At 61.9% G+C, this 115,050-nt stretch carries 103 protein-coding genes, 1 tRNA gene and 1 pseudogene (1 of these 105 only partly in view); 36 read left to right on the forward strand and 69 right to left on the reverse strand.

The features are described 5' to 3' along the window. Positions 1–301 precede the first annotated feature (301 nt). From hrpB to infC, 12 genes are all read right to left on the reverse strand, one after another. Positions 302–2,767, reverse strand: a complete 2,466-nt coding sequence (hrpB, locus tag ASD64_RS14220; protein ID WP_056106105.1) for an ATP-dependent helicase HrpB — start codon at positions 2,765–2,767, stop codon at positions 302–304. 137 nt (positions 2,768–2,904) lie between these two features. Further along, positions 2,905–3,165 (reverse strand): hypothetical protein, encoded by a 261-nt coding sequence (locus ASD64_RS14225; protein ID WP_056106108.1) that lies wholly within the window; start codon positions 3,163–3,165, stop codon positions 2,905–2,907. Positions 3,166–3,259: 94 nt separating this feature from the next. Further along, positions 3,260–4,246: a Gfo/Idh/MocA family protein gene (locus ASD64_RS14230; RefSeq protein WP_056106110.1), complete on the reverse strand. Its 987-nt coding sequence runs from the start codon at positions 4,244–4,246 to the stop codon at positions 3,260–3,262. A gap of 94 nt (positions 4,247–4,340) precedes the next feature. Beyond that, positions 4,341–4,922, reverse strand: a complete 582-nt coding sequence (locus tag ASD64_RS14235; protein ID WP_056106112.1) for a YceI family protein — start codon at positions 4,920–4,922, stop codon at positions 4,341–4,343. Between the two features lie 66 nt (positions 4,923–4,988). Then, a complete protein-coding gene (locus tag ASD64_RS14240) occupies positions 4,989–5,576 on the reverse strand; it encodes a cytochrome b (protein ID WP_056106114.1) in 588 nt (195 codons plus the stop codon). 56 nt (positions 5,577–5,632) lie between these two features. Beyond that, complete coding sequence (gene pheT / locus ASD64_RS14245) at positions 5,633–8,041, reverse strand: phenylalanine--tRNA ligase subunit beta (RefSeq protein ID WP_056106116.1); 2,409 nt, start codon at positions 8,039–8,041, stop codon at positions 5,633–5,635. Between the two features lie 15 nt (positions 8,042–8,056). Then, positions 8,057–9,142 carry a phenylalanine--tRNA ligase subunit alpha gene (pheS, locus tag ASD64_RS14250; RefSeq protein WP_056106119.1) on the reverse strand — a complete coding sequence of 362 codons (1,086 nt, stop codon included), beginning with the start codon at positions 9,140–9,142 and terminating at the stop codon, positions 8,057–8,059. Continuing rightward, the gene (locus ASD64_RS14255) at positions 9,139–10,014 is read right to left on the reverse strand and encodes a hypothetical protein (RefSeq protein ID WP_056106121.1); all 876 of its coding nucleotides are present in this window, start codon (positions 10,012–10,014) and stop codon (positions 9,139–9,141) included. Before ASD64_RS14255 ends, pheS begins: the two co-directional genes overlap by 4 nt. A gap of 192 nt (positions 10,015–10,206) precedes the next feature. Further along, entirely contained in the window at positions 10,207–10,605 is a 399-nt protein-coding gene (rplT, locus tag ASD64_RS14260) for a 50S ribosomal protein L20 (protein ID WP_056106123.1), read from the reverse strand. 33 nt (positions 10,606–10,638) lie between these two features. Beyond that, entirely contained in the window at positions 10,639–10,848 is a 210-nt protein-coding gene (gene rpmI, locus ASD64_RS14265) for a 50S ribosomal protein L35 (protein ID WP_056106125.1), read from the reverse strand. A gap of 182 nt (positions 10,849–11,030) precedes the next feature. Continuing rightward, positions 11,031–11,687 carry a methyltransferase family protein gene (locus ASD64_RS14270; protein ID WP_244480801.1) on the reverse strand — a complete coding sequence of 219 codons (657 nt, stop codon included), beginning with the start codon at positions 11,685–11,687 and terminating at the stop codon, positions 11,031–11,033. Between the two features lie 97 nt (positions 11,688–11,784). Beyond that, complete coding sequence (infC, locus tag ASD64_RS14275) at positions 11,785–12,321, reverse strand: translation initiation factor IF-3 (RefSeq protein WP_082550005.1); 537 nt, start codon at positions 12,319–12,321, stop codon at positions 11,785–11,787. A 217-nt stretch (positions 12,322–12,538) separates the two neighbouring features. Here infC and ASD64_RS14280 point away from each other — a divergent pair, with 217 nt between their 5' ends. The 4 genes from ASD64_RS14280 (at position 12,539) to ASD64_RS14295 (ending at position 15,899) form a co-directional block, all read left to right on the forward strand. After that, positions 12,539–13,309 carry an alpha/beta hydrolase gene (locus tag ASD64_RS14280; RefSeq protein ID WP_056106128.1) on the forward strand — a complete coding sequence of 257 codons (771 nt, stop codon included), beginning with the start codon at positions 12,539–12,541 and terminating at the stop codon, positions 13,307–13,309. A 2-nt stretch (positions 13,310–13,311) separates the two neighbouring features. Next, a complete protein-coding gene (locus ASD64_RS14285; RefSeq protein ID WP_156460176.1) occupies positions 13,312–14,454 on the forward strand; it encodes a benzoate/H(+) symporter BenE family transporter in 1,143 nt (380 codons plus the stop codon). A gap of 116 nt (positions 14,455–14,570) precedes the next feature. Further along, positions 14,571–15,050, forward strand: a complete 480-nt coding sequence (locus ASD64_RS14290) for a DUF2852 domain-containing protein (RefSeq protein WP_056106580.1) — start codon at positions 14,571–14,573, stop codon at positions 15,048–15,050. 93 nt (positions 15,051–15,143) lie between these two features. After that, positions 15,144–15,899, forward strand: coding sequence for a M48 family metallopeptidase (locus ASD64_RS14295; RefSeq protein WP_056106133.1), 756 nt, complete (start codon positions 15,144–15,146; stop codon positions 15,897–15,899). A 289-nt stretch (positions 15,900–16,188) separates the two neighbouring features. On the opposite strand, the gene ASD64_RS14300 is transcribed toward ASD64_RS14295, so the two are convergent. After that, on the reverse strand, positions 16,189–16,407 hold the full coding sequence (locus tag ASD64_RS14300; protein ID WP_056106581.1) for a hypothetical protein: 219 nt from the start codon (positions 16,405–16,407) through the stop codon (positions 16,189–16,191). Positions 16,408–16,513: 106 nt separating this feature from the next. Here ASD64_RS14300 and ASD64_RS14305 point away from each other — a divergent pair, with 106 nt between their 5' ends. From ASD64_RS14305 to ASD64_RS14325, 5 genes are all read left to right on the forward strand, one after another. Further along, positions 16,514–17,188 (forward strand): phosphoribosylanthranilate isomerase, encoded by a 675-nt coding sequence (locus tag ASD64_RS14305; protein ID WP_244480802.1) that lies wholly within the window; start codon positions 16,514–16,516, stop codon positions 17,186–17,188. A gap of 86 nt (positions 17,189–17,274) precedes the next feature. Further along, positions 17,275–18,495: a tryptophan synthase subunit beta gene (gene trpB, locus ASD64_RS14310; RefSeq protein ID WP_056106135.1), complete on the forward strand. Its 1,221-nt coding sequence runs from the start codon at positions 17,275–17,277 to the stop codon at positions 18,493–18,495. A 1-nt stretch (position 18,496) separates the two neighbouring features. Next, a complete protein-coding gene (gene trpA / locus ASD64_RS14315; protein WP_056106137.1) occupies positions 18,497–19,339 on the forward strand; it encodes a tryptophan synthase subunit alpha in 843 nt (280 codons plus the stop codon). 45 nt (positions 19,340–19,384) lie between these two features. Next, positions 19,385–20,308, forward strand: coding sequence for an acetyl-CoA carboxylase, carboxyltransferase subunit beta (accD, locus tag ASD64_RS14320; RefSeq protein ID WP_056106139.1), 924 nt, complete (start codon positions 19,385–19,387; stop codon positions 20,306–20,308). A gap of 89 nt (positions 20,309–20,397) precedes the next feature. Further along, a complete protein-coding gene (locus tag ASD64_RS14325; RefSeq protein ID WP_056106141.1) occupies positions 20,398–21,729 on the forward strand; it encodes a bifunctional folylpolyglutamate synthase/dihydrofolate synthase in 1,332 nt (443 codons plus the stop codon). A gap of 119 nt (positions 21,730–21,848) precedes the next feature. On the opposite strand, the gene trxA is transcribed toward ASD64_RS14325, so the two are convergent. From trxA to ASD64_RS14385, 12 genes are all read right to left on the reverse strand, one after another. Continuing rightward, on the reverse strand, positions 21,849–22,172 hold the full coding sequence (gene trxA, locus ASD64_RS14330) for a thioredoxin (protein WP_056106143.1): 324 nt from the start codon (positions 22,170–22,172) through the stop codon (positions 21,849–21,851). Between the two features lie 73 nt (positions 22,173–22,245). Continuing rightward, complete coding sequence (gene addA / locus ASD64_RS14335) at positions 22,246–25,761, reverse strand: double-strand break repair helicase AddA (protein WP_056106144.1); 3,516 nt, start codon at positions 25,759–25,761, stop codon at positions 22,246–22,248. After that, positions 25,758–28,886 (reverse strand): double-strand break repair protein AddB, encoded by a 3,129-nt coding sequence (addB, locus tag ASD64_RS14340; RefSeq protein ID WP_056106146.1) that lies wholly within the window; start codon positions 28,884–28,886, stop codon positions 25,758–25,760. Before addB ends, addA begins: the two co-directional genes overlap by 4 nt. Beyond that, complete coding sequence (locus tag ASD64_RS14345; RefSeq protein ID WP_056106148.1) at positions 28,883–29,611, reverse strand: nucleotidyltransferase family protein; 729 nt, start codon at positions 29,609–29,611, stop codon at positions 28,883–28,885. The genes addB and ASD64_RS14345 overlap by 4 nt, the downstream gene beginning before the upstream one ends. Then, positions 29,608–31,119, reverse strand: a complete 1,512-nt coding sequence (gene tsaE / locus ASD64_RS14350; RefSeq protein WP_056106150.1) for a tRNA (adenosine(37)-N6)-threonylcarbamoyltransferase complex ATPase subunit type 1 TsaE — start codon at positions 31,117–31,119, stop codon at positions 29,608–29,610. Before tsaE ends, ASD64_RS14345 begins: the two co-directional genes overlap by 4 nt. An 8-nt stretch (positions 31,120–31,127) precedes the next feature. Continuing rightward, entirely contained in the window at positions 31,128–33,677 is a 2,550-nt protein-coding gene (locus ASD64_RS14355; protein ID WP_056106153.1) for a sensor histidine kinase, read from the reverse strand. 196 nt (positions 33,678–33,873) lie between these two features. Further along, entirely contained in the window at positions 33,874–35,274 is a 1,401-nt protein-coding gene (gene ahcY, locus ASD64_RS14360; RefSeq protein WP_056106154.1) for an adenosylhomocysteinase, read from the reverse strand. Positions 35,275–35,419: 145 nt separating this feature from the next. Continuing rightward, complete coding sequence (locus ASD64_RS14365) at positions 35,420–35,713, reverse strand: HPr family phosphocarrier protein (protein WP_056106156.1); 294 nt, start codon at positions 35,711–35,713, stop codon at positions 35,420–35,422. A 2-nt stretch (positions 35,714–35,715) separates the two neighbouring features. Further along, positions 35,716–36,117, reverse strand: a complete 402-nt coding sequence (locus tag ASD64_RS14370) for a PTS sugar transporter subunit IIA (protein WP_056106158.1) — start codon at positions 36,115–36,117, stop codon at positions 35,716–35,718. A gap of 189 nt (positions 36,118–36,306) precedes the next feature. Further along, positions 36,307–36,804: an HPr kinase/phosphorylase gene (locus ASD64_RS14375; protein WP_056106159.1), complete on the reverse strand. Its 498-nt coding sequence runs from the start codon at positions 36,802–36,804 to the stop codon at positions 36,307–36,309. After that, positions 36,801–38,579 (reverse strand): stimulus-sensing domain-containing protein, encoded by a 1,779-nt coding sequence (locus tag ASD64_RS14380; RefSeq protein WP_413813610.1) that lies wholly within the window; start codon positions 38,577–38,579, stop codon positions 36,801–36,803. The genes ASD64_RS14375 and ASD64_RS14380 overlap by 4 nt, the downstream gene beginning before the upstream one ends. A 295-nt stretch (positions 38,580–38,874) precedes the next feature. Next, complete coding sequence (locus ASD64_RS14385) at positions 38,875–39,576, reverse strand: response regulator transcription factor (protein WP_156460165.1); 702 nt, start codon at positions 39,574–39,576, stop codon at positions 38,875–38,877. 326 nt (positions 39,577–39,902) lie between these two features. On the opposite strand from ASD64_RS14385, the gene ASD64_RS14390 reads away from it, so the two are divergent. The 4 genes from ASD64_RS14390 (at position 39,903) to ASD64_RS14405 (ending at position 43,357) form a co-directional block, all read left to right on the forward strand. Further along, positions 39,903–41,513, forward strand: coding sequence for a phosphoenolpyruvate carboxykinase (locus tag ASD64_RS14390; protein WP_056106165.1), 1,611 nt, complete (start codon positions 39,903–39,905; stop codon positions 41,511–41,513). An 84-nt stretch (positions 41,514–41,597) separates the two neighbouring features. After that, positions 41,598–42,035: an alternative ribosome rescue aminoacyl-tRNA hydrolase ArfB gene (arfB, locus tag ASD64_RS14395; protein ID WP_056106167.1), complete on the forward strand. Its 438-nt coding sequence runs from the start codon at positions 41,598–41,600 to the stop codon at positions 42,033–42,035. Positions 42,036–42,104: 69 nt separating this feature from the next. Then, positions 42,105–42,620 carry a peptidoglycan-binding protein LysM gene (gene lysM, locus ASD64_RS14400; protein WP_056106170.1) on the forward strand — a complete coding sequence of 172 codons (516 nt, stop codon included), beginning with the start codon at positions 42,105–42,107 and terminating at the stop codon, positions 42,618–42,620. A 122-nt stretch (positions 42,621–42,742) separates the two neighbouring features. Further along, positions 42,743–43,357 carry an alpha-ketoglutarate-dependent dioxygenase AlkB family protein gene (locus ASD64_RS14405; RefSeq protein ID WP_056106585.1) on the forward strand — a complete coding sequence of 205 codons (615 nt, stop codon included), beginning with the start codon at positions 42,743–42,745 and terminating at the stop codon, positions 43,355–43,357. A 6-nt stretch (positions 43,358–43,363) separates the two neighbouring features. Here ASD64_RS14405 and coaA read toward each other — a convergent pair whose 3' ends face one another. Genes coaA through hisB form a run of 8 tightly spaced genes read right to left on the reverse strand, consistent with a single transcriptional unit; the run spans position 43,364 to position 48,793 of the window. Beyond that, positions 43,364–44,323: a type I pantothenate kinase gene (gene coaA, locus ASD64_RS14410; RefSeq protein WP_056106173.1), complete on the reverse strand. Its 960-nt coding sequence runs from the start codon at positions 44,321–44,323 to the stop codon at positions 43,364–43,366. A gap of 24 nt (positions 44,324–44,347) precedes the next feature. Beyond that, a complete protein-coding gene (locus ASD64_RS14415) occupies positions 44,348–44,674 on the reverse strand; it encodes a phosphoribosyl-ATP diphosphatase (RefSeq protein WP_056106176.1) in 327 nt (108 codons plus the stop codon). 9 nt (positions 44,675–44,683) lie between these two features. Beyond that, entirely contained in the window at positions 44,684–45,475 is a 792-nt protein-coding gene (gene hisF, locus ASD64_RS14420; RefSeq protein ID WP_056106178.1) for an imidazole glycerol phosphate synthase subunit HisF, read from the reverse strand. Then, on the reverse strand, positions 45,475–46,311 hold the full coding sequence (locus ASD64_RS14425) for an arginase family protein (protein ID WP_056106181.1): 837 nt from the start codon (positions 46,309–46,311) through the stop codon (positions 45,475–45,477). The genes hisF and ASD64_RS14425 overlap by 1 nt, the downstream gene beginning before the upstream one ends. Beyond that, positions 46,308–47,057, reverse strand: coding sequence for a 1-(5-phosphoribosyl)-5-[(5-phosphoribosylamino)methylideneamino]imidazole-4-carboxamide isomerase (hisA, locus tag ASD64_RS14430; RefSeq protein WP_056106587.1), 750 nt, complete (start codon positions 47,055–47,057; stop codon positions 46,308–46,310). The genes ASD64_RS14425 and hisA overlap by 4 nt, the downstream gene beginning before the upstream one ends. Beyond that, the gene (gene hisH / locus ASD64_RS14435) at positions 47,054–47,704 is read right to left on the reverse strand and encodes an imidazole glycerol phosphate synthase subunit HisH (protein WP_056106183.1); all 651 of its coding nucleotides are present in this window, start codon (positions 47,702–47,704) and stop codon (positions 47,054–47,056) included. Before hisH ends, hisA begins: the two co-directional genes overlap by 4 nt. A gap of 1 nt (position 47,705) precedes the next feature. Then, positions 47,706–48,191, reverse strand: a complete 486-nt coding sequence (locus ASD64_RS14440) for a DUF2628 domain-containing protein (RefSeq protein WP_056106185.1) — start codon at positions 48,189–48,191, stop codon at positions 47,706–47,708. A gap of 2 nt (positions 48,192–48,193) precedes the next feature. Further along, positions 48,194–48,793: an imidazoleglycerol-phosphate dehydratase HisB gene (gene hisB / locus ASD64_RS14445; RefSeq protein WP_056106187.1), complete on the reverse strand. Its 600-nt coding sequence runs from the start codon at positions 48,791–48,793 to the stop codon at positions 48,194–48,196. A 224-nt stretch (positions 48,794–49,017) separates the two neighbouring features. Here hisB and hslV point away from each other — a divergent pair, with 224 nt between their 5' ends. Genes hslV through hslU form a run of 4 tightly spaced genes read left to right on the forward strand, consistent with a single transcriptional unit; the run spans position 49,018 to position 52,000 of the window. Further along, entirely contained in the window at positions 49,018–49,569 is a 552-nt protein-coding gene (gene hslV, locus ASD64_RS14450; protein ID WP_056106189.1) for an ATP-dependent protease subunit HslV, read from the forward strand. Between the two features lie 7 nt (positions 49,570–49,576). Further along, positions 49,577–50,089, forward strand: coding sequence for a GNAT family N-acetyltransferase (locus tag ASD64_RS14455; protein WP_056106589.1), 513 nt, complete (start codon positions 49,577–49,579; stop codon positions 50,087–50,089). Continuing rightward, on the forward strand, positions 50,086–50,685 hold the full coding sequence (locus tag ASD64_RS14460; protein WP_056106192.1) for a DUF2585 domain-containing protein: 600 nt from the start codon (positions 50,086–50,088) through the stop codon (positions 50,683–50,685). The genes ASD64_RS14455 and ASD64_RS14460 overlap by 4 nt, the downstream gene beginning before the upstream one ends. A 4-nt stretch (positions 50,686–50,689) precedes the next feature. Continuing rightward, a complete protein-coding gene (gene hslU / locus ASD64_RS14465; protein ID WP_056106194.1) occupies positions 50,690–52,000 on the forward strand; it encodes an ATP-dependent protease ATPase subunit HslU in 1,311 nt (436 codons plus the stop codon). 42 nt (positions 52,001–52,042) lie between these two features. Here hslU and ASD64_RS21725 read toward each other — a convergent pair whose 3' ends face one another. Together ASD64_RS21725 and ASD64_RS21730 are read right to left on the reverse strand one after the other, a co-directional pair. Continuing rightward, entirely contained in the window at positions 52,043–53,089 is a 1,047-nt protein-coding gene (locus ASD64_RS21725; protein WP_244480803.1) for a polysaccharide deacetylase family protein, read from the reverse strand. 11 nt (positions 53,090–53,100) lie between these two features. Further along, on the reverse strand, positions 53,101–54,267 hold the full coding sequence (locus ASD64_RS21730) for a hypothetical protein (RefSeq protein WP_056106593.1): 1,167 nt from the start codon (positions 54,265–54,267) through the stop codon (positions 53,101–53,103). A 308-nt stretch (positions 54,268–54,575) separates the two neighbouring features. Between ASD64_RS21730 and ASD64_RS14480 the strand changes: the two genes are divergently transcribed. Genes ASD64_RS14480 through ASD64_RS14490 form a run of 3 tightly spaced genes read left to right on the forward strand, consistent with a single transcriptional unit; the run spans position 54,576 to position 58,315 of the window. Further along, positions 54,576–55,568, forward strand: coding sequence for an ABC transporter substrate-binding protein (locus tag ASD64_RS14480; protein WP_056106196.1), 993 nt, complete (start codon positions 54,576–54,578; stop codon positions 55,566–55,568). Positions 55,569–55,580: 12 nt separating this feature from the next. After that, positions 55,581–57,254 carry an ABC transporter permease gene (locus ASD64_RS14485; protein ID WP_056106198.1) on the forward strand — a complete coding sequence of 558 codons (1,674 nt, stop codon included), beginning with the start codon at positions 55,581–55,583 and terminating at the stop codon, positions 57,252–57,254. Continuing rightward, complete coding sequence (locus ASD64_RS14490; RefSeq protein WP_056106201.1) at positions 57,254–58,315, forward strand: ABC transporter ATP-binding protein; 1,062 nt, start codon at positions 57,254–57,256, stop codon at positions 58,313–58,315. Before ASD64_RS14485 ends, ASD64_RS14490 begins: the two co-directional genes overlap by 1 nt. A gap of 59 nt (positions 58,316–58,374) precedes the next feature. Here ASD64_RS14490 and ASD64_RS14495 read toward each other — a convergent pair whose 3' ends face one another. The 5 genes from ASD64_RS14495 to dnaK form a co-directional block, all read right to left on the reverse strand. After that, positions 58,375–58,662 carry a DUF1330 domain-containing protein gene (locus tag ASD64_RS14495; protein WP_056106205.1) on the reverse strand — a complete coding sequence of 96 codons (288 nt, stop codon included), beginning with the start codon at positions 58,660–58,662 and terminating at the stop codon, positions 58,375–58,377. A 26-nt stretch (positions 58,663–58,688) separates the two neighbouring features. Next, the gene (gene pyrF / locus ASD64_RS14500; RefSeq protein WP_056106207.1) at positions 58,689–59,390 is read right to left on the reverse strand and encodes an orotidine-5'-phosphate decarboxylase; all 702 of its coding nucleotides are present in this window, start codon (positions 59,388–59,390) and stop codon (positions 58,689–58,691) included. A 339-nt stretch (positions 59,391–59,729) separates the two neighbouring features. After that, complete coding sequence (gene pmtA / locus ASD64_RS14505) at positions 59,730–60,335, reverse strand: phospholipid N-methyltransferase PmtA (protein ID WP_056106210.1); 606 nt, start codon at positions 60,333–60,335, stop codon at positions 59,730–59,732. 115 nt (positions 60,336–60,450) lie between these two features. Further along, a complete protein-coding gene (gene dnaJ / locus ASD64_RS14510; protein ID WP_056106212.1) occupies positions 60,451–61,581 on the reverse strand; it encodes a molecular chaperone DnaJ in 1,131 nt (376 codons plus the stop codon). A gap of 290 nt (positions 61,582–61,871) precedes the next feature. Then, positions 61,872–63,788, reverse strand: a complete 1,917-nt coding sequence (gene dnaK / locus ASD64_RS14515) for a molecular chaperone DnaK (protein WP_056106214.1) — start codon at positions 63,786–63,788, stop codon at positions 61,872–61,874. Between the two features lie 330 nt (positions 63,789–64,118). On the opposite strand from dnaK, the gene ASD64_RS14520 reads away from it, so the two are divergent. Beyond that, on the forward strand, positions 64,119–65,768 hold the full coding sequence (locus tag ASD64_RS14520; protein ID WP_056106217.1) for a lysine--tRNA ligase: 1,650 nt from the start codon (positions 64,119–64,121) through the stop codon (positions 65,766–65,768). Here ASD64_RS14520 and ASD64_RS14525 read toward each other — a convergent pair. From ASD64_RS14525 to ASD64_RS14560, 8 genes are all read right to left on the reverse strand, one after another. Next, on the reverse strand, positions 65,731–66,555 hold the full coding sequence (locus ASD64_RS14525; RefSeq protein ID WP_056106595.1) for a thermonuclease family protein: 825 nt from the start codon (positions 66,553–66,555) through the stop codon (positions 65,731–65,733). The two genes, ASD64_RS14520 and ASD64_RS14525, sit on opposite strands and share 38 nt — an antisense overlap. Positions 66,556–66,563: 8 nt before the next feature. Then, a complete protein-coding gene (locus ASD64_RS14530) occupies positions 66,564–67,202 on the reverse strand; it encodes a helix-turn-helix transcriptional regulator (RefSeq protein ID WP_056106220.1) in 639 nt (212 codons plus the stop codon). A gap of 94 nt (positions 67,203–67,296) precedes the next feature. After that, positions 67,297–67,848, reverse strand: coding sequence for a thioesterase family protein (locus ASD64_RS14535; RefSeq protein ID WP_056106222.1), 552 nt, complete (start codon positions 67,846–67,848; stop codon positions 67,297–67,299). A 10-nt stretch (positions 67,849–67,858) separates the two neighbouring features. Beyond that, on the reverse strand, positions 67,859–70,078 hold the full coding sequence (locus ASD64_RS14540) for a 3-hydroxyacyl-CoA dehydrogenase NAD-binding domain-containing protein (protein ID WP_056106225.1): 2,220 nt from the start codon (positions 70,076–70,078) through the stop codon (positions 67,859–67,861). A gap of 14 nt (positions 70,079–70,092) precedes the next feature. Further along, on the reverse strand, positions 70,093–71,301 hold the full coding sequence (locus tag ASD64_RS14545; RefSeq protein WP_056106228.1) for an acetyl-CoA C-acetyltransferase: 1,209 nt from the start codon (positions 71,299–71,301) through the stop codon (positions 70,093–70,095). A 31-nt stretch (positions 71,302–71,332) separates the two neighbouring features. Then, a complete protein-coding gene (locus ASD64_RS14550) occupies positions 71,333–72,439 on the reverse strand; it encodes an acyl-CoA dehydrogenase family protein (protein ID WP_056106597.1) in 1,107 nt (368 codons plus the stop codon). A 93-nt stretch (positions 72,440–72,532) separates the two neighbouring features. Then, the gene (locus ASD64_RS14555; RefSeq protein ID WP_056106231.1) at positions 72,533–74,329 is read right to left on the reverse strand and encodes an acyl-CoA dehydrogenase; all 1,797 of its coding nucleotides are present in this window, start codon (positions 74,327–74,329) and stop codon (positions 72,533–72,535) included. 262 nt (positions 74,330–74,591) lie between these two features. Beyond that, positions 74,592–75,053: a MerR family transcriptional regulator gene (locus ASD64_RS14560; protein WP_056106599.1), complete on the reverse strand. Its 462-nt coding sequence runs from the start codon at positions 75,051–75,053 to the stop codon at positions 74,592–74,594. 449 nt (positions 75,054–75,502) lie between these two features. Here ASD64_RS14560 and ASD64_RS14565 point away from each other — a divergent pair, with 449 nt between their 5' ends. The 3 genes from ASD64_RS14565 to ASD64_RS14575 all read left to right on the forward strand — a co-directional run bounded on the left by ASD64_RS14565 (position 75,503) and on the right by ASD64_RS14575 (position 81,142). After that, on the forward strand, positions 75,503–79,264 hold the full coding sequence (locus ASD64_RS14565) for a peptidoglycan-binding protein (RefSeq protein ID WP_056106234.1): 3,762 nt from the start codon (positions 75,503–75,505) through the stop codon (positions 79,262–79,264). Between the two features lie 178 nt (positions 79,265–79,442). Next, the gene (locus ASD64_RS14570) at positions 79,443–80,366 is read left to right on the forward strand and encodes a sulfite exporter TauE/SafE family protein (RefSeq protein WP_056106236.1); all 924 of its coding nucleotides are present in this window, start codon (positions 79,443–79,445) and stop codon (positions 80,364–80,366) included. Beyond that, on the forward strand, positions 80,366–81,142 hold the full coding sequence (locus ASD64_RS14575) for a TIGR02186 family protein (RefSeq protein WP_056106239.1): 777 nt from the start codon (positions 80,366–80,368) through the stop codon (positions 81,140–81,142). The genes ASD64_RS14570 and ASD64_RS14575 overlap by 1 nt, the downstream gene beginning before the upstream one ends. Positions 81,143–81,240: 98 nt before the next feature. Here ASD64_RS14575 and pdeM read toward each other — a convergent pair whose 3' ends face one another. The 3 genes from pdeM to ASD64_RS14590 all read right to left on the reverse strand — a co-directional run bounded on the left by pdeM (position 81,241) and on the right by ASD64_RS14590 (position 86,556). After that, positions 81,241–81,954, reverse strand: coding sequence for a ligase-associated DNA damage response endonuclease PdeM (gene pdeM, locus ASD64_RS14580; protein ID WP_056106243.1), 714 nt, complete (start codon positions 81,952–81,954; stop codon positions 81,241–81,243). Beyond that, positions 81,951–84,548: a ligase-associated DNA damage response DEXH box helicase gene (locus ASD64_RS14585; protein ID WP_056106601.1), complete on the reverse strand. Its 2,598-nt coding sequence runs from the start codon at positions 84,546–84,548 to the stop codon at positions 81,951–81,953. The genes pdeM and ASD64_RS14585 overlap by 4 nt, the downstream gene beginning before the upstream one ends. 1,093 nt (positions 84,549–85,641) lie before the next feature. After that, positions 85,642–86,556 (reverse strand): class I SAM-dependent DNA methyltransferase, encoded by a 915-nt coding sequence (locus tag ASD64_RS14590; protein ID WP_056106246.1) that lies wholly within the window; start codon positions 86,554–86,556, stop codon positions 85,642–85,644. A gap of 130 nt (positions 86,557–86,686) precedes the next feature. Here ASD64_RS14590 and ASD64_RS14595 point away from each other — a divergent pair, with 130 nt between their 5' ends. From ASD64_RS14595 to ASD64_RS14605, 3 genes are all read left to right on the forward strand, one after another. After that, a complete protein-coding gene (locus tag ASD64_RS14595; protein ID WP_056106249.1) occupies positions 86,687–87,697 on the forward strand; it encodes a ligase-associated DNA damage response exonuclease in 1,011 nt (336 codons plus the stop codon). Between the two features lie 136 nt (positions 87,698–87,833). Then, positions 87,834–89,429, forward strand: coding sequence for a cisplatin damage response ATP-dependent DNA ligase (locus ASD64_RS14600; RefSeq protein ID WP_056106252.1), 1,596 nt, complete (start codon positions 87,834–87,836; stop codon positions 89,427–89,429). A 9-nt stretch (positions 89,430–89,438) separates the two neighbouring features. Beyond that, positions 89,439–89,627: a hypothetical protein gene (locus tag ASD64_RS14605; RefSeq protein WP_056106255.1), complete on the forward strand. Its 189-nt coding sequence runs from the start codon at positions 89,439–89,441 to the stop codon at positions 89,625–89,627. On the opposite strand, the gene ASD64_RS14610 is transcribed toward ASD64_RS14605, so the two are convergent. After that, the gene (locus ASD64_RS14610; protein ID WP_056106603.1) at positions 89,597–90,844 is read right to left on the reverse strand and encodes a hypothetical protein; all 1,248 of its coding nucleotides are present in this window, start codon (positions 90,842–90,844) and stop codon (positions 89,597–89,599) included. The genes ASD64_RS14605 and ASD64_RS14610 overlap by 31 nt on opposite strands. Before the next feature lie 221 nt (positions 90,845–91,065). Between ASD64_RS14610 and ASD64_RS14615 the strand changes: the two genes are divergently transcribed. Then, a tRNA-Thr gene (locus ASD64_RS14615) sits at positions 91,066–91,141 on the forward strand. Between the two features lie 297 nt (positions 91,142–91,438). On the opposite strand, the gene ASD64_RS21845 is transcribed toward ASD64_RS14615, so the two are convergent. From ASD64_RS21845 to ASD64_RS14630, 4 genes and pseudogenes are all read right to left on the reverse strand, one after another. Next, a complete protein-coding gene (locus ASD64_RS21845) occupies positions 91,439–92,335 on the reverse strand; it encodes an autotransporter outer membrane beta-barrel domain-containing protein (protein WP_162249080.1) in 897 nt (298 codons plus the stop codon). A gap of 47 nt (positions 92,336–92,382) precedes the next feature. Further along, positions 92,383–94,806 (reverse strand): annotated as a pseudogene (locus tag ASD64_RS21920) (autotransporter outer membrane beta-barrel domain-containing protein); the annotation flags it as partial. 417 nt (positions 94,807–95,223) lie between these two features. Continuing rightward, entirely contained in the window at positions 95,224–96,429 is a 1,206-nt protein-coding gene (locus ASD64_RS14625) for an NnrS family protein (RefSeq protein WP_056106605.1), read from the reverse strand. Between the two features lie 156 nt (positions 96,430–96,585). Continuing rightward, on the reverse strand, positions 96,586–97,026 hold the full coding sequence (locus ASD64_RS14630; RefSeq protein WP_056106607.1) for a pseudoazurin: 441 nt from the start codon (positions 97,024–97,026) through the stop codon (positions 96,586–96,588). Positions 97,027–97,220: 194 nt separating this feature from the next. Between ASD64_RS14630 and ASD64_RS14635 the strand changes: the two genes are divergently transcribed. Next, positions 97,221–97,922 (forward strand): Crp/Fnr family transcriptional regulator, encoded by a 702-nt coding sequence (locus tag ASD64_RS14635; RefSeq protein WP_056106609.1) that lies wholly within the window; start codon positions 97,221–97,223, stop codon positions 97,920–97,922. A gap of 60 nt (positions 97,923–97,982) precedes the next feature. Here the strand turns inward: ASD64_RS14635 and ASD64_RS14640 are convergent, their stop codons facing one another. Genes ASD64_RS14640 through ASD64_RS14660 form a run of 5 tightly spaced genes read right to left on the reverse strand, consistent with a single transcriptional unit; the run spans position 97,983 to position 100,898 of the window. Next, a complete protein-coding gene (locus ASD64_RS14640; protein WP_056106258.1) occupies positions 97,983–98,447 on the reverse strand; it encodes a group III truncated hemoglobin in 465 nt (154 codons plus the stop codon). A gap of 13 nt (positions 98,448–98,460) precedes the next feature. After that, positions 98,461–98,763, reverse strand: a complete 303-nt coding sequence (locus ASD64_RS14645) for a metal-sulfur cluster assembly factor (RefSeq protein ID WP_056106262.1) — start codon at positions 98,761–98,763, stop codon at positions 98,461–98,463. A gap of 26 nt (positions 98,764–98,789) precedes the next feature. After that, positions 98,790–99,311: a DUF2249 domain-containing protein gene (locus tag ASD64_RS14650; protein WP_056106265.1), complete on the reverse strand. Its 522-nt coding sequence runs from the start codon at positions 99,309–99,311 to the stop codon at positions 98,790–98,792. Between the two features lie 19 nt (positions 99,312–99,330). After that, a complete protein-coding gene (locus ASD64_RS14655; RefSeq protein WP_056106268.1) occupies positions 99,331–100,677 on the reverse strand; it encodes a hypothetical protein in 1,347 nt (448 codons plus the stop codon). Next, the gene (locus ASD64_RS14660) at positions 100,674–100,898 is read right to left on the reverse strand and encodes a hypothetical protein (protein ID WP_056106270.1); all 225 of its coding nucleotides are present in this window, start codon (positions 100,896–100,898) and stop codon (positions 100,674–100,676) included. Before ASD64_RS14660 ends, ASD64_RS14655 begins: the two co-directional genes overlap by 4 nt. Positions 100,899–101,073: 175 nt before the next feature. Between ASD64_RS14660 and ASD64_RS14665 the strand changes: the two genes are divergently transcribed. Then, a complete protein-coding gene (locus tag ASD64_RS14665; protein WP_056106273.1) occupies positions 101,074–101,352 on the forward strand; it encodes a DUF6522 family protein in 279 nt (92 codons plus the stop codon). Positions 101,353–101,451: 99 nt separating this feature from the next. Here the strand turns inward: ASD64_RS14665 and ccoS are convergent, their stop codons facing one another. The 8 genes from ccoS to ccoN are packed head-to-tail and all read right to left on the reverse strand — an operon-like array spanning position 101,452 to position 108,332. Further along, positions 101,452–101,604, reverse strand: a complete 153-nt coding sequence (gene ccoS, locus ASD64_RS14670; protein WP_056106277.1) for a cbb3-type cytochrome oxidase assembly protein CcoS — start codon at positions 101,602–101,604, stop codon at positions 101,452–101,454. Further along, positions 101,601–103,856 (reverse strand): cation-translocating P-type ATPase, encoded by a 2,256-nt coding sequence (locus tag ASD64_RS14675; RefSeq protein WP_056106279.1) that lies wholly within the window; start codon positions 103,854–103,856, stop codon positions 101,601–101,603. The genes ccoS and ASD64_RS14675 overlap by 4 nt, the downstream gene beginning before the upstream one ends. Continuing rightward, positions 103,853–104,635, reverse strand: coding sequence for a DUF2189 domain-containing protein (locus tag ASD64_RS14680; protein WP_056106611.1), 783 nt, complete (start codon positions 104,633–104,635; stop codon positions 103,853–103,855). The genes ASD64_RS14675 and ASD64_RS14680 overlap by 4 nt, the downstream gene beginning before the upstream one ends. A 17-nt stretch (positions 104,636–104,652) precedes the next feature. Then, a complete protein-coding gene (locus ASD64_RS14685; RefSeq protein ID WP_244480804.1) occupies positions 104,653–104,868 on the reverse strand; it encodes a hypothetical protein in 216 nt (71 codons plus the stop codon). Next, on the reverse strand, positions 104,868–105,740 hold the full coding sequence (ccoP, locus tag ASD64_RS14690; RefSeq protein WP_056106282.1) for a cytochrome-c oxidase, cbb3-type subunit III: 873 nt from the start codon (positions 105,738–105,740) through the stop codon (positions 104,868–104,870). Before ccoP ends, ASD64_RS14685 begins: the two co-directional genes overlap by 1 nt. Before the next feature lie 16 nt (positions 105,741–105,756). Then, a complete protein-coding gene (locus ASD64_RS14695) occupies positions 105,757–105,930 on the reverse strand; it encodes a cbb3-type cytochrome c oxidase subunit 3 (protein ID WP_413813608.1) in 174 nt (57 codons plus the stop codon). After that, positions 105,927–106,670 carry a cytochrome-c oxidase, cbb3-type subunit II gene (gene ccoO / locus ASD64_RS14700; RefSeq protein WP_056106287.1) on the reverse strand — a complete coding sequence of 248 codons (744 nt, stop codon included), beginning with the start codon at positions 106,668–106,670 and terminating at the stop codon, positions 105,927–105,929. The genes ASD64_RS14695 and ccoO overlap by 4 nt, the downstream gene beginning before the upstream one ends. Positions 106,671–106,676: 6 nt before the next feature. Then, positions 106,677–108,332, reverse strand: a complete 1,656-nt coding sequence (gene ccoN, locus ASD64_RS14705; protein WP_056106290.1) for a cytochrome-c oxidase, cbb3-type subunit I — start codon at positions 108,330–108,332, stop codon at positions 106,677–106,679. 673 nt (positions 108,333–109,005) lie between these two features. On the opposite strand from ccoN, the gene ASD64_RS14710 reads away from it, so the two are divergent. The 6 genes from ASD64_RS14710 to ASD64_RS14735 form a co-directional block, all read left to right on the forward strand. Next, entirely contained in the window at positions 109,006–110,031 is a 1,026-nt protein-coding gene (locus tag ASD64_RS14710; RefSeq protein ID WP_056106615.1) for an ABC transporter substrate-binding protein, read from the forward strand. 72 nt (positions 110,032–110,103) lie between these two features. Beyond that, entirely contained in the window at positions 110,104–111,606 is a 1,503-nt protein-coding gene (locus ASD64_RS14715; protein WP_056106293.1) for a sugar ABC transporter ATP-binding protein, read from the forward strand. Between the two features lie 5 nt (positions 111,607–111,611). Further along, positions 111,612–112,598: an ABC transporter permease gene (locus tag ASD64_RS14720; RefSeq protein WP_056106618.1), complete on the forward strand. Its 987-nt coding sequence runs from the start codon at positions 111,612–111,614 to the stop codon at positions 112,596–112,598. Then, entirely contained in the window at positions 112,595–113,590 is a 996-nt protein-coding gene (locus tag ASD64_RS14725; protein ID WP_056106298.1) for an ABC transporter permease, read from the forward strand. Before ASD64_RS14720 ends, ASD64_RS14725 begins: the two co-directional genes overlap by 4 nt. Continuing rightward, positions 113,587–114,606, forward strand: a complete 1,020-nt coding sequence (locus ASD64_RS14730) for a LacI family DNA-binding transcriptional regulator (protein WP_056106301.1) — start codon at positions 113,587–113,589, stop codon at positions 114,604–114,606. Before ASD64_RS14725 ends, ASD64_RS14730 begins: the two co-directional genes overlap by 4 nt. 13 nt (positions 114,607–114,619) lie before the next feature. Further along, positions 114,620–115,050: the beginning of a Gfo/Idh/MocA family protein gene (locus tag ASD64_RS14735; RefSeq protein ID WP_056106306.1), read on the forward strand. Its footprint extends 814 nt past the window's final position; 431 of the gene's 1,245 nt are visible here — the first part of the coding sequence; its start codon is at positions 114,620–114,622; the stop codon falls past the right edge of the window.

A 115,050-nucleotide genomic window follows, 5' to 3' on the forward strand; every position in this document is an offset into this window, starting at 1 on the left:
CCTTCTGCAGAAGACCGGACCGGCGCTCGAAACCAACGAAACAGCAAACCAATGAACGGGGTCAGTTCTTCACTTCGCCAAAGGGGTCAAATCCTCGATTCGCTTGACAGTTCCTCAGTAGTCCCTCACGGCATGGATCCTCGGGTCGCGCCTTTCGCTGCGCTCAGGCTTGCCCGAGGATGACGAAGTCGAGAGGCGCGCGCTTCCTTTCTGCCGCCAAAGGGAAAGGGCACAGGACGTACCCCCGCCAGCGACGAGCGCAATGAGATCGAGGCGGGGCGCTGAAAAGCCTATCCGCTTCTCACGTTCCCCGCGGCTTCGCCCTGCTGGTGGCGGCGGCGAGACGCGGGTTTTCCGGCCAGACATGCCTGGGGTAGCGGCCGCGCATTTCGGTGCGCACATCCGCCCATGAGCCACGCCAGAAGCCGGGCAGGTCGCGCGTGGTCTGGATCGGGCGGTGGGCCGGCGACAACAGTTCAAGCGTCAGCGGCACGGTCCCGCCGGCAATGGCGGGATGGTGATCGAGGCCGAACAGTTCCTGGACACGGATGGCCAGCACCGGCTGGTCGCCGTCATAGCGGATGGGCACATGGCTCCCCGACGGCGCGGCGAAATGGGTCGGCGCCAGCGTTTCGATGCGCCGCTGCAATTCGTGCGGTACCAGCGAGGCAACGCCTGCCGCCAGCACATCGGAGCCGACCGCGGCGAACGATGCCTGCCCGCTCAGGAATGGCAGCAGCCACTCGTCCAGCCGCTCGACCAGCGCCTCGTCGGAGACGTCCGGCCATGGTTCGCCAAGGCCGCGATGAAGCCAAGACAAGCGCTGCCGCAGCGTCTCGGCAGGCTTGCTCCACGGCAGCAGCGCAAGGCCATGGGCGCGCACGGCCTCAAGGATTGCCCGGTCGGCTTCGGCGCCGGTCGGCGGCGGCAGCATCTTCTCCGACAGCACGACCGCGCCGAGGCGGCTTTGCCCGCGCACCCTCACGCTTTTCGCATCGACATCGAATGAGGTCATGCGCCTGTTTTCCATGCGGTCGGCGAGTGCGGTTCGAATGTCGGCCTCGGTGACCGCGGCAGCCGCGGTGATGCGCGCATTCTGCGCCTTGCCCCGCAGGTCGGCGACAACAAGGTAGGTCTCGCCGGCAAGCGGGTCGGTGGCATCGAGGACTGCACCCGAGCCGTTGGCAAGGACAAAGCGGCCCCGCTCGCCGCGCGCCCTGGCAACACGGTCGGGCCAGGCGTGCAGGAGAAGCGCGCCGGGATCGGCGTTACCTTCCCCTTGCGAGGCGGATGAGACGCTGCGCGCCAGCCGTTCCGCCAACTGCCGTGCAGCAAGGGCGCGCGGCGAGCGGTCGGACAGGAAGCGCGACATTCGCCGCTCGAGATCGGTGCTGTCGCCGCCAAGGCCGCGCTCGGTGAGCAGCACCGCAAGTCCTGCTGCCTCCAGCGCCTGACCGGCGCGCGCCGCTTCGGCAACCATATGTGCAAGCCGCACCGGCAAAGCCAGCCTGCGCATCGCCTGCCCGGCTTCGGTCAGGCGGCCGCCGGCGTCGATGGCATGAAGGGTCTTGAGCAGGCCGCGGGCCTCATTCAGCGCAGGCGCAGGCGGCGGGTCGAGGAAGGCGAGGCTGGATGGATCGGCGACGCCGAAGGCGGCGCAATCGAGCAGCAGTCCTGACAGGTCGGCCTCAAGGATTTCCGGCGGCGTGAACTGCGGCATGGCTGCGGTCTGCTCGGCCCGCCAAAGCCGGATGGCAACGCCTGGCTGGGTGCGGCCGGCGCGCCCTGCCCGCTGGTCGGCGGATGCGCGCGAGACACGCACGGTTTCCAGCCGCGTCAGGCCGCTGGCCGGCTCGTAGCGCGGCAGGCGCGCCAGCCCGCTGTCGATGACGACGCGCACGCCGTCGATGGTGATCGAGGTTTCCGCAATCGACGTGGCCAGAACCACTTTGCGCCGGCCAGCTGGAGACGGCCGGATCGCGGCATCCTGGGCCTTTCCGTCCATCATCCCATGGAGCTTGACGATATCGGTATCGGCCCCGACGCGACTTTCAAGACGTTCGGCAGTGCGCTCGATCTCACGCTGGCCGGGCAGGAAGGCAAGGATGCTGCCGCTTTCGTCGGCAAGTGCGCCACGAATGGCCGCCGCCATGGCGTCCTCGATCGTAGCGCCTGCCGGCCGCTCGTCATGGCGTAGCGTGACGGGAAAGGCGCGGCCCTGGCTCTCTATTACCGGGGCGCCATCAAGCAGGCTGGCGACACGCGCACCGTCAAGCGTTGCCGACATGACCAGCAGCCGCAGGTCGGGCCGCAGCGCGCCTTGCACGTCCAGCGCCAGCGCCAGGCCGAAATCGCCATCCAGCGAGCGTTCGTGGAACTCGTCGAAGATGACAGCGCCAATGCCGGGCAGTTCCGGCTCGTCGAGGATCATGCGCGACAGCACCCCCTCGGTGACGACGAGTATTCTGGTGGCTGCCGAGGTGCGGTTTTCCATGCGCATGGCATAGCCGACCCTTCCCCCCGGTTCCTCGCCGACAAGGGCAGCCATGCGGCGTGCCGCGGCGCGTGCAGCCAACCGACGCGGCTCAAGAAGCAGGATCTTGCCGCTGCCGAGCCAAGCGGCGTCGAGCAGCGACAACGGCACCAGCGTCGTCTTGCCGGCGCCGGGTGGCGCCACCAGAACGGCCTTGTTGCCGGCGGCAAGCGCTTCGCCGAGCCTGGGCAAGGCGGCGCATACCGGAAGCTTGGGAAGAGACAGGGCAGTCATTCAGGATGGCTTCTTGGCGCGCTCACGAAAGCACCCGCATACCAGCCGGCTACGGCGCTAGGCAACCAGCCGGTGCCGTCCCGCACGCCTATCGGACCTGACGCGAGTCAATTCCAGTAGCAGCCGAGGTCAAAGCTCTATTCGGCGGCGTTGGCTCCGTCGCCGGCATCGTCGGCACTTTCCCCGCCATCATCATCGACATCAAGGATCGTGGCCAGTTCGTCGACGCTGAACTGGATCGTGTAGCGCTGCTTCGAGGCGGGGCTGTAAATATCGCGCGCAACAAAGGTCAGCGTGATGTCCTCGCTCGAAATCGAGATATCCTTGCGTTCCAAGGGGTGGTCGAAAATGACCTTGGCTTCGCCGTCGCGCTTTGCTGGCCGAACCGATATCTTCATGCGAGAACCCATGCACGGAACATGCCAACAAAAATGCCCCAAATTGAGACAATAGTTCCGGCTGGGTGACAGGGCATGCCGCTCACTTGGATGTTCAGACTGCCTCCCAGCCGTCCTTGTCGCCGGCACGGAAGATCGCGTCGATGACCTTCTGGTTCAGCACCGATTGCTCAAGCGTGAAGACGTTATCCGAGCCACCTTGGGCAACGCGGGCGAATGTCTCGACTTCGAGCCGATATTGCTGCGCGCCGGCAAAGCGGAAGACCTGAGCCTCGCTATGGTTCTGATTGTGCAATTCGACGCGATGGTAATCGTAAAGCCCGGCATTGAACGGTGCGGCCAGTTCGATGAAACCCTTGTCGCCGTGGAAAACCATGACCTGCCGCGCAGCCATCTGCGTTGACAGGTAGAACGACAGTTCGAAATCGCCGAAATCAGCGCGCACCGAGGAATAGACGTCTGTGCCGAAGGTCTTGTCGCGCTCGACCGTGGCCTGCACGCGAAGCGGCTCCCTGCCCGTGGCGAAGCGCGTCGTCACGGTAGGATAGACGCCGATGTCGGGAAGCGCGCCGCCGCCGAGGTCGAGCTTGTTGCGCATGTTGTTGGGATCGACATTGTGATAGGAAAACGCCCCCTGCACATGCCGCAGCCGACCGATGGCGCCGCTCGCGATCAGGTCGCGAACCTTGAGCCACTGCGGGTGGTAGGTGACCATGAAAGCCTCGCAAACCAGCACCTTGTGCTTGTCGCGCAGCGCGATCAGCGGAGCTATGTCCCCGGCATCGAGAGCCAGCGGCTTCTCCACAAGCACATGCTTGCCGGCTTCGATGGCCTTGGCCGTCCATTCGACATGCTGGGAGGTCGGCAGGGGAATGTAGACACCGTCGACCTCGCCCGATGCCAGAAGCTCTTCGTAGGAACCGAAGGCATGTGGCGCACCGAAACGCTCGGCCAGTGCCCGAGCCTTGGCGAGATCGCGGCTGGCGATGGCGGCGAGAACGCCGTTGTCCGCCTCAGCCATTGCCGGCAGAAGGTGCTCGCGCGCGATCTTGGCTGTCGACAGAACTCCCCAGCGGAACATGCGGCTTCTCCTGATCAGTGGCAACTGGCAATGGAAGTGTAGCGGAAGGATTGCCCGAACCACGTGGAAAAGCCAATGGCATCCGACCGCAAAGTCACCCGCGCCGACCCGTCAGGGTCATGTCGAACACCACGACGTTGGAATAGATTGGCGTGCCGACGTCCATGCCGTAGCGCGAGCGCAATACGCGACCGGTGACGTGAAACTCAATGCGACCCGATTTGAGGCCGCTGAGTTCGGCGGTGAACTTTTCCGGAAATGTCTTGCCCCTTGCCGTCAGACGGCCAGCGATCAGGGCGGTAGTGCCGCTGGTGCGCTGCACACTCGTCGAGCGGAATTCCAGTGAACGCTCATTGGCGGTGTCGAACACAGCGTCTGAGCGGAGAAAGGCATCAATGCGGCTTTCGCCAGTTGCGACGCTTTCAGGGAAAATGGTGATGCTGACTGCCGAGCGAGTGACATCGCGATTGTCAATGCGAATGGTGCCGGTGAAGTGGGCAAAGGCGCCGTTCAGACTGCCGCCGCCGACATTGGCTATGGAAAAGCGGATCGAGGAACCGTTCTGGCTGATGGCATACCGGCCTGCGGCAGTGCTGAGCGAAACGGCGGCGCTGGCGGGCAAGACAAGCATGCAAAGTGCGGCAACTGCCGCGAAACCGAGGGCACGGGCAGGCATCGGGGCCTCCTTCGTTGAAGGCGGTGGATCGGCAGTCACATGAGATAAACGACAGAGCGATGCGCCCTATTCCACCTCTCGCCTGCCTTCGTGAAAAGAAGGCGCGAACATGCGGACAAGGACCCCGTCACGCAGCCAAAACTGATGCCTCAAGGCCGCAGCAAGATGCATCGCCACCAGGGCCATCCCGGCATAGGCAAGATAAACGTGAACGTTCAGCCAGAAACCTTCGGCACTGGCGGACATGCCGAGCGGCAGATTTGGCATGATAAACAGCCCGAACGGCATCGAGGGGATGGCCAGCACCGAGGTCGACACCAGCGCCCATCCCGAAAGCGGCAGCGCTAACTGGAACAGATAGAGCGCAAAATGGGCGAGGGGCGCCGCGTGGCGTTCAAGTTGGCCGGTTTGCGGTGGCAGCGGCGGAACAACGTTGCCTAGCCGCCAAGCGATGCGCAGAACGACAAGGCCAAGCAGCAGGAAACCAATGGATTTGTGCAGTTGTATCATCTCGAACGAGATGCGCTGGCTAGTCACGCGTGTCATAGCCAGGCCAAGTGCGAACAGACCGATGAAGAGGACGGCGATGATCCAGTGCAGGATGATCGCCCCCCAGCCGTAGCCGCCCGGTGTATTCTTGATGCGCGCGTTCATGCGATAGGAACGGATCGGCCGGCCGACGTCTTCCCGTGAGGCTTGTCGAGTGGCGTTTATCCCCTCAGCACGCCGCCGGTCTGCTTGGCGACATTGTCAACGATACGCTTGGCCAGCGCTTCAAAATCCTCGTCGGTCAAGGTCTTTTCGAGCGGCTGGATCGAAATCTCGATAGCAATGGACTTCTTGTCGGCCCCAAGGGACGGTCCTTCAAAGATGTCGAAAACCGAGACGCCGGTGATCAGCTTCTTGTCGGCGGCAAATGCTGCCTTGGTCAGAGTACCGGCCTCGATCTCCTTGCCGACGACGAAGGCGAAATCGCGCTTCACCGCCTGGAAGGCGGAAAGCTCCAGCTTCGGCTTGGTCCGCGTCGGCTTGGCCTTCGGCTCCGGCACTGCATCGACGAACACCTCGAAGCCGCAGAGCGGGCCGGACACATCGAGCCCTTCCAGCGTTTTGGGGTGGAACTCGCCGAAATGCCCGAGCACCACTTTCGGGCCGAGCTTGATCACGCCGGAACGGCCCGGATGATACCAGGATGGAGCGCCGGTCTCGATCTGCAGCCGGTCTACCGGCGCGCCGCAGGCTTCGAGTGCGGCCAGCGCATCCGCCTTGGCGTCGAACACGCCGACAGTCGGTGCATTGCCGGACCAGTGGCGGCCGGAGCCATCCAGACCCGCGGTGCCGCGGCGCACACCGGCGGCCACGCGGCGCTGGTTTTCAGGCGCGTCACCTTCATAGGTACCCGACACTTCGAACAGGGCGACATCGCCGATGCCCTTGTCGGCATTGCGCTGTGCTGCCGCGATCAGCCCCGGCAGCAGCGAGGGTCGCATGTCGGACATGTCGGCGGCAATCGGGTTGACGAGTTTCAGCGCCGTCGGGCCGCCGCCAAACATTTCGGCGTGCTTGGCCGGGATGAACGACCAGGTGACCGCCTCCATCATGCCGCGCACGGCCAGCGCGCGCCGCGCGGCGCGGGTACGAATTTGCAGCACGGTCAGGATCTTGCCATTGACGGCATCGTGGCTGGCCAGCGGCTGCGGTGCAATTTCATCGACGCCATGCATGCGCATGACTTCCTCGACCAGATCGGCCTTGCCGTCGACATCCGGGCGCCACGACGGCACTACGACATCGACAACGCCGCCCGAACCCTTCGGCTGGAAACCGAGGCGCGAAAGAATGTCGAGGCTTTCCGTCTTAGGAACATCGAGGCCGGTCAGCCGCTTGACTTCCGACAGCGGGAAGGAAACGATTTTCGGCGTATGCCCGGCATAGCCAACGACTTCTCTCTCGCTCGGCTCACCGCCGCACAAGTCGAGTACCAGTTTGGTCGCCAGGTCCAGTCCCGGCACCATGAATTCAGGATCAACGCCGCGCTCGAAGCGGTAGCGCGCGTCGGTGATGATGCCGAGCGAACGGCCAGTACGCGCGACGTTCAACGGTGCCCAAAGCGCGGATTCGATCAGAACGTCAGTGGTGTTCTCGTCGCAGCCGGTGCGTTCACCGCCCATGACGCCGGCGATGGATTCCGCGCCGTCATTATCGGCGATCACGCACATTTCAGGCGACAGCATGTATTCGCGGCCATCGAGCGCCAGCGCCTTCTCGGCCACCTGCGCACGGCGTACGACCAGATTGCCGGCGATCTTGCCTACGTCATAGACGTGCAGCGGCCGGCCGCGGTCGAAGGTAATGTAGTTGGTGATGTCGACCAGCGCACTGATGGGCCTGAGCCCGATAGCGATCAGCCGCTGCTGCAGCCATTTCGGCGAGGGGCCGTTCTTGACACCGCGCACGAGGCGGACCGCGAAACCGGGGCAGAGCTCGGGCGCTTCGATCGTCACCTTGATCGGGCATTCGCCCTGGCCGGCGATGGCGGCAATCGGCGCGGTCTTGAGCGTGCCGAGGCCGCTAGCCGCCAGATCGCGGGCAATGCCGTGGACGCCCGTCGCATCCGGATGGTTCGGCGTCAGATTGATCTCGATCATCGGATCGTCGAGATGGGCATAGGCCGCATAGCTCGTGCCGACAGGCGCATCGGCGGGCAGATCGATGATGCCGTTGTGCTCGTCGGAAATCTCGAGTTCGCGCTCCGAGCACATCATGCCACGGCTTTCGACGCCCCTGATCTTGCCGATGCCGAGAGTGACGTCGATGCCGGGAACATACGTGCCGGGCGCGGCAAAAGCGCCGATCAGGCCCGCCCGTGCATTGGGCGCACCGCACACCACCTGCACCGGCGGCCGGCCGTCGCCGGTGTCGACGGTGAGCACCCGCAGCCGGTCGGCATCGGGGTGCTGCACCGCCGTCAGCACTTTGGCGATGACGAAGGGCTTTAGTGCCGCCTTGTCGTCGACCTGCTCGACTTCAAGGCCGATTGAGGTCAGCCGCTCGACGATTTCATTTAGCGAGGCCTCGGTCTCAAGGTGATCCTTGAGCCAGGAAAGCGTGAATTTCATTTTCTTTCTCCTGCCTTACGCGCTCAAGCCGCCAAACAGCGTCGGCATGTCGAGCGGGCGGAAACCGTAATGCGACAGCCAGCGCACGTCGGCGTCGAAGAAGGCGCGCAGATCCGGCATGCCGTATTTCAGCATGGCGATGCGGTCGATGCCCATGCCCCAGGCAAAGCCCTGATATTCGTCGGGATCGAGCCCGCCGGCGCGCAGCACGTTGGGATGCACCATGCCGCAGCCTAAAATTTCCATCCAGTCGGAGCCTTCGCCGAAGCGCACTTCGCCGGGCCGCGAACGGTCGCACTGGATGTCGACTTCCAGGCTTGGCTCGGTGAACGGGAAATAGGACGGACGGAAGCGCATGTTGACGCTCGGCACTTCGAAGAACGCCTTGCAGAACTCTTCCAGCACCCATTTCATGTTGGCGACATTGGCGGTTTTGTCCACCACCAGCCCCTCGACCTGATGGAACATCGGCGAATGGGTGGCGTCGCTGTCCTGCCGGTAGGTCTTGCCCGGAATGACTATGCGGATCGGCGGCTTCTGCGTCTCCATCGTGCGGATCTGCACCGGCGAGGTGTGGGTGCGCAGCACCTTACGCTCGCCATTGGCGTCCGGCTGGAAGAAGAACGTATCATGCATCTCGCGGGCCGGATGGCCTTCCGGGAAATTCAACGCGGTAAAATTGTAATGGTCGGTCTCGATATCCGGCCCTTCTGCAATCGAAAAACCCATGTCGCCGAAAATGGCGGCGATCTCGTCGATGACCTGGCTGATCGGATGGATGCGGCCGCGCTCGGCCGGCGACTGCCGCACCGGCAAGGTGACGTCGACTTTCTCGGCAGCGAGGCGAGCGGCAATCGCCAAATCCTTCAATTCCGATTTACGGCTGCTCAACGCCTCGGTGACTCTGGTTTTCAGGCCGTTGATTGCCGGGCCTTTGACCTGGCGCTCATCGGGGCTCATCGCGCCGAGCGTCTTCAGCATCTCGGAAATCGAGCCCTTCTTGCCGAGCGCCGCAACGCGCACCGCTTCGATTGCCGTCTCATCCGCGGCGTGGGCGACCGCTTCCACCAGCGATCGTTCGAGTTGATCGATATCCGTCATGATTGTCCTCTTGGCCGCTCGCGGCCTGTCACTGAAACGGGAGAAACCGGCTGCCCCGCGGTGCTCAGGGCGTTGCTCAGAAAGCGTGTCGCCTCAATGGCAAAACGACCGTCCTTGCCCAGCAGATCGTGCGGGACAAGGCGCAGCGGCGCCACCGCCCGCGAAAAGAAGCCGGTGAGCGTGCGCAACGCCGGAATGACCTCCAGCGGTGCAGCAGCGCGATAGGCGGCAAGGGCGCGCGATTGCGTCTGCGGCAAGGCGGCGCGAGGCGATATCTGTAGGAATAGCAGCCAGGCATCTCGCGCTTGGGCCATCACCAGCGGCATAACCGCCTCAGGTTCCTCCTCGAAATCGAGAAAGCCGACCTCGCCGTCGCGCAGGAACATGTCGCGTGGGTGCGGCCTGCCGTGACAAAGGCCGGCGCGATGCACCTCCCCCAAGGCCCGGGCGAGATCGACAAGAAACTCGTCATGGCGCGCCGGGTCGGCGGCGAGCGCCCCTGTCAATGTCCTTTGCGCAACCTCACCAACGTCGGACAGCACCAGCACCGATTGGTTCGAGAACACGACATCGGCAACGGCGAAGCCGCCGGCACGGAACTGCGCCATCTTGCGCACCTCGCGCTCGATGGCTTCGACTGCGTTCACCTGTGCAGAAGAACGCAAGAATACCGGCAGAACAGGCGAGACCAGCGCGTGCAGAAGTTTGGCAAGCGACTTGCGCTGGGCGTCATAGCGCTTGATCCAGACGATGCGGCCATCGACGGTTGCCCGCGACACACGCAAAGACGCCTGCGCGACGACGAGGCGCAGCAGCGTCGCCAGTCCGTCCGCGGAAAGCACATCCGTGTTGATGTCCGGTTCGTCGCTCATTCGATCCACATGAAAAACCCGCGCCAGCTCTGCCAGCGCGGGTTTCCCAAATCAGATTTGCAAAAGCTTGGGAGGGCGCTGGTCCGGAGCATGATCCCGAAAAGTTGCAGACTTTTCGGTGAAGACCATGCTCCTCACAATTCCTAGCCGCATTTCTCCTACGCGCGCCCCTTCGTGGCGCGCTGGAAAATGCTAGGCTACAGCGCTTTCAAAAGCATTCGGCGTCGTGTCCTTCAGGTACTCAAGCGCGACCTTGGCCTTGGCCACGAGCGCGGCGAAAGCCTGCGGCTCATGGATAGCCATGTCAGAAAGCACCTTGCGGTCGATCTCGATGCCAGCCTTGTTGAGGCCGTCGATGAAGCGGCCATAGCTCAGGCCGTGCTCGCGGGTCGCCGCGTTGATGCGCTGGACCCAGAGGGCACGGAAGTTGCGCTTGCGGTTCTTGCGGTCGCGGTAGGCGTACTGCAGCGACTTCTCGACCGCCTGCTTGGCGATGCGGATGGTGTTCTTGCGGCGGCCGTAGAAACCCTTGGCGGCTTTCAGAACCTTCTTGTGCTTGGCGTGGCCGGTAGTGCCTCTTTTTACGCGCATGTCATGATCTCCTTCATATCGCTCTCAACCGGCTCAGAGGCCGCCGCCGTTAGGCAGAAAATTCTTAATGACCTTCTTGCCGTCCGGTTCAGCCAGAACCATCGTGCCACGGGCATCGCGAATGAATTTGTTGGAGCGCTTGATCATGCCATGGCGCTTGCCGGCGGCAGCCGACAGGACCTTGCCGGTCGCAGTGATCTTGAACCGCTTCTTGGCAGCGGATTTGGTCTTCATCTTGGGCATTTTGCTTTTCCTTTACTGGCGCGCACCATTACGCTTGTCGGTTGCTTCGGGCCGACCAAAGCCCGAAAAGCAAATGAAACCGCCACGGCATGCCCTGCCGGGCGGCTTTCTTGAACGGCGGCTCTATACGTCAAAGCCGTTCGCCGCGCAACACCTGTCAGCGCAAGTGGCGGTTCGTGCTGCTATGGCACCCGGAACAGGACCGGCAATGTCCCGGCTATTTGCGCACCGTCGATCATTTCGAAGACCGGCATGGCGACCAGGAACACCAGACCGTCGAGCAGCGTGGTCAACAGCAGGCGCGGCCTGAAGGAACCGGTATCGCCCTCGCTGTAGAGCGAAAGGTTGGGCATGAAACGCGGGACCTTGGCCAGATAGGCCTGGTAGGGCGCACCCATCAATTCCGACAGGAAGCGCTCCTCGCGCAGGATGACGATATGGAATGCAATCGCGCACAGCAGCCCAAAGCCGATCATGGCGGTGAACGATCCCATCTGAGCACCAACGCCAGCCGAAGCCAGGGTCGAGAAAACGTAGAGCGGATTGCGGGTAATGGAATAAGGACCGCCGGTCACGACTTCGGCCGACTTGCGGCCGCCGATATAAAGCGTCGACCAAAGGCGCCCGACGATGCCGAGGAAGATCATCACGACGCCGGCCATTTCGATGGTTTCGTGAACGATCGATTCGGGCGGAAACATCGACTGCCCAACCAAAAGCAAGGCAAACAGCGCAACGATCAGCACTGCCAGGACGTAGCGACGGGTGCGCTGATAATTGCCGAGCGTCGGCCGGTCACTCTGATCGGCAGCCTTCTGTTCCAGGATATTTTCGCTCACGGCAAATCCAGTCATACGCCAACTGCCACGACGATCAACATGGCATGGCTGCAAGAAAAAGGCGCCTCCCGTGAGGCGCCCCATGAAAATCAAACCGTCAACGCGGTGCCAGCACCATCATCATCTGGCGGCCTTCGAGCTTGGGTTCAGCCTCGACCTTGGCGATCATGGCGACTTCCTCGCGCACCTTGTTCAGAAGCTTCATGCCAAGTTCCATATGCGCCATTTCGCGTCCACGGAAACGCAGTGTCAGCTTGACCTTGTCGCCTTCCTCGAAGAAGCGGCGCACGGCGCGCATCTTCACCTCATAGTCATGGTCGTCGATGTTCGGGCGCATCTTGATCTCCTTGATCTCGATGACCTTCTGGTTCTTGCGCGCTTCGGCAGCCTTCTTCTGGCTGGCGTATTTCATCTTGCCGAGATCGAGGATCTTGGCGACCGGTGGATTGGCATTAGGAGAAATCTCGACGAGATCAAGCCCGGCCTCTTCGGCGAGCAACAACGCATCGTTGATGGAAACTTCACCTTTGTTTTCCCCGTCGGCATCGATGAGTTGAACGCGGGGAACGCGAATGTCAGTGTTTGCGCGCGGTCCATCCTTTGTGGGTGCCGCTGCTTTGAAAGGTCTGCGAATGGTCGTGGTCTCCTTGAGCCGTTAAAGGACAGGGTTGCGTTTTCTTGCCTGCGGACGCGCCTATGTGGGAAACGCGCGCGGGCTGTCAATAGCATAGCACACATCAGAAATCATCAGAATCCACAGCATCCGGCCTGCCCTAAACGAAGAAATCGACAGGCTGCTTTTCGCGGTTGCCCGCCTGTGCCAAAAGACGCCGCCCGCAAGGAACCATGCCATGACCATAACCACGCCAGAGTTTCTGGATGTCGAAGGAACGCCGATTGCCGTTCGCCGCGCCGCCGGTATCGCGCCGGGCATCGTCTGGTTGGGTGGCTACAAGTCCGATATGCTTGGCACGAAAGCCGAGGCGCTGGCATCGTGGGCGGCTGGCCGGGGGCGTGCTTTCCTTCGTCATGACTATTCCGGCCATGGCGAGTCCGGCGGTGCATTCATCGATGGCACCATTTCGAAATGGCTGAGGCAGAGCTTGGTCGCGTTTTCGCAGTTCACAAAGGGGCCACAAATCCTGGTCGGCTCCTCCATGGGGGCCTGGATTGCGCTTCGAATGGTTCAGGAATTGAACAAGACCGGCGAACGGCGCATCGCCGGACTGGTTCTGATAGCTCCTGCGCCCGACTTCACGGCCGAACTGGTCGAGCCGGCCCTGACAGATGCGCAACGGCGCGACCTCGCCGACAAAGGCTATTTCGAGGAGCCGTCGGATTATTCGGATGCGCCCTATATCTATACGCGGTCCCTGATCGAGGACGGCCGTGACAATCTGGTGATGACGGGGCCGATCGACACGCATTGCCCGATTCATGTGCTGCAAGGCATGGCCGACGAAGCGGTGCCGCATGGCCATGCCTTGAAGCTGACAGGTCTCCTGCCCGCCGACGACGTAACCCTCTCGCTCATTCCTGACGGCGATCATCGGTTATCGAGGCCCCAGGACCTGGACATGCTGATACGCGCAGTCGAGTCGATGGTGGAAAGGTCCGCTTGACCGTGCGTGTCTCCATCCCCGTTTCGGCATTCGTCGCAGCAATCGTCGGCTTTGGCGGTACGCTGGCAATCATTATTGCTGCTGCTGCAGCCGTCGGCGCAACGCAACTTGAGACGGCGAGCTGGGTGACCGCGATCTGCCTTGCCATGGCCATCGAAACGGCATGGCTTTCCTGGCGAACCCGAATGCCGGTCATCACTGCCTGGTCGACGCCTGGTGCCGCGCTGATTGCCGCCAGCACCGGCTTTACGATGAGTGAAGCGGTTGGAGCCTTTCTTGTCACAGGCCTGCTGCTTGTTGTAACCGCGTTGTTCAAGCCCTTGACCCGATTGATCGCCAAGATCCCGGCCTCGGTGGCGTCCGGCATGCTGGCCGGTATCGTCGTCACCTTCGCGACGGGTGCGGTGAACACCATCCCCGCCGATCCCTGGCTGATCGTGCCGCTGATTGCCGCGTTCTTCGTGCTACGGCTGGTCAATCCAGCAGTATCGGTGCTGGCCGTGCTGATTGGTGGTGGCTTCGCCGCCTTCCTGACCGGCCGCGTCGGCGGCCTACCGACGCCGGAACTGTCAACACTCACACTGATTGCGCCTGAATTCACGCCTGCAGCGATCATCGGGCTGGCCGTGCCACTCTACCTCGTCACAATGGCTTCCCAGAACCTGTCCGGGCTCGCGGTGCTCCGCGCTTCCGGTTACGAGCCGGCGCCAGCGCCTCTGATCGGTGTCACAGGATTGTTTTCGGTGTTGAGCGCCCCTTTCGGCGCCTCGACCACCAATCTGGCCGCAATATCGGCCGCAATCTGTACCGGGCCGGATGTGCATCCCGATCCGGCTGAACGCTGGAAGACCGGCCCCTTCTATGCGCTCGCCTATCTGGTGTTTGCCATCTTCGGCGCCTCGCTGGTGGCAATCTTTGCGGTGTTGCCGCAAAGCCTCATCGTGCTCGTCGCGGGTCTTGCCTTGATGGGACCGCTGGCCAATGCGCTCACCATAGCCTTGCAAGACGACAAGGACCGTATGGCCGCGACCGTTACCTTCGCTGCCACCGCGTCCGGGCTGACGCTGTTGGGCATCGGCTCCGCCTTTTGGGGCCTTGTCGGCGGACTTGTCGTACTTTTCCTCGACCGGCTCAAAAAACCATAGTCGTTACAAGGTCTTGTGCGGTTTTGGCGGCGGCTGTCTTGAATCGCCGTTTTTGTCTTCCCATTTCGATTTCAAGCAGCCGGGTCGGCTGCCTCCAACTGAAGGAACTGGAGAAGATGAACACGACTGCACTGATCCGTCCGGCCTGGACGCCGGCGACCATCGCATTGATGGTGATCGGCTTCATGGTGTTCTGGCCGCTCGGCCTAGCCATGCTTGCCTATATCATCTGGGGCGACCGGCTTGACGGTTTCAAGCGCGACGTGAACCGCGCTACCGACGGCATCTTTGCCGGCTGCCGCCGCAGCGCCGACAAGGCGAACTGCTGGGGCCACGGCTCGGCACGCACCGGTAATGTCGCTTTCGACGACTGGCGCGAGAAGGAACTCGTCCGACTCGATGAAGAGCGCCGCAAACTCGACGAGATGCTGGCGGAGTTCGACGAATATGCCCGTGAACTGCGCCGCGCCAAGGACCAGGAAGAGTTCGATCGCTTCATGGCGAACCGGAACAAATCCACTGCCCCGACGACCACTACGGACACTACCCCGAAGCGCCGTGGCGGCAAGCCGAACGACAACCTGCTTGACGACTGAGAGGTCGATCGGGCGGTGTCCAGCGGCGTCGCGAAAGCGGCGCCGTTTCTTTTTTGTTCTTTTCTAAAACCTCGAATCACGTATCGTCCGGCCATGTCCTTCGGCTTCTTCCGCAACCTGACAAAACCGACGCCACCTCCCTTGGAGGAGCGTCAACACACGGTTGCCGGGCGCACGCTGCCTTTGCGTATCGTCGAGAGCGACCGTACCCGCCGCCTGACGCTGAGGATCGACGCTGGCGGACAAGGCCTGCGAATCACAGTGCCGCTTGGCCTGCGCCGCGGCGAGGTGGAGAAATTCCTTCACCGTCACCAAGGTTGGCTCGAGCAGAGGTTGGCCAAGGTACCTGAACGGCCGCAGGTGCGGCCTGGCATCAAGCTACCTCTCTATGGCGTGCCACACGTCATCGTGCATGAGTCGGCCAAGCGCGGCACGGTCCTGGTCGGTGCCGGCGAGGACGGCCCAACGCTCGTCGTATACGGCGAGCGGGTCCATCTGCCGCGACGGCTCGCCGACTTCCTCAAGCGCGAGGCCAAGCGCGAGATCGAGGTGCTGGTCGAAAAGCACAGCTCAAAGGTGGGCAGGAAAGCCAAGGCCGTCCGCTTCAAAGACACTTCAAGTCGCTGGGGCTCCTGTACCTCGGATGGCAATTTGTCGTTTTCCTGGCGCATCATGATGGCGCCGCGCCCAGTTATCAATTACCTCGTCGCACATGAGGTGGCGCATTTGAAGGAAATGAATCACGGGCCGAAATTCTGGAAGCTGTGCGAGGAGCTTTGTCCCGACACCGAGCGCTGCAAAGCCTGGCTGAAGAAGAACGGCAGCGCGCTGCAGGCGATACAGTTTTAAAGAGAGAACTTTCCCCTCTTCTAGGACCAATCGACATTCAGGTTTCGGGCGTGGCGCGAGCCGGATTTCGGTCCTGAAAAGGAGAAAAGCGCAAGGCGATGTTGACCACCGTTGAGCATTTTCGACGCATTCAGGGCCGAAATACGCCGCGTCCCACTGGAATATGGCAAAAGTCGCCCATTTCCGCGTCGCGAATCCTCGACGGTGGTCCACACCGCCTTCGGCTCCGCTCCTCGAACTGAGCGATTTTTGCTCATACCACGCCTCAAACCCTGAATGTCGATTGGTCCTAGTCGTCATTCGCGGCATTCAGTTCGTCCGGCCGTAGCCTGTCATCGGTATAACGTGGCCAAGGCAGGAAATCCCTGTCGAAACTATCGCCGGAAAAATAATTCAACGCGCGGTGCGCCTCCGCCCCATTGAAGGCCGCCTTGGCCATGAGGTGCGCGATGACCTCATGCGCCTGCGACAACTTTTCCTTCAGTTGCACAACATTGTCGGGTTCCATTTCGGTGCTCCCGCCTTGTCCATGACAAGGAACTAGTGCATCGCTGGCAAACGGCAACACGTGCTTTTCCTCGACTTCGCCGCCTTTTCGTGCCAATGCCGCTGCCATGATGCCCGACAAAAAGACGCTCGACATCAAGATTTGCGGCTTGAAGACCGGGGTGGCGCTGGCGGCAGCGCTGGTCGGCGGCGCCAGCCATGTCGGATTCATATTTTTTCCGAAAAGCCCGCGCAACGTCGCCCCCTCAGAGGCCGGCCGGTTGCGCAAGCTTGCCAGTGGCAGGGCGAAGGCGGTTGCCGTGACCGTCGATGCCGATGATGCCTTTCTCGACACTATCGTGGCCGAAATGCAGCCCGACATGCTGCAACTCCATGGCAGTGAAAGCCCGGAACGCGTGAGCGATCTGAAGGCACGCCACGGTCTGCCGGTAATGAAGGCGTTCCCCGTTCGAGAAACGGCGGACCTCGCTGCAATTACGCCCTATCGCGGCGTGGTGGATCGCTTCCTGTTCGATGCCAAACCGCCCAAAGGGTCTCAATTGCCCGGCGGCAACGGCGTGTCTTTCGACTGGACCATCCTTGCCCGGCTTGACGCTGGCGTCGATTACATGCTTTCGGGCGGCCTCAACGCCGCCAATATCCGTGAAGCCTTGCAACTTGCTAACCCGCCCGCCATCGACATATCGTCGGGCGTGGAAAGCGCGCCGGGCGTCAAGGATGCGGCGTTGATCGAGCAATTTTTCAAAGCCGTCCGTGCAGCACGCGACGACCGCGCCGCCTGACGTGCAAGCCAGAAGCATGCAGCGCATCTGGGAACACCAGTTCCTGGCGCTGGACATGCTGCGAATGGAACTCTAGGAGATCGGCAATGAACAAGCCGGCAATGTCCAATTCCTTCCGTACCGGCCCTGACGAACAGGGCATGTTCGGTATTTTCGGCGGGCGTTTCGTTGCCGAAACGCTGATGCCTTTGATCCTTGAGTTGGAACGCCACTGGAACGAGGTCAAGAATGACCTGGAATTCAAGGCGGAGCTACAGGCGCTCTCCACTTTCTATGCCGGTCGGCCATCTAAGCTCTACTTCGCGGAGGGCCTGTCCAAGCATCTGGGCGGAGCGAAAATCTATTTCAAGCGCGAGGACCTGAACCACACCGGCTCGCACAAGATCAACAACTGCCTCGGCCAGATCCTGCTCGCCAAGCGCATGGGCAAGAAGCGCATCATCGCCGAAACCGGCGCGGGCCAACACGGCGTCGCCTCGGCAACGGTTGCCGCGCGTTTCGGTTTCCCGTGCGTGGTCTATATGGGCGCCACCGACGTTGCCCGTCAAAGCCCCAACGTGTTCCGCATGAAACTGCTCGGTGCGGAAGTGAGGCCGGTCACGGCCGGCCACGGCACGCTGAAGGACGCCATGAACGAGGCCCTTCGCGATTGGGTCACCAATGTCGAAGACACCTACTACCTGATCGGCACCGCCGCCGGCCCGCATCCCTATCCGGAACTGGTCCGCGACTTCCAGTCGGTCATCGGCATCGAGGCTCGCGCCCAGATCCTCGAACAGGAAGGCCGGCTGCCTGACGCCATCATCGCGGCAGTGGGCGGCGGCTCCAACGCCATCGGCCTGTTCCATCCCTTCCTCGACGACGCAGACGTCCGCATCATCGGCATCGAAGCCGGTGGTCGCGGTCTCGACGGCATCGAGCATTGCGCGTCGATGAATGCCGGCAAGCCGGGCGTGCTGCACGGCAACCGCACCTACCTCTTGCAAAACGACGACGGCCAGATTCTCGACGGCCATTCGATCTCGGCCGGCCTCGACTATCCCGGCGTCGGCCCGGAGCACTCCTGGCTGCGCGACACGGGCCGGGTGGAATACGTGCCGATTCTCGACGACGAGGCGCTGGAAGCGTTCCAGCTCACGACCCGGGTGGAGGGCATCATCCCGGCGCTGGAATCAGCACACGCTATCGCCCATGCGATGAAACTTGCGCCGACAATGGCCAAGGACCAGATCGTCATCGTCAACCTGTCCGGCCGCGGCGACAAGGACGTACACACGGTCGCCTCGATGATGGGCATGGAGATCTGAGATGACCACGACCCGCATCGACCGCCGCATGGCGAAGCTTAAAGTTGAGGGCCGGCCGGCGCTCGTCACCTATTTCATGGGCGGTGACCCGGACTACGACACCTCGCTCTCCATCATGAAGGCGCTGTCCCGTTCGGGCGCGGACATCATCGAACTCGGCATGCCGTTCTCCGATCCGATGGCCGATGGCCCCGCGATCCAGGCGGCGGGCCTGCGCGCCCTCAGGGCCGGGCAAACGCTAGGCAAGACCTTGAAAATGGCGTCTGATTTCCGCGCCAGCGATAACGAGACGCCGATCGTGCTGATGGGCTACTACAACCCCATCTACATTTATGGCGTCGACCGTTTCCTCGCCGATGCCAAGGCATCTGGCATCGATGGTCTGATCGTTGTCGACCTGCCGCCGGAAATGGACGAGGAATTGTGCATTCCAGCGCTGAAGGCCGGCGTCAACTTCATCCGCCTGGCCACGCCGACCACCGACGACAAGCGCCTGCCCAAGGTGCTCGAGAACACGTCAGGCTTTGTCTACTATGTGTCGATGACGGGCATTACCGGCTCCGCCCTTGCAGATACCGGCAAAGTGGAGGAGGCGGTCAAGCGCATCAAGAGCCACACCGACTTGCCGGTCTGCGTCGGCTTCGGCGTCAAGACGGCGGAGCAGGCCCGTACCATCGGTCAGTCGGCCGACGGCGTCGTCGTCGGCACCGCGATCGTCAACGCGGTCGCCAATGTGCTCGGTCCCAATGGCGAGCACACCGCCGACCCGGCGCAAGCCGTGGCCACGCTGGTTTCCGGACTTTCGCAAGGTGTACGCGCCGCGCGCCTCGCCGCTGCCGAATAGTTCGCCTACCTGATCGGTACAACAGTCGCGGACAGGAGCCGTACGATGAACTGGATCACCAACTACGTTCGCCCGAAGATCAACTCGATGCTCGGTCGGCGCGAAATGCCAGAAAATCTCTGGATCAAGGATCCGGAGAGCGGCGAGATGGTTTTCCACAAGGATCTGGAAGAGAACCAGTTCGTCATCCCCGCCTCCGGCTACCACATGAAGATCTCGGCCAAGGAACGGCTGAAATTCTTCCTCGACGGCGGTAAATACGAGCTTCTCGAGAACCCCAAAGTGGTTCAGGATCCGCTGAAGTTCCGTGACGAGAAGCGCTACACTGATCGGCTGAAGGACGCCAAGGCCAAGACCAACCTCGAAGACGCCATCCTTAATGCGCTGGGCACCATCGAGGGCCTGCCGGTCATGGTGACGGTACAGGATTTCGCTTTCATGGGCGGCTCGCTCGGCATGGCCGCCGGCGATGCCATCGTTCACGCCTTCGAGGTGGCACGTCAGCGCAAGCGACCGCTGATCCTGTTTGCCGCCTCGGGCGGCGCGCGCATGCAGGAAGGCATTCTGTCGCTCATGCAGTTGCCGCGCACCACGGTCGGCGTTGACCGCCTGAAGGAAGCGGGCCTGCCTTATATCGTTGTCCTCACCAATCCGACCACCGGCGGCGTGACCGCCTCCTACGCCATGCTGGGCGACGTGCACATCGCCGAGCCCGGTGCCTTGATCGGCTTCGCCGGTCCGCGTGTCATCGAGCAGACGATTCGCGAAAAGCTGCCCGACGGCTTCCAGCGCGCCGAATATCTGATGGAACACGGCATGGTTGACATGGTGGTGTCACGCCTGGAGATGAAGGGGACGATCGCAAACCTGCTCAAGTTGCTCCTCAAGGTGCCTGAGAAGGACAAGGCGATCGAGCCGGAAATCCTGCCGCCAGCTGTGGCTTCCGGTGAAACGCGGCCCCACGCCTGATTGGGTTCGTTCTTTGACGCTAGAGGCGTCGGGTTGAAAAGCGCCTTCGCGCCTACCTGCCCGAAGTTCCATGTTTCCGGGGTTTTACCATGACAGTTTTGACCGCAGAACGCCAAATCGAGCACTTGCTGACGCTGCATCCGAAAGGCTTCGACCTTTCGCTCGATCGCGTATTGCGGCTTCTGGACAAGCTTGGCAATCCGCAGGATCGCATGCCGCCAGTCATCCATATTGCCGGCACCAACGGCAAGGGCTCCTGCGCGGCGTTCTCTCGCGCCCTCCTGGAAGCGCAAGGTTATCTGGTGCACACCCACACCTCGCCGCATCTGGTCAACTGGCATGAGCGTTACCGACTAGCCGCCGACGGCGGCGGCAGGCTAGTCGATGACGCCACCTTCGCCGACGCCATCGCCCGCGTCGCCGACGCAAATGATGGCCAGAAAATCACTGTCTTCGAAATCCTAACGGCTGTGGGTTTCGTGCTGTTCTCGGAACATCCGGCCGATGTCGCCATCATGGAAGTCGGTCTCGGCGGGCGGTTCGACGCCACCAATGTCATACGCAAACCGGCGGTTTCGGTGATCATGCCGGTGTCGCTCGATCACGAAGCCTATCTTGGCGATCGTGTCGAACTGATCGCAGCCGAGAAGGCCGGCATCATCAAGCGGGGCTGCCCGGTGGTGATCGGCGCACAGGAACACGAGGCCGCGCTGGAGGTGCTGGTCGATACGGCCGAACGGCTCGGCTGTCCGCTCTCGGTCTATGGCCAAGACTTCCTCGCTTTCGAGGAAAACGGCCGCATGGTTTATCAGGACGATGACGGGCTGATGGATCTGAACCCACCGCGCCTGCCCGGCCGCCACCAGTTCGCCAATGCCGCAGCCGCGCTAGCCGGTGTCAAAGCGGCCGGATTCACGCTTAGCGAACGGGCCATAGATCGCGCAATGGCAACCGTCACCTGGCCTGGGCGCATGCAGAAATTGAGCCAGGGCAAACTGACCGAACTTGCGCCGGAAGGCGCTGAAATCTGGCTGGACGGCGGCCATAATCCCGGTGCGGGCATCGTCATTGCCGAGGCACTGGCCGAACAGGAAGAGAAAAACCAGCGGCCGCTGTTCCTGATAGCGGGCATGATCAACACCAAGGACCAAAGCGGCTATTTCCATGCCTTCAAGGGACTGGTTAGACACGTCTACACAGTGCCCGTGGATTTCAGCGAATCGAGTGTGCCAAACGACGAACTGGCGATCCGCGCCGCTGAAGCCGGCCTGTCCGCTGAGCCGGTCAGTTCTATAGCGAGCGCCTTGATGCTGTTACGCGATACCTGGAACGATACCGATGCGCCGCCGCGCATCCTGATCGGCGGATCGCTTTATCTGGCCGGTGCGGTACTGGCTGAAAACGGTACGCCGCCGACCTGAGCATTCGGATCAACGGTCTCGAACCGGCGAGGCTCAGGCCCTATTTCAGTTCGACCGCGATGAAGAAAGCCCGGCGCGAGGGCCGGGCTTTTGCAACAAGTGAATTTGGCCTGGAAGGTTCAGGCGACTGCGCCGCTGATCCAGTGAGAGAGCGCTGTCTTGGGCGCGGCACCAACCTTCATGTCGGCCACTTCGCCGCCCTTGAAGATCATCAGCGTCGGAATCGAGCGCACACCGAACTGAGCGGCCAGTTCCGGGTTCTCGTCGATATTGAGCTTGGCGATCTTGACCTTGCCGCCGAGTTCGGTCGCGATTTCCTCAAGCGACGGACCAATCATCTTGCAGGGGCCGCACCATTCGGCCCAGAAATCCACCACCACCGGCTCCTTGGCATTGAGCACGTCGGCCTGGAAATTGTTCTTGTCGACCTTGACGGTGGCCATTCGAAATTCCTTTCGGTTAATTCGGTGCACCAAATGTGGTGGTGATTGCTGCTTCATTCAAGCAGGTTTTGTGTCACGATGCGGTGAGTCGGGCAAGGGCGTCGTCCATCGCCGAGGCCGGCAATTCGATCAGCCGCGGGACTTCCGTGAACAGCAACGCGGCCGAAATTTCACGGTCGGGGTACAGGGACTTGAGCAGTGCCCGATAAAGCGCAAGCTGCAGGACATAGGCCGGGGGGACTTTGTCAAGCGAGGTCGGCGCGGGCCGGTTGGTCTTGTAGTCGATGATCAGCACCTTGCCGTGCATGACCGCCAACCGGTCGATCTTGCCCGAGACCATGCGTTTTTTGCCCTTCACATCAAGGTTGCCCATGATCGAGACCTCGGCGCGCGAGCCCTCGTTAAACAGTGGAGCGAAGCGCGGATCGTCAAGAACCGCCCATATCGAAGACAGTGCTCTGTCGCGCTGACCCTGCTGCCAGCCTTCGCCCGCACGAGCGAGATAGCGCTTGGCAGCGCCATGGCGCTGATCCTGCGGCAGACCCGGAAGCATCTGCAGCAGTTTGTGGAACACCAGCCCTCGCAAAACGGAAAAGCTAGGCTCGACCTCGGCATCCATTACCGGCGAGCGCGTGTCCACGGCAGCTTCCGTGGTCTCCTCGATCAGCGCCGAAGCCCCGGATGGGGACAGCGGTTTTGGCAATTCCTCGGAGAGAGGCAGATCGTCGAACAGGTTTTGAGGCAAGGGTTTAAAAGGCGCGTTCTCTCTGCCTTCCTCAATCTGCTTCAACGCAATCGGCGGCAGGTCGGTGACGCGGAAGCGATGGACGGGATCGCCATTGACGGGATGCGGCAGTTGCTCGCTTTCCGGCACGCTTGTGAGTGCCCGACTGACGATCGAGTGCCAGGTACCGTCACCGGGAGAGCGCTTGCCATGATAGCCACAGACGATGAGGCGATCTTCGGCGCGAGTCATGCCGACATAGAGCAGGCGCCGGTATTCATCGTCGGCAAGGTCACGGGCGCGATCGGCTGCGGCTTTGGAAACACCGTTGGCGATATCGCTGCCGGCACGCCACAGATAACCTTTACCGTCCCAGTGATTGCCAGTTCCCTCAAACGGCATCAGACGCGGCAAATGCTGGTCGCTGAACGAGCGCGCGCCGCTGTCGACCAGGAACACGACTGGCGCCTCCAGGCCCTTGGCGGCATGGACGGTCATGATGCGGACCTCATTGCGGGTCTGGTCCATCTCGCGCTTGATCTCAGGACCAGCGTTTTCCAGCGTCGACAGGAAGGTATCGAGACCCGGCAGGCCGGTGCGTTCCTCGGCCAGGCAGAAATTGAGGAATTCATCGAGAATATCGCCGGCTTCGGGCCCCAGACGGGCAATCATCTTCCTGCGCACCTCATCGCGCGCCAGCAGTCCGGCATAGAACTCGAACACTGGCTTAAAAGCTGCTTCGTTCGCCCAGCTATCGAGTTGTACGGCGATCTTTGCCAGCGCGGCGTCATTCTTGGCAAGGCCACGCAACGACCCGATCAGCGACACACGCTTGTCGCGGCTGGCGGCAAGGTCGAACAACCTTTCTTCCGAAACATCGAAGATCGGCGAACGCAGCACTGCCGCCAATGACAGGTCGTCCTCGGGTTGTACGAGGAAACGGCCGAGCGCAGCCAGATCCTTGACGGCGATGTGGCCGGGCAAGCTCAGCCGGTCGGCGCCGGCGACAGGTACGTCCTTTTCCTTCAGGCTCTTCGACAAGGCATGGACGAAGCGATCGCGCTTGCGCACCAAAACCAGCACGTCGCCGGCGCTCAAGGGCCTGCCTTTGCCCTCAATGACCTCGCCGTTCTCGAGCCAACGCTTGATCGTAGCGGCCACATGCTCGGCTACCTGCACGGCGGGTGCACTGGCGTGATTGACCGGCAAAGTCCAATCATCAGGCTCGTCCACAGCGTCGGCACCTACTGTCGGCCACACTTCCACATAGCCCGGCGCATCGTTTCGTATGGCCTTGTGGTCGAGCGGATCGGGGTCATGGCTGATGCCACGCCGCACGTCCGGATCGGCGAAGACACGGTCGACCGCTTTCAGCACATCTTCGCTCGAACGAAACGACCATGTCAGCTTGAGATCGGCGAATTCACGGTTGGCGGCGCGCACCTTGCCGGCGAATTCATGCTTGCTGTCGGCAAAAGATTCCGGAGCCGCCCCCTGAAACGAATAGATCGACTGCTTCTCGTCGCCGACGGCGAAGATCGTGCGCAGCACGTTGCCACGCGCGCCTTGTCCGGCAAAAAACTCCTCGGCCAGTTTCTTGACCACCTCCCATTGCTCGGGGCTGGTATCCTGCGCCTCGTCAAGCAGGATGTGGTCGATCCCCTGGTCGAGCTTGAATTGCACCCAGGCACCGGCGTCTGGCCGCTTGAGCAGGTTGACGGTACGGGTAATGAGGTCGTTGAAGTCAAGCAGGCCGCGGCCACGCTTCAACTGCTCGTAACGGGCAATCAACCAGTCGGCGATGGTCAGCGCCGCGCGGGTGGCGTGCAGCATGCGATATAACGCCAGCCTGTCGGACGCCTCGATGATTGCCGCGGTGGCCGTGAGATAGCGCTGCGGCAGATCGGACATCCGGGCAAGGAGCGCCTTTCCAAACAGCCAATCCGGCTTGTAGGCTTCGCCCTTGCCGCTCAGGAAAGCTTCTTGCAGAAGGGTGAGCCGGCGCACCGGATCAGCTTCAGCGAAGGCGACCAGCGCCTCATCCACCAGCGAGTCACGCGCGCGATTGGCTCCCAATTGGGTGCAAGCGACGTCGAGCATTGCGAGGAAGGCAGGTTCGAAGCCCGGCAGCGGCCAAACCGCCTCCCCTATTGCCGTATCGGTTTCATCCGGTCCGAAGTCGAACTCATCAAACAGCGGCTGGAAGCCCGTGGCCGTGCCGCCAATCTGGCCGATGAATTCGCGCAGGCCGTCGCGCTTGTTGACGATTTCGGCAAGCAACGCATCGAGCCCGGTTTCGCCGCCATGTTCCAGTACCGTGGCAAAGGCTTCGGTAAGTTCCAAGCGGTCGCCAGCCCCCACGCCTGCGATCATGTCGCGTCTGGCGGCCGCGAACAGGGCCTGCTCCATCTGCGCATCAAGCATTTCGAAATGAGCTGCAATGTTCGCTTCCAGCGGGAACTGATGCAGGACCGATTCGCAAAAGGCATGGATGGTCTGGATCTTCAGGCCTCCGGGCGTTTCCAGCGCCTCAGCGAACAGCCGTCGCGCGCGCTTCAGTGTAGCGCGATCGGCCTTGCCCCCGTCCAGATCCTCGATGCGCAAGGCGAGATCGACATCGTCGAGCGTCGTCCACTGCGACAAGGTGGAGAACACCCGATTGGACATATTTGCGGCGGCGGCACGCGTATATGTCAGGCAAAGAATCTTGGACGGATCGGTTCCCTTGAGAAGCAACCGGATGACGCGCTGCGCAAGGACATGGGTCTTGCCCGAACCGGCATTGGCCGATACCCACGCCGAATTCAAAGGATCGGAGGCACGAGCCTGGCTCTTTGCAGTGTCTGTCGGGATGGGATATTTCATTCCCCACCCTCACCAGCACCGTCGCCGCCGGCCGACCATTCGAGCACGCGCGCCAGGTGATCGTAATCGCCGTCAGCCTCACCTTCGCGGAACGGCAGCGCCCGCGACAGATATCCCGTCTTCGGATCGGCATAGTGGACAATCAGATTTTCCAACCGCGCCCAGGCATCTTCGGCCAGATCGGCGGCGGAACGAGCCTTGCGGTTATGTTCGAGAATTGATTCTTCGATCACCTCGCCATTGGGCTTCAGTCGCACGAAAGCCAGTTGCGAGGGTTCACACTTGCCCAGTTCACGGAATGCGCCGCGCCGCAGCAGTGCCGCTTCCAGAGCCAGTTGCGGCGACAACAGCGTATGCGCCTGCCCCTTCGAGGGCGACGAACCGGTCTTGTAGTCGAGAATATCGGCCATGCCGCCTGCCAGCAGATCGACGCGGTCGGCATAGCCGGACAAGGTGACGCCAGAGCCGCCGACCAGCGTCCTTTCGGCGCGCTCTTCAGCATGCCGCAACTTGACGGCAGCGGCGCGCGAGCGCTCCCACACGATGATGTTCGCGGCCAGTTTTTCGAAGCGCGGCCACCATACTGCTTCGACATCCTCGGGCAGCGCTGCTTCTGCGAAACAGGCCCGTCCAGCGTCCACAAGCCGCGTCAAGGCATCCGGTGCTTGCGGATCTGCCACGGCAGCGGTGAAGCGGTGCAGAATGGCGTGGAACAGCGTGCCGCGTTCGGCCGCGCCCGGATCGCGGATCACCGGGTCGAGGGGAAACAGGCAGAGAATGCGCCGGGCATAGATCGCGTAGGGGTCGCGGCGTAGCGTCTCGATCTCGGTTACCGAGAAATAAGGCGGCCGCACCGCAAGCGGCGGAGCAGGCATGGGCCGTGTCGCGAATTTGACCCTGCCGCCGGCATCGAGACTGCGCGCCCATGACAGCACTTCCTCACCGCGCCGGCGCATCGCCTTGGCTTGATCCTCGCCGACAAAAGTCAGGATACGCTGAAGCCAGCGGGATGGCACCGCTGGTGCATCGCCCGAGCGGACCGCGCGCGCAAGTATGACATCAGGCGCACCCATCGCCATCTGGAAATCGTGCGCGGCAAGGCCTATGCGCCGTTCCGGCGGTTCAAGGTCGATCCCGGCTTTCATCAGACGCGACATGAAACGGTCGCTCTCGGGTTTGCGCGGCCACACCCCTTCATTGAGGCCGCCGATCACCAGCGTATCGACATGCTGCAAACGCGCTTCGAGTGCCCCCCAGATGGCAATGGCCTTGTCGGTGCCGCGCGCAGGCTTGACGGTCTCTGGCGCCAGCAGCGCATCCAGCACGTCAGGCCACTCGTCGGCGGTGACGGTGAAGGGCGCTGATGCCGTAATGAGATCGCGCAGCACTTCTGCCAGTTTCTCGCCGGCGTCACCTTCATAAAGGCGAGCCAGACTTCCATCCGTACCGCGCCCAAGCGTCTCCAGGCAGGCTACGCTGGCCTCAGTCAAGGCAGCAACGCTGAGGTCCCCTTTGCCGCGCAAGGCAATCAGTGGCTCCAGCGCGGCTTCAAACCGGCCGAGCATTGCTAGCGCCTGCTCGATGCGGCCCACGGAGAAGCGTTTGAACCAGAAAGGTTCGCGCCTGCCATCGCCCGGCTGAACAAGCCGTTGACTGAAGTGCATTCTCAGTTTTGCGAGATCTGGCCGCCCGGTCCCGCCGCGCAGCGCCAAGAGCTCAATCAGTTCGGCAGCGTGGCGCACTGCGCTGCGCTCCATGCCGAGTTCAAGCAGCGGGTGCTTGACGAGCGCCAGCAAGGCAATCGGGTCTCCCGGCTGGAAGACGCATCGCACCATCAGCCTGATCAGCACCGTCGCTGGCGTGTTGATGAGCGCAGTACCCCCGGAATCGTCGGCCGCGACGCCGAAGCGCTTGAGTTCGGCCGAGACGCGCCGGGCCAGCGCGCGGTCACCGGTCACCAATGCGGCGCGCTTGCCGGGCTCTCCGACGGCACGGCGCAGAGCAATGGCGATTGCCACAGCCTCGTCACGTTCGTTGGCAGCTTCAAGGACCGTGACGCCTGCGAGCGCGCCGGCCATATCGTCCCGACCGAAACGGTGGCGGGTTTCGGTCCATAGCTCCGTGGTTTCGGCTGGGCGCAGCGCCTCGCCGACCAGGGCCGCCCGTAAGGAACGGGCATCGTCGGGGGTGCCTATTTCAGCAATATGGCCCCGCAAGACGCCTATCTTGCCGATCAGCTTGACCAAGCCGTATTGAGGATGGCCGAGCAGGGCCGGCCGTGCTCCAGGTTCCGAGATCGCGGCGAACGAAACCTCATCCAGCGCCCGGTCGAGGCCGGGCAGCACGACAGCGCCGCGGGGTAATCCGGCAATGACCTTGAGCAATTCCGCCGTGGCTGGAATCGAACCGGTCGACCCGGCAGCAATGACCGGCCCGGCCGGCGGATTGCGCGCCAGCCGCGCCGCCTCCAGCCTGATCAGGGCGCTGCGGTGGGACGCGGGGTTGGAACGATCGCGCTCGGCCAGAACAAGCGGCCAGTGTTCTGTGGCGATGCCAAGGAAATCCAGCGTAACCTGCCACCAGCCAGCAAGATTGCCGGTGACCAGATCGGCAAGCCTTGCCCAGTCCGAGCCTTCCGTTTCCACCTCATCCATGAGGCGTGCGAGATCACGCGCCAGCCAGATGGCGTCGGCGGCCGATGCCGGCACAAAGATTTCCTCATTGAACCGCGCCGCCACTTCGGCCGGCAAGTGACGCTTCCAGGCCCGTACCAAAGTGCCCAGCAGAAGCAGCCGCTCGGTCGTTGCGATCGGTGGAGCAAGGTCGAGGGCGGCAGCGCTGCCCAGAGGGTCGGGTTCGAAGACCGCTTCATCCTCGTCGAACTCGCCGAGCGGCCGTATGGTCGGCAGGATAGCCGAACCGCCACCAATCATCTCGACCAATACGCCTCGCAAGGCACGTGCGGCGCGTCGGGTCGGCACGTAAATAGTGGCGTCGGCAAGCGCCAGCGGATCACCATCGAAACGGAAATCCGGCACGAGCATGCCAGACAGCAGCGCCCCGGCCAACGTCGGCAGGAAGGGCGCACCGGGCGGAATCGAAAAGACGCGGCGCTCGCCGCTCATGGCGTCTCGGCGAGCGCCTGCTCGACCGCCGATTCGGCCAAGGGAATGGCGTCGGGCGTGCCGACAGTGATCCAGTGGCCGTGCATTGTCATACCATGAAGACGACCTGCCTCGATGGCGCCATCGAAGTACATGTTCAGCGAGTGAGGGACATTAGACGCCCCTTGGAAAATGCGCGGATGAACTATGGCGGCGCCGGCATAGATAAGGCCCGCAGGATCGCCTTTCGAGCGGCAGAGACTGCCATCCGATTGGACAAGGAAATCCGTGCCGCCGCTATGGCCGGTAGCCGAGGGAAGGTCTGCAAGCATGAGTAGAATATCCATTCTCGCAGCGTCCCACGCAAGGGCGAGGCGAGCAAGATTGGGTGTTCCGGCATCGATCCAGAAGGTGTCGGCATTGACGATGTAGAATGGTTCGGTTCCAAGCTCGGGGAGTGCCTGGACGATGCCGCCTGCGGAATCAAGCAGCAAGCCGCTTTCGTCGGAAATGGCGATCTTCGGCGTTGTGCGGTTCGCAACATGGGTGACGATCCGCCGAGGCAGGTAATGGACGTTGACGACCGCCTTTTCGACGCCAACGGCGGCTAAGCTGTCGAGCCCCCAGTCGAGCAGCGTCTTGCCGGAAATCTTCACCAGCGGTTTAGGCAGGGTGTCGGTGATTGGCCGCATGCGCTTGCCGAGGCCGGCCGCAAGCACCATCGCGGTTTTCGGAATAGCACTCATAGCTCGCGCTCCTCGAGCAATCCGTGCGTTTCGTAGAAGGCGTGCATGTCCGCAAGCGACGGATGCGCCAGCGCACGGCGCAGATAATCACGGATGCGCGGCAGATGTCTCAGATAGGCTGGTTTGCCATCGCGCCGGTCCAGGCGCACAAAAATTCCGAGGATCTTGGAATTGCGCTGCGCAGCCATGATTGCATAGGTCTCGCGAAACTCCCCTTCATCAAACGGGCCCGCAGCTTGGCGCGCAGCCACATAAGCCTCCAACGTGCTGTGCTCGATGTCCGTTGCAATGGTCACCCGCGCGTCCATTGCCAAGGAAGCGACATCATAGGCAGATGGGCCGATCAGCGCATCCTGGAAATCGACGATGCCAAGCCGGTCATGCCCGGATCGGTCACCGCGCCAGATAATGTTGGGGGAATGGAAATCGCGCAGCATCAGGCTGTATTCGCGCCCGGCCAGCCGGTCGAGCACGGTATTCCAAACGCCGTGATAGCCGGCCCGCAAGGCATCGCTCGCCGGTTGGCCGGTAACGGCAGGCACATACCAGTCGACCAGTAGATCGACTTCGATAAGCATGGCATCGCGATCGAATGGCGGTACGTCATGCAAGACGCCCGGCACTGCTTCCAGCCTATCCGGCCACAACCTGCGCTGCATCATCGCCAAAAGCTCGCCAGCCGCCGCGTAGCGCGATGCAATCGGCTGGCCCTGGCTGTCCAGAAAACCTCCCGAACCGAGGTGCTCCAGCAAAAGGAACCCTTGTTCGAGGTCCTGCGCGTAGATTTCCGGCACACTGACACCGGCGGAGTGAAGAGCGCGGCCGATGGCGACGAAGGCCGTCACAGACTGCGCCGTGTGTGCGATCTCGGCGTAGGGCTTGCCGTCCCGCACTGGCGGCCCCATGACAAGGCGTGGTGAATTCATCAACACGCATGATGCCGATCCGTCTTGCACAACGATCTCGTAGGAACGGGCGGAGGCATCGCCGATGAAGTGGCGTCTTTGCGCGTTGCCCCAGCCCGCACGATCCAGGAATCCGCGCATGGCAAGCGACCGCGCGATCCGCTGCAAGGCTTCACCCTGCCCCGACAGACGCACGCTTCTCCCCTCGCCACGGTGCTCAAGCTCAATCATCACCGTATCTGACGGCAAGCGGCCGCCGGCCCGTTCGGGCCATTCGACCAGCGCTGCACCTTCAGTTAGCGCGTCGTCGAAACCAAGTTCGTCAAGTTCGGCTTGCGAAGAAAGCCGATAAAGATCGAAGTGATGGACGGGAAAGCGCGCGTCATAGCTTTGCACAAGCGTGAAGGTCGGGCTTGGCACATCAAGCCCGAGATCGTCCGCCAGCGCGCGGATCAGCGCCCTGGCCAGCGTCGACTTGCCGGCGCCGAGATCGCCCCTGAGGGCGAGCACATCGCCAGGCCGCAATGCCATGGCCAAATCTTCACCGAGCCGTTCGGTGGCAGCAGCGTCGGCAAGAAACACCTCAAGGCCGGCATCCGACATGCCCCGGGCTACTCGGCCGCTTCGCGGACACCTGACGGCAGGTCCGGAAATACGCAAACGACCGTAGTTCCTTGACCCTTGCCCGTCTCGATGCGCACGCTGCCACCATGCAACTCAACGAAGCTTTTGACGATCGAAAGACCAAGGCCCGCGCCGCGGCGACGGCCTCCGTTGACGCGCGATTCGAAGCGGTGGAACACAAGATCAAGGACGTCCGGCGGCATGCCCGGACCATCGTCGTGGACGGCAAACTCGATACTCTCGGCAAGCTGGCGACAGGTCAGGGTTACGGTGCTGGCTTCGGGGGCATAGTTGGCCGCGTTGATCAGCAGATTGTAGAGGATCTGGCGGACACGCACCTCGTCGCCGTGGAAGCTTCGGGGCGCGGAAGCTGCCTCTATCTCAAGCTCGATCGCGTGTTCCTGCAGCCGCTCCGAAACCAGATCGACGGCGGCGGAAATGGCGCGTTCGACATGCACTTCGGAGATTTCCAATTCCATGATGCCTGCATCCACCGTCGCCAGATCGAGGATATCGTTGACGATGGTGAGCAGCACCGAGGATGACGAGCCGATATGCTCGACATATTCGCGCTGCCGCGTCGACAATGGGCCGGTCGCCGGCAACGACAGAAGTTCAGTGAAGCCGATGATGTTGGTGAGCGGGGAGCGCAGTTCGTAGGAGACGTGCTGCACGAATTCGTTTTTCAACTGGTCGGACTTGAGCAGCGCCTCGTTCTTGTCCTTTAGCGCCCGTTCGACATTGACGCTGTCGGTGACGTCAACAAATGTCGTCATGACCTGCCCATTGGGAAGGTGGATCACTGCATAGCGCAACACGCTGCCCGAGTTGAGTTCGGTTTGGCCGTGACGGTCGCGACGCTCGTCGTCGAAGCCTGTAATGGCGGCGACGAACCCAATCCATGGACTGTCCTTGGCCAGCCGGTCGCACAGGTCGCGGATTGCCGACACATGGACATTCGCGGTTATGGTGCTGGCATCGATCCCCCAAAGCGCAGCGAAGGCAGGATTGGACAGCCGCAGCCTGCCGTCCGGCCCGAACACCGCGACACCTTCGGCCAGATTGTCGAGCGTCTCGCCCTGAACACGGACTGCCGTCCGGTAGCGGCTTTCGAGATCGATCTTCTCGGTGAGGTTTTCAAAGACCCAGGTCACACCGCCCTTGGGCTGCGGATTTGCGACGACGCGGATAGTCTTGCCATCGGGTAGATGCCACCAATGCTCCTGCGGTTCGACAGAGCGGTAGGCGGCGAGCAGATTTTCCTTCCACCGCCGCCATTCCGGCTGCTCGGCCAGCTTGCCCTCACTGCGCAGGCGGTCCAGCAACATGGCGTTGTCGGGCCCGCCGTGCAGGAAGGCATTGTCGAGGCCCCAGAGCTTCTGGAAAGCCTGGTTGAAGAAGCGCAGTACTTGCTCGGTATCGAATATGGCCACTGCCGTATTGAGTTGGTCGAGCGTATCGGCGTGGCTGCGAACGGTGCGCTCGTATTCCTCGCGCACGGCCTCTATGGCGCTGACATCGCAAGCAAGTCCTGCCGACCCCTCCGGGCCGGAAAAATCGGTGACGGTGAATTTACGTCGATCGCCTTGGATCACCGTCGACAGCGTCTGCTCGAATACGGCGTAGCCCTTGTGCTGGTCTGCGATGACATCAAGCGACTGGCGTCCAAGAAATTCCTTTTCCTGCTGGATCGCGGCATCCGCATTGGCGACCTCGACCGCTTCGGCGTAGGCACGATTGACCCACTTCAACCGCCCGTCGGCGGCACGCAGCCACAACGGCATCTTGAGCGCATCGCAAAGGCCGAGGAGCGTGTCGTGTTCCGTTGCCAGTTGCTGGTTTTCCAGCTTTAGCCTGGCTTGATTGCGCTGTGTTTCCGAGAGCGAAACGAAGCGAACCAATGTGTGAGCCGCACTCTTGCGGCCTTGGATCTCGAGCGGTGCGCCCATCTGGGACTCGGCGACGAGGTCGAAACCCGTACCCTTTTCGCGCAAAGCAGCAATGCCATGCTCGATCGCCGCAGCCGAGCGCGGCATCAGCCAGCGGCCAAAGGCAAGGAAAGCGGCACGATCGTCCGGCGCGCCGGTATCGAGCGGCAGCGAACCGATCAATTCGGGTTTCTTGTTTTCCGACGCCCACACCACGATGCGCTGGTCACGCAGGTTGAGCAGGGCTTCGGAGCGCTGCAGCGAAGCGTTGACATCCGCAATGCGGGTTCTCAGTTGCGTGTTCTCCGCCGAGGTGCGCTGGCGTTCGCGAATGAGAACTATCGCCGAAATCAGGGCCGCACCCATGACCCCGACGGATATGGCAAGCTGGATGACCTCGATCGTGCCGATCGAGACAACCGCCTTTGCAGGCGCTTCCTGCGCATAGGCGCAAAGGGTGCCAACAGGCAATATGGCTGCAGACCCGGCGAGCAAGGCCCTGAGCCGATGCCATACCCGTTCGCCACCCAGCGGAAAGCGCTTGGCGCTTGAATCGCCTTGGCGGCCGGAAACGGCCTTTCCCGCCTTGAGCGGGTCTTCCCCCGGCATGTCTTGGTCCTCTCCGCCGCCTGAATACAAGACCGCCTTGTAGCGAGCTCCCACCCCGTGCCCGGCTTCAACGCGTCGCGAATCACCTCACAATACCGCCTCGCCGAATCGCCGTGAAGCCGCACGGCGCGCAAAAATAACGCCGGACGAAATGTCAATCGTCCGGCGCTATATGTTGTGGTTATTTTTGGTATGGTTAATAGCGGTAGTGTTCCGACTTGAACGGGCCCTGCGGCGTCACACCTATATAGGCGGCCTGTTCATTGGAAAGCTCGGTCAGCTTTGCACCCAGCTTGTCCAGATGCAGCTTCGCTACCTTCTCGTCGAGATGCTTGGGCAGCACATATACCTGATTCTTGTAGGCACCGGGCTTGGTGAACAGCTCGATCTGGGCAAGAACCTGGTTGGTGAAAGAAGCTGACATGACGAAGCTCGGATGGCCAGTGGCATTGCCAAGGTTGAGCAGACGGCCTTCCGACAACAGGATGAGCCGCTTGCCGTCGGGGAACGAGATCATGTCCACCTGCGGCTTGACGTTGCTCCATTTAAGGTTGCGCAGCGCCGCAACCTGGATCTCGTTATCAAAGTGGCCGATGTTGCCAACGATGACCATGTCCTTCATTGCGCGCATGTGATCGATGGTGATCACATCCTTGTTGCCGGTGGTGGTGATGACGATGTCGGCCGTGGGGGCCGCATCTTCCAGCGTCACAACCTCGAAGCCGTCCATGGCGGCCTGCAACGCGCAGATCGGATCGACCTCGGTGACCTTGACGCGGGCACCGGCGCCCTTCAGCGATGCCGCAGAACCCTTGCCGACATCGCCGTAACCGCAGACCACGGCCACCTTGCCGGCCATCATCACGTCGGTACCGCGGCGAATGCCGTCAACCAGCGATTCCTTGCAGCCATACTTGTTGTCGAACTTCGACTTGGTGACGGAATCGTTGACGTTGATTGCAGGGAACGGCAGCAAATTCTTCTTCTGCAACTGATAGAGCCGGTTGACGCCCGTGGTAGTCTCTTCGGTGACGCCCTTGATAGCCTCGCGCTGCTTGGTGAAGAAGCCGGGTGTTGCTGCCAGGCGCTTCTTGATCTGCGCGACGAAATATTCCTCTTCCTCGCTCTGCGGATTGGACAATACATCCTCGCCGGCCTCGGCGCGAGCGCCCATCAGGATATACATGGTGGCGTCGCCGCCGTCGTCGAGGATCATGTTGGACAGACCGCGATCACTCCATTGGAAGATGCGATCGGTGTAGGTCCAGTAATCCTCCAGCGTCTCGCCCTTGACGGCGAACACCGGGACGCCGGCTTCAGCGATCGCCGCCGCGGCATGATCCTGGGTGGAGAAGATATTGCACGACGCCCAGCGGATTTCCGCTCCAAGGGCCTTCAGCGTCTCGATCAGCACTGCCGTCTGGATAGTCATGTGCAGAGAGCCGGTGATGCGAGCGCCCTTCAAAGGCTTTTTGTCACCGAATTCTTCACGGCAGGCCATCAAGCCTGGCATCTCGGTCTCCGCGATCTCGATTTCCTTGCGGCCCCAATCGGCCAGCGAGATGTCGGCGACCACATATTCCTTGCTATCTGTCATGGCAGAGCTCCAGTCAAACTATGTCGGCGGGCGCCTGTGCGACAGCATTGCCGGCGGGCGCGTGTGGCCGCCTGCCTACCAGATCGCAGTCGAAACGACAACGGGATATAAGGAAATCTTTATTCGTGCATGTTCTTAAAAGCAGTCAGATATCTTCGCCGAAGCGCGTGGCGACAAGCTGCTCGAGCGCCTCGATGGCCTCGGCGGCGTCGGGCCCCTTAGCGAGCACACGGATCAGGCAGCCGGGGCTGGCAGCCAGCATCATCAGACCCATGATTGAGGTGCCTCCGACCTTGACGCCGTCTTTCTCCACATCGATCGTGGCGTTGAAGCCGCTCGCCACCTGTACGAACTTGGCCGAAGCGCGCGCATGCAGGCCGCGCTGGTTGATGATCCGCAATTCGCGGACAATCAGTTCGGAAGGGGCCTCGGCATCCATTTTCATTTGCTCGCCAAAAGCTGACTGGCGACGTTGATGTATTTGCGGCCGGCAGCCTGCGCCTCTTCAAGGGCCACGGCCATGTCATCGGCCTTGCGGACGCTTGAAAGCTTGATCAGCATTGGCAGGTTCATGCCGGCGATGACTTCGGTACGTCCTGCCTCCATCACCGATATGGCAAGGTTGGAAGGCGTTCCCCCAAACATATCAGTCAACAAGATGACGCCGGAGCCGGTATCGACGCGTGCGACTGCGTCTACGATATCGCGGCGGCGCTGCTCCATGTCGTCGTCGGCACCGATCGCTACCGTCTCGAAGTGCTCTTGCGGTCCAACGACGTGTTCCACCGCGTGGCGAAACTCGTCCGCTAACCGACCGTGCGTGACAAGCACGAGTCCGATCATCGTTTGATGGCTCCCGTCATGGCCTCTTCACAAGCGCTCGCTATGCTCGCCGGCCAACCGGGCGGCGGGAGCGCTATCTTGTCGACGCGGGGCACGTTGACAAGCCCAAAAGTGCGCCCGAGCGAGCCATTTTGACGCATTGCAGCATGGAACAGGGCAATTCCGACACTGAAACTGTCAAGATTCACCTCAATCGCGCCCGTTTCGACCGAAATGCCGATTCAGAGCGCCACGAATAATTTGCAATGCGGCAGGAATGTTACGGGCCGGGGCGACGGTTCTCGGAACCGGGCAGCCGGTAATGGTAACGATGGATTCCGCCTGCAACCGCTCTGTTTCGCCTTCCACAAGTTCAACGCACAGATCAATCACCGCCGACCGCTCGAAGGCAACTGGTTGCGGCCCGATTCCAGCGAATTCGGCAAGGCCAGAGATCGCAGCAGGCGCATGACCGACCAGCCTGCCGCCGTGACCGGACACGAAGAGTTGGTCATCTGCCACCAACCGCGCGAATTCGCCCCTGCCTACGGTTTCATCGACCAAGGTGAGCGCAAGGGTAGTCTTGCCTGTACCCGACCGCCCGGTAATCAGGATGCCGAGGTCACCAATCAACAAGGCAGTGGCGTGGATGTTCCGCGGCTGCTGAGTTGCTGCGGTCTGCACCGCTTTGGGCGGTACGGGCCTCATTCGTCGGCCGGCAAGGCGATGACGAAGCGGGCGCCCTTGATGTCGCCGGGCTTGGTGCCGGAAATGTTCTCGGCCGTCAGCGTGCCGCCATGCGCTTCCACGATCTGGCGGCTGATCGAAAGACCGAGCCCGGAATTCTGGCCAAATGCCTCTCCGGCCGGGCGGTCGGTATAGAAACGCTCGAAGATGCGCTCGATGGTTTCAGCCCGGATGCCAGGGCCATTGTCGTCAACTGTAACAATGTTGAACTTGCCAGCCCGTTCGAGAGAAATGGTGATGCTCCCATGTTCATCCGGCACGAAGGAGCGAGCATTCTCGATAAGATTGGTGATGACCTGCCCGAGTCTCAGGTCGTGACCGACAACATAGAATCCCTTTATGCCCTGCGGCAGCTTGGCAACCTTGAGTTCGATTTCGACCGCCCTCTTATGGCGAGAAGCCTCACGCGAAACGGCGACCAGGTCGGTGACGAATTTCTTCAGATCGACCCTGGCGGCATCTTCGCGGGCCAATTCGGCATCAAGGCGTGAGGCGTCGGAAATGTCGGTGATAAGGCGGTCAAGGCGACGCACGTCGTGCTGGATGACGTCCATCAGCCGGCTGCGCGATTCTTCGTTCCTAGCCAAAGGCAGGGTTTCCACCGCGCTGCGCAGCGAAGTCAGTGGGTTCTTCAACTCGTGGCTGACATCGGCAGCAAAGCTTTCGATAGCCTCGATGCGGGCGTAGAGCGCGTTTGTCATGTCGCGCACGGCAATCGAGAGATTGCCGATCTCATCTTGCCGATCGGAGAAATCAGGGATCTCTTCGCGGTTCTTGACACCTCTCCGTACCCTGACCGCAGCAGCCGACAGCCGGCGCAGCGGATTGGCGATGGTTGAGGCGAGTAGCAGCGACAGAAGCGCCGTGACCAGCGCGGCAATGCCGAACACGCGCAGGATTGCCTTGCGCTCGGCTGCAACGATCTTGTCGATGTCACCGCCTTCCGTGGACAACATCAGCACGCCGAGCACGGCGCGGAAGCGTTGGATCGGTACGGCCACGGAAACGATCTGCTCGCCTTTTTCAGAAATGCGCACGATGGTCGACGGGCTGCCGGTCAGCGCTTTCATGACTTCGGGAAACGCGGTGCCGTTGCCGCCCGGCAGTTCGTGATAGACCGGCAACGCCTTATTGCGGAAGACATCGAAGATGAGCTTCTGCATCCGCTCCAATAGGTTTGGCTCCTCTTCCTCCACCGATGGCAGGTCGTAGCGCAGTATCTGGCCGCGCGAATAAAGATGGCGTGAATCGAGCAACAGGTTAGCGTCGCGGTCGTAGATGCGGGCGCGCGTGCGGGTGGGCGAGATGAGCCGCCGCAGCACCGGCGCGACGCGTTCCGGGTTGATCGGAAAATCGAGATTGTCCAGCGGATCGGAGCCGGGCGCAATGCTTTCGCCGGCTTGCAGTTCAAGCAGCTTTTCCGGATCGATGCTGATCGAGTCCGTCTCGACCGTCGCCGAAGCGGCAATAGCGCCGGCAATGATCTCGCCTTGGGTCATAAGGCTCTCGACCCGGGCGTCGATCAGGCCGTCGCGGAAGGTGTTGAGGTAAAGAATGCCGATGACCAGGACAGCAAGGCCGGCAAGGTTCAGGAACAGGATGCGCCGGGTCAGGCTGGAGAAGATGTGATGGCCGAGAAACCGGCGCATCGGCACCGTCAGCTTCGACAGGACGGAAGGCGACCGACGGGTGGGTCGCCTTACGGCACTCGCCGGTTTGTTCAACTCCGCTTCCATGGCCATCGGTCAGCAGCCCCCGCTGCGCTTAGGGTCTGCACCTGTTAATCTGGTCGGACTGGCGTGAGGTCATTTGCCCGGATACGAGGAGCGAAGGCGCAGGAAATGTCGAACATTTTCAAATCCTTCGCGACGAAGTTGCCGAACAAATGGACCACATCCGAAGGACGCCGAAACGGCTTTGATCTGCGGTGTCGAAGCCCTTGTCCGATGGAACTCCATCGCTCTTCAGGCTTCTCCTGGCATCTCTTTGCCGCATCAGGCGCCATTTCGATCATATTGACAGGTCCTGACCCTACGCTTCTTTGAACCGGTAACCGACGCCGTACAGTGTTTCGATCATCTCGAAGTCGTCGTCGACAACCTTGAACTTCTTGCGCAGGCGCTTGATGTGGCTGTCGATCGTGCGGTCGTCAACATACACCTGCTCATCATATGCCGAATCCATCAAGGCATCACGGCTTTTCACCACGCCCGGACGCTGGGCCAGCGAGTGCAGGATCAGAAACTCGGTCACCGTCAGCGTCACGGGCTCGCCTTTCCATGTGCAGGTGTGACGCTCCTGGTCCATCACCAACTGGCCACGCTCCAACGATCGGCTTTGCTGGGTCGGCGACTTGGCCGCGGTTTCGCGCGCGCCGGCGCGCCTCAGCACCGCCTTGACGCGCTCAACCAGCAGGCGCTGCGAGAACGGTTTGCGGATGAAGTCGTCGGCGCCCATCTTGAGGCCGAACAATTCGTCGATCTCGTCGTCCTTCGACGTCAGGAAGATCACCGGAAGATCGGTTTTCTGGCGCATGCGGCGCAGAAGTTCCATACCGTCCATGCGCGGCATCTTGATGTCGAGGATGGCAAGGCTGGGTGGCCGCGCAGCCAGGCCTTCCAGCGCCGACGCACCGTCCGTGTAGGTTTCGACGCGATAGCCCTCCGATTCCAGGGCGATCGACACCGAGGTCAGGATGTTGCGGTCGTCATCGACCAGCGCGATTGTTGCCATTTCCAGCGGCTCCCTCATGGGCGAATGTCCCTTCGTCGTGAAGAAGGGGGCTTTTGCAGGACAAATTAGGTACAAAATGTGGCACGTCGCTTCAACTGCAAGTCGGACGCCACGCCGCACGCACACCCCGGATGGGACGATCCGAGACAGCCAATCCTTTGAACAATCCGCCAGCTTTTGCACATCTAAACGATTTAAACAACTTTCAAAATTTTTAAATCGATTAATGATTTGATATCGTTTGGTTTTTCTGGTTGTGACCAGAACAAGCCTCGACACAGGCGGCCCCAGGCACACGACATCCGTCGCACATTGAAAGGACCTTCATGTCGGAACTCGGCAAACGCAACCCTGCATTCGGTATCGAAGCGGTCGGCATCAAGACCACGGGCACGGTTCGCTACAATTTTGGTGCGGCAGCCCTCTGTGAGGAGGCGATCCGTCGCGGCGAAGCGCAACTCAGCGCCCACGGTGCGCTCGTCGCCGAGACCGGCCAGCACACTGGCCGCTCAGCCAAGGACAAATTCGTCGTGCGCGACGAAAACACCGAACCGAATGTCTGGTGGGACAACAACAAGGCGATCTCACCCGCCCAGTTCGATACGTTGCTTGCCGATTTCCTCGCTCATGCAGCGGATAAGGATCTTTATGTCCAGGACCTGATCGGCGGCGCTGACCGGGACCTCAACCTGCCGACACGTGTTGTCACGGAATTTGCCTGGCATTCGCTGTTCATCCGCAATCTGTTGATCCGTCCAGAAACCGACAGCCTGACCGGGTTCGTCGCCAAGATGACCATCATCGACCTGCCGTCCTTCCGCGCCGATCCGGCGCGCCACGGTACGCGCACGGAGACGGTCATTGTGGTGGACCTGACTCGCATGATTGTACTGATCGGCGGCACCTCCTATGCCGGCGAGATGAAGAAGTCGGTGTTTTCGGCCCTCAACTACCTGTTGCCACAGCAGGGTGTCATGCCGATGCACTGCTCGGCCAATGAGGGGCCGAATGGCGATGCCGCAGTGTTCTTCGGCCTTTCCGGCACCGGCAAGACGACGCTATCGGCCGACCCGTCGCGCACGCTGATCGGAGATGACGAGCATGGCTGGGGCCCGAAGGGCATTTTCAATTTCGAAGGCGGCTGCTACGCCAAGACGATCCGCCTTTCGGCCGAGGCCGAACCGGAAATATTCGCCACCACCCAGCGCTTCGGCACGGTTCTGGAAAACGTCATCCTGAACGAACATCGGATTCCCGATTTCGACGATAGTCGCCTGACCGAGAACACACGCTGCGCCTATCCGTTGGATTTCATTCCCAACGCCAGTGCGACAGGACGCGCCAGCCATCCGAAGAACATCATCATGCTGACCGCCGATGCCTTCGGCGTGTTGCCGCCTATTGCCCGGCTGACCCCGGCGCAGGCCATGTACCACTTTCTTTCCGGTTACACGGCCAAGGTTGCGGGCACGGAAAAGGGCGTGACTGAACCGGAAGCGACTTTCTCGACCTGTTTCGGCGCCCCCTTCATGCCGCGCCATCCGTCGGAATACGGCAATCTGCTGCGCGAACTGATCGCGCGCCACGATGTCGATTGCTGGTTGGTCAATACCGGCTGGACCGGCGGCGCCTATGGCATTGGAAAGCGCATGCCGATCAAGGCAACGCGGACGCTGCTGGCAGCCGCACTCGACGGCTCGCTCAAGCAGGCCGAGTTCCGTACCGACGTCAATTTCGGCTTCGAGGTTCCTGTCGCCGTGCGCGGCATCGACAACTCCATCCTCGATCCTCGCACGACCTGGACGGACAAAGCCGCGTATGATCGCCAGGCGGCCAAGCTGGTCGGTATGTTCATCGAGAATTTCGGCAAGTTCGAAAGCCATGTCGATGCGCTGGTGCTCAGCGCTGCACCGCACCTGCAGCAAGCGGCCGAATAGGCGCTCCGGCATTCACAATATAGAGACAAGGCCCGGTTTCGATCGGGCCTTTTCTTTTGGCCGGCAACACCGCATGACTGCACAATGAGCGCCGATGAGAATATCGAGATCGCCGATGAAGCGATCATCTATGCCGACGACCTGACCGAGACGTTCATCCGCTCCTCCGGTCCGGGCGGCCAAAACGTCAACAAGGTCGCCACGGCGGTGCAGTTGCGCTTCGACGCCGCCAATGCGCGTGGCTTGTCGGAGCGGGTACGGGCACGCACTCTCAAGTTTGCCGGCCAGCGCGCCACCAAGGACGGGGTTATCGTCATCGAGGCTGGTCGCTTCCGCACGCAAGAGCAGAATCGGGCCGATGCACGCGCCAGATTGACCGAATTGGTCGCGAAGGCAGCCGAACCGCCGCCACCGCCGCGCAAGAAGACCAGACCAACCAAGGGTTCGGTGGAACGGCGGCTGAAGAGCAAGGCCGGGCGCGCCACGGTCAAGAAATTGCGCGGCAAGGTGGAAAGCGATTGACGCCAATTGGCATCTTCCAATTTGCGGTTGCAACTGCGAAAACGAACAGGTGCAGCAAAGGAGGCCACAATGGGCATTTTCGACTTCGTGAAGAATGTCGGCGCGAAGCTTGGCTTCGGCGACGATGAGACCCCCAACGCCGAGGCGCTGAAGAAGGAACTCGATTCGCACAAGCTCGGCACCGAGAGGGTCGATGTCGTGATCCAAGGCGACACTGCGGTGCTGAAGGGTGTGGTCAAGGACCAGTCGATATTCGAGAAGGCAGTGATTGCGGTCGGCAACACGCTGGGTGTCTCGAAGGTCCAGGCTGACGAACTGAAGGTAGTGGCGCCAGATTCCGGCCTCAAGCTCGACGGCAACGCCGACATGACCGAACTCGTCAAGGCCGCGACCCCGGCCAAGGAGCCGGTGTTCTATACGGTGAAGAAGGGCGACAACCTGTCGAAGATCGCCGAACGGCAGTACGGTAAGGGCAAAGCTTCCAAGTACACGGTGATTTTCGAAGCCAACAAGCCGATGCTTAAGCACCCCGACAAGATCTATCCCGGCCAGGTGCTGCGCATTCCCGATATCGAACAAGCCTGACAATCATCCGAAAGCCGGATTCCATTTTTGGTTCGGCGCTTAAAAAGCGGCGACTTTCGGGTCGCCGTTTTCGTTTGAGAATGGCATCGTCGATCATTTCCCGGCCGCCAAAGGAGCCCGCGATGCTTGACCTGCCCGAAGGCGTTCGACACTTGCCCGGATTTCTTTCGGCCGAGGCACAAGCCGCTTTGGTCGAAGATGTCAGGAAGGTCGTCAAAGCGGCTCCGCTATACGTGCCCGCAATGCCGCGAACCGGCAAGGAAATGAGTGTGCGCATGACCAATTGCGGATCGCTCGGCTGGGTCACCGACAAGGAACGCGGCTACCGCTACCAGCCGACCCATCCGATTTCCGGCGAAGCCTGGCCGTCGATCCCAGCGACCCTGACTACCATTTGGCACGAAGTGGCCGACTACCCGCATCCGCCCGAAGCCTGCTTGGTCAATTTCTACACCTCCGAAGCGCGGATGGGCTTGCATCAGGATCGTGACGAAGCCGATTTCAATGCCCCAGTCGTGTCCGTCTCTCTCGGCGACGACTGCCTGTTTCGCGTCGGCCCGCCAAAACGCAGCGCCAAGACCGTGTCGTTTAGGCTGCAGAGCGGCGACATCGTCGTGCTGGGCGGCGAGGGACGCTTGGCCTTCCACGGTGTCGACCGGGTTTATCCGCAGACCTCGACGCTGCTCAAGAATGGCGGGCGCGTCAACCTCACCTTGCGGCGGGTGACGGCACCCTGACGGCGACTAAAGCTTCCTAAGCGCCACTTCCTCGATGAGATGGTCCGTGCCCTTGCGCAGGATCAGGTCGGCCCGGGCCCGCGTCGGAAGGATGTTCTCGCGCAGGTTCTTCAGGTTGATGTTGGCCCACAGCCCTTCGCCGATGGCGCGGGCGGCTCCTTCGGACAATTGCGAATAGCGATGAAAGAAGGAGTCCGGATTGCGGAACGCGGTTTCGCGCAGGCGCATGAAGCGAGCGATGTACCAATCATGAATGCGTTCTTCGTCGGCGTCGATATAGATCGAAAAATCGAAGAAATCCGACAGGAACGGCACGATCTTCCCATCGCTGGGCAGTTTACCCGGCTGCAAGACGTTGATGCCTTCGAAGATCAGGATATCGGGACGGTCGATGGTGATGAACTCGTCGGGGATGACATCATAGGTCAGGTGCGAATAGAGCGGCGCCTGGACATCCTTCTGACCAGATTTGATCGCCGACAGAAAACGCAGCAGCGCGCCCACGTCGTAACTGTCCGGAAAACCCTTGCGCTCCATGAGATTTTCGCGGCGCAGGACTTCGTTAGGCAAGAGAAAGCCGTCAGTGGTGATGAGATCGACCTTCGGGCTCGACGGCCAGCGTGCCAGCAATTCCTTCAGCACGCGTGCCGTGGTGGATTTGCCGACGGCCACGGAACCGGCGATGCCGATGATGAATGGCGTCTTGGTCGTGGTATGAACATTGAAGAAAGCGCGCCGCTGGGCAAACAGCATCTGGCTCGATTCGACATGCGCCGACAGAAGCCGTGACATCGACAGATATATGCGCCGCACCTCGTCAAGATCGACCGGATCGTTCAGCGAGCGAAGCCGCTCGATCTCCTCCTTGGTCAAGGTCAGCGGGGTGTCGGCGCGGAATTTTGCCCATTCTTGCGCCGAGAAAAACAGATAGGGCGAATATTTCGCGGTCGGCGCAAGCTGGTCCATCGCGTCTCCTGCCCTTAATCGCAATCAGCCAGATTTCGGCCTTGCAGCCTTCTCGGCAATGCCGGAGCGGTTGGTGCGTCGCTCCAGTTCCGCCAGCACGTCGTCAAGCGAAACGCCTGCGATCGCCAGCACGACCAGCCAATGATAGAGGAGATCGGCGCTTTCCGAAACGACGGCTTTGGTATCGCCCTTGACCGCCGCGATCACGGTTTCAACCGCCTCTTCGCCCAGCTTCTGTGCTGCCTTGTCCATGCCTTTTGAAAACAGCTTGGCCGTCCACGACTCCGGATCGCCGGAGTGCGCCCGTTCCCGGATGGTGGCTTCCAGATCTGATAGCGAAAAACTGCCCATTTGCGCCGTTTAGGATTGTTTGGGAGCGGAGTCGAGTCGCATGGGAAGACCTGCCGCCGCCATATGCGCCTTGGCTTCCCGAACCGAATAAGTGCCGAAATGGAAGATCGACGCAGCCAGCACCGCCGTTGCGTGGCCATCGCGGATACCTGCCACCATATGGTCGAGATTGCCGACGCCGCCAGAGGCGATGACCGGCGCGCGTACGGCGTCCGCCACGGCACGCGTCAGTGCTATGTCGTAGCCAATCTTGGTGCCGTCGCGGTCCATGGAGGTAAGCAGGATTTCGCCAGCGCCGAGGCCGACAACCTTTTCAGCGAATTCCACGGCGTCGATGCCGGTTTTTTCGCGGCCGCCATGGGTGAAAATTTCCCAGCGGTCGGCTTCGCCGGCAATGCTGACCTTCTTGGCGTCGATGGCGACGACAATGCACTGGTCGCCGAATTTGTCGGCGGCTTCGGCGACAAAACTCGGGTTGTTCACGGCTGCCGTGTTGATCGACACCTTGTCGGCACCTGCCAGAAGAAGCTTGCGGATGTCGGCGACCTGCCGCACGCCCCCGCCCACCGTCAGCGGCATGAAACATTGCTCGGCGGTGCGGGCGATAACGTCGAAGATGGTTTCGCGGTTTTCGGATGAGGCCGTAATGTCGAGAAAGCACAGTTCGTCCGCGCCGGCGGCATCATAGGCCTTGGCCGCCTCGACCGGGTCGCCGGCATCGACCAGATCGACAAAGTTGACGCCCTTGACGACACGGCCGTCCTTGACGTCGAGACAGGGAATGACACGAGCCTTCAGCATCAAATACGCTCCAGCGCCGCCACGAGATCGACCAGAAGATGGCCAGTGACGGGCGGCACCTCGCCTTGTGGGTCAAAGGCCGGATCGTAGGCCGACACCGTAACGCCGGTTATCGGGATCGACCGGGCGATACTGCATACGGTCTCGCGCAATTGTTCCGGGTTAGGCCCGCCGGGTGTCGCATAGCGATTGACCTGCAGAAGGTCGGGATTGTGGACATCGAGATCGAGATGTAGATGGGTCCGCTTGGCCCCGCTTGCATTCAGCTTTCCCGCTTTGTTCGCGGCATCGGCGCATTGCGCCCGTATTACCGGCAAGCTGTCCAGGAATTTGCGTTCCTCCGGATCGAGGTCGCGCGCGTCAACCAGAAGACAACGCGCAGGATCAATCGGCCGAAAACCGCGGATCGTCTTTGCCATGGGCTTCCAGCAAAGTCCTAGCACGGTTGAAAGCGCCATGCCGTCCAGAAAGCCACCGGATGAGGTTTCGGGCGTATTGATGTCGCCATGCTGGTCGAACCAGATGATGGAATCGGCAACCTCGCCGGCGACTGCGCCTGCTGCGGTCAGGCAATTTCCGGTGAGCACGATCGGAAAGCGGTCATCATCGATGGCACCGCCGACCTTGGCTCCGACCGCTTGGCAAACGGCAAAGCCGGTTGCGATCTCACGAGCCTGCATATCGCCGACATGGCCAATGTCTTCGACCACCACTTCGTGCCCGGCAAGTGTCAGCGCTTCGACCAGCCCGCCGGCAACAAGCGCCTCCGGTCCCTGGCCGAAGCCGGAATGGTAGTGGCCGCTGTCATACGGTGCCAGGATGACCGAGAGTTTCATTGCGCTCCGCTCCGGTTGCGTGCTTCCCGCAATATGGTGAGCGCCTCTTGCGGGTCGATGCGTCCATCGTATAGGGCGCGGCCGGAAATCGCGCCTTCGAGCTTTTGGGCGTCGGGCATGGTCATGCGTACGATATCGGCGATGGAGGCCAGCCCGCCGGACGCGATCACCGGGATTGACACGGCTTCCGCCAGATCGATGGTGGAGTTCCAGTTGATGCCGGTCAGAACGCCGTCGCGGTCGATGTCGGTGTAGATGATGGCGGCAACGCCAGCCCCTTCGAATTTCTTCGCCAGTTCGATCACGCCGAGACTGGAGGCCTCGGCCCAACCTTCGACCGCCACCTTGCCGCCCTTGGCGTCGATGCCGACGGCGATCTTGCCGGGGAACGCCTTGCAGGCTTCCTTGACCAGATCGGGATCGCGCACCGCCACGGTGCCGAGAATGACGCGGGCGAGGCCGCGATCCAACCATTCCTCGATCTGCGGCAAGGTGCGGATGCCACCGCCTAGCTGAACCGGGTTCTTCGTCGCCTTTAGGATGGCGCCGACCGAGGACGCGTTGACGCTCTGCCCTTCGAAAGCCCCGTTAAGATCGACAACATGCAGCCACTCGAAGCCCTGATCCTCAAAGGCTTTTGCCTGTGCTGCCGGATCATCGTTGTAGATTGTCGCGGTCGCCATATCGCCGAGCTTGAGGCGCACGCACTTGCCGTCCTTCAGGTCGATGGCGGGAAAAAGGATCACGGCTTCCACCTCAGGAAATTTGTTATCAGGGCCAGGCCCAGCGCCTGGCTCTTTTCGGGATGGAACTGCGTTCCAGCGAGATTGTCGCGCGCGACCGCTGCCGTCACCGGCCCGCCATAGTCGGCCACGGCCAGCACCTGGTCTGGCTTTGAAGCGTCGAGGTGATAGGAATGCACAAAATATGCGTGCAATCCGGCAGGACCCGTCTCGATGCCAGCGAACAGCGGGTGGTCGCGGCGCACCTCAATGGTGTTCCAGCCGATCTGGGGAATCTTCAAAGATGGATCGGCGGGCGTGATTTCCTTCACGTCGCCGGCGATCCATCCGAAGCCCTTGGTAACGGTCTTTTCCAGTCCCCGTTCGGACATGAGTTGCATGCCCACACAGATGCCCAGAAAAGGCCGGCCCTTTGCAATGGCGGCTTCCTCGACCGCTTCCCACATGCCGTCAACGGCGTGCAGGCCGGCGGCGCAATCGGCATAGGCTCCGACGCCGGGCAGCACGATGCGATCAGCACTCAAGACCCGCCTGGCATCAGCGGTCAGTTCGATTTCGACATCAATTCCCGCCTCGCGCGCCGCGCGTTGAAAGGCTTTCGTCGCCGAGCGCAGATTGCCCGAGCCGTAGTCGATGATGGCAACGCGCATGTCAGAGCCTTTTAGGGTAGGAAACGAGGCCGAGCGTGTCTTGTGCGTGCGGCGACCGCGGCATAGCTGTGGCGGCCGGCACGATACTCACCTGCGGTGCCGCATCGGTTGCTTCCTGGCTGACGTCGAGCGCGTAGCGCAAGTCGGCCGCGTCCTGCCGATCTGCCTCGACTACGCCCCAGTCCTGCCAGCCGCGTCGCCGCATAGCGGCAATCCGCAGGACCTGGTCCTCCAACCCGACATAGAGCGAAACGAGAAGGCCGAGCAGCGCACCAGTAACGCGAAAGCCCGTCACCTCTCCCAGACCCGAAAGAAAAGCCATGACGAGGAAAGCCAGGATCGCCTCGAGCCATAGCCGGTGCCACAACAACCAGAGCGGTGGCACTATGAACCCTAACCAGGAGAAGCCGTCGCGAATGAAAACGGCCTGCTCCAGCCTCTGCTCGGGGTTGCCGCGCGGAGGCAGCATCACGACATAGCTGGCCATTGCTACCCCTTCAGCGATCCCTTGGTTGAAGGGACCGCGTCAGGCTGGCGCGGGTCGGCTTCGGTCGCAGCGCGCAGCGCACGCGCCACCGCCTTGAAGCAGGTTTCGGCAATGTGATGGTTGTTGGCGCCGTAGTGGTTGGCCACATGCAGCGTGATGCCGGCATGCTGCGACAGCGCCTGGAAGAATTCGCGCACCAGTTCGGTGTCGAAAGTGCCGATCTTCGGAGAGGGAAAACCGACATTCCAGACGAGGAAAGGCCGTCCAGACACGTCGATGGCCGCGCGCGTCAGCGTCTCGTCCATGGCCAGGTCGATCGAGGCATAGCGCATGATGCCGCGCCGCTCGCCTAGCGCCTTGGACAGCGCCTGACCTAGCACGATGCCGGTGTCTTCCACCGTGTGGTGATCGTCTATGTGCAAGTCGCCCTTGGCCTTGACCGTCATATCGATCAGCGAATGGCGCGACAATTGGTCAAGCATGTGGTCGAAGAAGCCGACGCCGGTCGAAATGTCCGACTTGCCGGTGCCGTCGACATGCACGAAAACGGAGATTTCGGTTTCCCTGGTCTTGCGGCTCACTTCGGCGGAACGGGGTGACATGGCCGGATCCTTGTCCCTGAATTCTCGTAAGAAGGTGGACGTATGCTCTTGAAAGCGAGAGCCTTCTAGCAGCATGATCCAACGATTGCCAGTTTCCAAAGCCACTTGAGGCGGCTTGATCGATGCTTGTTTGCAAACAGGCTTAGGCTGCATACATATGCGAAAATATTCCTCGTAACGCGCCAATCGCCTCGAATAGGGATCGCGCGACATCGGAGCAACATATGTCCAATGAATTGACCATGCATGCCACGACCATCGTCACCGTGCGCAAGGGCGGCAAGGTGGTCATCGCCGGCGACGGCCAGGTCAGCCTCGGCCAGACCATCATGAAGGGCAATGCCAAGAAAGTCCGGCGCATCGGCAAGGACGGCAAGGTCATTGCCGGTTTCGCGGGCGCCACCGCCGACGCTTTCACGCTTCTGGAGCGGTTGGAGGCAAAACTCGAACAATATCCCGACCAGTTGACCCGCGCCTGCGTCGAACTCGCCAAGGACTGGCGTACCGACCGCTATCTGCGCCGGCTGGAAGCGATGATGCTGGTGGCCGACAAATCCGTGTCGCTGGCGCTGACCGGCAATGGCGACGTGCTGGAACCGGAAGACGGCGTCATGGCCATCGGGTCCGGCGGCAATTATGCGCTGGCAGCCGCCCGCGCCCTGATTGACAGCGACAAGGACGCCGAGGAAATCGCCCGCAAGGCAATGAAGATTGCTTCCGACATCTGCGTCTACACCAACAACAATTTCGTCGTCGAAGTCATCGATGCAGCATAAGGCCGGGATGCCGCGCGAGGCCGGGCCGACCTACGATTTTCGGGCGGTCACCGAGGCCGACCTGGCGATGATCGCACGCTGGCTTGCACAACCGCATATGGCCGGATGGTGGGGCGACCCGGAAACCGAAATCGCTTCCATCCGCGAGCACATCGACAGCGATTCGGTCGAGCCGCTGATCGTCGAGCTTGACGGCCGCCCGATCGCCTATCTGCAAAGCTACGATCCGCATCTGGAGGACGACCATCCCTATGCGGATCAGCCTTTCGGCACGCTCGGCATCGACCTTTCCATTGGCGTGCCGGAGCTTGTCGGCATTGGCCACGGCTCGGCCATTGTCAGGCAATTCGTGGCGGATCTGTTCGAGGAAGGCGCACCGCGCGTCATCATCGATCCGCATCCGGACAATAGCAGGGCGATCCGCGCCTATGAGAAGGCGGGGTTCAGGCCGATCGGGCGCAGGCAGTCGGAGTATGGCGACGTACTGCTGATGGCAGTCGATGCCGAGGAGGACGAATGAGCGAGGCACAGATCAACAAGCCGGCATGGTGGCGATCGTTGCCATGGCAACGAGGTGCGGTACTTGTCGTCGGTCTGCTTTTGGCCCAGGCGCTGGTGCTTTATGCCATGGGCCGCATTCCGATCTGCGAATGCGGCTATGTGAAGCTGTGGCACGGCGTGGTGATCAGCTCGGAAAACTCCCAGCACATATCCGACTGGTACACGCCCTCACACATCATCCATGGCTTCCTGTTCTATGCGCTGGCGCACTTTCTGTTTCCGCGCGCCTCGATCTGGCTGCAGCTCGGCTTCGCTCTTCTCATCGAAGGTGGTTGGGAACTTCTGGAAAACAGCCCGATGATCATCGAGCGCTACCGCGCGCAGACTATCTCGCTCGATTATTATGGCGATTCCATCATCAATTCCGTCTCGGATTCCGTGGCCATGATCGCGGGCTTTGCGATGGCCAGAACGCTTCCTATATGGATCGTCGTGGCGCTGGCCCTGATCTTTGAGATCGGCACGGGCATCATCATCCGGGACAATCTGACACTCAACGTGATCATGCTGCTGCATCCGTTCGAGTTCATCAAGCAGTGGCAAGGTGGATTGTAGAACCATGAGCAGCTTTTCCCCCCGCGAAATCGTTTCCGAACTCGACCGCTTCATCATCGGCCAGAAGGACGCCAAGCGCGCCGTCGCGATCGCATTGCGCAATCGCTGGCGCCGCCAGCAACTGGAGGGCCAGATGCGCGAAGAGGTGATGCCCAAGAACATCCTGATGATCGGGCCGACCGGCGTCGGCAAGACCGAGATATCGCGGCGCCTCGCCAAACTGGCCGGCGCGCCTTTCGTCAAGGTCGAAGCCACCAAATTCACCGAGGTCGGTTATGTCGGCCGCGACGTCGAGCAGATCGTGCGCGATCTGGTCGAGATCGCCATTGGGTTGGTTCGCGTAAAGATGCGCGAGGACGTCAAGGCGCGCGCCCATATCAACGCCGAGGAACGCGTACTGGAAGCGCTGGTTGGCAAGACAGCCTCTCCCGCGACACGCGATAGCTTCCGCAAGAAGCTGCGCGAAGGCGAACTGGACGACAAGGAGATCGAGGTCGAGGTGGCCGATACCGGCAGCGGCGGCATGCCCGGCTTCGAGATTCCCGGCATGCCGGGCGCCAATATCGGCGTCATGAACATCAACGACATGCTGTCCAAGGCGATGGGCGGCAAGCGCACGAAAATGCGCAAGACGACGGTCAAGGATTCCTATGGGCTTTTGATCGAAGACGAGTCCGACAAGTTGCTCGACCAGGACGAGGTGGTGCGCCGGGCGCTGGAATCGGCGCAGGAGGACGGCATCGTCTTCCTTGACGAGATCGACAAGATCGCCGCCCGCTCTGACATTTCCGGCGGGCCATCGCGCGAAGGTGTGCAGCGCGATCTCCTGCCGCTGGTCGAAGGCACCACGGTGGCGACCAAATACGGGTCGATCAAGACCGACCACATCCTGTTCATTGCGTCCGGCGCCTTCCACGTTTCCAAGCCGTCCGACCTCTTGCCTGAATTGCAGGGCCGTTTGCCAATCCGCGTCGAGTTGCGGGCGCTTGAAAAGGAAGATTTCGTGCGCATCCTGACCGAGACGGAAGCGAGTCTTATCAAACAGTATGTGGCGCTGATGGCGACTGAGGGCGTGACGCTCGACTTTACCGACGATGCCATCGATTCTCTGGCCGGCATCGCTGTCGATCTCAATGCCTCGGTAGAAAACATCGGCGCGCGCCGCCTGCAGACGGTGATGGAGCGGGTGCTGGACGAGATCTCCTACGATGCGCCCGACCGCAACGGCACGGCAGTGACCATCGACGCCGCTTACGTGCAGAAACATGTCGGCGACCTGTCGAGGAACACCGATCTTTCACGCTTCATTCTCTGACATCTGGGGCTGCGCATCCAGCCGTACCGGGTGTGCAGCCGCCTACATTAACTTGAATGGAATGCCGGAGAGCAGCGCCCGCACATAGCGCTCCTTTTGGTAGAGGCCATTCAGCGACACGCGATTGAAAGCAGTTGGGCGTTTCAGGTTCGAAACCCTGAGCGTGCCCGGCTGCGTTGTTACCGCTATCTCGAGACCTGCATCAACTGCCGCTTGAAATTCACGCTCGCCGACCGCAGTTGCATAGCCATAAGGATAGGCAAGGCTGGTTGGCTTTCGCCCTATATAACTGGTCACGGCTTGCATTGAGCCGGTGATCTCCGTCTTCAACCTTGCCGCGTCGACACGTTTCAGATTTGCGTGGGTCAGCGTGTGTGCTCCGAACCGCACCAACGGATCGCGGGCAAGATCGCGCAACTCATCCTCGGTCATCGTCAGCCGGTCGACAATGGCCAACGGATCGATGCCGTTGGCGCTCGCCGCCGCATCCAGCAGCGCAACCGCCGCGTCTTCTTCAACGGTCTGCACGAAATCGGAAATGCGGTCGAAGGCTGCCTGCTTCTGGTCCATCGACCGCATCGTCACCGTTTCCAACCCAGCCCCGAAATCGAACTCCAGTGCCGCTTCGTCGCGGGTCAATTGCTCGGCAGTTTCCCACCACATCGAGCGCGTGCGTTCGACGAAACCCTTGCAGATGAAGATGGTGTACGGCACGCCGTTCTTGCGGAAAACTGGTGCGGCGTGCTCGGCATTGTTGCGATAGCCGTCATCCAGCGTAAAGGACACAAATCGGCGGTCGTCGCTCGGGTCAGCCAGTAGCCTTGGCAATTCCTCTACCGCAACGGGTACGAGACCGGCTTGCAGGCAGACCCCGATAGCCGCGTCGAGGAATTGCGGTGTGACCGACAAAAGCGCGTTCGGTTGATACGGCTCGCCCCGCGATGGCCGCACATGGTGCAGGGTGAAGATCACCCCGCGCCCTGCGGCCGAAGGCAAAAACGCACCGGCATTGCTCAGCGCCACAACCTCCAGGCCGGTCCGGATGATCACATTGCGAACAATTCTGTTGGCAACAGTTTTCAGCGACAAGATCGATCTCGCTACTTCAGCACGCGCCGCGTCAGTACCCGCCACACGGTCAGTGGCAAGTCCAGCAGGCTTGGCATGAGGTCGTTCGGTGCGAAAGTCGCCCATGCCTTGACCGCGCTGAACGAGCGGACATAGGCACCGAAAGACAGCTGGCCACGAACTGCAAGCCGTGCGGCGGCTACCATATCGCGCGCCAGATACATCCATGCCGTGCCCATTTGAGCCGTCCTTGTTTCGACGCCGATGCCGTTTGTCATACTCCAAAGCGTTGCACCAAGATCAACGCCTGCGGCGCTAGCCAGCCCGAACCACGACCACGGACGCGGATTGACATCGAGCAGTTTCAGCGTGCCGTCACGAGCGTCATGCTTGAACTCGATCTCCACCAACCCGTGATGCCGAATGGACGACAGCAGTCGCCGGGAAGCCGCCACTGCCTGCGGGCAATCGACCACCTCGACGAAAGTGCTCGTGTAGCCGAAGTCGACCGGATATTGCCGCGAACGCCGTGCCGTGAACTCGGCAACAGGCTTTCCTTCGTGCCACAAAGCCGCATAAGAAAACTGGCTCTCGCCGCCACCAGGTATCAGTTGCTGTACCACCACATTGCGGGCGCCGATATCGTCGACGGCATCTTCATAGGCGGCGAGGAAGGCCCCCATGTCGTCGGCACGGACCACCTTCGCCCGCGCCAACCGGCTGTTGCCGCCGCCCATATTGGGCTTCAGCACCACTGGGAACCGGATGTCGGATCGCGATGCCTCTTCCGCAGAGCCAAACGCATAGGTCTTCGGCACGGCAAGGCCGAGTTCCGCCGCCCTTTGGTAGAGCAGCGGCTTTTCGCATACCCATCGGAGGCAATCCCACGGAGGCAGGGCAACCCTGTAAAAAGTCGACAGTACATCGAGCGATTGCGAGACCATGCGTACCTCGCCGTCGCCGCCGGCGACTAACAGACAGCCCCTAAGGTTGTGATCGGCAGCGAGGCCGAGCAGGCATGAAACGGCATCCGGCGCATCCGGGCCTGACCAAAGGAACTTGCCGCTCACATGGCGCGACCAGCCGGGCAAAGGGGTATCGTTGCTAACCAGGAAAACCGGGACGTTGATCGCTCCCAGGCTGCGGGCCAGCGCCAGCGTGCCGTGTGCGCCGCCGAGGATGACTACGCCAGACGCCATACTGTCAGATTCGAGGCTGGGCAGAGGCTCAAGAAGCATAGATCGGTTCCGGCAATCGGCACGTATCGGAAAGGTGCGCCATGGCAGAGCCGATCGTAATCATGGTACGGGAAACTAGACGGTCACTGTTAACAAACTGCTCAGCGCCAATGCCCCACGTACCCTTCCGCGACGCTGCCGAAGCAGTGCCCCCAGCCCGATCGGCAAAGTGAAGCATCACGATTTTGTAATCGCATTGACCAGACAGTGCGGCGTCGATAGTTTGCCAGCTTATTAATTTAGCTCAATTCAAACTCTGGGGGCAGTGCATGAAACTTCCTGTTGGTATTCTGGCGGCCGCGTTCGCGTCGTTCATGGCGGTTACTTCAGCACACGCGCTGGTGGTCTATTCCAGCGTCGATGAAGAAAACGCCAAGAAGCTCCTCGATGCCTTCTCCAAGGCAACCGGCGTCGAAGCGCAGATGGTATTCCTGTCCTCCGGCCCGGCGCTTTCCCGCATCGAAGCCGAAAAGGCCAGCCCGCAGGCCGATGTATGGTTTGGCGCGCCGAGCGAGAACCACATCCTGGCCAAGGAACGCGGCCTGACCGAGCCCTATGTTTCGGCCAATGCCGACAAACTGACGGACGAGTTCAAGGACAAGGATGGTTTCTGGCACGCCATCTACACCAATCCGATCGCCTTCGGCGTGCGCACCGACATTCTCGAAAGCCGCAAGGCGCCTGTTCCGGCCTCCTGGGAAGATTTGAAGAACCCTGCCTACAAAGGTCTGATCCAGATGCCGTCGCCGCAGTCGTCGGGTACCGCCTATGCGATGATGCTGACACTGATCAAGGAACGCGGTGAAGATGCTGCCTTTGAATACATGAAGGCGCTCAATCCAAACATCCAGACCTACACCCAGAGCGGAACGGCTCCGAGCGGAGCGCTTGGGGTAGGCGAGACGCCGCTGGCCATTCAGTTCAGCCCTGGCTTTCTCAAGCTTGCCGACGAAGGCTTTCCGGTCAAGGTAGTCTTCCCTAGCGAAGGGGTGGGCTACGAAGTAGCGGCAATGTCGATTCTCAAAGGCGCCCAGCATGCGGATGAAGCGAAAAAACTCGTCGACTGGATGACCTCCACGGACGGACAGGGCGCGTTGAGCGCCTCCAAGACCTACTTCCTGCCGATCAGGGCAGATGTCAGCGGCGGCACGGGTGTTCCGGCACTGGATTCGATCAAGCTTGTGGCCACAGATGCAAGCTTCGCAGCGGAGAACAAAAAGCGGCTTGTCGAGCGCTGGGCCAAGGACGTTCTCGGCCAGTAAGGACGAGTTCGCTTGTTTGCCAATGCACGCCAGGAACTGAAGCTACTGGCGCGAGATCCGATTCTTCTCGCGCTTTTGGCTATCATTGCCGCCTCCATTGTGCTGTTCGTCATCTATCCGCTGGGCAAAGTTCTCTTGGCCAGCGTGCAGGTCGACGGCCAATGGACGCTTGCGGAATACTTTTCGCTGGCTGAGCGCAGGCTCTACCGCAACGCCTTGATCAACAGTCTCGGCGTTGCAGCATTGGTCGGCGTGATCAGCGTCCTGATCGGTTTCGTGGCGGCCTTCGTACTGGCGCGGCTGAACGTTCCGGGAAAATCCCTCCTCCACTACATCACGCTGCTGCCGATCGTGTCGCCGCCATTCGTCAGCGCTGTATCGATCCTGTTCCTGTTCGGCTTCAATGGCCTGATCACACGTCAGTTGCTGGGGTTGAACGACTTTTCCATCTACGGCTTTCACGGCGTGGTCCTGTCGCAGGTGTTCACCTTCGCGCCGATCGCCTATCTTTCCCTGCGGGGCGTGCTGGCTTCGATCAGCCCGACGCTGGAAGATGCGGCACTCAACATCGGCGCTACCCGTTGGCAGACCTTCTGGAAGGTCAGTTTTCCCCTGTCGCTGCCGGGCATTGCCGGCGCTTTTCTCGTTGTGTTCATCGAGTCCATGGCGGATTTCGGCAATCCACTGGTTCTCGCCGGCGCGGCGTTTCCCATGCTGGCACCGCAGGCTTATCTGGAAATCACGGGATCCTTCAACCTGGCGCGGGGCGCCATGCTCGCGATCGTCCTGTTGATCCCGTCGCTTACGGCGTTTGCCATTCAGCGCTACTATCTGGCCAAGCGCCAATACATTACCGTGACCGGCAAGCCCTCTGCCTCGACGTCCAAGATCGTGAACGAGCCGGCGAAGTGGCTGCTCTACGCCTTGGTCGTGCTGTTTGCCCTGTTTGTTGCAGCCTTCTACGCAGTCATATTCCTCGGTGCGTTCACCAAGGTCTGGGGGTTCAACTACACCCCGACGCTCGATCACTTCATCTACGTCTTCGATGTCGGGCTCGACACGGTGAAGGACACACTGATCGTTGCCATCATCTCGACCCCCATCAGCGGCTTTCTGGGCATGCTCGTGGCGTTCCTGATCGTGCGGCGGACGTTTCCCGGCCGGACCGCGCTGGAATTCGGCTCGATCCTGAGTTTCGCCGTGCCGGGAACGGTGGTCGGTATCGGCTATATCCTGGCCTTCAACGCGCAGCCGGTGGTCCTGACAGGCACTCTGGCGATCCTGGTCTTGTGTTTCGTGTTCCGCTACATGCCGGTCGGCATCCAGTCGGGCATCGCCGTATTGAGACAGATCGACCCGTCGATCGAGGAAGCAGCGCAGAACCTCGGCGCTGACGGCCTGACCACTTTCAGGAAGGTCACGCTGCCACTGATCGCGCCGGCCTTCTTCTCCGGCCTGGTTTATGCGTTCGTGCGCGCGATGACAGCGATTAGTGCGGCCATCTTCCTTGTGTCGGCCAACTGGAACCTGATGACCGTGCAAATCCTCAATCAGGTCGGCTCGGGCCGCCTCGGCGTTGCAGCCGCCTACAGCGTCGTGGTGATCCTGATCGTGCTGGTTGCGATTGTTATCATAAATGCATTCGTGGGGCGCTGGTCACGCCACTCTTCCATGGTGAGATATTGATGGCTCAAGGAATCAGGATAGCCGGGCTCAACAAGATATTTTCGAGTCCTGACGGCGCGTCGGTGGCTGCCGTCAAGGATATCGACCTCGAGATTGCCGAGGGCAAGCTTGTTACCTTGCTTGGACCGTCAGGCTGCGGCAAGACAACGCTTCTACGCATGATCGCGGGGTTCGAGGAACCGACATCAGGCGATATCTGGTTCGGCGACAAGCGCATCAATGACGAACCGCCGAACAAGCGTGACGCTGCAATGGTGTTCCAGTCCTATGCGATCTTCCCGCATCTCGATGTGTTCGAAAACGTTGCCTTCGGACTGCGCCTGCGCAAACTCAGCCGGGCAGATATCGAAGAGCGCGTGAAGCGCGTTCTCGAGCAGACGGGCCTGTCGGGCCTAGCCCACCGCTCTCCAAGCCAACTCTCCGGCGGCCAGCAGCAACGTGTCGCGCTGGCGCGCTGCATTGTCATGGAACCACGTGTCCTGTTGTTCGACGAACCACTTTCCAATCTGGATGCCAAGCTGCGCGAGCAAATGCGTATCGAGATCCGCGAGTTGCAGCAGCGTCTCGGCATCACCAGCATCTACGTCACCCACGACCAGGTCGAGGCAATGAGCATTTCCGACGATATCGTCGTGATGAACGCCGGTATCGTCGAGCAGATCGGCTCGCCTCATACAGTTTATGCGCGCCCGGCCAGCCGTTTCGTCGCCGACTTCATCGGCAAGGCCAATTTCATTCCGGCGACGGTCGTGGATGATAGATCAGTAGAGGTGGCCGGCAGGACGCTCGTTCTTCCGGCTTTGCAGGGATTGGAGGCGAAATCGAGGGTAACGCTAGTCGTTCGCCCGGAGGCCGTCGGCCTGGATCGCAATAAGGGAGATTTTACCGGGACCGTCAGCCGCGTGATGTTCCTCGGCAATATTGCCGAGTATCTGATCAAGATACCAGGTATCGGCTATTGGCTTGTCGACAGCCCCAATCCCGGCGAGACTGGCCTGTTCGAGGTCGGACAGACCATACATCTGTCACCGAGCCGGTCATCAATCCACGTGCTCGACTGAGAGCTAAGGCGCCTGATGCAGGGAAGCCGCGGAACAAGCCCCTTTCGGGAACTAAAGCCTCAGCTTCCCTCTACCAGGACGATCTCGCCATCCGCGACCTGCTGGCGGATTGCAGCTGCGCGCTGATACTCCGGCGAGTGATAGCAGTCATGCGCGATCGCCAGCGAATCAAATTCTATGATGACGTTGCGCGCCCGGCCGGGGCCTTCCGCCTTCTCATGCTCGCCACCACGCGCCAGAAACTTGGCCCCGAACCGTTCAAACGCAGGCTTAGCTGCTGCGACATAATCCTTGTAACGCTCAGGATCGCGAATATCGACGCGAGCGATCCAGTATCCCTTGGGCATTCCAATTCCTCCAGAAATTACTCCGCTCAGGCTGAGCGCATGTCGTCGAGAATAGCTTGCGCCGCCGCCCGCCTGTCAACCGCGCCGACGATCGGGCGCGCCACAACCAGGTGGCTGGAACCGTTGCGGATGGCATCGCGCGGTGTCACCACGCGCTTCTGGTCGCCGTGCTCGGCACCAGCAGGGCGGATGCCCGGCGTCACCAAGGCAAGGTCGGGACCGACGATCATGCGTACGGCCGCTGCCTCGTGCGCAGAACAGACGATGCCGCCCATGCCAGCGTGCAGGGCCTGTTCGGCACGCCTCAGCACCAGCGTATGCGGATCGTGCTCATAACCGGCCTCGATGACGTCGTGCTCGTCCATCGAGGTCAGCACCGTCACCGCCAGCAAGGTGAGGTCGCTGCCGCGCGCTGCGTCGACCGCCGCCCGCATGGTCTTGGGATAGGCATGCAAGGTGAGCATGGTCATGCCCATACGGACAATGTTTTCGACCCCCTTGGCCACGGTGTTGTCTATGTCGAGCAGCTTCATGTCCAGGAACACTTTGGTTCCACCACTGGCGAGTTCCCGCGCGAACTCCAGGCCACCGGCGAAGACGAGTTGGTAACCGATCTTGTAGAAGTCCACCACGCCGTCGAGATCGCGCACCACCTTTTCAGCTTCACCGAGCGTCGGCACGTCGAGGCCGACAATCAAGCGGTCCCGCATCTCAAGGGCTGGGGTCATGGCTCTTTCCTCATCGACAGTATTGCTGCCCGCTCGGCAAGTGTGCTTGCAACATTTTCCATCGCCCGGCGCAAGCGCTCATCACGCAAGTCGCCGTGATCGTCGAATGCCTCGCCGCCGTGCGGCACCGAGCACTGCAGGAAGGGCTATCACGCTGGCGTCGAGCCAGCCGGCACGAAATGTGGGAGGGATAGACACTCCAGACTTGCAGGCGACGACGACCGGGCCGGATGAAGTGACCAGAGGCGGCAATGACGGCGGTGGGAATCCCGAGGAAAACTTCATGGTGTCGGCGGTAACGACGCGGGCAGAAAAGGCTACGCCAACTCGATCTTTGATCTAGTGTGCGGCGCGCCGGTAGATCCATAGCCGGGTCGGCGGAATATTGCGGATGATGAAGTCGAAATGCTCGACCGTGTAATCGCCGCGACCGGCGGGGATGGGCGACATCGGACCATAGGTCAGTTGCACCACCGGGCGACCGGGCGACAGCCGATCCAGCAAGCCACTAAGATAAGCAACGCGCTGGCTGACCGGGAAGTTCAGCAACGGCACGCCAGAGATCACTGAATCGAATTTCAGATGACGCTTGTCGCCCAGCGTCTTGTCGAGGTCGAAGGCGTCACCCTCGATAACGTTGACGCCAGGGAAATGGCTGCGCAGATGGTGTACGAAGTCGGCGGAATATTCCACCGAGTAAAGGTCTTCCGGCTTTACGCCATGCGCCAGAATTGCCTTGGTGATAACCCCTGTTCCCGGGCCAAGTTCAAGCACCGGCATACCGGACTTGATGTCGATCACCGAGGCCATTCGGCGCGCGGTGACGGAACTGGTCGGCACGATAGCGCCGACAGCCTTGGGCTTGTGCATCCAGCCCTTGAAGAACTTCAGTTCGTCGTCGAATTTTGCCGCCAGCGTCTTGCGCAGTCCGGACCCTCTTGCCATGCTAGTTCTCCCGAGGCTCCCCACGCGCTACTTAACACTTGCGTGGCCTCATGCAAGGCATACTCTGGTACAAGTTGTTGATGACGCTACGGAAGCCTGCGCGTCGCAACCGGTCTCAACCTTCGCCGAACGACTCGAAGAAGTCCTTCATGCGAGCGAAGAACCCGCTTGACTGCGGCGAATTCTCTTTCGACGAAAGTTGCTCGAATTCTTCGAGCAGTTCGCGTTGGCGCCGCGTCAAACTCTGGGGTGTCTCAACGGCGGTCTGAATGTAGAGATCGCCAATCTGCGGCTGGCGCAACACCGGCATGCCTTTACCCTTGAGGCGGAATTGGCGACCGTTTTGAGTGCCTTCCGGAACCTTCACGCGGGTCTGCGTTCCGTCCAGTGTCGCCACCTCGAACGAGCCGCCAAGGGCAGCCGTGGTCATCGAGATCGGCACCTTGCAATAAAGGTCCGCGCCGTCACGCTGGAAGAACTCATGCGGCTTCACGCTGAGAAAGATGTAGAGGTCGCCCGCAGGCCCGCCGCGCAGGCCCGCTTCGCCTTCGCTGGCCAGCCGGATGCGGGTACCGTCTTCTATGCCGGCGGGAATGTTGACCGACAGCGAACGCTCCTCGGTGACACGGCCCTGGCCGGCGCATTTCGGGCACGGGTCCTTGATCGTCTGGCCGCGTCCATGGCACTGCGGGCAGGTGCGCTCGATCGAAAAGAAGCCTTGGCTCGCCCGAACTTTGCCGTGGCCGTTGCACATGGTGCAGGTAACCGGCTGCGTGCCGGGCTTGGCGCCGGAGCCCGAGCATTCGGTGCAGGAGACGGAAGCCGGCACGTGGATTTGCGCGGTCTTGCCGGCAAAGGCTTCCTCCAACGTGATTTCCATATTATAGCGCAGGTCGGCGCCGCGCTCGCGTCCACCCGACGAACGGCGGCGTCCGCCGCCCATCATGTCGCCAAAAATGTCCTCGAATATGTCGGCGAAACCGCCCGCGCCGAAACCGGCGGCGCCACCGTTCATGCCGCCATTTTCAAAGGCAGCGTGGCCGAAACGGTCATAGGCCGCACGCTTCTGCGGGTCCTTCAACGTCTCGTAGGCTTCGTTGATTTCCTTGAATTTGTGTTCGCAGGCGTCATCACCGGGATTGCGGTCAGGATGGAACTGCATGGCGAGCTTACGGAACGCGCTCTTCAGTTCCTTCTCGTCCGCACCCTTGTTGACGCCAAGCGTCTCGTAAAAATCGGCTTTCATCTTATCCCGCAACCAGGACGTTCGACCGGGTGTTCAATGTCTCGGCGCATTGCATACCTGTCCGGGCACTTGCCGATCCATTTCCGCATCAGCGAACAGCCCAATCCTCATGTTCCGGCAAGCTCCGAGGAAAACCAGTACGTTTCCCGGAACTGCGCTAGCGTTTCGATTTAAGCGTCCGGCTGCCCGGATGCCAGTACCGCCACCGGTTTCGCAGCGTTTGTTCATTCATCTTGCAGAAAAGCCCGGTTTTACACCGGGCTCCCCGTCGGTTCGCTCACAAGCCGAACTTAAGCCGATTTCTTCTTGTCATCGTCTTCATCGATTTCCTCGAAGTCGGCATCGACCACGTCGGAATCCTTGGCGGCATCCGCCTTGGCGTCCGCTTCGGCCGCTTCCTTCTGCGAAGATTCATACATGGCCTGACCGAGCTTCATCGATGCTTCGGCAAGCGTCTGGGTCTTGGCCTCGATTTCGGCGAGGTCATCACCTTTGGCAGCAAGCTTCAGCGCAGCGATGGCATCGGAAATAGCCGTACGGTCGGCTTCCGTGACCTTGTCGCCATAATCCTTCAGCGACTTCTCCGAAGAATGCGCCAGCGATTCGGCCTGGTTGCGCGCTTCAACCAGCGCGCGCCGTTTCTTGTCAGCCTCGGCATTGGCTTCGGCGTCCTTGACCATCTTGTCGATGTCGGCGTCGCTCAGACCACCGCTCGCCTGAATGCGGATCTGATGCTCCTTGCCGGTGCCCTTGTCCTTGGCCGACACATTGACGATGCCGTTGGCGTCGATGTCGAAAGTGACCTCGATCTGCGGCACGCCGCGCGGTGCCGGCGGAATTCCGACCAGGTCGAACTGGCCGAGCATCTTGTTATCTGCCGCCATTTCGCGCTCACCCTGGAAGACACGGATGGTGACGGCTGACTGCGAATCCTCGGCGGTAGAGAAGGTCTGGCTCTTCTTGGTCGGGATCGTCGTGTTGCGCTCGATGAGCCGCGTGAACACGCCGCCCAGCGTCTCGATGCCAAGCGACAGCGGCGTCACGTCGAGCAGGAGCACATCCTTGACGTCGCCCTGAAGCACGCCAGCCTGAATGGCCGCGCCCAGCGCCACGACTTCGTCGGGGTTGACGCCCTTGTGGGGCTCGCTGCCGAAGAACTGCTTGACCACTTCCTGGACCTTGGGCATGCGGGTCATGCCACCGACCAGAACTACCTCGTCGATCTCGCCGGCCTTGAGCCCTGCGTCCTTGAGCGCCGCCTTGCATGGCGCAATGGTGCGCTGCACAAGATCGTCGACCAGGCTTTCGAATTTGGCGCGGGTCAGCTTCAGCGTCAGGTGCTTGGGGCCGGTCGCATCAGCGGTGATGAAGGGCAGGTTGATTTCGGTCTGCGTCGTGGAGGACAGTTCGATCTTGGCCTTTTCCGCAGCTTCCTTGAGGCGCTGAAGAGCCAGTTTGTCGTTCTTCAGGTCGATGCCCTGTTCCTTCTTGAACTCCGCCGCCAAGTACTCGACCAGACGCATGTCGAAGTCCTCGCCGCCGAGGAAGGTGTCGCCATTGGTCGACTTCACCTCGAACACGCCATCGCCGATTTCCAGCACGGAGATATCGAAGGTGCCGCCACCCAGGTCATAGACGGCAATGGTCTTGCCTTCCTTCTTGTCGAGGCCGTAGGCGAGCGCAGCGGCAGTCGGTTCGTTGATGATGCGCAGCACTTCAAGGCCGGCAATCTTGCCTGCATCCTTGGTAGCCTGGCGCTGGGCGTCGTTGAAATAGGCAGGAACAGTGATCACGGCCTTATCGACAGTCTCGCCGAGATAAGCTTCAGCCGTTTCCTTCATCTTCTGCAGAATCATCGCCGAGATCTGCGAAGGCGACTGCTTCTTGCCACCGGCTTCTACCCAAGCGTCGCCATTGTCGCCATTGACGATATGGTAGGGGACGAGATCCTTGTCCTTGGAGGTGACCGGATCATCATAGCGGCGGCCGATCAGGCGCTTGACCGCAAAAACGGTGTTTTCAGGATTGGTGACCGCCTGCCGCTTGGCCGGCTGGCCAACGAGGCGTTCGCCGTCGCCGCTGAAGGCGACGATCGAAGGCGTGGTACGCGCGCCTTCCGCATTTTCTATTACTTTAGCGTCCTTGCCGTCCATGACGGCAACGCACGAATTGGTCGTTCCGAGGTCGATGCCGATTACTTTTGCCATTGGTTCAATCTCTCCATCAAGCAGGCTATCAAGGACCCTGTCAGGCGTTCCAGCGACAGCCCCTGTTCACAGAAATTCCGCACTCGCCCGCAAAGTTGGCGCGGTCGGCACGGTTGTGCGGCGTATATAAGAACAGGCCACGCGGCGTGCAAGCGTTCTCCATGCCGCTGTGCAAAGCTCACAGGCACGGCATTGCTGTGGACGGCGTCGGTGTCTGGGTATCACGACCGCAGTTGCAGCCAAAATGGCCGAAATGTTTGACCTTGCGGCGTTGCCCGCATAGAGCAGGCGCGCCGGCAGCTTGGCCGGCGATCCAAGCAGGACCTCGATATGGCCGGACCAGGCATTCTCGATCTCAACCCGGAACTTCTTGCCGCTGCCGCGGAAAGCAAAGCCTGGCCGTTCGAGGAAGCCAAAAAGATCATCACCCGCTATGCCAAAAGCGGCTTGCCGGATACGGTGCTGTTCGAGACAGGCTACGGCCCTTCGGGCCTGCCGCATATCGGCACTTTCGGCGAAGTCGCGCGCACCACCATGGTCCGCCATGCCTTCCGTGTGCTGACCAAGGACAAGGTGAAGACACGGCTTTTATGCTTCTCCGACGATATGGACGGCATGCGCAAGATTCCGGACAACGTACCGGACAAGGCGTTTCTGGAGCCCTATCTTCACCGGCCACTGACTGCGGTGCCCAATCCGTTCGGAGGCAACTACGAGAGCTTCGGGCACCACAACAACGCCATGCTGCGCCGCTTCCTCGATACGTTCGGGTTTGACTACGAATTTGCCAGCGCCACCGACTACTACAAATCGGGCCGCTTCGATGAAGTGCTGCTGCGCGCGGCGGAACGCTACGACGACATCATGAAGGTGATGCTGCCGACGCTGGGCGCCGAACGCCAGGCAACCTACAGCCCCTTCCTGCCGATCTCACCGAAGAGTGGCCGCGTGCTCTACGTGCCGATGAAGCACGTCGACGCCAAGGCAGGCACCGTCACCTTCGATGACGAGGGAACCGAAACTACGCTTGCGGTGACCGGCGGCGCGGTGAAGATGCAATGGAAGCCCGATTTCGGCATGCGCTGGGCAGCGCTCGGCGTCGACTTCGAGATGTTCGGCAAGGATCACCAGACCAATGCGCCGATCTACGACCGTATCTGCGAAATTCTCGGCGGTCGTGCACCGGAGCATTTCGTCTACGAACTGTTCCTTGACGAGGGCGGCCAGAAAATCTCGAAATCCAAGGGTAACGGGCTGACCATCGACGAGTGGCTGACCTACGCACCGACAGAAAGCCTCGGCCTTTACATGTACCAGAAGCCAAGGGTGGCGAAGAAGCTCTACTTCGACGTGATCCCGCGCGCGGTCGAGGAGTACTACACCTTCCTTTCGGCCTATCCGCACCAGGACTGGAAGAACCGCCTCGGCAATCCGGTATGGCATATGCACAACGGCAATCCGCCGGCCATCGATCTTGCCGTGCCGTTCTCGCTGTTACTCAACCTGGTCAGTGCCTCCAATGCCCAGAACAAGGACGTTCTTTGGGGCTTCATCTCTCGTTATGCGCCCGGCGCAACACCTGAGAAGAACCCGGAACTCGATCGCCTGACCGGTTATGCGATCCGCTACTTCGAAGATTTCGTAAAGCCGTCGAAGGTCTACCGCGCTCCCGACGACGTCGAGCGCGACGCGCTGGCGAAACTGTCGGAGGCACTGGCTGGCTTGCAGTCCGGCGCCAGCGGCGAAGCGATACAGACCGCTACGCTCAACGTGGCCCGCAAGATCGAGCGCTATCAGGATCACGCCAAGCAAAGCCCCGAGGGCGGTCCGGGCGTCTCTGTCGCCTTCTTCCAGATGATTTATCAGGTGCTGATCGGCCAGGAGCGCGGCCCGCGCTTCGGCTCGTTCGCTGCACTTTACGGCATTGCCGAAACGCGCGCGCTTATCGAGCAGGCTCTGGCGGGACAATTGGCGGCGTAAGCTGCTCTCCCGACAGATCGACGATATTGTCCGATGGTTGCGGCGCTATGTTGGCGCCGCCGGTAACTGGCGCAATGTCTGCACCATCCGGTGGCGAGCCGAAGATGCCCTTGCGGAGGCTGCGCGCCATCTCTCCTGCCTCCTCGTAGGGACTGCCCTTGGCAGCACGCGCCCAGCCGTTTTCCACCAGCCACTCACCGACGTCTTTCTTGCCCGACCGGCAGCGTACATTGAATTCGCCCCGGTCCTTGTCGGGCGGAATGGCGCACACAACGGCCAAGCCGCGTAAAAAGGCCCTGAACGCGCCAAGCGCATGCGCACCGCATGCCCACGTCTTGCCATTGTCGAGACACGTCTCGTCGCTGCGCACGACGTCGATGCCGGCAATGGTGACCGAATAACGTTGCGCGGCAACCATACCAGCCGATGAGGCAAAGGGACGGAATAGGGTCATGCCCTTCCAATCGACGGAGAACTTGGGCTTGGGCGGTTCGGCCAATGAAAGATCGCTCAACGGTCGGCGCGGGGCGATGCGTTCCAGTTCCGCGCCGTCGAGCGGTGGCGGCGCAACGACAAGCGGCTCGACCGACCTGGATATCGGCGCTGGCGGACCGGGTCCCTTCAAAGACGCACCGGCCGGCGGTTCCGAGGCGGGTGTGAAAACGTCGATCGCACCTGGGGACGTTTGCTCGACCGATGGGGGTAAAAGCGCCCGCCCGCCGGCAAGAACCAGCGTTCCCATCGTAAGGACGCCGAGGGCCGCAAAGCTGGCGTGCAGCGGCCGCATATCCGGCGCTACTGGCTTGCCCAGACGATCCGCGCCACCCATTCGATGTCATGGGCGGGAATATCGCGGTTCGGATGATCGGGATTGAGTGAGAACAGTGCTATGGATTTCTCGGTCTGGCGGCTCAGCACCTTGGCCATCACCTCGCCCGCTGTCGTCTTGACGACCACGCGGTCGCCCTTGTGCACGCGCGCGCCCGGCTCGACGATCAGAACATCGCCATTGCGATAAAGCGGCAACATGGAATCGCCTTGCACCTTGAGTGCGTATGAGGCGGCCGTCGACTGCGACGGCAATTCGACGAGATCCCAGCCATGGCCGACCGGGAAGCCGGCGTCGTCGAAAAAGCCCCCTGCGCCCGCTTGCGCGAAGCCGACCAGCGGCACGGTGGAACGCTGCGCCGGCAGCGTATCAGACCGACTTCCAAGCAACGTCATGAACTCGTCGAGCGAAGCGCCTGTCGCCTCAATGATCTTGGCAAGCGACTCGGTCGACGGCCAGCGTGGACGCCCGTCGGAGGACAGCCGCTTCGACTTGTTGAAGGCTGTCGAATCCAGTCCCGCGCGCCGGGCAAGACCCGATGCCGACAGTGAATAGCGCTCCGCGAGCGCGTCTATGGCAGCCCATACACGGTCATGCGAGAGCATGCGGCTCTCCCTCGACAGGAAAAAATACCTTGGATTTCGTTCTAGCTCCCAAAGGGCTGATTGTCCACCTTCGCCAAAGGCAGCGCTGCATGTATCAGCCGGGAGGTGCGGTTTTCGTGGCAGTCCGCAAAGTTTGGTGTGACTTCAAGAACGCCTGTTCGATGTCATTCAGTGGACGCGGCGTGGCGGGTTGGCCAAGCGCGGCGACAACGTCGTCAATTGGTATGAATTGTCTACCGTCGCGATCGTAGACCCCGGCAGTCGTCATCACCGTTGCAGCAATATCGCCACTTGCCAGAATGAACCGGTGCCTGCCTATGACCTGTGTTCCCACCCAAGTTTCGATTGATGAAAAAACCTCGAAACGCTGCCAAAGCCTGATCTCGCGCGCATAGACGACCTGAAGGCCGCCCAGCATCGGCGCCCATTTGCGCTTGCGCGCCAAGCCTAGCAGGCCGGCGCGCACGAAAATGTCGATACGACCGAGGTCGGCCAACATCATGTAGCGCGCATTGTTCAGATGCAGATTGGAATCGATATCGCTCGGCAGACATCGGAAAGCCAGCCGGCTCTCCTCGCCAGGAAAATAGGAGTCACGGCTTCGTGCCGTGGCCACAACACGTGCCAGTCGCGCCCAGACATACATCGCTGGCTGGTCAGGCCGCCTTCTTCGCTTCCGCCCTGTCATAAGGGTTGAAGCGCTGGTAGAAGGTCTCGCCCTTTTCGGCCATATCGAGAAGCAGCTTCGGCGCCTTGAATTCCGCGCCGTATTTCTTCTGCAGCCGCTTGGCGATCTGTACGAACTCCTTCGCGCCGATGCCGTCGATGTAGGACAGCGCGCCGCCTGTATACGGCGCGAAGCCGAACGCCAGGATCGAGCCGACATCTGCCTCGCGAGGATCGGTGACGATCTTTTCTTCCATGACGCGAGTAGCCTCCAGCGCGATCGTTACAAGAAGGCGCTGCTTCAACTTCTCGAAATCGACTTCCTCGGCCTTCTTTTGCGGATAAAGGTCCTTGAGGCCGGACCATAGCTTTTTCTTCGCGGGCTTTTGCGGATAATCGTAAAAACCCTTGCCATTCTTGCGGCCGAAGCGCTGGTGCGTATCGACCAGCGTATCGATGAGCTTCATCTGCTCCGGATCGACGGCTTTGTCGCCGAGGTCACGAAGCGTCTGCCTCATGATTTTCTGGGCCAGATCGACCGCCGTTTCATCGGTCAAAGCCAACGGCCCGACCGGCATGCCGGCAGCGCGCGCGGCATTTTCGATCATCGGCGCGGGCACGCCCTCGATCAGCATCTTGTAGGCTTCCGACATGTAGCGCAGGACGCAGCGGTTGACGTAAAAGCCGCGCGTGTCGTTGACGACAATCGGCGTCTTCTTGATGGCGCGGACGAAATCGATTGCCGTCGCCAGCGCCTTGTCGCCGGTCTTCTTGCCCAGAATGATCTCGACCAGCATCATCTTGTCGACCGGCGAGAAGAAATGAATGCCTACAAAATTCTTCGGACGTGTCGAATTTTTTGCCAGCGAGGTAATCGGGATCGTCGATGTGTTGGAGGCAAAGATCGCCGACGCCTTCAGGACCGCTTCAGCTTGTTCGGTTGCGCTCTTTTTCACCTCTGAATCTTCGAATACTGCCTCCACCACGAGATCGCAGCCGGCCAGATCGGCATAGTCGGCGGTCGGCATGATCAGTGAAAGCAGCTTGTCCTTGTCTTCAGGCTTGGCCCGCCCCTTCTTGATCAGGCCATCCATAAGTTCCGCCGAATGAGCTTTGCCCTTCTCTGCAGACGCCGTGTCGCGGTCGAGCAGAACCACAGGAATGCCGGCCTTGGCCGTCACATGGGCAATGCCCGCGCCCATGAACCCGGCACCAAGAACGGCTATCTTCTTGAACTGGGTGTCCGGCACGCCTTCCGGCCGGCGCGCGCCCTTGTTCAGTTCCTGCAGAGAGACAAACAGCGAGCGGATCATAGCTGCCGCTTCCTTTGTCTGCAGGATCTCGGTGAAATAACGCTGTTCGACGCGCAGCGCGGTGTCAAACGGCACCAGCAGGCCTTCATAGACGCATTTCAGGATGGCGGTTGCCGCCGGATAGTTGCCGTAGGTTTCACGGCGCAAGATGGCGATGGCCGGCGGCCACAGGTTGGCACCTGCAATCGAATAGACCGGCCCGCCCGGAATCTTGAAACCCTTCTGGTCCCAAGGTGCCACGGCAGACAGGCCGTTCCTGATCATCGCCTTGGCGGTTTCCACCAGCTTGGCCGGCTCGGCGACCTCATGGACAAGCCCCATGCCCTTGGCCTTCTGCGGCGTAAGCGTCTGGCCGGATGTCAACATCTGCAAGGCGGCCTGCGTGTCGGCAAGGCGTGGCACCCGCTGGGTACCGCCGGCGCCCGGGAAGATGCCGATCTTCACTTCCGGCAACGCCATCTTGACCTTGTCGCTGTTGGCCGCAACGCGGCCATGGCAAGCAAGCGACAGTTCGAACGCACCGCCCATGCAGGTGCCGTTGATGGCCGAGACCCATGGCTTGCCGCAGGTTTCGAGCTTGCGAAACAGGCCAGTCATATAGCCAGCCGTCTCGAACAGCTTCTGCGTTGCCTTCTCGACGTTGCCAGCCTTTTCCTTGGCGAAGGTCTTCAGCATCGTCTGCAGCATGGTGATGTCGGCGCCACCGGAGAAAGTGTCCTTACCGGAGGTGATCACCGCGCCCTTGATGGCGGCCTCGCCGGTCACCCGGTCGACGATCGTGTTCAATTCGCGCATCACCTCTTCGGTGAACACGTTCATCGACTTCTCGGGCATGTCCCAGGTGATCAGCGCAATGCCATCGGAGTCGGTTTCGAGCGTAAAGTTCTTATAGGTCATTGTTCCGCCTCCGATCAGACGCGTTCTATGATGGTGGCGGTGCCCATGCCGGCACCGATGCACAACGTCACCAGGGCGGTGTTCAGGTCACGCCGCTCGAGTTCGTCCAGTACCGTGCCCAGGATCATCGCACCGGTAGCGCCCAGCGGATGACCCATGGCGATCGCACCGCCGTTGACATTGATCTTGTCGTGCGAGACGTCAAAGGCCTGCATGTAGCGCAGCACCACAGCCGCGAATGCCTCGTTCAGCTCGAACAGGTCGATGTCGGACAGCTTCATCTTGGCGCGCTTCAAGAGCTTTTCGGTCACGTCGACCGGGCCGGTCAGCATCAGCACCGGCTCTGAGCCGATATTGGCGAAGCTGCGGATACGCGCGCGCGGCTTCAGGCCCATCGCCTTGCCGGCCTTCTTGGAGCCAAGCAGCACTGCTGCGGCGCCATCGACGATGCCGGAGGAATTGCCGGCGTGGTGGACGTGGTTCACCTCCTCGATCTCCGGGTGCTTCTGCACGGCGACCGCGTCGAAGCCGCCCATTTCGCCGGGCATCACGAAGGACGGGTTCAGGGCCGCCAGCGACTGCATGTCGGTGGACGGCCGCATGTGTTCGTCGTAGTCGAGGATGGTCAGCCCGTTCTGATCCTTGATCGGAATGACCGAATTCTTGAACCAGCCATTTTCCCAGGCGTGCGCGGCGCGCTTCTGGCTTTCCACCGCATAGGCGTCGACGTCGTCGCGCGAAAAGCCGTATTTGGTGGCAATGAGGTCGGCCGAAATGCCCTGCGGCACGAACCAGCCGGGAAAGCCGACCGAGGGGTCCATGTACCAGGCACCGCCCGAGGCGCCCATGCCGACGCGGCTCATGGATTCTACGCCGCCGGCGATGATAATCTCGTCGGCGCCCTGTGCGATCTTGGCGGCGCCGAAATTGATGGCGTCGAGACCCGAGGCGCAGAAGCGCGAAATCTGCATGCCGGGCGCCTTGTCGTCATATCCCGCCTCGAAGGCAGCCGAGCGCGGAATGACTGCACCCGCTTCACCGACTGGATCGACGCAGCCGAAGATGATGTCGTCGACCGTTCCGGTGTCCAGTCCGTTGCGGTCGCGGATGGCTTCCAGCGTCTTCGCCGCCAGGCGCACTGCCGGCACTTCGTGCAGCGCTCCGTCCTTCTTGCCGCGTCCGCGCGGCGTGCGCACTGCGTCATAGACATAAGCTTCGGCCATTTTTCAGCTCCTTACCTGTCGACCCGGCAGTTCACAGCGAACGCCCGATCAAAAGCTTCATGATTTCATTGGTGCCGCCATAGATGCGCTGCACGCGGGCGTCGCGCCACATGCGCGCGATCGGATACTCGTTCATGTAACCATAGCCGCCATGAAGTTGCAGGCACTCGTCGACCACCTTGCCTTGCAGGTCGGAGAGCCAGTACTTGGCCATCGAAGCGGTTATGGGATCCAGACCGCCTGCGATGTGGCGCCTGACGCAATCATTGTAGAAGACCCGGCCAATGGTGATTTCGGTCTTGAGTTCGGCCAGCTTGAACTGGGTGTTCTGGAAGTCGATGACCTTCTGGCCGAAGGCCTTGCGTTCCTTGACATAGTCGATGGTGAGCGCCAATGCCCGCTCAGCCATGGCGATCGCAGTCGTACCGATCATCAGGCGTTCCTGCGGCAACTGCTGCATCAGTTGGATGAAGCCCTGGCCCTCTTCGCTTCCCAGCAGATTAGCGGTCGGCACGCGCACTTCGTTGAAGAACAGCTCCGACGTGTCGTTGGCCTTCAGCCCGATCTTGTCGAGGTTGCGGCCGCGCTCGAAGCCTTCGACCTCGTCGGTCTCGACAACGATCAGCGAAGTACCCTTGGCTCCCTTGGCCGGGTCGGTCTTGGTAACGACGATGATGAGGTTGGCCAGCTGGCCGTTGGTGATGAACGTTTTCGAGCCGCTGATGCGGTACTGGTTGCCGTCCCGCTCCGCGCGCGTCTTCACGCCTTGCAGATCCGAACCCGCGCCCGGCTCCGTCATCGCAATCGCGCCGATCAGTTCGCCGCTTGCCAGGCGCGGCAGCCATCTCTCCTTCTGCTCCTCCGATCCGTAGTGGAGAATATAGGGGGCGACGATGGCGTTGTGCAGGCCGATGCCGAAGCCATCGACGCCGACATGGCCGATCGCTTCGATGATCGCGCTCTCATGGGCGAAGCTGCCGCCGGCACCACCGTATTGCTCCGGCATAGAGGCGCACAGAAGCCCGGCCGCGCCGGCCTTCTTCCAGGCGGAGCGATCGACCACCTCGTTCTTCTCGTAGGTGTCGTAGTGCGGCGCAATCTCGTCCGCCATGAAGCGGTTCGCCATGTCATAGAGCATGCCGACGTCTTCGCTTACCCAGTCAGGCTTCGGCAGGGACAGGATTTCCGACGGATTGGCCAAGGCAAGCTGCTCCTAAAAATATCGACCCGATCAAAACGCCTCTGCCGGCAAAGCCATCATGGTGTCCGCACCGGAAGAAATGCGGGCGAGATGCGCCGCCGTTTCCGGCATGACGCGCTCCATGAAGTAGCGGCCGGTGACAATCTTGTTCTCATGGAAGGATGCCACGCCATCGGCGGTTTCGCCAAGCTTGGACTGCGAGACCTTGACCATGCGGCCCCACATGTAGCCCAGCGCTACCAGGCCAAAGAGATGCAGGTAGTCGGTCGAGGCGGCACCTGCATTGTCCGGCTTCTGCATCGCGTTCTGCATCAGCCACATCGTTGCCGTCTGAAGATCGTTGAGGGCCTTCTTGAGCGCCTTGGTGAACGGGGCTAGCTTTTCGTCGCCGCGATTTTCCTTGCAGAAGTCGCCGACCTCCCTGAAGAAGGCCTGCACGGCGCGGCCGCCGTTCTGCGCCAGCTTGCGGCCGACCAGATCGAGCGCCTGGATGCCGTTGGCCCCTTCGTAGATCATGGCGATGCGGGCATCGCGCACGAACTGGCTCATGCCGTGTTCCTCGATATAGCCGTGGCCGCCTAAGACCTGCTGCGCCATCACCGCATGGTCGAAGCCCTTGTCGGTCAGGACACCCTTCACGATCGGCGTCATCAGGCTCAACTGATCGTCCGCAGCCTGGCGGTCCCTGTCATCGGCGGAGCGGTGAGCGATGTCGGAATTCAGCGCCGTCCACAGCAACAGCGCCCGGCCAGCTTCGTTGAAAGCCTTCATCGTCATCAGGTTGCGGCGGATATCGGGATGAACGATGATCGGGTCGGCCTTGCCGTCCTTGTTCTTCGGGCCGGTCAGCGCGCGGCCCTGCAGGCGTTCCTTCGCATAGGCAACGGCGTTCTGGTAGGCGACCTCGGACAATGACAATCCCTGGAGGCCGACGCCGAGGCGCGCCTCGTTCATCATCACGAACATGGCCTTCAGGCCACCATTCTCCTCGCCCAGCAGCGTTCCCTCGGCCTCGTCATAGTTCATGACGCAGGTGGCGTTGCCGTGGATGCCCATCTTCTCCTCGATCGAGCCGCAAGACACGGCGTTGCGCTCGCCGGGATTGCCTTTGCCATCCAGCTTGAACTTGGGCACGACGAACAGCGAAATGCCCTTGACGCCCTCGGGAGCGCCTTCGATACGAGCCAACACCAGATGCACGATGTTGTCCGCCATGTCGTGTTCGCCGGCGGAGATGAAGATCTTCTGGCCGGAAATCCTGTAGGTGCCGTCGCCGTTAGGAACGGCCTTGGTGCGCAGCAAACCGAGATCGGTGCCGCAATGCGGCTCGGTAAGATTCATAGTACCAGTCCAGGCGCCCTCGATCATCTTCGGCAGCCAGGTCTGCTTCTGGTCATCGGTGCCGTGGACAACAATGGCGGCAATCGCGCCCTGCGTCAGGCCCGGATACATCATCAGCGCCATGTTGGCCGACGATAGAAATTCGCCTACGGCGGTATGCACCGTATAGGGCAGGCCTTGGCCGCCGAATTCGGCAGGTGCGGCGAGGCCCATCCAGCCGCCTTCGCGGTACTGATCGAAAGCTTCCTTGAAGCCCTGCGGTGTGGTCACCGACGCATCGTCATGACGCATGCAACCTTCCATGTCGCCGACGCGGTTGACCGGTTGCATAACGTTTTCAGCCAGCTTTGCACCTTCGGAAAGTATCGCTTCGAGCACGTCGGGCGATGCATCGGAAAAGCCGGGCAGGTTCGAATAGCGCCCGTAGCCCAGCACGTCGTTCAGCAGGTAGAGCGTGTCTTGAACCGGTGCATGATAGATCGGCATTTCGTCTTCCTCTCGCCCGTATGCTGCACGCTCTTGACCGTGTCAGATCGCGCCCAGCCCGACAATGTGTCTGCTTTATCAAAAATTGACGTTTGCGTAAACGTCAATTTTCGATAAAGATAGATTTCAACCGATCCGGGCCAATTTGCGGAAACGTATCGAAATGCCTGCAGGTGTTGCCCAACCCAAAGAGTCAGGCAGCGCCGGTACGCCATCGCAGTCAGGCCATGATTATCTGTTGTGCCGGGCGGAAGACCCGACCTTAGTTGGCGACGCTCGACGGTACGGACGAACGCTCCGCCAGGGTACGGCGAATGTCAGCCATCGAATGGCTCAGCACATTGATGGCTTCATCAAGCAGTGCGCGCTGGTTTTGCAGACGGGCAAGTTGTTTGTCGGATTTGTCCAACGCCACCTTGAGTTGCTTGATGTTGGTGCCAGACGGATCGTAGAGGTCCATCAACAGCTTGACGTCGCGTAGCGAGAACCCGACCTTGCGGCCGAGCAAGATGAGCTTGAGGCGCGCCTTGTCGCGATGCGTATAAAGGCGGGTCGCCCCTTCACGCAGCGGACTGATCAGGCCCTTGTCCTCGTAGAAGCGCAAGGTGCGCAACGTCACGCCGAATTGCTTTGCCATCTCGCCGATGCGCGCCAACTCGCCGGCTGAATCACTCAGAATATCATTTTGAAAGGCCGCGCTGTCTACGGCCGGCATCAATTTCATCATCGGTTTTTCCTAAGATTGCGGCACGGCCTTTGAAGGGCCTGCGGCGCATGCGGAAGAGCACTTTGACTTCCGGTTGTGGTTTCGATCGTCACTGCAAACGGGGTTTGGAGTTCCGCTTACGTTTACGTAAGGGTATATCGATAGCGACGGCGAAATTCAAGGGGGGCGCGGTGGGCATCAGGTTCCTTGCCGTGCGGCATGCCGGGTCGAAGTGTTTTCTCAATAAAGGTTAAGCTTCTTAAGTTTGATTAACATCTTGTTTACCACGTTGGGCGAATTGTGCGCATGTCGGTTCCCCGTGGTTATCCTGTAGCGAAGTTTTCACGGTTCTCGGAGCGTGGGCCTGCCCTTCTGCCGCATGGCAATGGTGCGGCCGCGTTCGCTGCCGACGGAATTTTTGAGAGGAACCTGGCTCGGTGCCAGCCACTCCAGAAACAGGCGTCGCGATGAGCAACAAACGGTCCTATCTCGAAGCACTTAACGCCAGCCGGCAGCGCAAGCCTCATACGACGCTGGAGCAGCTCAACCATTCGCTTGCCGCGCTGGAAGCGCGGCTGGAGCGATCGAGGCATGAAACCGACAGCCGCGAGGCACCTGGCCAGGGCGAGCCGCGCTACGGCAATCCCTCTTCGCGTGGCCCATTCTTTTCGGCAGAGCCTGTCGAGCCCCCGGCGGCTTCGTCCTTCGGGCCGAACTACCAGACGATCGCACGCGACATCGACCGCGTCCGCGGACAGGAAGACAGCCTCACCGCCGTAGGCAAGATCGCGGGGGAACTACGTGGCCTGCGCGAGGAACTGCGCCACCAGATGACGGCCGGGCTGCACCAGGAATTCGAGGCGCTGCGCCGCGACATCGAACTTGCGCGCCAGCCCGACGAGGCCGCCGGGGATAGCGTCCAGCTCAGTCTTGAGCTGGAACGGCTGTCGGGCACCATCCAGGCGCTAGCCGACAAGAGCGATGACAGAAGCATCAGCATGCTGCGGCTCGAACTGGAACAGGTAAAAGCGGCGATCGATACCTTGGCCCGCGACGAGAGCGTACGCGCCGCCGACAATCGCTGGGACGATTTCGATCGCCGTTGGTCAGCTTTTGAAGAGCGTTTCGACGCTGGCCAGCAGGCACCCGACGACAATGCAGGCATTGCCATGTTGAACGAACGGCTCGAGCAGATCAGCCGCGCCGTCGACAACCTCCCCGAATCGTTGTCACTGCGCTCGCTCGAAGAAAAGGTTCGCACACTGGCCGGCGCCCTCGAACATTTTGCCAGCCAACAAAACGGGCCTGCAGGCGACACCGTCAGCCTGATCGACGAGCGGCTCGACGAAATTTCGCGGGCGATCGTCGCTTCAACTGTTACGGCGCAGGCAAATGCATTCGATCCGGCCGCCTTCGAGCGTATCGAGCAGCGCATCGCAGCGCTTGCCGCTCAGATTGAGGAGGTTTCCGAAGAAAGGCCATCAGGCGAAGTCATAGAACGGCTCAACACCCTGTCGCGACGCGTCGATGACCTCGCCGCGCAGAATCGTCTGCCGGAACAAGTGATAGAACGGCTTGCCGCCCAGATCGCAATCATCGCAGACAGAATCGATCACGCGCCGGCCATGCCCGATGCCGACCGTATCGTTCAGGGATTGGAACAACGCTTTGACGTACTGGCGGGCATGCTGGAACGGCGACAGGGCGATGCTATCGAGCAAGGCAACATCCTGTTCCGCGAGTTGGAACGCAGACTTGATGAAGTGGCGGACCGGCTGGGCCACCTCGCACCGCAGCCTGGCATGGACAGCACCGGAGTCATCGAAGCTATCAGCGCGCATTTCAATGTTCTGACCGAGGGGCTTGAAGCACGCGCCAATGATCCGGCCAACCAGAAAGCCATTCGCGGTTTGGAAACCCGGCTTACAGAAATATCGGACCGTCTGGACAGTTCGACCGCCCAGTTCGCCGGGCTCGACCCCGATCTCATCCGTAGCCTCGAAGCACAAGTGGCGGGCCTGTCGGCGCACCTGTCGCAGCCCGGAACCCCACTACCGGATTTCGACGATATCAGCCCGCGGCTTAGCCAGATCGAGCAGTCGATCGCCGGTACGCGGGAATCCATCCTGGACGCAGCCAGAGAGGCGGCCGAAAGCGCGGTCCGCTCGATGAGCGGTTCCAACGCAGAAAATGCCGCGGTGGCCGGTCTGGCACAAGACTTGAAGACGCTTGAAGCGCTGACGCGACGTTCGGACGATCGCAACGCCAAGACATTCGAAGCTATTCACGACACGCTTCTGAAGATCGTCGAGCGCTTGGGCTCGCTGGAAACGCCAAGCATCGAAGAAGATGCGCCAGTCGAGACCACGGCCAAGATCACGGTGCACGAGGCACCTACGCTTGATCTGGACGAACCACTGCCCTTGTCGGAAGCAGCCGGTGAACATGAAGATCTCGTCGCCGCCGTCATGCGCGGCGAAGCGCCTGTTCGCACACCTGCCGAGGCAGCGGCTGAAGCTGCGAGGGCGGCGACGGGCGAGGACACAGCCGTCCAAACCGAGACGGGTCGCAAGAAATCGCTCTTTGGTGGGATCGCCCGGGCATTCAAGGGCCGTAAGGCTCCAGACCTGCCGACTCTCGCCGGATCGGCCCCCGCGGCGGAAGCTCCGGCCGTCGATCCAGACGAACCGCTTGAACCAGCCTTCATCAATCGTCCGCTGGAACCTGGCTCGGGCGCTCCCGACCTCAGCGCGATCATGAAGCGGGTCCGTGACGAGCGCGGTCAACCGGCCAAGCGGAATGAAGCCGACGCCGCCAGGTCCGACTTCATCGCCGCTGCACGCCGAGCGGCGCAGGCGGCCGCGGCGGAAGCGGAGACGCTGAAGCGGCAGTCGAGCATTGGCGGTCCGGTCAAGGCGCTGCGCATAGGCGATTTGCTCAAGGCGCGCCGCAAGCCGATCCTGATGGCGGCCGGCGCCATCATGCTGGCCCTGGCTGGTCTCCAGCTTGGCAAGGCGTTCCTGTCCGATCCGGTGCAGGTAGCGCAAAAGACCACGACCCCGGCTGTCGTGCAAAAGGTTGCACAAACCGCGCCGGCAAAAATCAAGACCACGCCTGTTTCCGCCTCCAGGTCCATCGGCACCACTGCCGATGCTGCCGGGCCGAAGCCAAGCGAACCAGAGGCAAAGGCCATCGTCGTGGCGGCAACCCCCAAGGCGAGCAGCGCCGCCGCCATGCTGGTGCAGCCGCCGGAAAAGGCACCTGTCGCCATGACCGCGCCTCCTATTGCTGCGCCGGTTAAGATAGAGACCTCAGCGCCGGTTGCCCCCCTTGCCGGTAACGAAGAAGGCAAGCCGGCCGTTGCGCCGGAAGCCAGGATGGATATCCCGGACGATATCGGCACACCCGCGATGCGCGCCGCCGCCGCCGGCGGCGATGCCAGGGCGCTGTTCGAGATCGGCTCGCGCTATGCCGAGGCGCGTGGCGTCAAGGAAGATCTGGCGGTTGCGGCCAAATGGTACGAAAAGGCGGCTGAGCAAGGGCTTGCGCCGGCGCAATACCGCATCGGCAATTTCTACGAAAAGGGCATCGGCGTCGCACGGGACATCGACAAGGCCAAGACCTGGTACCAGCTTGCCGCGCAGCAGGGCAATGCCAGCGCCATGCACAATTTGGCGGTGCTTTTGGCCATGGGTGCCGATGGCGTGAACGACAATGACGCGGCGGCGCGCTGGTTTCACGCGGCGGCGGATCTTGGCGTGAAGGACAGCCAGTTCAACCTCGGCATCCTGTCGGCGAAAGGCGTCGGCATGAAGCAGGATCTTGAAGAATCCTACAAATGGTTCGCACTCGTTGCCAAGACTGGTGACAAGGATGCTGCGGCCAAGCGCGACGAGATCGCCAAGACGCTGCGGCCCGAGCAGTTGGAAAAGGCTCGTGCAACGACCGAGCTCTGGGCAGCTAAGCCGCTCGATCCTGCAGCCAATATGGTCGACCTGCCTGAAGGCTGGCAGGATACGCCTACCACCACGGCAAGCATCGACATGAAGAAGGCCGTGCAGAACATCCAGTTGATCCTCAACAAGAACGGCTATCCGGCAGGCACTGCCGACGGAGTCATGGGTGGCAAGACCAAGGACGCCATCATGGCCTTCCAGGCCGACCACGACATGGCCCAGACCGGCCAGGTGGATGAAAAACTGGTGAATGCGCTGCTTGCGCGCAAATAAGTACAGGTGGCGTCGCTTCTGCGACGCCCTCGCCACACATTTGCCTGTAACTGATTGACATGTTTCTTTTTTCAGCATCGCGGCGGATAAATTCCCTGCTGCGGCGGTCGTGCAAGAACAGATTAGCTTTTTGGCGGTATGCTTTTGCCGAGGGGCGACAAGTAATCGAGACGGACGGGTGGGCATCTATCTCCCGATTGCGGAAATTTCCGTCAACGTGTTCGTGCTGCTGGCCATGGGCGCAGTGGTCGGTTTCCTGTCGGGCCTTTTCGGAGTCGGCGGCGGCTTCCTCATTACCCCCCTCCTGATCTTCTACAACATACCACCGGCGATCGCTGTCGCGACCGGCGCCAATCAGGTCATCGCCTCCTCCTTCTCCGGCGCGCTGTCGCACATGAAGCGAGGTACGCTCGATTTCAAGCTGGGGTTTGTGCTTTTGGCCGGTGGCATCGTCGGCTCGACGGCCGGCGTCTATGTGTTTTCCGTGTTGCGCAGCCTTGGCCAGCTCGACCTGTTCATTTCGCTACTCTACGTCGCGCTGCTGGGCAGCGTTGGCGGGCTGATGCTGGTCGAAAGCGTCAACGCGCTACGCGCCACCCGCAGCGGCGCAGCGCCTGCCTTGAAAAAATCGGGCCAGCACAACTGGATCCACCGCCTGCCGCTGAAGGTGCGCTTTCGTACATCCAAGCTGTTCGTCAGTGTCATTCCGGTGGTCGCCCTCGGTGCGGCTATCGGCTTCCTGTCCTCGATCATGGGTGTCGGCGGCGGCTTCATCATGGTGCCGGCATTGATCTACCTGTTACGTGTACCAACCAATGTCGTCGTCGGTACGTCGTTGTTCCAGATCATCTTCACCTCCGGCTATACGACGCTGATCCACGCCTCGACGAACTACACGGTCGACATCATGCTGGCCCTGCTGCTCATGATCGGCGGGGTTGCCGGTGCCCAGTATGGTGCCAAGGCCGGCCAGAAGCTGCGCGGCGAGCAACTGCGTGCGCTGTTGGCGCTGCTGGTGCTGGCGGTCGCCTTGCGCCTCGCGGTCGACCTTTTCATAACGCCGCCCAACCTTTACTCGCTCGCCAGCCCGGGGTTGAGCTGATGGCGCGCATCTGGGTGCTGATTGCTGCTTTCCTGGCTTCATTTCCTGCGTCCGCGCAATCGCCGCACCAGGAAAGCATCCAGATCGGTCTCTCAACCGACAGCGTCGCGATCACCGCAGGTTTCGCCGGCGCCGACCTCACCATTTTCGGCTCGCTAGAGGACGCCGATCCGCAAGTCTCCCGCCAGGGGCGCTACGATGTGATCGTTGTGTTGGAAGGACCCGCGCGTCCAGTGGTTGTACGGCGCAAGGACCGGGTGCTGGGCGTGTGGATGAACCTCGAATCGGAGCAGTTCGAGAACGTGCCCGTTTCCTATTCCCTAGCCACGACCAGGGCATTTCAGGACATCACCGACCCGAACAACTACAAGCAGCTCTCGCTTGGCGCCAACAACATCTACATGCAGCCCGCCGACCGAAGCCAGAACCCCTTCACCCTTGCCGAGTTCACCAAGGCTTTGCGTGAACGCAAAACCGCCATAGGGCTCTACAGCGAAAACGTGGGAGGCGTGCGCTTCCTGTCGCAGAACCTGTTTCGCGCGACCGTGCGGCTTGCCCCTGATGTGCCGGTCGGAACGCACAAGGCCCGCGCCTTCCTCTTCAAGAACGGCATCTTCGTGAAGGAGAGCTCCGCGCAGCTTGAAATCCGCAAGTCGGGCTTCGAGCAGGCCGTATTCCGCCTCGCGCACAATCACGGCTTCGTCTACGGCCTGATGTCGATAGGCCTGGCCATGGTGACGGGCTGGCTGGGGCGAATCATCTTCCGCAAGGACTAGAGCGGTTCCGAGTTCAGCGGAAACGGCGGAACCGCTCTAGTCTTTTGTCTAGGCGCATTTCCGAACGCAAAACCGCTGCACACTTTTGCTGGAATGCTCTAGCCGGGCCTGAGCATCGCGCCCGGAAGGGCGAAAATGCGATCCTTGCCCATCATGTAGGCGATGAGGCTGTCGCGCCGGAACAGGCCAGCATAGGCGCGGTCGAGCACATTGAGCGAGCCCGTATAGGCGCCGAAGGCCGGCATGATCATGCGCAAGCCATCGCCGGCAAAACAGCGGCGGCGCACCGAGCGGCCACGCTGGACGATGCGGGCGCATGGATGAAGATGCCCGGCAACCTCGCCGGCTACTTGCCCCTTCGACGGCTCGTGCCGGAACACCAGCGAGGCGACCGCCAGTTCCATGACCGTCTCGCCGGGCAGGTCGGCCGGCGCGTCCGGATCATGATTGCCGGCGACCCAGAACCAGTCGCGGCCCGCCATCAGCGTTTCCAACCGCTCGCGGAAATCGTCGTGCAGGCGGCTGGCGCCTTCGCCATCGTGAAAACTGTCGCCAAGGCTGATGACGATGCGCGGCGCATAGTCGGCCATGACCAGTTGCAGCTTGCCAAGCGTCGCGGCCGTGTCATAAGGCGGGATCAGCGTGCCGCGCCTCGCCAGCGACGAGCCCTTTTCCAGATGCAGGTCGGAGACGGCGAGCAGGGAAAGCTCGGGAAAATAGAGCACGCCGCGCGGATCGCAGACCGCGTGTTCGCCTGCTATAGCGACGAGATCGGCAGACGCGGCTGCCGTTGTATCAATCGCCAGATTCATCGCAAACCACCCGCCAACCCTGCTCCCATCGCTTCCTCGACGAGATCGGCCGCCTCCATTAGCAGCGTCTCGTTGGCTTCGCCGTTGACCGATTCCTTGCCGATCTCCAGCATGATCGGTACGGCGAGCGGCGAAATCTGTTCAAGGTCCTTATGCACGATTCGTCCCCGGATACGCGAGAGCATGTCGGCAAGCCTGCTGACATCGAGCAGGCCGGCGGCAGCATCCGCCCGCGTCGCTTGCAACAGGATGTGGTCGGGCTCGTGGCTGCGCAGCACATCGTAGATGAGATCGGCTGACACGGTCACCTGCCGCCCGGTTTTCTCCTGGCCCGGAAACCGCTTCTCGATCAGGCCGGCAATGACGGCGCAGGTGCGGAACATGCGCTTCAGCATCCAGCTGTCGTTCAGCCAGGCTTCGAGATCGTCACCCAACATGTCCTCATCGAACAGGCTGTCCAGCGAAGGCCTGCCTGCCGCAAACAGCGCGCCCATGTCGTCCAGACCCCACACCGCCAGCGAATAGTCGGTAGCGACGAAACCGAGCGGGCGCGCATTGGCCCGCTCCAGCCGACGCGTGAGCAACATACCGAGCGTCTGGTGCGCCAACCGGCCTTCGAAGGGATAGGCAACCATGTAGTGGCGGTCGGCACGGGGAAATGTCTCGACAAGCAGGTCGCCGCGCTTCGGCAGAACCGACTTTTCCTTTTGCAGCCGAAGCCAGTCCTCGACCTGTTCGGGAAGCGCGTGCCAGCTTTCGGGATCGGCCAGCATGCCGCGCACCTGATCGGCGAGGTAGGTGGACAGCGGAAACTTGCCGCCGGCGTATGAAGGTACGATGATCTGCGTCTTGCCGCCGCCATTGGAGACGACGCATTCGTTTTCGCGGATGCCTTCGAAGCGCAGCACCTTGCCGGCAAACAGGAAGTTGTCGCCGGGCCTGAGCGTCTCGGCAAAATATTCCTCAACCTTGCCAAGCACGCGCCCGCCATAACCCGCCACCGTGCCCTGCCGCACATAGCGCACGTTCAGTTCGGGCATTTCGACGATGGTGCCGATGTTCAGCCGGTATTGCTGGGCGATGCGCGGATGGGGGACCCGCCACAACCCTTCGTTGGTCCTGCGGATGCGGGCATAGCGCTCGTAGCTTTTCAGGGCGTAGCCGCCGGTGGCAACGAAACCGACCACCCGGTCGAAGGTATGCCGGTCCAACCCGGCATAGGGTGCGGCGCTCGTCACTTCCTCATAAAGCACGTCGGCATCGAAAGGTGCGGCGCAAGCGGTACCGAGGATATGCTGGGCCAGCACGTCGAGCGCGCCGCCGAGCAAGGGCGGCGTGTCCTGCGCGCCGATATAATTGGCATCGAGCGCGGCGCGGCATTCCAGCACCTCGAAGCGGTTGGCCGGAATGAGGATCGCCTTCGAAGGCTCGTCCATGCGGTGATTGGCGCGGCCTATGCGCTGCGCCAGCCGGCTGGCGCCCTTCGGCGCGCCGACGTGGACGACTAGATCGACATCGCCCCAGTCGATGCCGAGGTCGAGCGTTGATGTAGCGACGATGGCTCTCAGCGCATTGTCGGCCATTGCCTTTTCGACGCGCCGGCGCTGGCCGACATCGAGCGAGCCGTGGTGCAGCGCGATCTGCAAGGCGTCCTCGTTTGCTCGCCACAACTCCTGAAACAACATCTCGGCCTGGCTGCGGGTGTTGACGAACAAAAGCGTCATCTTGTGCCTGCGGATCGCCTCATAGATCTCGGGTATGGCATAGCGCGCCGAATGGCCGGCCCAAGGCACGCGCTCCCGCGATTCCAGAATGGAGATTTCCGGCTTGGCGCCGCCAGCAACGGTGATGAGCCCGGCCATTGGCTGGCTGGGTTGGCTTGATGTGAAACCTGCCGGCCCCTCCACTGTGTTCTCGTGGGCCTGGTGAGACGGTTTCTGAGAAACAAGCCAGCGGCGCAATTCGTCGGGTTCGGCCACGGTTGCCGAAAGGCCGATGGCACGAAGATCGGGCACGTAGGTCCGCAGCCGCGCCAGCCCCAACGCCAGAAGGTGGCCGCGCTTGGAGGTGACCAGCGAATGCAGTTCGTCGAAGATGACGTAGCGCAAATCCTCAAAGAAGCGCCGGGCGTCCGTTGCGGCAATCAGCAGTGCCAGTTGCTCGGGCGTGGTGAGCAGGATGTCTGGCGGCGCCAGTTTCTGGCGCTGGCGCTTGTGGGCCGGCGTGTCGCCGGTGCGCGTCTCGATGGTGACCGGCAGGCCGATCTCGGCAACCGGCTTGCCAAGATTGCGCTCGATGTCCACTGCCAGCGCCTTGAGCGGCGAGATGTAGAGCGTGTGGATGCCGCGCCTCGCCTGTCCCGGCTTGCGTTTTGGCCGCTCGGCCAGTTCCGTCAGCGTCGGCAGGAAGCCGGCGAGCGTCTTGCCAGCCCCGGTCGGCGCGATCAGCAGCACCGACTTCCCGGCCTGCGCACGGGCCAGCAACTCCATCTGATGGGCGCGCGGGGTCCAGCCCTTCTCGGCGAACCATCGGACGAACGGCCCGGGCAGGTGGATGGCGGCATTGTCTTCGGAGAGGTGCGGCTCGGCGGTCACCCGCCAGAGGTAGCGCGGCGGCGGACGAAGGCCAAGAGAAAATTGGAACAAAAAGTGATCATGCCTTGTCCTTGCCACGCCCGGCATTTGCCGTCTGGTGATCTTTGCCCCGCTGGTTCCCTGGTTTCGCAATTCCGAACGGAAAACCGGCTTCCACTTTTACTGGAATTGCTCTTAAGCCCGCTCGCTGCGCTCGCCGCTGGCGGGGTACGTCCTGTGCCCTTTCCCTTTGGCGGCAGAAGGGAAGCGCGCGCCTCTCGACTTCGTCATCCTCGGACAAGCCTGAGCGCAGCGAAAGGCGCGACCCGAGGATCCATGCCGTAACGCTTGGGAGTTGTACGGCGGAACAGAACGAGGACCTTGTGCGCAGTATCGCGCTGCCGCTTGGTCACGGCATGGATCCAGGGTCTGCGCGACGGCCTTCGGCCTGCTCCGCCCTAGGATGACGAAGAGATGGTTGCACTTCTTCATTGCCACGCTGCCTTTTCGGCCCTGGGAGTCTTCTGCCCCGCCTTTAAGCTCGCTCGCTACGCTCGCCGCTGGCGGGGACCCCGACGAATGGCCGGACGGCTATCGGAGTTCGTGCTGTATGGTTGCCACGCCCAGCATTTGCCGTCTGGCCATTGTCAAAGAACTGACCTCGATTGAGAGATCGGGAAGACGGGCGGCCGTTCGGACGCTCGTTTAAGTAAGTAATGCGACCTTGCGGCCGCCCGTCCGGTGGCTTCCCTCAACCGGCACACCGGCCATGCGGTTGCCCAGCCGCACACCGTCATGCGACCAATCCGGCACCGACGCTTCCCCTCGATACCCGGTGCGCACCAGGTCTCCCGCAAGGGCGATGGGGGGGATTATGGGTGAGGTTGGAAGGGTGTGGAAAGGAATGTCGGCGGCTTCTGCTCGAAGCGAGCGGGATCAACCAGTTGGCGGAGTGAGGGGGTTGGTTTGATCCACGATCTTTCCTGCGCCGCACGGCTTCACAGCAGCTAAATACCCGTCATGACGCGAGATCATACGCCACGCATCCCGAACGCGAGCCGACCGCAGTGAAGGCGAAGCTGTCCGGGATGATTAAGTTGAGGAGCGAGAGCGGTCAGTGAGGGCGGTGCCCGGCCACCACGATCAGGCCCATCACCGGCTCGCGCCTGTCCTGCCGGATGATTTTTTCCTCCAGTGACAGGACAGCGAGGCCGTTGTCGCCAAGCACCTTGCGCACATAGTCTTGCGCGTGCGCGTAGCGGCGCGACACTTGCAGGGCGAGATCTCCGGGTGTCTCCAGTTTCTCCACGGAGAAGGCGAGCAGGCCGTTTTCGGCCAGCATCCCGGAAACCTTGGCCGTGATGATCTCCAGCCCGCCAAGATAAATGAACACGTCGGCGGCGGTGATCAGGTCGGCCCGGGGGCCGGCATAGGAAAAATCTTGCAGGTCAGCCTTGGCGAGATAGTCATAAAGGTGCTTGGCTTCGGCCTTCTTCAGCATGCTGGCCGAAATGTCGTAGCCTTCCAGCCGCTTGACGAAGGGCCGCAGCATCTCGCCCATCAGCCCGGTGCCGCAGCCGAGGTCGAGCGCGAGGCCGAACATGCGTCCGCCCTGCATCTGGACCGCCTCGGAAAGCAGGGCCGGCACGCGATAGGCAAGTTTTTCCACCAGGGAAGTCTCGAACGTGTCGGCATATTGATCGAACAGCGTCTCGACAAAGGCGCTGGGATGTGCGGCGGGTGGCCGCGCCTTGCCGATGAGCGCCAGACGCAACGTCGCGCCCAGCCGGTCGGCGGGTTCGAGCGCCAGCACCTTGTTCCAGGCCAGCGCCGCCTGGTCGAGGCGGCCAGCGGCCTCCTGCATTTCACCGAGCAGAAGCCAGCCCGCCACCCAACCGGGCGCCAGCACCAGCGCATCCGCCATGAGTTCGGCAGCCGGCGCATGATCGCCAGCGGCATGCAGCATTTCCGCAAAGTCGGCGCGGCGGTCGGCGATGAGATCGCCGGACGAGGCCTGGAGCGGTTTCATTGGTATGGGTTCCGCCGGCAAGAATTGCCGGGAGCGCTGCTATGCTTCAGGATTGGGCGGATTTCAAGATGGTGTCAGCAGGCTGGCGAAGCGGCCTTCCCGCGCGCCGTAAATCGCCTATCTTTCAGCCATGCGCGCCAGCGACCTGCTTCATCCCCGCCCGGAAGGGCTTTATTGCCCGCCCGGCGATTTCTTCATCGACCCGGTGCGGCCGGTCGAGCGCGCCCTGATCACCCACGGCCATTCCGACCATGCGCGTCCCGGCCACCGCTCGGTGCTGGCGACACGCGAAACGCTCGATATCATGGCGCTGCGCTACGGCGAGGACTTTGCCGGGACAACGCAGGCGGCAAGGCTTGGCGAGCGCATGATGCTGAACGGGGTTGCCGTGACCTTCCACGCGGCTGGCCATGTGCTCGGCTCGGCGCAGATCGCCGTCGAGCATCAGGCGATGCGCATCGTCGCTTCAGGCGACTACAAGCGCCAGCCGGACGCCACTTGCGCGCCGTTTATCGTGGTGCCGTGCGATGTCTTCATCACCGAGGCGACATTCGGCCTGCCGGTGTTCCGCCATCCGCCGGACCACCACGAGATCGGCCTGTTGCTGAAATCGGTGGCGCAGTTTCCTGAACGCTCGCATCTGGTCGGGGCCTATGCGCTGGGCAAGGCGCAACGGGTGATGAAGCTGTTGCGGCAGGCAGGCTACGATCGGCCGATCCATATTCACGGCGCGCTGGCCAAGATCAGCGCCTATTATCAGTCGACGGGGATCGACCTTGGCGAGCTTTTGCCGGCCACCGTCGAAAGCGGCGGCAAGGCCGACTTTGCCGGAGCGGTGGTGATCGGCCCGCCGGCCGCCTTTTCCGACCGCTGGGCGCGGCGTTTTCCCGACCCGGTCGCGTGCTTTGCCTCCGGCTGGATGCGCATTCGCCAGCGCGCCAGGCAGCGCGGCGTGGAACTGCCTCTGATCATTTCCGACCACTGCGACTGGGACGAACTGACGGCGACCATCCGCGAGACGGGTGCATCACAAGTGTGGGTCACGCATGGCCGCGAGGAGGCGCTGGTGCGCTGGTGCGAACTGCAAGGCATCGCGGCGCGCCCGCTGCATCTCGTCGGCTACGAAGACGAAGGGGACTGAGGGCTATGGCTTTCGGTTCACCCCCCTCTGTCCTGCCGGACATCTCCCCCTCACGGGGGGAGATCGGCGGCTTCAGCAGTCGAGATCACTTGGAAATATCGCACATTTGCGAACGCGGCGGTGGCGGGCGATCGCCATGAACCGCTTCGCCGAACTGCTCGACCGGCTGGTGCTGACGCCGTCGCGCAACGGCAAGCTGACCCTGCTGACCAGCTATTTCCGCACCGTGGAAGACCCGAACCGCGGTCTGGCGCTGGCGGCGATCACCGGCAATCTCGACATCGCCGCGGTCAAGCCGGCGATGTTGCGCACGCTGGTCGGCGAGCGCATGGACCCGGTGCTGTTCGGCTATTCCTATGACTATGTCGGCGATCTTGCCGAAACGGTCTCGCTGGTGTGGCCGGTGCAAGGTTCGGAAACCGGCGACCACAAACTTACCCTTGCCGAGGTGGTGCGGCAGTTGCAGGCTGCCAGCCGTTCCGACGGGCCCAAAGTGCTGGCGAGGCTGCTCGACGAGGCGGAAGTCTCCGCCCGCTTCGCCATCATCAAGCTGGTGACCGGCGGCTTGCGCATCGGTGTTTCGGCCAGGCTGGCGAAGCAGGCGCTGGCCGATCTCGGCCAAGTCGATGTCGCCGAGATCGAGGAACTGTGGCACGGGCTCGCCCCGCCCTACGAGGCGCTGTTTGCCTGGCTGGAAGGACGTGCGCCGAAGCCCGAGACGGCGGCGCGGGCGCTGTTTCGGCCAGTGATGCTGGCCAATGCCGTCGGCGGCGACCTCGAAAAGCTCGATCCGGCCGACTATGCGGCCGAGTGGAAATGGGACGGCATCCGCGTGCAGGCGGTGCGCGAGGGCGGCGTGCAGCGGCTCTATTCGCGCACCGGCGACGACGTGTCGGGGGCATTTCCCGATCTGGCCGAGGCGATGGATTTTGTCGGCGCGCTCGACGGCGAACTGCTGGTCGGCACGCCATCCGCCACCGGCACCTTTTCCGTTTTGCAGCAGCGGCTGAACCGCAAGACGGTGTCGACGAAGATGCTCAGGGACTATCCTGCCTTCATGCGCTGCTACGACCTTTTGCAGGTCGAGGGCGAAGATCTGCGCGGCCTGCCGTTTCGCGAGCGCCGCGTCCGGCTGGAAGATTTCGCGGCGCGGCTCGACCCGGCGCGCTTCGACCTGTCGCCGCTGGTCGGGTTCGCGAATTGGCGCGAGCTTGAGGCAGCGCGCGCCGCACCGCCGCACCCGATCATCGAAGGGGTAATGCTGAAGCGCTGGGATTCGCCCTATCTGGCGGGGCGGCCGAAGGGGCCGTGGTTCAAGTGGAAGCGCGATCCGCACACCGTCGATGCCGTCTTGATGTATGCCCAGCGCGGCCACGGCAAGCGTTCCTCCTTCTATTCGGACTATACGTTCGGCGTCTGGTCCGGCCCGGAAGGCGGGGAGGAACTGGTGCCTGTCGGCAAGGCCTATTTCGGCTTCACCGACGAGGAACTGCGCCAAATCGACAAATATGTGCGCGACAACACCATCGAGCGCTTCGGCCCGGTGCGTTCGGTCAGGGCCGACCGCAACAACGGCCTGGTGCTGGAGGTCGCCTTCGAAGGGCTCAACCGCTCCAGCCGGCACAAATCGGGCGTCGCCATGCGCTTTCCGCGCATCTCGCGGCTGCGCTGGGACAAGCCTGCCGGCGAAGCCGACCGCATCGAAACCTTGAAGGCGCTGCTCGACGGGTAAGGTTCGAGGATGGCCGTGCCGGAAAACCGCTACACACTTTTCGGCATCATGACATTTGGACCGGGCATGATGGCACCCGAAAACCGCTACACACTTTTCGGCATCATGACATTTGGACGAGGCATGATGGCACCCGAAAACCGCTACACACTTTTCGGCATCATGCCCTATTGTTCCGCCGAAACGCGGATCTCGTAGATGTCGACCGACTTGCCCTGCTTGTCGAAATCCGAGTTGATGGCGATGGTGCCGGCGGCGCCCGGCCGCTTGTCGGGCAGTTGCACGTCGAACAGATATTCGTTGCGCTCATGGCCGACGGCGTAGCGCTTGCGGCCGCAATCGCCGAGTTCGCCGAAATTGCAATCGACCGAGACCTGCGTTTCCTGGCCTTCCTCGGCGCGCGCGCTGATGACGAACACCGCATGCTTGCCGGCCATCTGTTCGAGGATGCCCTGGCCGACGTCGAAACTGACGGCGGAACCGGAGGCACCGGAACGCAAGCGCAGGAACGAGCCGGTGTCATCCTCCATCACCTCGGCCTTGGCGTCGGAAGGGGCACTGACCAGCGTCGGGTCCTTCGGCGTGAACACCGTGATCCAATCGCCGGAAATTTCGGCCTGTCCCGGCTTCTGCGGCGCGGTCGCCTCGCCTGCCGGCGTGAAATCCTCGTCCTCGACGGTCGCAGGCGGCACCGGCAGTTCGCCGCGTTCTTCCGGAGTCTTGAAAACGTCGGCCTGGAAAAGCCACCAGGCGCCGATGGCGATCAGGACAAGCAGCGTCAGCCCAAGGAACAGTGCGGGCACGCCGCGCCGCCTGCCTCGCGCCCGGCGCTCGTCACGGTCAGGCGCGACCTCGGCCGACGAACCCGTCGACGGCGCCGAACCCGGCAAGGGCCGCTCGGGCATGATGTCGGGCACCACCGGCAGAACGCGCCCGCGCGGGGCATCGGCTGCGGCTGTCAGCGGCGGGTCGACGGTTTCATTGGCGGAGCCGGGTGCGGCTTCCCTCACCGCAGGGCCGACGGCCGGACCGTCGAAGGACGGCGCGCCGCCGGTCGCGCTTTCCCTGTCCGGCATGTCTATCGTCGGGACGGATGTTACGACCGGCTGGGCAGGGGCGGCTTCGGCCGCCGGCGGCAGCCTATCGCCCGGAGCGGGCTCACCGTCCACGGTGGCTTGCGGCGTGGCCTGCGGTGCAGTCTCCACTGCGGGCAGAAACTCCGACTCGATCTCGGCGATCTTGGCCTGCATGGCCTTGCGGCGGTTGATGGCCGTTTCGACTGTGACGCCGGGATTGGCCTGCAAGGCGCGATCCAGAGCCGCGAAGGCCGAGCGATACACCTTTTCGCGGAATGACCTGTCCTCGGCGTTGCCTTTCTCGAAGGCGTTGCGAATCGCTTTTTCGATCGCGTCCAAGCAGATGTCCTTTGCGAGCCGCCGTGTTTTCATGATCGTTAAACGTTGAAAGACGATCAATCAACGGGCCTCGGCAAAGCATTCACCGCCGGCAAAGGCGCATGCCGGCCATTTTGCATGGTATCTGCCGCATTCCGCCTCGTCGAATTGGCGACAACGCATCTTGAATTTGTGCGGGCTTACGGTTATCAACCCGCCATTCTGGAGGCTTCGTCTCCCGTGCCGCTTTAGCTCAGTTGGTAGAGCACATCATTCGTAATGATGGGGTCAGGTGTTCGAGTCACCTAAGCGGCACCAATGATTTCAATCACTTACCGGCGAACTTCCCAACAGTCCGTTTCACCTACTCACCAAATACTCACAGGTGAGGTGGTGAGTTCTACACCCCGCGCGCATGTCACAGAAGCGCCGCCAACACATATTCTCCGAGCATTGCACCGGCCAACACTATTGCGCCGTGCTGCCTGTGCGGGCAGCCGATTCACCAGCGCAACGGCGAATGGACGACAACATCCTACCCCAGCAAAAGCACCCGAAGCTGATCGTTGTCATCGCCTTCTACCGTGGCGAGGTGCCGCAAGGAACCACGATCTCTCACCATTTCACACTGAGGCCGATATTGGCGCCGAAGGCGTTGCTGTCACCGAAATCTCTGAGACTGGCGTTCGCGAACACTTCGCCATTGATGGCATAACGGCCGTCAGCCCAACTCAGCGATCCGCCTACACCCAGCCCGCCCCATAGAGCCTGATTCTCACTGATCAGGCGAACACCAGAAACGTCGGTTTTCGACCCATCCAGGAAATCGTAATAGAGATTTGCGATGCCATAGATGTGGGTGCGGCTGACCTGTCCAGCCTTGTCCGCCCACTGATTTTCGTAGTCGGTGGAAATACCGAACCGGCCAACGAGACGATCAGCGTCAGCAAGTGACACGGATGCGCCATATGGATCGGTGAAAGTGTCGAAGCTGATTGAGGAATAGGCAAGCTGCACTTGTGGCGTCAGCGACCATTGGCCGGTCAGCGGAACCCTCTGCCCGCTCTCCAAACTCAACGCGTAGCCAAAGCCCTTGTTGCCATCGACAAGCTTGTTGGCCAACGTCCAGGACGTCAGATCGCTCCTGTACCAGGTCGCCTGTGCCTGTGCATCAACATAGAAGCCTCTGTTGCCGTACCAGGTAAGTGCGCCGCTTAACCCGTAGCCGGCGGCGTCGATCGCACCGTCGCCGAAGTGCGAAGACACGCGTGAGGAGACAGTTCCATAGTGAAACGCGCCCCCGCCGGTCAGAACGCCCGTCTCATTCTCATGAAGCAGGGCGTCGACACCGGCCTGCAATCTCCAAGTAGCCGCGTCGTAGTTGGTGCTGGAGGTTGATGCTTGAGGCTTGAATTCCGCATGGGCAGCTTCGATACGTGCCCAGATGCCGCTTCCGTCGACCGGGCCCTGACCGGCAACATCTGAACCCTGCGGCGTGGCACCGGCCCCCACGACCGGTTGCCGACACGCTGTTGGAGGGTGCCTAGTTCGTTGAAACGCTGCAGTACTCCCGCATATGCTTCGTAAAGCGGTACGCCCGGTGCATAAAGCGGCTGGGGATCCGGAACGTCGGGATTGATATAGGATGAGCGCAGATACCAATCACCATCGGCCGGCGCCCCAAGCTCACCCTGATAGAGGCGGTAGGCATATGCGCCGCCCACCACTGCCTGATCGCCCTCGAATAGGTAGTCGCCGTTCAGAGAGAAAATGCCATTCGACGCCCCTGCAACACTCACCACCTTGATGCCGTCATTTGTCTGGGCGCCAGCGCCACCAACATTCGCAATCGAAAGTGTGCTGTTTCCGAAGGTATCTCCGTCCACCACCAGCAGATCGGTGGTCGAGCCATCACCGCCCAACGCAGTGTTCAGGTGGACGGTGCCGCCGCTGCCGACGTAGTTCCCTGTGACGGTCAGCGCCGTGCCAGGCACGCTGCCGCCCAAGCGGACGACCCCGGCATTGTCGAGTGCACCAATCGTTTGGTCGAGGCCACCCAGATCGAGCGTGCCGCCGACAAGCACGTTATGCGCCGATGCAGCGCTGAACGTATTCGCGGCTCCAGCCCGCAGGGTCCCACCCTCCACGGACGTTGTGCCGCTGTAGTTATTGGCGCCTGATAATGTCTCGGTACCGCCAAGGACCGTTAATCCGCCCGTGCCGGAGATGATGCCGGAGAACAAATCATTAGCGTTGGTCAGTGTCAGCGTCTTGTCACCGAGATTGACTGCGCCACTGCCAGCGAGCCGCTGAACGTCCGCACCTGCTGCGGTTACCGCCGAGATGTCGAATGTGCCATTCGCCACCACGCGGCTGGAATTGCTCAGCGAACCAGTGCCGGCAAGCGCCAGCGCGCCAGCCTGGATCAGCGTCTCGCCATTGTAGGAGTTTGTGCCGGACAGCGTCAGCGTGGACGCACCCGTCTTTGTCAAGGTGCCCGGGCCCGAGATCACACCCGTCAGCGTCAGCTCGGCGAGCGTCTCGATCATGCCGCCCGGGGCACCCAGCGTAATGTCGCGCACCGAACTGAACGCCGCCGTATTCCGCAAGGCACCGCCGTTGAACGTCAGCGAACCGGCCGCTGCGCCGAGATTATCGTCACTCGAAACCGACAGGGTGCCATCGAACAATGTCCATGGCGTGATCTCTGATGTTGCTCCGAGCAACGTCCAGGTGCTCGAACCGGTCTTCTCGTAAATGCCGAAGTTGCGATACTGCGCCGCAGTGCCGATCTTCGAGACGTCGAAATCCTCATCCAAATCGCCGCCCAGCCTCAGCGTGTCGGCCGCACTGAAGGCAACGACATTGCCGGTGATCACCGAGCCCGCTTGAAGTTCCAGCGTATTGACGCCGCCCAGGAAGGTGACGGCATTGGCCGACACCGCTGCCGGTGCGCCCACGCCTTGACTGGCCCCGCCCATCGCGCCCGAAATGCTGCCCGCATTGATCAAGGTGATGTCGCTTCCCTTGACACCTTCACCGCCCAGTCCGCCGCGGCTGCCGGTCACACTACTATATCGTCCCGCGCCACCTATGCCGCCGGTGATCGATCCACCCACCCCATTCACCACGGTGCCGCCACCGGTCACCCACACACCCGCCCCGCCATCACCGCCGCCGCCGAAAACAAGCACTCCGCCGCCTTTGCTGCCGCTCCCGCCTGTGATCTTTCCATTGTTGACTAGGCCACCGCCCGCCGCCAACACCATGCCCATGCCGCCGCCGCCACCGGCCTGCGTTGCGTTGTTGGCGCCACTCGTACCGCCGGTGATCTGGCCGCCGGCAGCCACCGCGACCAAAGCCGTCGAGAACACGCCCGCGCCGCTGCCGCCGGCGGCAACGCCTGAAGCCCCGGCTCCGCCACGGACACTGCCGGTCGACGTGATAGTGAGATCGACACTGGTACTGACGCCTACCCCGCCGCCGCCGCCGCCGCCGGCAGTGTTATTGACGCCAGTCACCTGCCCTGCGCCACCGGCCCCGCCGACGATGGCGGTGCTGATATCAGTCGCTGTCGTGACCACCAGCCCGGCCGCGCCCGTGGTTCCTGCCTGGCCCCGCGCTGGATGGGGGGTCACATTGCCCGCCCCCCGTGCGCCGCCGGGCGCGCCATTGCCGGTGGTGAGATCGACCGCGCCGCCTCCGCCAATGCCCCCGTCACTGGAGACGAGACTATCGCCGCCATCCTTGCCTGTCGCCTCGGCAAGATTGCCGTCAACGCCAGCCTGCCCGTTTGGCGCGCCAGTGGCTCCTCCAATGCCGCCATCGGCCCATGCCGGAGCCCCGCTCAGGGCAAGCGCCCCGGCCAAGGCGACAATGGAAGCGCCATTCCGCCATACGTGCTTTTTTGTGGTCTGCACCGCAAACGAGCCGCCGAGATCGATCGCCGAACGCGCGCAAAATTGATGCTGGACTACAGGCATGGATGCCCCCTCTAAAGCGGAAGCGGCCAACCCCCGACGATGTTTTCTAACATCTACGATGGCTGAAATATACTTCGGGGAAAAGATAAGTACAAAACAAATATAATAAGCAGCTGGCCGGCGGCTTTGACTGACGTACTTTCATCCTTCGTACGGCGACGTTGGTGGATTATGCGCCAGTACTGCCTCTGCCCTCTTCTCCGGGAGCCGGTAGGCACTGGTTGGTGGAAATTACTCCCAGCATTCGGTCCCGCTGGAGAGCCGTCGCCAACCTCATGTCGGACGAGGCTGACCCGGCGGATCGGCACTTCAAAGCTTCTCTACTTCGCCCATTCTATCTTCCTGATCGAAGGCAAGCGGGCTCTGGTCAGCGGCTATTTCGAGGTGTGGGCAGAACGGGTCGGTGCATCCCGCCGCCTACTCGGCCTTCGAGACGACCGGCAGGGCGCGTAGCTTCGGCTTGACCAACATGGTGCCGAAGATTGCCGCATAGCCGAGGAACGCTGCCGCCCACAACCCTGCCGACATATCGATGAGCACGGTCATATCCGGCATGAAAGCCGCTGCAATGCGAACCAATGCGGCAAACGCGACAAGCGCATAGATAGCGCAGTTGCCGTTGCTGGCGCGCAGTTCCCGCCCGGTATGTCCAAGCGTTGCGCGGGTCATCACGGCTAGTGTCATGGAGCCGACTGCACCGACGCCGAAGGCGTGCAACCCGGCAGCGGGAAGGAATGCGTCGGGCAAGAGCGCTTGAAGCCCAGCAAGCAGGAAGCCCGCCGGTATGAACAGATAGGCCACATGCAGCACCACGACGAGCGGATCGCGCAAGGTGCGCTCACCCGCCCAGCGGGAAAGCCGCAAAAGATTGAGGCCCGCCGCTGCGATCATGACCCAGCCAGTGGCCGGTAGTTCGGGCGCAAAGGTCCACGCCGCCAGCGCCAGCGCCGAGACGATGATGATTGCCGCATCCAGCCGGTTGAAGGGCACCGGCAAACGCCCCGGATTTTCGCGCACCAGCCAGTTGCGGGTGAAACTGGGGATGATGCGGCCACCTATGATGGTGATGAGCATGATGGCGGCACCGATGCCCAGCCGGCGCGACACATCGGAAATGCCCTGGAAATGGGCCTCCAGATGGAACGCCGCATTGGCGAGGAAAAGCACGCTGACAGGCACAACGACCTTGAGGTTGCGCCAATTGCGCCCGGCGACGATCTCGATTGCCGCTGCCAGGGCAACCGCAAGCAGGAAGGCGCAATCGATGACCGCCGCGCCCATCCATCCGATTTGCGCCGAGAAGGCGACGGCCACCCGGCCTGCAAACCAGAGCACGACAAGCCCCAGAAGCGGCAGGCCCTGCACCGGCAGGCGTCCCGTCCAGTTTGGAATGGCCGTCAACAGGAATCCGGTGACGATGGCGGCAAGATAGCCGAACAGCATCTCGTGGATGTGCCAATCGACGGGAGCGAACACACTGGCAGTTTCGACGGTCCCGTGGAACAGCGGCAACCAGAAGATGATCGAGGCGCCGGCATGGAGGGCTCCAAGCAGGAAGAACGGGCGGAACCCGTAGGAAAGGACCGCCGGGTAGTTGCCGGGCCTGGTGCGAGGAATTGCCATGTCGATCATTTCATTTGCACGGCAAGGCAAGTCCCCCCGGATCTTGCCTTGCCGGCGGAGCTGCCACAAAACCGGCGTACGATCCGGGGCGCTCCATTACATTCCTGGAATGCGCGATCTGCCGATCGCGTGCCGGTTGTATCACCGGCCAGCGGTTCAGTTGGCCGGCACTTCAGCCAAGAGGGCTTCGAACACCTTCTTGGCCTTGCCCATCTGCTTGACCGTCTTGGCCGCATCGAGATTGACCGGCTTGCCGACGACAACGAGGGCAACCATGCCCATGCCGTAGTGCGGCGTGCACTTGACGCCGTACACGCCTTCCTTATCCAGAGTGACCGTGATCTGCTCGTTCATCTTGCCCTTGAACGGCTCGGCGCCGTCGGGGATCATTCCCTTGATGCTTTCGGCATCATGACCCTTGTCGGTCGGCACGAAAGTAATCGTATCGCCGGGCTGCGCCTGAATAAAATCGGGCTGGAAAACCATGGCACCCTTGTCGCCCTTGTTGAGCATCTGGACCTGATGGTCCGCAGCCTGGGCAGCGCCTGCCATCATCAGGGCGGCGATTGCAACCGCCATTGCGATCTTGTTTCTCATGATCTTGCCTTTCATTTTGTGCGACGTTGAAATGGTGTCTAAGCCGCAGCAGAGTGATAAACGTTGCTGCAACGCAAACAAAGCCGGGATCATCCGAAAAGATGGTACCGGTCGAGCCTTGCGGGCAAAGCAACCGTTTTGAACACCGTGGGACACGTGCACGCCCCGTCGACCGCAAAACAGGAAAGAGCGACTTGAGCCGCCTCGACCGAACATTGATAGCCGACCTGGCACCCTTTCAGGGTATGCATGCTGCCGACCTCGACACCATGCTCGGACAGGCCAGATCCATGCGGATCGTCAAGGAAACCGCCATCTTCGAGCAGGAAGGCGAAGCGCATTCCTTTTTCCTTCTGCTCGACGGGCATGTCCGGGTGGTAAAGACCACACCGGACGGCCAGCAGGTCATCGTGCGCTATATCAGCCCCGGCGAACTTCTGGGCATAGCACGCGCGCTCGGCCGCACGACCTATCCGGCAAGCGCCATCGCCGCGGTGGATTGCGTGGCGCTGGCATGGCCAAGCCGGTTGTGGTCGGAATTCGCCGCCGCCTTTCCAAGCTTCGGCGCCAACACCTACAAGGCCGTCGGCGCGCGACTGCAGGATGCGCATGCGCGCGTGATCGAGATGTCGACGGAACAAGTGGACCGGCGCGTTGCTCATGCACTGCTGAAATTGATCCAGCAGACCGGCAGGAAGACCGAGGATGGGCTGCTGATCGATTTCCCACTCTCGCGCCAGGATATCGCCGACATGACTGGAACAACCTTACATACGGTGAGCCGCCTGATGACGGTGTGGGAAGAAAGGGGCCTGGTGAAAAGCGGCAGGCAGAAGGTGACGGTCGTGCAGCCACACAAGCTGCTTCTGCTGGCCGAAGGGCACGTCGACAAGTAAGCAGCCGGGCGGCGGCCTCACATGAGGTCGACCAGATTCGTGCGTTCGCGCCGGCTTTTTCTACAAGCTGTCTTCGAAGATTGGCTGGATATCGACCGTGCTCTCGCCACGGCTGAAGGCCACTGCAAGCCGGAAGCTGTGGGCGATGCGCAGCGCACGGTCCATGAACAGGGCCGCAACCTCCGGCGGGCAGAGGCGTTGGACGGTTGCGCGAAACAGGGTCAGCCAGCGCCGGAAATGCGCTTCCCCCAGGCCTGGAATGGCCAGATGCGGCGGTAGCGGCCGGCCGTCGTAGCGCGATGTTCTGAGCAGGACCGACGACCAGAAATCGCACATCTTGGCGAGATGGTGCGGCCACTCGTCCGGCGAAATGCGGCTGTTGAAGACCGGCGCAAGCAATTCGTCGCGACGGATCTGGTCATAGAAACCATGCACGACCGCGTGCACCATGTTCTCATCGAGGATTTCGGGCAAGGGCACGCCGTCGACGACGATGGTCTTCCTGCTGGTGGTTTGTTCGTTCATGCTTCCGCTTCCATCAGGCGAGGCCAAGTCTCTGTCGTGCGCTGTCATTCATCATTTCCGGCAACCAGGCCGGCTCGTATGTAAGGCGGACCTCGGCAAACTGCACCCCCGCTACCGACCATGCGGCATTTTCCACCGCCTCTTTCAGGTAGCCGGTGGCCGGGCAGCCCTTGGTCGTCGTCGTCATCTCGATCTGCGCGATGCCGCCCTCTGCGATGGCAACGTCGTAGATGAGGCCGAGATCGATGACATTCTCGCCGAGTTCCGGGTCGATCACCACCCGCAAGGCCTCGATCACGTCGGCGGCCAGCGGCATTGTTGGTTCACCGTCATTCACAACGTCTACCTCTGCGGGTTGCCGGCGCGGATCACCACACGGAAATGCCCCTCCGGTTCCATCTGGCCGCGCCAACTGTGGCCGCGGGCTTCCAATTCCTCGAACAGGAACACCGGCTCCCGCGGCAACAGGGCGGCAATGGTCTGCCCGGGTTGAAGCGCTTCCACGCCTTCCAGCGTCTTCACCATCGGCTCCGGCGGCTCGAGATCGCGATTGTCGAGTTCATCGACGGGAGCCGGCCAGGCATCGCCAGACTGGTCGGCCATCGCGGTGCGTTGTTCCGCTTCGGCCGCAGCACCGCTCGGGGTGAAGATCACTTCCCAGTCGCCATTGCCGATCTCGCGCGCCGATGCATCGAACCCACGCGCGCCAAGAACCTGGAACAAGGGCAGTGGCTTGAAAGTGGCGAAGAGACGCAGGCTTTGGCCAGGCGCCAACGCGGACACCGCCTGCATGATGAGGCTGAAGGGTTCGCCGCCATCGCGCAGAACCGGCCGAACGTCGAGGTCGTAATAGGGTTGCGTCATCAAGAAACCTCCAGTCGGATCATCGCGAGGATGAGAGGAAAAGCCGGGGCCTGGCCGTGCCTTCCGGTAGACGAGCGGCAATGGCGACGTTGAACAGGCGGCGCACCAGCACCATTTCCACCACCAGCGCCACGGTGGCGCAAAGCGTTGCGAGCGCCGCCAGACGGAACAGGTCCGGCATGCCGGCAAGCAGGGCTGCGGTACCGACGAGCACGCCGCAGAAATACAGTGCAAACCATGGCATGTCTCGCTTTTCCACGACTAGGTCCTGGACACGCGGCGTCGGCTTGCGCCCCATCACCGGACCATAGCATTCCAGCCAGGTCAGGAACGGAACGATCTTGTATAGCTGCGACAGCCCAAGGCCGCTCAGCCAACCGAAAGCGACGAGATAAACGAGCGCGGCGATGTTCTGGCCAAGGGTGCCGGTGGCCACCAACGCGACAAGCAAGGCGACCGAGAGATAAAGTGCGGCAAAGGCCCCGATGGCGGAGCGGCTGTTCAACTCGATGTTGCGCCGTTTGCGGTGGCGATAGAAAAAGACAAGGTCGACGCCATAGAGGACGACCGCGACAAGCATGGCCAGGCATGCGGCATGCCATGCGGCACCCGGCCCGCCGAGCATCCTTTCCACCGGAACGGCGACCAGAACCAGGAAAAGAGCAGCACAGCTGCTCCACAGCACGGTCGTTCCTGTGGCGCGCTCCTTGTCCGGCGACAGCATGAACATCGGCAACAGCCGATAGCTGACCCCGATCGCGGTCAGTGTCAGCCAGCCGCCGAAGCCTGCGGTCACATGCAGCGGCAACGCTTCCCCGCGCCAGTCGACAGCATGACCTGCCGGCGCGAAACCCGACAGCAGCGAAGCAAACAGAACCCCGATCGAAGCCGTCGCGACCAGGCAAGCCAATCCCGCGGCAACGAACCGGGCCGGAAGCGGCAACGGCCGGCCACTCAACAGCGTGCGGCCAAGCACGACGACGACAAGCCCGAAGCCCATCGGCAGAAGAACTCCGGCGATCGGAAGGAAAGCGATACCGATCTCCAGATCGCCCGAAAGCTGCAGAAAGCCGGCGAGAAGCGAGGCCAGCCCCGCGACAAGGCATATCAACGCCGGCAGCACCAGTTGCGCGCCAATGAGCGGTTGCGCGACCAGCACCGGCACGAACTGGAACAACGCACCGCACATCAGGAGGCTCAGCCAGCCGATGGTGACCATATGCACCAGCACAAGCGTCTGCGGGTCTTCCACCGCTGTGGACGGAAACCCGTAGCCCAGGACAATCATCGTCTGGGCACCGAGCAGGCAAACCAGCGCGGCGGCAAAAAAGGCCATCGTCCAGCGCGAAAGGGCCGCTCCCATCATGATCGCGCCGCCCTGACGACAGAATCGCCGTCACCGTCAAGCCAAGGCTTCTGCGGATCGGTGCAGAGATGGTCGCAAAGCGCCAGTATTTCCGAACCGGCCGGCGCAAGCATGTTGCCGCCGCCCTGCCCGATCAGAACAGCCAGGCGATAGGCGGCGGTGTGCTCAACCTTCGGAGCGGCCTCTGCTGCTTGCCGCCCTGCCCATCCGCGCCCACGCAACGAAGGGCTTCCTGTCCACGCACTTCTCATGCGTCATGTAAAACATATATCTAGAACCGATGTATTTGCGAAAAGGCAAACTGCACCGGGAAGCGTCCGATATTCTCGGCAACATGCCACAAGCGTATGGCGATCCTTGCACGGCAGTTGGACGACCCGGATCGGGAGGTCGAGCATGAAACTGGAACGCGACGCGGACGGCGACTTCTTCGTCGATCCGGCTCTGCTGGCCGAAAGGCTTCGCCTCACCACCAGCGAACTGCAGAGAATGATGCGCCTTGGCCTGGTGACAAGTACGGTTGAAGCAGGCACCGGCCCCGACGAGGGGCAGCAACGGCTGACGGTGCGGCGTGGCAACTTCGTCTGGCGCGCGGTGATCAACGCCGAACAGCAGATCGTCAGCGAGGAAGCACTCGACCTGCTCGAACTGGCTTCAAAGCAGGACAGGCAATAGGTCCCCGAGCGCCGTACATCTTACGGGCAGGCGCTCTAAGTATTTGTTTCCATGCATGTCGTCATGCCGAAGCCGGTTCCCACTTTCGGGCGACAGGCATTAGTTCTCATCTTCCTCGTCATCGAGAAGAATGCGTGCGGCGGCTCCGTCGAGGTCGTCATACTGGCCGCTGCGCAGCGACCACAGGAAGCCGCCCAGCGCGGCCGCACCCAGCACAAGCGCCAGGGGGACAAGGAAGACGAGGCTGCTCATTCCGCCGCCGCCATCGCTTGCGGTCCCGACAGGTGTTCCGACTGTACGGCGCTTGCGGTCTTCGTGACCTTGCCTGCTTTCAGGCGCAGTGCATTGGCCACGACAAGCACCGACGAAAGCGACATTGCCAGTGCTGCGACCAGCGGCGTCACATAGCCGGCAATCGCAATCGGCAAGGCAATGGCGTTGTAGACAACGGCCAGCGCGAAATTCTGCCTGACCAGCTTGCCTGCTTCACGGGCGACGGCTAGCGCGGTCGGCACTGCCGCCAAGCTCTCATGCAGAAACACGAAGTCGGCAGCGTTGCGGCCGATATCGGCGGCAGTGGCCGGGGCCATCGACACATGGGCGGCAGCCAGCGCCGGAGCGTCGTTCAACCCATCGCCAACCATCAGCATGCGCTTGCCTTCTGCGGCCAGTTCGCCGAGACGGCTGACCTTGGCACCCGGCAACAGCGCACCTTCGAAATGTTCGACACCAAGCTGGCGGGCGGTCGCTGCAACCGTTGCCGGCTGGTCGCCTGACAGGATGGCCACGCCCAGCCCCTGCCCTTGCAATGCGGTGAGCGCGTCGGCAGTGCCGGGGCGAAGCGTGTCCTCAAACATAAAACCGGCGGCAAATTGCCCATTGCGCCCCAGCACCGTTCCCTGGCCGAGCTTGCCGTCGACCAGCGCCCACTCGGACCGGCCCAGCCGATAGCTGTCGCCCCCGACGCGCGCTTCGATGCCGAGGCCCGGCTGTTCTATAATTTCCGTCAGAGCAATCGGCGTGCCGCTGTCGAGGCCCGATGCAATCGCCCGCGACAACGGGTGGCGCGAGCGCGCGGCGAGCGCTGCCGCAACAGCAAGCATCGCTTCGTCACTTGCCTCAACATCGACCAGCCGCGCCCTGCCAAGCGTCAGCGTCCCGGTCTTGTCGAAAACGGCGGTGTCGATCTGGGCCAACCGTTCGATGCCGGAGCCGTCCTTGACCATGATACCGTTCTCGAACAGGCGCCGCGCGGCAATCACCTGCACGATGGGCACCGCCAGCCCGAGCGCGCAGGGACAAGTGATGATGAGCACTGCAATGGCAATGCCGATCGCCCGATGCCAGTCGCCGGTTGCAGCCATCCAGCCGAGGAAAGTCAGAAACGCCGTTGCGTGGACCACCGGCGAATAAAGCTGCGCGGCGCGGTCGGCCAGCCGGCGGTAACGGGCGCGGCCGCCCTCGGCGGCCTCCATCAGCCGCACCATTTCGGCCAGGAACGAGGCCTGCGCCTTGGCGGTGGCCGCAAGCGTCAGGGGCCCGGTGAGGTTGAGCGTGCCGGCGCGCAACGCAGAACCTGGAACAACATGAAGCGGCGCGCTTTCGCCGGTGGCAATGGCGCAGTCGAGTTCCGACGCCCCTTCGACAACCATGCCGTCGACAGGCACGCGGTCGCCGGCGGCAAGTAGGATGCGCATGCCCGGCTCGACCTCGCTGACGGGCAGATAGTCGTGGCTGCCATCGTCGCGCAGGATCGTCGCGCCGCGCGGGCTGAGCCGCACCAGGCCGCGAACGGCGGCGCGCGCCTTCTCGCGCATCACATGATCCAGCGTCCTCCCGATCAGCAGGAAGAACACCAGCGTGGTGGCGGCATCGAAATAAGCGTGCCTGCCATTGTGGAAGGTATCGTACAGGCTCAAGGAGAAAGCGAGCGTGATGCCGATCGAGATCGGCACGTCCATGTTGGTGCGGCCCACCTTCAATGCGCTCCAGGCCGAGCGGAAGAACACCTGCCCCGAGTAGACGAGCGCGGGCAAAGCCAGAACCGCCGAAATCCAGTGGAACGCCTGCCGGGTCTCGGCATCGGCACCGGACCATACAGATACCGAAAGCAGCATGATGTTCATGGCGCAAAAGCCCGCGACGCCGACCGCACGGATGAGGCGAGACAATTCCGGATCGCCCTTGTCCTGCTCGGCCTCGAACAGGTGCGCGGGATATCCGAACCCGGCCAGCGCCTGGATCATCGGCGGCGGCGCATCGCCCCGCCATTTGACGCCCACACGCTTGGTCGACAGGTTGACACGGGCGCTTTCAACGCCGGCCAACTTGCCAAGCCCGCGTTCGACAGTGCGGATGCACGCCGCGCAATGCACGCCAGGCACCGACAGATCGGTCTGATAGAGGCCGTCGCCCAGATCACGGCTGGCCAGCTTGAGTTCTTCGGCTGAAGGATCGCGCCCGATTTCGGCCGCAGCCTCGACGCCGGGCGCGCAGCAACTCATCTGATCGCCTTGTAGGCATGCCATGTGGCATGGCCAAGCAGCGGGAAAATGACGATCAGCCCGATCAGGCCCGTCACCACGGCAAGCAGGAACAGGAAGAGCACGATCGCCCCCCACATCAGCATGACCGGCAGGTTGCGCCAGACCATGGACATGCTGGTGCCCATGGCGGTGAAGGCGTCGAGCTTCTGGTCAAGCAGCATGGGGATCGCGAACACGCTGATGGCGAAGGAAAAAGCCGCGAACAGGCCTCCGACGGCCGAACCGACCACCAGCATGCCCCAGCCTTCCGGCGTGGTGGCCAGCATTTCGGCGACGTGATCGAGACCGGGAAACGGCCTGACGCCGAAGAACAGCGCATAGATGATGACGGCGGCGCGCATCCACACCAGCATCAAAAGACAAAGAATGGCGCCGGTGTAGAGCACCTGCGCACCCGACTTGGCGGCCACGAAGAGCATGCCCTCCAGCCTGATCGGCTCGCCGTCCTCCAGAGCGCGGCTCTTCTCGTAGAGCCCGATGGCGATCAGCGGTCCGACAACCATGAACCCTGCCAGTGCCGGAAACAGGATGTAATCCAGTTCGAGCGCGAACAGGCACCACACCATCGCCACGGAAATCGCAAATACCACAACGCCATAGGCAAGGCTTGGGCCGGGTTGACGCCACAAGTCGCGCCAGCCCGCCCCTAGCCACCCGAAGGCGGCGCCGGCGGGGAGATTGCGGCGACGCTGCTCGGCCAGCGGGATGATGATCTCAGACTGTTCGGCGGAGGCCATGCCGTATCCTTTCAGCTTCAACAGGCGGAGCGCGCTGCCCGCAAGGGGGCGCCGTCGACACCGACTTCCCTGGCGTGCGGAACGCAGTCGGGCTGCGAGGTCACCGCAACATAGACCAGATGCACATTGGCCGCGACGAGCAACAAAACGCCCGCAGCGATCAACCCCCATAGAGCCAGTTTGCGCCCGGATCGCCCGGCGCGCGGCGGCTGCATTGCTGCGCCGGCCGACATCAGTTCGGCGCTCCGTCGAGCGTGTGAACGTAAAGCGTCAACAGCTTGACTTGCAGCGGGCTGAGGCGCGTGTCCCAATGCGGCATATGTCCTTGCCGTCCGGAGTAGACGCTGGTGTAGACGGAGCTGGTGTCGCCGCCATAGATCCAGAAGTGATCGGTGAGGTCAGGCGCACCGACATCGTGGCTGCCCTTGGCGTCATCGCCATGGCAGGCCACGCAGTTGGCGGCAAACACTTCCTTGCCGGCTTCCATCCTTGCGGCGTCGCCCTCGGCGCCCGACAGCGAGCGGACATAGGTAACGACGTCGGAAATTTGCGCGGCTGCAAGGACACCGTCGCGTCCGAACGCCATCATTTGCGAGACGCGGGTGTCGTCATTGGTGGAGTTGATGCCGACCTTGATCGTCTCCTCGATCGCTTCCGGCTCTCCACCCCACAGCCACGATTTGGCGGTCAAGTTGGGGAAGCCCGGGCCGCCGGTGGCATTGACGCCGTGACAGGCAGCACAATTGTCGACGAACAGGGTGCGGCCGGCTTCCCTGACCGGCTCCATCAGCGCCGGATCGGCCTCGATCTCGGCATAGCTCATTGCCTCGACCTTGCCGGCCCAAGCCGCGGCCCGCTCGGCGTCGGCCCTGGCAACCTGCTCGGTCACCAGGTTGCGCTGGTCGAACCCGGTCAGCCCCTTGGTAAAGGTCGAGCCGAGCGGCCATGTCGGATACAGCACCCAGCAAATCACCGAGAACAGGATTGTCGCGCCGAGGAAATAGAACACCAGGCGCGGGATCGGCGTCTCGAGTTCCTCGATGCCGTTCCACTCATGGCCGGTGGTCATCCGGCCGGTCACCCGATCGCGCTTTTCAAGCTCCATCGTATTTCTCTCCGGCCTATTCCAGCGGCTTGTCGTCGTTGTCGAGAATGCTCATCTTGGCGTGCGTGAAGCGCTTGCGGTTCGAAGGCCACAACGCATAGATCACCACCGCCGCCGAGAAGGCGATGAGGTAGAACAGGCCCCAGCTCTTCGAAAGCGCCACCAGCGTGTCGTGGTCGACGTCCATCATTGCTCCTCCACCTCCACCGCCGCCGCCTGTTGGTTGGCCTTGTCGGTCAGCTTGCCCAATATCTGCAGATAGGCAACCAGCGCATCCATTTCGGTGAGGCGCGACGGATCGCCGTCGAACGCCCTCACATGGGTGGCTTCGCCATAGCGCTCGGCCACTGCCGAAGCCGCGTCGGTGTCCGGTGCGGCCTGGCCGCGGGCATCCTGCACGGCATTGTCGACCATTTCGCTCGTATACGGAACGCCCACTGCCTGCTGGGCCACCAGATGCTCGCCAAGATCGTCGATCCTCAGTTCATTGCGCATCAGCCAGCCATATTTCGGCATCACCGATTCCGGCACCACGTCGCGCGGATTGATGAGATGCGCGACGTGCCAGGCATCGGAATATTTCTCGCCGAGGCGGGCAAGGTCGGGACCGGTGCGCTTTGATCCCCACAGCATCGGATGATCATATTTGGATTCGACCGCCAGCGAATACGGGCCGTAGCGCTCGACCTCGTCGCGCAGGGTGCGGATCATCTGCGAGTGGCAGGCATAGCAGCCTTCGCGGATATAGATGTTGCGCCCGGCCAATTCGAGCGGCGTGTAGGTGCGCATGTCGGGCGCCTCCTCCACCGTCTCGTGAATGGTGAACAGCGGCGCGATCTCGATGAAGCCGCCGATCGAAGCGACGGCCACGATCGCCACGACGAAGCCGATGGCATTGCGCTCGATCTTGCGATGGAAGAACTCTTTCATGGTCGGTTATTCTCCGGCCTGGACAGCGTCGCGGGCAAACAGCGGGATATCGGCATCCTCCCCGGCATCGATGGCATCCATCCTGCTTTGGCGGATCGTCATCCAGACATTGTAGGCCGCCACCAGCGCACCGAGCAGGAACAGCAGGCCGCCGAAGGCGCGCGCTATGTAGTAGGGATGCATGGCAACGAGCGAGTCGATGAAGGAATAGGTGAGCGAGCCGCTTTCGTTGTAGGTGCGCCACATCAGGCCCTGGATGATGCCCGAATTCCACATGGCGAAGACGTAGACGATGGTGCCTGCCAGAGCGAGCCAAAAGTGCACCTCGATCAGCTTCGGCGAGTACATCGTTTCACGCTTCCACATCCACGGCACCAGCGCGTAGAACGAGCCGAACGTGATCATCGCCACCCAGCCGAGCGCGCCGGCATGCACATGGCCGACGGTCCAGTCGGTGTAGTGCGACAGCGCGTTGACCGGGCGAATGGCCATGAACGAGCCTTCGAAGGTCGACAAGCCGTAGAAGACGGCGGCGACCATCATGAAGCGCAGCGTGGCGTCGTCGCGCACCTTGTGCCAGGCGCCGTTCAGCGTGGCGAGCGCGTTGCCCGCCGATGCCCAGGACGGCACCAGAAGCACGATCGAGAAGGTCATGCCCAGCGTCTGCACCCACTGCGGCAGGGCCGTGTAGTGGAGATGATGCGAGCCGGCCCACATGTAGAGGAAGGTGATGCCCCAGAAGCTGATGATGGAAAGCCGGTAGGAAAAGATCGGCCGGCCAGCCCGTTTGGGCAGGTAGTAGTACATCATGCCGAGGAAGCCGGCGGTGAGGAAGAACGCCACGGCGTTGTGGCCGTACCACCACTGCGTCATCGCATCCTGCACGCCCGAGAACAGCGAATAGCTCTTGGCCGCGTTCCATGCGATCGGCACCGCGAGGTTGTTGACGATGTGCAGCACAGCCACGACCAGGATGAAGGCCATGTAGTACCAGTTCGCCACGTAGATATGCGGTTCCTTGCGTCGCGCCAGCGTGCGCAGGTAGATGAGGAAATAGCTGACCCAGACGACCACCAGCCAGATGTCCGCATACCACTCGGGCTCGGCATACTCCTTCGACTGGGTGACGCCGATCAGATAGCCGCTCGCGGCGACGACGCAGAACAGATTGTAGCCAAGCAGCACGAACCACGGCGCGAACTGGCCGGGCATGCGGGCACGGGTGGTGCGCTGGAGGACGTGGAACGAGGTGGCAATCAGCGCATTGCCTCCGAAGCCGAAGATGACGCCGGACGTATGCACCGGGCGAAGGCGGCCGAAACTCGACCAAGCCTGGTCGAAGGTAAGATCTGGCCAGGCAAGCAAGGCCGCGACCCACACGCCGACGAACATTCCGACCACCGCCCAGGCGATGGAAAGGACGATGCCGACCTTGGTCGGGTCGTCATAATAACGCGACAGGCGCGTCTTGTCGGGCTCCGGCGCGTAGTAGCCGGCCATCACCACGAAGGACAACCCAATGGCGAAGATCAGGACGATGTAGCCGTGCACGGCGATCGGATCGCCGCGCCCCATCGCCGCCATCGCCAGGCCGCCAAGGCCGAGCAACAGAAGTGTGGCAAGCGCATATTGCCGTTCGGATATCGTCAGTTGCGAGACCATGTCGTTCCGCCTGTGCGAGAAAAGCAATTACCTGCAAGGGAGTTACACGCCCTCGCTAGTCGATGATGATTCCTTGGTCTTTGATCTGGCGCAAGGAACAAAACGTAGCAGCCGCCACCGTATGCGACCTGCGGACGCTCGGTCGAGACACTTGGTCTCAGAACTTAGCACACCACGCAAGGTTGAGTTTGCCCTGGTTTTGCGCCGTGACGAGGTAAACTGTTGATAGCACTTGCCGTCCCTGTCCAGCGGTCAGTCGGGCGACATTGCGCCGCGCCTCATGTTGCGATGCACAAGGTGCAATGCTGCCATGCAAAATTGAGACTTTTACCAATCGGTCAACAGGACTAATTTCTGATCATCGAATTCCGCCGAGCCATCCTCCTCCCAGGCTAAGGCGGATACGGTCAGCCTTCACCTCCTCCCGATCGCTGACCGACCCATACGACACCCGCCGGACCTCCTCCCCCGGCGGGTGTTGTTTTTCCGGCCCTTCCCCAAAAAGCAATTTCGATCCTGTTGCATGCGGCCATGCCCGAATGCGCACCCGTCAGTGCGGCAAGGAACGAGCTGGCATTCAAAAACGCCCCGAAATTGCGCGAAACGGCGATTGAAATCGATTTCATTTCAATCTAAGCTTTCTCCACAGTTGAGCTTCCGGGAGGATATCTACATGAAAAAGTCGCTTGTTCTGTCAGCCGTCGCCGCCACGGCGATCGCCTTCTCCGCACTCTCCGCTTACGCCAAGGACGTCAAGATCGGCCTGTCGAACGGCTGGGTCGGCTCCGAATGGCGCACGCAAATGATCGACGAGGCCAAGGCCGCCGCCGAGAAGTGGAAGGAAAAGGGCATCAACGTCACCGTCGAGGTGCAAAGCGCCAACGTCGACGTACCCGGCCAGATCGCCCATGTCCGCAACTTCATCAGCGAGGGCGTCGACGCCATCATCATCAATCCGAACAGCCCGACCGCCTTCGATCCGGTGTTCGCACAGGCCAAGGAAGCCGGCATTCTCGTCATCGCCACCGACGCCGAAGTGTCGTCGCCCGACGCGCTTTATGTCGGTATCGACCAGAAGGCGTGGGGCGCCGCCGGCGCCGAGTGGCTGGCCAAGACCTTGAACGGCAAGGGCAACGTCGTCGCCATCAATGGCGTCGCCGGCCATCCGGCCAACGAAATGCGCGTTGCCGGCTACAAGGAAGTGTTCGCCAAGCATCCCGACATCAAGCTGGTCAACGAAGTCAACGCCAATTGGGATCAGGCACAGGGTCAGCAGGCCATGCAGAACCTGCTCGCCACCTATCCCGACATCAACGGCGTGTGGGTTCAGGACGGCATGGCGGCAGGCGCCTGGAAGTCGATCATGGACGCAGGCAAGACCGGTTCCATCGCGGCCACCGGCGAAATCCGCAAGGACTTCATCGACATCTGGACGAAGGACAAGCTGAACTCCGGCGCGTCGGTCAACCCTCCCGGCGTGATGGCTTCCGCGCTCAACGTCGCGGTGCTGATGCTGCAGGGCAAGGAACTGAAGGAGCCGGCGACGGCTGGCCAGTACAAGAACGCCATGTATCTGCCGATCCCCTTCATCGATGGTTCCAACCTGGCGGACGCGGCCAAGGCGCTTGAAGGCAAGCCGGGCTATTACTCCTACACCTCGTCCTTCTCGATCGAAGACGCCGAAAAGCTCTTCAAGTAGGCTCCCTCCCGGGACGGACGCGCGGATCCCCGACTGATCCGCGCGCCCGACTGCCATTCACGGGACGCTCAAATGATCAAGCTGAAACTCAACGGCGTCAGCAAGGCTTACGGCGCAACGAAGGCGCTTAGCCATGCCGATCTCGAGATCGAGGCTGGCGAGGTGCATGTGCTGCTCGGCTCGAACGGGTCCGGCAAGAGCACGCTCTCCAAGATCGTCGCCGGCAGCGTCAGGCCCGATGCCGGCGAAATCCTGCTCGACGGCAAACCGGTCACCATAACCGGGCCGCAATCGGCCAGGTCGCATGGCATCGCCATCTTTTATCAGGAACTTTCGCTTGCCGCGCACCGCACCGTGGCCGAGAACATAAGCCTTGCCAGCCTGCCCTCACGCGCCGGCATCTTCGTCGACGGCGATGCACTCGAAGAACGCGCGCAACGGTATATGGCGCTGTTCGACGGCGTGACCGGCGACGGCTTTTCACTGGATGCCGTCATCGAGGACCTGCGCGCCGACCAGCGCCAACTGGTCGAGATCATCAAAGCGCTCGCCATCGAGGCTTCGGTCATCATCTTCGATGAAGCAACCTCGGCGCTGGACAGGGCGCAGGTGGAACGTTTCTTCGAAATCCTGCGCGCCCTCAAGCAGAAAGGGCGCAGCATCATCTTCATCTCGCATCGCATGGACGAGATCTTCGCCATCGGCGACCGAGCCACCGTCATTCGCGACGGCCAGATCGTCGGCACCAAGCGCATTGCCGACACCAGCCCGTCCGAAATCATCACCATGATGGTCGGCGGCCATGACGAAACCGACGCAAAAGCCGTCGAGCATCATGCCCCCACCGGTGCCGCCGCGCTGGCGCTTTCGGTCAAAAACCTCGGAGGCCGAGGCTTTGGCGACGTCAGCTTCGATGTCCGCAAAGGCGAAATCCTCGGCTTCGGCGGTCTCCACGGACAAGGCCAGTCGGCGGTGCTGAAGGCGCTGTTCGGCGCAGCGCCTCCGACCTCCGGCAGCGTCGAACTCGACGGGAAGCCGCTCAACCCGGCAAACCCGCGCGCAATGATCCGGCAAGGGGTCGCCTATGTTTCCGGCGACCGCGCCAGGGAAGGCGTCGTCACCGGCCGGCCGATCCTCGAAAACGTCATGCCGATCCACTATCTGCGCGACCGCATGATCCTTGCCCACCCACCCGCTTCCGCCCGCAAGGCGTTGCCCGCGCTGCAGGCGCTGCGCACCAAATTCGCCGGCCTGGGCTTTCCCATCAGTTCGCTTTCCGGCGGCAACCAGCAAAAGGTGGTGATCGCGCGCTGGCTGATCGACCGCCCTGCCGTGCTCCTGCTCGACGACCCGACCAAGGGCATCGACCTTTCGGCCAAGGCCGATCTTTTCGCGCTGATCCGCAAGCTGGCCGAGGAGGGCATGGGCATCGTGCTCTATGCGTCTGAAGATGCCGAGTTGCTCGACAATGCCGACCGCATCCTGGTCTTCAACGGCGGAGCCGTCCGCCGCGAGCTGACCGGCACGGCGCGCACACGCTACAACCTCTACCAGGCCGCATACGAGGCCGCATGATGACGATGGCCTCCGCCCCTGCCCGCCCCCAAAGCCGCAGCGCCCTGAAACGGACGTTCGAGCGCTATCCGTTCCTGCCGGCGCTGATCATCCTGGTCGTGCTGATCGTTCTGAACGGCTGGTTCCAGCCGCGCAGCCTGTCGTTCGTCGGCATCACCGGCCTGATCAAGACCTATCTGGCACTGATGCTGCTGGCGGTCGCCCAGACTTACGTGATCTATGCAGGCGACATCGACCTGTCCGCCGGCGCCATCGTCTCCCTGGTCAATGTCGTTGTCGTCGGCTTCATGGCGCAATGGGGCGGCGACGGCCTGACAATCCTCGCCGCGCTGGGCCTCGGCCTTGCAACAGGCCTCGCCTGCGGTCTCGTCAACGGCATCGTGGTCGCGGCCCTGCGCCTGCAAGCCATCGTCGCCACCTTCGCCACCTCGATCTTCTTCACCGGCCTTGCCCTCTATATCCAGCCGGTGGCCGGCACGCCGGCGCCGACCCTGTTCTGGCGCACCTATGGCGGCCGCATCCTCGACATTCCGTTCGTCTTCTACGTAGTCGTCGCCTTTGCCATCCTGCTTGTTGTGCTGGTTCGCACGCGCCTGACGCTCAGGCTGCTTGCGGTCGGTGACGGCCAGCAGGAAGCCTTCCAGAGCGGCTTGCCGGTCACTGCCGTCCGCATCGGCGGCTATGCCTTGTGCGGCGTGTTCGCAGCGCTCGCCGCCTTCTGCATCACCGGCGATACGGCGAGCGGCGACCCGCTGGTTGGCGGCAAGATGACGCTGTTTTCCATCGCCGCGGTGGTGCTGGGCGGCAGCGCACTGGCCGGCGGCTACGGCACCGTGGTCGGATCGGTCATCGGCGCCCTCATCATCGGTTTCATCAACTCGCTGGTGTTCTTCGTCGGCACGCCGTCGGAATGGCAGAACCTCGTGCAAGGCCTGGCCATCCTGTTGGCACTGATGGCCGGCGTGCTGGTCGGGCGGGGGGCACGCGCATGAGCGACGCCGCCACGCCCTCTCACTCCCCCGCCGCTGCCGCGCGCATCGTCGAGTTCGCGAAGCAGCCGCTGGTGGTGGCGCTGATCCTGGTCGCCGCCCTGCTCTATCTGGGCGAAACGCTGTCGCCGGGCTTTGCCTCGGGTCAGCAGATCATGCGCCTGCTGATCGTGGCTGCCCTGCTGGGCATCGTCGCCGCCGGCCAGAACCTGGTCGTCCTCGGCGGCCGCGAAGGCATCGACCTCTCCGTCGGCGGCGTGGTGTCGCTGAGCGCCATCGTCGCCGGGAACCTGATGGCGGGCGAAAATGCCGGCATCCCGCTGGCGATCGTCGCCTGCATCGCCACGGGCGCCCTTTTCGGCCTGTTCAACGGCATCGGCGTGACGCTGCTGCGCATTCCGCCTCTGGTGATGACGCTCGGCATGCTCGGCGTTCTCCAGGGCCTGCTCGTCGTCATTCGCCAGGGCATCCCGTCGGGCCGCGCCGCACCCGGCCTCGCCGACTTCGTCTCGCAGCCATTCCTGTTCGGTGTGCCGGGTATTTTGTGGCTGTGGGTGGTCATCGGGCTTTTGATGGCTTTCCTGCTTGGCCGCACCGTGTTCGGCCACCGCATCTATGCCATCGGCTCCAACGAGCAGGCGGCCTACATGGCAGGCGTTCCGGTCAAGGCGGCGCGCATTGCGCTATTCGTGCTGTCCGGCGTCTTTGCGGCAATCGCCGGCATCTGCCTGCTCGGCTATTCGGGTTCCTCTTTCGCCAATGTCGGCGAGCAGTACATGCTGCCCTCCATCATCGCGGTGGTGTTCGGCGGCACGCCGCTCTCCGGCGGCAAGGGCGGCTACACCGGAACGATGGCGGGGGCGCTGCTGCTGGTCATCCTGCAAAGCATACTGGTCACCATCAATATCGATGAGTCGGGCCGCCAGATGGTGTTTGGCATCACGCTTCTTGTGCTGATGCTGTTCTACGGCCGCGGCCGCTCGATGCGCGCATGACCGCCCGTCCGAAGATCAAGGATATCGCCGAGCGTCTCGGCGTTTCGCCCGCCACCGTATCGCGTGCGCTGGCCGATACCGGACTGGTGGCCGAGCCGACGCTGTCGCGCATCCGCGAAGCTGCAAGCGCCCTCAACTACCGGCCCAATGTCAGCGCCCGCAATTTGCGCACCCGCCGCTCCATGGCCGTGCTTCTGGTGGTGCGCGATATCGGCAACCCGTTCTACCTCGATATCCTGAAAGGCGTGGAGGCTGCGGCGCGCGCCGCCGGCTATTCCGTGCTGATGGGCAATGCCGAGAACGACCCCGCCCATGAGACGGAATATTTCGACATGCTGCGCGACGGTCATGCCGACGGCATGATTCTGATGACCGGCTCCCTGCCTCCGGGCCAGGCATCGCGCGACCGCCTACCGCCGGATCTGCCGGTGGTTGTCGCACTGGAAATGATAGAGGACGCGGGTTTTCCCCATGTGCAGATCGACAATGCCGCTGCCGCCCGACAGGCAGTCGAGCATCTGATCGGCCTCGGCCATCGCCGCATCGCCCACATTTCCGGCCCGGTGCCGGAAGTGATGAGCCTCAAGCGCAGGGAAGGCTACCGCATCGCCATGCGCGGGGCCGGGCTGGCGGTGCCGGAAGGCTACGAGCAGCGCGGCGACTATCTTTTGCAATCTGGGCGCGATGCCTGCCGCCGGCTGTTTTCGCTTGCCGAGCCGCCGACCGCGATTTTCCTCGCCAACGACGAAATGGCCTTCGGCGCCATCCACGAACTGCGCCGGATCGGGTGCGACGTGCCCGGCGACGTTTCCGTTGTCGGCTTCGACGACCTCTATCTCAGCGAAGCCTTCTTTCCGCCGCTGACCACCGTTGCCCAGCCGCGGACAGAAATCGGCAAGCGGGCGATGGGATTGCTGCTCGACATGTTCGCTGGCGGCAGCGCGCCGAAACAGCCCCTGGTGCTGGAGACGACGCTCAAGATACGCGGCACCACAGCTGCGCCGAAACAAGACTGAAAGGACGAGACGAATGGCCGATCTGCCGAAAGCGCAATTGCGGGTAGGGTTCGTGGGCAGCGGCTTCATCGCCCATTTCCATCTCAAGGCGATGCTGAACGTGCGCAATGTCGAAGTCACCGGCGTCTATAGCCGCAGTGCCGACAAGCGCGCCCACTTCGTCGAGCAGGTCGCCGAACTCGGCCTTGGTCAATGCCGCAGCCATGACAGCCTGGAATCTCTCCTGCGCGCCGACGATGTCGATGCGGTCTGGATCCTGTCGCCCAACTATACCCGCCTCGACACGATGCGCGTCATCCACGCCGAAGTGACGGCGGGGCGCAGCAAGGTCTTTGCCGTCGCTTGCGAAAAGCCGCTGGCGCGCACGGTTGCCGAAGCACGCGAAATGCTGCGGCTGGCCGAAGACGCCAGGCTCAATCACGGCTATCTGGAAAACCAGGTGTT

The organism is Mesorhizobium sp. Root157 (assembly GCF_001427385.1).
Lineage (GTDB): Bacteria > Pseudomonadota > Alphaproteobacteria > Rhizobiales > Rhizobiaceae > Mesorhizobium.

Excerpts from the sequence above, each read along its gene's own strand:
- arfB (WP_056106167.1), top strand. The coding sequence starts at position 41,598 with ATGAGCGCCGATGAGAATATCGAGATCGCCGATGAAGCGATCATCTAT.
- addA (WP_056106144.1), bottom strand. The coding sequence starts at position 25,761 with ATGAAATATCCCATCCCGACAGACACTGCAAAGAGCCAGGCTCGTGCC.
- pheS (WP_056106119.1), bottom strand. The coding sequence starts at position 9,142 with ATGACGGATATCGATCAACTCGAACGATCGCTGGTGGAAGCGGTCGCC.
- dnaJ (WP_056106212.1), bottom strand. The coding sequence starts at position 61,581 with ATGAAAGCCGATTTTTACGAGACGCTTGGCGTCAACAAGGGTGCGGAC.
- rplT (WP_056106123.1), bottom strand. The coding sequence starts at position 10,605 with ATGCGCGTAAAAAGAGGCACTACCGGCCACGCCAAGCACAAGAAGGTT.
- ASD64_RS14240 (WP_056106114.1), bottom strand. The coding sequence starts at position 5,576 with ATGAACGCGCGCATCAAGAATACACCGGGCGGCTACGGCTGGGGGGCG.
- ASD64_RS14545 (WP_056106228.1), bottom strand. The coding sequence starts at position 71,301 with ATGGCCGAAGCTTATGTCTATGACGCAGTGCGCACGCCGCGCGGACGC.
- ASD64_RS14415 (WP_056106176.1), bottom strand. The coding sequence starts at position 44,674 with ATGGGCAGTTTTTCGCTATCAGATCTGGAAGCCACCATCCGGGAACGG.
- ccoP (WP_056106282.1), bottom strand. The coding sequence starts at position 105,740 with ATGGAGCTTGAAAAGCGCGATCGGGTGACCGGCCGGATGACCACCGGC.
- ASD64_RS14425 (WP_056106181.1), bottom strand. The coding sequence starts at position 46,311 with ATGAAACTCTCGGTCATCCTGGCACCGTATGACAGCGGCCACTACCAT.
- hslU (WP_056106194.1), top strand. The coding sequence starts at position 50,690 with ATGAGCAGCTTTTCCCCCCGCGAAATCGTTTCCGAACTCGACCGCTTC.
- pmtA (WP_056106210.1), bottom strand. The coding sequence starts at position 60,335 with ATGGCAAGAGGGTCCGGACTGCGCAAGACGCTGGCGGCAAAATTCGAC.
- ASD64_RS14560 (WP_056106599.1), bottom strand. The coding sequence starts at position 75,053 with ATGAAATTGATGCCGGCCGTAGACAGCGCGGCCTTTCAAAATGATATT.
- ASD64_RS14540 (WP_056106225.1), bottom strand. The coding sequence starts at position 70,078 with ATGACCTATAAGAACTTTACGCTCGAAACCGACTCCGATGGCATTGCG.
- ASD64_RS14375 (WP_056106159.1), bottom strand. The coding sequence starts at position 36,804 with ATGAGGCCCGTACCGCCCAAAGCGGTGCAGACCGCAGCAACTCAGCAG.
- ASD64_RS14325 (WP_056106141.1), top strand. The coding sequence starts at position 20,398 with ATGACAGTTTTGACCGCAGAACGCCAAATCGAGCACTTGCTGACGCTG.
- ASD64_RS14685 (WP_244480804.1), bottom strand. The coding sequence starts at position 104,868 with ATGTCGGCCGGCGCAGCAATGCAGCCGCCGCGCGCCGGGCGATCCGGG.
- pheT (WP_056106116.1), bottom strand. The coding sequence starts at position 8,041 with ATGAAATTCACGCTTTCCTGGCTCAAGGATCACCTTGAGACCGAGGCC.
- ASD64_RS14300 (WP_056106581.1), bottom strand. The coding sequence starts at position 16,407 with ATGGAACCCGACAATGTTGTGCAACTGAAGGAAAAGTTGTCGCAGGCG.
- ASD64_RS14595 (WP_056106249.1), top strand. The coding sequence starts at position 86,687 with ATGCGCGCCAGCGACCTGCTTCATCCCCGCCCGGAAGGGCTTTATTGC.
- ASD64_RS14725 (WP_056106298.1), top strand. The coding sequence starts at position 112,595 with ATGAGCGACGCCGCCACGCCCTCTCACTCCCCCGCCGCTGCCGCGCGC.
- ASD64_RS14630 (WP_056106607.1), bottom strand. The coding sequence starts at position 97,026 with ATGAGAAACAAGATCGCAATGGCGGTTGCAATCGCCGCCCTGATGATG.
- pyrF (WP_056106207.1), bottom strand. The coding sequence starts at position 59,390 with ATGACCCCAGCCCTTGAGATGCGGGACCGCTTGATTGTCGGCCTCGAC.
- ASD64_RS14235 (WP_056106112.1), bottom strand. The coding sequence starts at position 4,922 with ATGCCTGCCCGTGCCCTCGGTTTCGCGGCAGTTGCCGCACTTTGCATG.
- ASD64_RS14255 (WP_056106121.1), bottom strand. The coding sequence starts at position 10,014 with ATGAGCGACGAACCGGACATCAACACGGATGTGCTTTCCGCGGACGGA.
- ccoO (WP_056106287.1), bottom strand. The coding sequence starts at position 106,670 with ATGAAAGAGTTCTTCCATCGCAAGATCGAGCGCAATGCCATCGGCTTC.
- ASD64_RS14625 (WP_056106605.1), bottom strand. The coding sequence starts at position 96,429 with ATGGCAATTCCTCGCACCAGGCCCGGCAACTACCCGGCGGTCCTTTCC.
- ASD64_RS14590 (WP_056106246.1), bottom strand. The coding sequence starts at position 86,556 with ATGAAACCGCTCCAGGCCTCGTCCGGCGATCTCATCGCCGACCGCCGC.
- ASD64_RS14355 (WP_056106153.1), bottom strand. The coding sequence starts at position 33,677 with ATGCCGGGGGAAGACCCGCTCAAGGCGGGAAAGGCCGTTTCCGGCCGC.
- hisF (WP_056106178.1), bottom strand. The coding sequence starts at position 45,475 with ATGCTGAAGGCTCGTGTCATTCCCTGTCTCGACGTCAAGGACGGCCGT.
- ASD64_RS14645 (WP_056106262.1), bottom strand. The coding sequence starts at position 98,763 with ATGCCGCTGGCCGCCGACGTGATCGAGGCCTTGCGGGTGGTGATCGAC.
- ccoS (WP_056106277.1), bottom strand. The coding sequence starts at position 101,604 with ATGAGCAGCCTCGTCTTCCTTGTCCCCCTGGCGCTTGTGCTGGGTGCG.
- ASD64_RS14385 (WP_156460165.1), bottom strand. The coding sequence starts at position 39,576 with ATGGCAACAATCGCGCTGGTCGATGACGACCGCAACATCCTGACCTCG.
- ASD64_RS14280 (WP_056106128.1), top strand. The coding sequence starts at position 12,539 with ATGACCATAACCACGCCAGAGTTTCTGGATGTCGAAGGAACGCCGATT.
- ASD64_RS14480 (WP_056106196.1), top strand. The coding sequence starts at position 54,576 with ATGAAACTTCCTGTTGGTATTCTGGCGGCCGCGTTCGCGTCGTTCATG.
- ASD64_RS14730 (WP_056106301.1), top strand. The coding sequence starts at position 113,587 with ATGACCGCCCGTCCGAAGATCAAGGATATCGCCGAGCGTCTCGGCGTT.
- ASD64_RS14490 (WP_056106201.1), top strand. The coding sequence starts at position 57,254 with ATGGCTCAAGGAATCAGGATAGCCGGGCTCAACAAGATATTTTCGAGT.
- ASD64_RS14695 (WP_413813608.1), bottom strand. The coding sequence starts at position 105,930 with ATGATGGACGTCGACCACGACACGCTGGTGGCGCTTTCGAAGAGCTGG.
- trpA (WP_056106137.1), top strand. The coding sequence starts at position 18,497 with ATGACCACGACCCGCATCGACCGCCGCATGGCGAAGCTTAAAGTTGAG.
- ASD64_RS14550 (WP_056106597.1), bottom strand. The coding sequence starts at position 72,439 with ATGCTCTATGACATGGCGAACCGCTTCATGGCGGACGAGATTGCGCCG.
- hslV (WP_056106189.1), top strand. The coding sequence starts at position 49,018 with ATGTCCAATGAATTGACCATGCATGCCACGACCATCGTCACCGTGCGC.
- ASD64_RS14345 (WP_056106148.1), bottom strand. The coding sequence starts at position 29,611 with ATGAGTGCTATTCCGAAAACCGCGATGGTGCTTGCGGCCGGCCTCGGC.
- ASD64_RS14600 (WP_056106252.1), top strand. The coding sequence starts at position 87,834 with ATGAACCGCTTCGCCGAACTGCTCGACCGGCTGGTGCTGACGCCGTCG.
- ASD64_RS14230 (WP_056106110.1), bottom strand. The coding sequence starts at position 4,246 with ATGTTCCGCTGGGGAGTTCTGTCGACAGCCAAGATCGCGCGCGAGCAC.
- addB (WP_056106146.1), bottom strand. The coding sequence starts at position 28,886 with ATGAGCGGCGAGCGCCGCGTCTTTTCGATTCCGCCCGGTGCGCCCTTC.
- ASD64_RS14605 (WP_056106255.1), top strand. The coding sequence starts at position 89,439 with ATGGCCGTGCCGGAAAACCGCTACACACTTTTCGGCATCATGACATTT.
- dnaK (WP_056106214.1), bottom strand. The coding sequence starts at position 63,788 with ATGGCAAAAGTAATCGGCATCGACCTCGGAACGACCAATTCGTGCGTT.
- ahcY (WP_056106154.1), bottom strand. The coding sequence starts at position 35,274 with ATGACAGATAGCAAGGAATATGTGGTCGCCGACATCTCGCTGGCCGAT.
- ASD64_RS14650 (WP_056106265.1), bottom strand. The coding sequence starts at position 99,311 with ATGACGCAACCCTATTACGACCTCGACGTTCGGCCGGTTCTGCGCGAT.
- ASD64_RS14655 (WP_056106268.1), bottom strand. The coding sequence starts at position 100,677 with ATGATGGGAGCGGCCCTTTCGCGCTGGACGATGGCCTTTTTTGCCGCC.
- ASD64_RS14365 (WP_056106156.1), bottom strand. The coding sequence starts at position 35,713 with ATGGATGCCGAGGCCCCTTCCGAACTGATTGTCCGCGAATTGCGGATC.
- lysM (WP_056106170.1), top strand. The coding sequence starts at position 42,105 with ATGGGCATTTTCGACTTCGTGAAGAATGTCGGCGCGAAGCTTGGCTTC.
- ASD64_RS14520 (WP_056106217.1), top strand. The coding sequence starts at position 64,119 with ATGGCCGGACCAGGCATTCTCGATCTCAACCCGGAACTTCTTGCCGCT.
- ASD64_RS14565 (WP_056106234.1), top strand. The coding sequence starts at position 75,503 with ATGAGCAACAAACGGTCCTATCTCGAAGCACTTAACGCCAGCCGGCAG.
- ASD64_RS14555 (WP_056106231.1), bottom strand. The coding sequence starts at position 74,329 with ATGCCGATCTATCATGCACCGGTTCAAGACACGCTCTACCTGCTGAAC.
- ASD64_RS14640 (WP_056106258.1), bottom strand. The coding sequence starts at position 98,447 with ATGAACGAACAAACCACCAGCAGGAAGACCATCGTCGTCGACGGCGTG.
- trxA (WP_056106143.1), bottom strand. The coding sequence starts at position 22,172 with ATGGCCACCGTCAAGGTCGACAAGAACAATTTCCAGGCCGACGTGCTC.
- hisH (WP_056106183.1), bottom strand. The coding sequence starts at position 47,704 with ATGCGCGTTGCCATCATCGACTACGGCTCGGGCAATCTGCGCTCGGCG.
- ASD64_RS14460 (WP_056106192.1), top strand. The coding sequence starts at position 50,086 with ATGAGCGAGGCACAGATCAACAAGCCGGCATGGTGGCGATCGTTGCCA.
- ASD64_RS14380 (WP_413813610.1), bottom strand. The coding sequence starts at position 38,579 with ATGGAAGCGGAGTTGAACAAACCGGCGAGTGCCGTAAGGCGACCCACC.
- ASD64_RS14225 (WP_056106108.1), bottom strand. The coding sequence starts at position 3,165 with ATGAAGATATCGGTTCGGCCAGCAAAGCGCGACGGCGAAGCCAAGGTC.
- ASD64_RS14495 (WP_056106205.1), bottom strand. The coding sequence starts at position 58,662 with ATGCCCAAGGGATACTGGATCGCTCGCGTCGATATTCGCGATCCTGAG.
- rpmI (WP_056106125.1), bottom strand. The coding sequence starts at position 10,848 with ATGCCCAAGATGAAGACCAAATCCGCTGCCAAGAAGCGGTTCAAGATC.
- ASD64_RS14675 (WP_056106279.1), bottom strand. The coding sequence starts at position 103,856 with ATGAGTTGCTGCGCGCCCGGCGTCGAGGCTGCGGCCGAAATCGGGCGC.
- tsaE (WP_056106150.1), bottom strand. The coding sequence starts at position 31,119 with ATGTCGGATGCCGGCCTTGAGGTGTTTCTTGCCGACGCTGCTGCCACC.
- ASD64_RS14455 (WP_056106589.1), top strand. The coding sequence starts at position 49,577 with ATGCCGCGCGAGGCCGGGCCGACCTACGATTTTCGGGCGGTCACCGAG.
- ASD64_RS14440 (WP_056106185.1), bottom strand. The coding sequence starts at position 48,191 with ATGGCCAGCTATGTCGTGATGCTGCCTCCGCGCGGCAACCCCGAGCAG.
- ASD64_RS14295 (WP_056106133.1), top strand. The coding sequence starts at position 15,144 with ATGTCCTTCGGCTTCTTCCGCAACCTGACAAAACCGACGCCACCTCCC.
- ASD64_RS14405 (WP_056106585.1), top strand. The coding sequence starts at position 42,743 with ATGCTTGACCTGCCCGAAGGCGTTCGACACTTGCCCGGATTTCTTTCG.
- trpB (WP_056106135.1), top strand. The coding sequence starts at position 17,275 with ATGAACAAGCCGGCAATGTCCAATTCCTTCCGTACCGGCCCTGACGAA.
- ASD64_RS14530 (WP_056106220.1), bottom strand. The coding sequence starts at position 67,202 with ATGCTCTCGCATGACCGTGTATGGGCTGCCATAGACGCGCTCGCGGAG.
- hisB (WP_056106187.1), bottom strand. The coding sequence starts at position 48,793 with ATGTCACCCCGTTCCGCCGAAGTGAGCCGCAAGACCAGGGAAACCGAA.
- pdeM (WP_056106243.1), bottom strand. The coding sequence starts at position 81,954 with ATGAATCTGGCGATTGATACAACGGCAGCCGCGTCTGCCGATCTCGTC.
- ASD64_RS14680 (WP_056106611.1), bottom strand. The coding sequence starts at position 104,635 with ATGGCCTCCGCCGAACAGTCTGAGATCATCATCCCGCTGGCCGAGCAG.
- ASD64_RS14370 (WP_056106158.1), bottom strand. The coding sequence starts at position 36,117 with ATGATCGGACTCGTGCTTGTCACGCACGGTCGGTTAGCGGACGAGTTT.
- ASD64_RS14290 (WP_056106580.1), top strand. The coding sequence starts at position 14,571 with ATGAACACGACTGCACTGATCCGTCCGGCCTGGACGCCGGCGACCATC.
- ASD64_RS14525 (WP_056106595.1), bottom strand. The coding sequence starts at position 66,555 with ATGCGGCCGCTGCACGCCAGCTTTGCGGCCCTCGGCGTCCTTACGATG.
- coaA (WP_056106173.1), bottom strand. The coding sequence starts at position 44,323 with ATGGACCAGCTTGCGCCGACCGCGAAATATTCGCCCTATCTGTTTTTC.
- ASD64_RS14305 (WP_244480802.1), top strand. The coding sequence starts at position 16,514 with ATGATGCCCGACAAAAAGACGCTCGACATCAAGATTTGCGGCTTGAAG.
- ASD64_RS14710 (WP_056106615.1), top strand. The coding sequence starts at position 109,006 with ATGAAAAAGTCGCTTGTTCTGTCAGCCGTCGCCGCCACGGCGATCGCC.
- ASD64_RS21730 (WP_056106593.1), bottom strand. The coding sequence starts at position 54,267 with ATGGCGTCTGGCGTAGTCATCCTCGGCGGCGCACACGGCACGCTGGCG.
- ASD64_RS14535 (WP_056106222.1), bottom strand. The coding sequence starts at position 67,848 with ATGTATGTCTGGGCGCGACTGGCACGTGTTGTGGCCACGGCACGAAGC.
- ASD64_RS14390 (WP_056106165.1), top strand. The coding sequence starts at position 39,903 with ATGTCGGAACTCGGCAAACGCAACCCTGCATTCGGTATCGAAGCGGTC.
- ccoN (WP_056106290.1), bottom strand. The coding sequence starts at position 108,332 with ATGGTCTCGCAACTGACGATATCCGAACGGCAATATGCGCTTGCCACA.
- accD (WP_056106139.1), top strand. The coding sequence starts at position 19,385 with ATGAACTGGATCACCAACTACGTTCGCCCGAAGATCAACTCGATGCTC.
- ASD64_RS14715 (WP_056106293.1), top strand. The coding sequence starts at position 110,104 with ATGATCAAGCTGAAACTCAACGGCGTCAGCAAGGCTTACGGCGCAACG.
- ASD64_RS14665 (WP_056106273.1), top strand. The coding sequence starts at position 101,074 with ATGAAACTGGAACGCGACGCGGACGGCGACTTCTTCGTCGATCCGGCT.
- ASD64_RS14575 (WP_056106239.1), top strand. The coding sequence starts at position 80,366 with ATGGCGCGCATCTGGGTGCTGATTGCTGCTTTCCTGGCTTCATTTCCT.
- hrpB (WP_056106105.1), bottom strand. The coding sequence starts at position 2,767 with ATGACTGCCCTGTCTCTTCCCAAGCTTCCGGTATGCGCCGCCTTGCCC.
- ASD64_RS14720 (WP_056106618.1), top strand. The coding sequence starts at position 111,612 with ATGGCCTCCGCCCCTGCCCGCCCCCAAAGCCGCAGCGCCCTGAAACGG.